We start from the raw sequence: 112,202 nt of genomic DNA on the forward strand, positions 1-112,202 counted from the left end.
GGAGCCGCGTCGATCTGGTCGTACGCCTTGAACTCGCCGAAGTACTTCGTGATCGCTGCCGTCAGAGACGTCTTGCCGTGGTCAACGTGGCCGATCGTGCCGATGTTAACGTGCGGCTTGTTGCGCTCAAACTTACTCTTTGCCATTTGAATGCTTCCTGTGAACGAAATGGATGACCCCGGCGAACCGGTTTAGTGCCGCCGTTTAAGGCTTTCGGGGAAATTGCGCAAGACCTATTTGCGGACCGTATTCCTAGCCTGCGGGCGCATATGGGAAGGAAGCGCCCGATCGGCAATATCCACCGGAGATGGCAGCGAAGATATATTCGCGAAGAACGGGCGCGACGGCGCCAAGGATATGATAGTACATCGTTTGCAGCCCTTACGCGGAAGCACTGCTCGGAGACACCGCAATGGAACCAAAGGAAATTGCAAAACGATCCGCAGGCAACTTTCTGATCTTTGCCGCTTGCGCATTCATATTGTGGGTTCTTGCCGCTGCGATCGACTGGGTCGCGCAGCTTGCACGCCTCTCCTCGCCCGAGCGGCTCCCGGCTCTGGCGACATCGATCGTCAGCTCTTCGACGCTGCAAGCGATCGTCGCAATATGGCTGCTCACAGCGGCATTTGCCATCGCCTTCCCAAAGATGCTGACGCCACTTTCGGCCACCACGACGCTGATGTTCGACGTGGGATACGGTATTCTCGGCGCCCTCACCGGCTTCGGCATCGCGATCGGTCTCTTCGGTGGCGGCTGGTCGATCCTGTTGCGCGCCGTGATCTACAGCGCCCTCATCGCCATCGGCTTCGTTGCTGTCCGCATATGGCTGTCGAGAGAGGATCTCAGCACCAACACCCAAAAGCGATGGACGATCGCCGGCATCATCGCGCTGGCCTCGCCTTTCGTGCTGCTCTGGGGCTAGAGGTACGCATAGCGACCCGGCTCGCGCAAAGCGTTACAGCAACAACAGGACACTGCGAAAATCTGGAGCGGGTAGCGGGAATCGAACCCGCGTATTCAGCTTGGAAGGCTGCTGCTCTACCATTGAGCTATACCCGCGGGGTGGTATCCGATCCAATGACGAATGGTGGAGAGAGTTGGATTTGAACCAACGTAGGCTGAGCCAACGGATTTACAGTCCGTCCCCTTTAACCACTCGGGCATCTCTCCAGTCTTTTCGTCCGGATCGTGAGACCAAGCTCGTCAGACTTTCGAAGCGTTGCCGCCCCTCGGTCTGCGCCGCGTATATGACCGGACGATTTACGCATGTCAACACGATGACGACGGAAAAAATGTGAAAAATTTCATCGACCGTGGAAAGCCGGGGTCCTGAAAGAAATCCTATGCGGAAAGAAGCACGCTCGCTATAAAGCCGCATGAGCAAAGACAAGAAAACCGGTGGCAAGCCCACTGACGAAAAATCCGCCAAGGACACGCATTACGCAACCCTGCGCCGCGCGCATCGTGATAGCAAACGCGAACGCGGTGAGATTCCGACACCGCCGCCACAGAAGCGCCGGCGCGGTGCCGAGGACTGGAAGCCTCCTGCACTCGCGCCCGAGCAGGTCTATCTCTACGGCCTTCATACGGTTCGTGCCGCGCTTGACAACAAGGAGCGCCGGAACGTCAAGTTGTCGGTGACCCAGAACGCGCTTGCGCGTCTGGAGATCGCTGCCGACGCGCTCGGCATTCCGGTCGAAATCGTCGCTCCGCACGATATCGACAAGGTCCTCGGCCCGGATGCCATCCATCAGGGTGTCATGCTGGAAACGCGCCCCCTGCCCGTCCGCCGGCTGGAAGCACTGAAGGACAGCCCACTGCTTCTCGTGCTCGACCAGGTAACCGATCCGCACAATGTCGGCGCCATCATGCGTTCCGCCGTGGCCTTCAATGCAGGTGCCGTCATTACCACACAGCGCCACAGCCCGACCGAATCAGGCGTGCTGGCGAAATCAGCCTCAGGTGCACTGGAACTCATCCCCTATATCCAGATCACGAATCTTGCCGACGCTCTTGGAGAACTGCACAAGCTCGGCTTCTTCACGATCGGCCTCGATTCGGAAGGACCGGCGCCACTCGAGGGCACATTCTCGGGTGACAAGGTGGCGCTCGTGCTGGGTTCCGAAGGTAAGGGGCTACGCCAGAAGACGCGCGAAACTGTCAGCGCGCTTGCCAGGCTAGACATGCCGGGTGCGATCAAGTCACTCAATGTATCTAATGCTGCGGCGATCGCTCTTTATGCGGCGAGGCAGCATTTGAAAATTTGATAGAGTTGGGGGATCGCRGCGAAAGGCGCGATCTTTCTCTTCCATATGCGGGATGATAGCAGCGCCGCAAAGCAACTAGGAAGCCAGCAAACTGCTGCTCGTCTCGGTTTTGACTCTGCTCTTTTCCATGCTGCCCCGCATTCGAACAGGAGGAACATATTTCCATATGGCCATCCGCTCCCTCGTCATCGGCACTCTGTTCGTCGGCGTATTTGTTGCCATCATTCTCAGCATCGTCTGGATCGACAAGTCGCAGCCGATTCACGAACTCGCTCCGCTGGCGCCCGCCCCTGAACGCCCTATTCCAGCACCCGTACAGTAGATCGTGTAGCTATCATTAGGGGAACCGACGGTCGGCCCCGCGCGTTGGCTTCGCACGATTTAGGAGAGAAATGTGCGGGTAATGATCGCTATTATCGTTTTCATGGTTGCTTCGGTGCTGAGCATTGCAATCATGTCGCCGTTGGGTGCCGGAGAGACCGGTGACGCCTTGCAAACGAGCGTGCGGCAGACTGCGCCTCGGAACTAGCAAAGTCGGGTCTGCGGCGTTCGCAACGCAAACTCCGATGCAAGGTCGGACGAACGAAATCACGATCGCGCGGATTTCTTCTTTACAGGACGGCAGAATCTGGTACTTGGCAGGCATCGCCCTTGTAGCTCAGTTGGTAGAGCACCTGATTTGTAATCAGGGGGTCGCGGGTTCGAACCCTGCCGGGGGCACCACTAATTTTGCACGAAATCAGTGACTTGATAACTAATTCGCCTCAGTTGGCGCGTTTTTTTCATGTGACCTCAACCCGTCACGGCTCCCTCGTTCGCTGGTCGGACCAAGGCCGCAAACTTGGCGAGGACGCCGTGCCTGTAGCGCGGCGGAGGCTGGCTCCAAAGGCTTCGGCGTCTCGCAATCTCTTCATCTGGGACGTCGAGCTGCAGAAGTAGCTGATGGGCGTCGATGGTGATTTGGTCGCCGTCCTTGACAAGTGCGATTGCCCCCCCCTCGAAGGCTTCGGGCGTGACATGCCCGACCACCATACCCCATGTGCCGCCGGAGAACCGCCCATCTGTGATGAGGCCGACGCTCTCTCCAAGGCCACGTCCGATGATAGCGGAGGTCGGGGCAAGCATTTCCGGCATTCCCGGACCACCCTTCGGCCCGAGGTAACGCAGGACCAGAATGTCGCCGGCCTTGATTTTGTCCGAGAGAATAGCATCCATTGCGGATTGCTCGTCTTCGAAGACGCGCGCCGGGCCAGCAATCACCGGGCTCTTGAGCCCGCTGATCTTTGCCACCGCCCCACCCTCTGCCAGATTGCCTGTGAGTATGGCGAGATGTCCCTCGCGATACAGTGGCGCTGAGAGCGACCGGATAACGTCCTGGTCCGCACGAGGCTCGTCGGGCACGGCCGAGAGTTCGTCAGCGATCGTCTTGCCGGTGATCGTGAGACAATCGCCGTGCAGAAGGCCCGCATTCAACAGTAGCTTTAGGACTTGAGGAATGCCGCCGGCAGCGTGGAGATCAACAGCCATATAACGGCCGGATGGCTTGAGATCGCAGATTACTGGTACCCTACGGCGTATCCGCTCGAAATCCTCCAGCGTCCATTCCACCTCGGCCGCATGCGCAATGGCGAGATAGTGCAGCACCGCATTCGTTGAACCTCCAGTGGCCATGATGAGCGCCACGGCATTTTCAATCGACTTCCGCGTGACGATGTCGCGTGGTCGAATGCCGGCCTTCACCGCTTCCACCAAAACGCGCGCGGACTCGACCGTGCTATCGATCTTTTCTTGGTCGGGATTGGCCATGTTGGAGGAGTAGAGCAGCGACATGCCGATCGCCTCGAAGGACGAACTCATGGTGTTCGCGGTGTACATGCCGCCGCAAGAGCCGGTCGTCGGGCAGGCATTGCGCTCAATGCCCTCGAAATCCTCAGCGCTCATCTTTCCGGCCATGTAAGCGCCGACGGCCTCGAACGCGGACACGATGGAGAGGCTCTCGCCCTTCCAGCGACCCGGCTTGATGGTGCCGCCATAGACATAGACGGCCGGAACGTTAGCGCGGAGAATGCCGATCATACCGCCCGGCATGTTCTTGTCGCACCCGCCGAGCACTAGAACGCCATCCATCCATTGGCCCTGCACCGAGGTCTCCACACAATCGGCGATAACCTCGCGCGAGACGAGAGAATATTTCATGCCCTCCGTTCCCATGGCCATGCCGTCCGAGATGGTAGGCGTGCCGAATATCTGCGGATTGGCTCCGGCCGCCTTGATGGCGGCTATCGCCGCGTCGGCAAGCGGCTGGAGGCCGGCATTACATGGCGTGATCGTCGAGTGCCCGTTGGCGATGCCGATCATCGGCTTGTCGAAGTCCCCTTTGGTATAGCCCAACGCATAGTACATCGCGCGATTGGGCGAGCGAGCAATGCCTTGGGTGATATGCCGTGAACGGTCGTTGTGAGCCATATGCGCCTCCCGCTAGCCAAACGGAACCGTACTCTATTGGAAACCAAATACGCTGTGAAATATGCTTTTTGCCTCCAACTAAGTCGCCGCACATATCAAAGGCTGCCGATGGAACTGAGACAGATCTGCCAAATTTGTCGCCGTCGACGAGAAGCTGCAATTTCCTCGGCGTCTTGGACTCGGTCAGCAACCGCCGGTCTTCCGCTTCGCCAGAGTCGCCATCAGGTCCGCGTTCATCGCGCCAGGCGGTCCAGTTTCGTCACTAGCACCGTATCGCCCTCACGTGCATAGTAGAGGCACCTTCTCAGTTCCTTTCGCTTCCCGGTCAAGCCGGTTTCGTAAGTGAACGAGTGACGTCATGCGGCCGGATGCATGATGGTTCAGACCCACGAGGAGAGCGACATGGCATTCTTTGCTAAGGGAGTTTTGCTTGCTGCGGCGGGCGCCATCGCCTTCTGCCTTCTGGCGTGCGTTGCGCAGGCGGCATCGTGCGGCAAAAGCGCTGCCGGGTTTGAACAGTGGAAAGTAGAGTTTGCCGAGACGGCAAAGGCTGCAGGCGTCAAGGGGAAGGGTCTTGCAGCGCTTGCCGGTGCGAAATACGCCGTAGGAACCATTCAGGCCGACCGCTCCGTCAACAAGGCTTTCAGCGGCTCGGTCGCCGACTTTATGAGACGACGCGGTGGGTCCGCGATTATTTCCAAGGGCCGTTCGCTTAAGACGGCGAATGCAGCGCTCTTCGACAGCATCGAGCGCAACTACGGCGTGCCCGCCGGCGTGCTTCTCGCCATCTGGGGTATGGAGACCAACTTCGGCGCCTCTATGGGCAACCAGAACACAGTTTCGGCAATCGTCACGCTCGCGTACGATTGTCGCCGCCCGCAATTCTTCGCGCCTCATGCTATCGCGGCGCTCAAGCTAGTCGACAGCGGCGTGCTGAGTGCCGGCTCGGTCGGCGCCATGCACGGCGAGATCGGCCACACAGGGTTCCTGCCTGGGAATGTCCTGAAATACGGCGTCGGAAACAGGAACATGCGCGACAAGAGCACGGCGCTGATGTCCACGGCCAACTTCCTCAGGGCGCACGGCTGGGGCGCCGGCGAGGACTATCAGGGCAATATCGGCGCCATCGCCGGCTGGAACTCCGCGAGTGTGTATCAGCAGGCGATCGCCCGCATCGGCGAGGCGATCGACGGCGGTTAGATCCTGCCTCCAGTTACAAAGCCGCCATGCGCCGAGTCAGAATGTTATTTGCGTGGAAGGGGTGCGGAGGACGAGAATGCTCGGTCTGTGGCTAATCTCTCAGGCTACCAGCGACTCGGTTGGTCTCGTGTAATGGGCACGTGATCGCCGATACAGTCGATTGGCTTCCTCCGTCAAAGGGTGCGCAGACATTGCGGAAACCTCGAGGGCCGAGGCGTTGTCACTAAAGGGCCACGACCCGACCGGAGACATCGTCCGTGTAGATGCAGTAGAATAGGTGGGCAGATGCAGACGCAGTCGGTAGTTCGCGAGGCTCAAGCGAGCCGATCTCCCACCAGTCCAAGTGTCTCTGCAAAAGTGACCACGCGTGCAGGCGCTCCTCGTGCCAGACATCATCGTCCGGCAGTTCCTGGAAGTGGCCGTTCAGCACGACGCTCCTCCATCCGCCCTTCCCCCACTGCTCCTCCACCTGGAGGCAGACTCTTGGATTCAGCCGCATCCACTCCACTTTTCGTCCTGGCATCGAAAAACTGTAGGCTACTCGTGATTGGAACGCAAAGTAGATTGGGACCACGTAAGGCCGGCCTTCGTTACTGCAAGCCAGATGACCAAAATGCGCCCGTTCCAGCATTTCCAAGCATTCTACATGGCTCATACTCCTGAGTGTCGTTGACATGTCTGTCTCTCCCATTCCTCCGAGGAATACTCGACGGGCCGCAAAACGAGGACACCGCTTACATAAATCATCCTCCTTTTTTGCTGGATCTGCATTGTGCTGGATCAATTTCCAATCCTGAAACGTGTACGGATAGGGCAGAGGATATCGCTCGGCGCACTGCAAAACGGATGGTACCGAACCGCGTCTTCGACCGATGTTCTATTCGACCGATGTTCTAAATGTGCGTTCTCCGGCGGACGGTTCGACCGATACTGCGTTAGACTGAGTCCGCGCGCCAATTAATTTCCTGTGTTCTTGACATTGATCAAAGTCACTTGCCCACCCGCGTGCTTTAATGACTGCGCTCGATGTCGAGCGAAACGCAATGATTAGATCCGGCTTCCGGACCTCTTGGCCAACAGGAGATGATCATGCCCGATATGTTCCCCATTAAGAAAGAACAGAAGACCACGACGCCGGCTCCCGGCGGGATGTGGTCTCCATTCGACTCACTTCGTACCGAAATCGACCGGCTGTTCGACGACTTCGGCCCTTCCTCATGGCGTCCGCTCTCAGGTCAGCTCCTCGGACGCACGACTTCTGCTGCCGACTGGGTCGTGTCTCCCGCGGTGGATGTCGTCGAGAAAGACAACGCATTCGAGATCACCGCGGAAGTTCCCGGCCTCGACGAGAGCAACATAGACATCAGGCTTTCGAACGGCGTGCTGACCATTCGGGGCGAAAAGACGGAGGAAAAGGAATCGAAGGACGAGGCCTACCACCTTTCGGAGCGCCAATACGGCTCCTTCCAGCGCTCGTTTCGGCTTCCTGACTACATCGAGGCAGATAAGATCGCCGCCGCTTTCGCGAAAGGCGTCCTGAAGGTCACGCTTCCAAAGGCTGCCAACACCGGGACGAACGACCGCAAGATCGAGGTCAAAGCCACATAGCCTTGGAGCGTGCGAAGGGGCGGCTGTCGACCCTGGGCGGCCCCTCTGGCGTATTTCTTCATCGTTTCGTCGATCAAGGCCATGGGAGGTTTGTCATGCTGTCGCCCGATAGAGATTTCAAACCCGGCGGTGAGCGTTTTGCCATTCCAACGCAGGGAGAAGTCGAAGGCAAGCTGCTGGTTTCAGAGATCGTAGCAGTGGCTTGTCTCCAGGAGCTCATGAAGCTCAAGAATACTGCCGCGATTGCAAGGGTTCACCGACGCGTCCTGCACGAACTCAAGGAGAAATGCCAAGTCCTGAAGTTATGTGTCACCGACGAAAGAGCCGTCGTCGAATATGCGGAGCAGGTGTTAAAGTGCGCTGTGGCAGAAGCAGGCGGCTGTCGCTAACGCCTCCAGATACGAGCCTCGATACATGCGTGGCACGCTACCGCAAAGAAGGGCGATTATAGACGCCAACTTGGCATTGGAGCACGTTTCAAAACGTTCTGTATCCATTGTCACTACGAATGCCTCGGCAAGCCTGCGCGTACGGTCTCGCTATCGACGGAGAGTACGCAGTGCCGCCCCACGCCAGGATTGACGCCATCTGCCTTGTCGACGAAAGATGATCCGAGGCTTGCCCGGCTCGAGTTCCGGGCCTTCCACAGCATACGCCTGAAATCGAGCAGCGAAGAATTGACGATGGCTCCAGCCGGCGCTGCAGATGCACTTGACAAAATCGGCTTTTATTGGCGCCTAGACGCCAAGACTATGTTATCGTTCGTTGAATACGTAAAAGGAATTACATGGGCCGTTCGTTTCAGACGCTTTCCTTCCTTGCCTCCTCGGCGACAGAGGCGCTGGCGGCTCGGGAAGAGTTGATAGGCATTTATGGTGACGTGCCCCCTGAAGAGGCCGACGTGATCGTCGCCCTCGGCGGCGACGGTTTCATGCTGCAGACGCTGCATGGCACGATGAACTCGGGCAAGCTGGTCTACGGCATGAATCGCGGCTCCATCGGCTTCCTCATGAACGACTATCGAACGGAAGATCTGCAGGATCGAATCTGCACAGCAGTCGAAAATGCCTTTCACCCTTTGCAGATGACAACGGCGAATTCCGACGGCACGAATTCGACAGCACTTGCCATCAACGAAGTCTCGCTGTTCCGGCAATCCTATCAAGCCGCCAAACTGCGGGTCGAAGTGGACGGTGTCGTGCGACTCGACGAGCTTATCTGCGACGGCCTGATGGTGGCCACGCCCGCGGGTTCGACGGCCTATAACCTCTCCGCGCATGGACCGATCCTGCCGCTTGACGCCCCTCTGTTGGCGATGACTCCGGTCAGCGCGTTCCGGCCGCGGCGCTGGCGCGGCGCCCTTCTGCCCAACAAGGTGACGGTCGATATACACATACTCGAGGCGGAGAAGCGGCCGGTCAACGCGGTCGCTGACAACACGGAAGTGAAATCGGTGCTGCATATTCGCATCGCGCAATCGGAACTTACGACCGCGCGCATTCTCTCCGATCCCGATCGATCATGGTCCGATCGTATTCTTGCGGAGCAGTTCGAGGACTGAGACATGAGCTTGCGACGAACGACGCTTTGTACCTTGCTGCTAGCCGCGTCCACCCTCTGCGCGCGAGGCGTTGAGGCAGAAGACGCGATCCTACCGGCTTCAGTCATCTTCGCGACCAGCACCGGTTACTGGGAAGACGACGGTGCGGCGCCGGCCATTCAACGATCACCTTCGGCGCCCCAAACTGCGGCTGCCGTTCCCGCTCCCGCAAAACCGCGCCACGGCTACTACAAGCTGTTTGCCGTCAGGCAGGCGGACCGCACCGCCAAGATATATTTGCAGCAAATCGAGCAGAGCGACGCTGAGCCGTCCATCACCTCGACGGTGGAGTTGCAGGAACTCAGCGATCTGAAGCCGTATGTCACCGACATCAGGCCCGAAAACTCCTCCGGCATGCTCAAGGAGCCCGGCCTTTTTGCAATGGTCTACCTGAAGACCGATCCGGATGCGGAATCGGAGACTTGGACTGTCGTCATCGACGAATTTGGTGAGGTTACCGTCGGCAAAGCCAGCAACTAGTCGAAGCCGTTGATTTGTCGCTGGAGAACTTCCGGTTTTCCCGCTTGAATCGAAAAGGCCCCATTCGGGGCTCCCATTCGGGGCCTTCTCTATGTTCATACGTTTGAGCGGTTACTCGACGTCGTCGACGACAGCGTCCGGCTTGCCGCTGATGCGGTGAGCGAGAGCGGCTTCCATGAACTCGTTGAGCTCGCCATCCAGCACGTCGCCCGGCGCCGTGCTCGCCACGCCCGTCCGCAGGTCCTTGACCAGCTGGTAGGGCTGCAGCACGTAGGAGCGAATCTGGTGACCCCAGCCGATGTCGGTCTTCGAGGCTGCCTCGGCGTTCGCCGCTTCTTCGCGCTTCTTCAACTCGGCTTCGTACATACGAGCACGCAGCATGTCCCAAGCCTTGGCCCGGTTCTTGTGCTGCGAGCGTTCCTGCTGGCAGGAAACCACGATGCCGGTCGGGATATGCGTGATGCGCACGGCCGAATCGGTCGTGTTGATGTGCTGACCGCCCGCTCCCGAGGCGCGGTAGGTGTCGATGCGGCAGTCGCTCTCGTTGACCTCGATGTTGATCGAGTCGTCGACCACGGGATAGACCCAGATCGAGGAGAACGAGGTGTGGCGCCGCGCGTTGCTGTCGTAGGGCGAAATACGCACCAGGCGATGCACGCCCGACTCCGTCTTCAGCCAGCCATAGGCGTTGTGGCCTTTGACCAGCAGGGTTGCCGACTTGATGCCTGCTTCTTCACCATCGTGCACTTCAAGAAGCTCTACCTTGAAGCGCTGACGCTCCGCCCAGCGGGTATACATGCGCAGCAGCATGTTGGCCCAGTCCTGGCTTTCCGTTCCGCCTGCGCCGGAGTGGACTTCGAGATAGGTATCGTTGCTGTCGGCCTCGCCCGATAGCATCGCCTCCACCTGGCGGCGGGCGGCTTCAGCCTTCAGGCTCTTGAGCGCGTCTTCGGCGTCCTTGACGACACTCTCGTCGCCCTCTTCCTCGCCCATCTCGATCAGTTCGACGTTGTCGTTGAGCTGCTGCTCGAGCTGCTTCACGCCGTTGATGCCGTCATCTAGCTGCTGACGCTCGCGCATCAGCTTCTGTGCTTCCGAAGCATCGTTCCAGAGGGTCGGATCCTCTGCCTTGTTGTTCAACCAGTCCAGTCGTCTTATCGCCTGGTCCCAGTCAAAGATGCCTCCTCAGCAGGGTGATAGCCTGCTTGGTTTCATCGACTACGTTCTGGATTTCCGCTCGCATTTTCCTGCTTCTTCGCGTTGCTTGAAAAGTTGCCCGTCAAATAATTGTGGCGGCTGCGGATGTAAAGGGCCGCAACCGCCACAACGGGTCAGGGAAAAGGTTAGTAGAGGCCGCCGGCGCCGGACTGGACGGCCTGGTTGGCCTGCGGCGACGTCCGCAGAATTTCTTCGGGCGCCATCGCATTGTCCATGCCGATAACAGAGAGGCTGTCGGCAGGACCGGTACCTGGCTTGAAGGCCTCGATAATCGTGTTCGGGTCGCCCTGAACCGCAGCCATGCCGGTCTTGCGGTCGATCGGAATGAGGTTCATGCCCGCCGGAATGACAAACTTAGATTCCGGCATGTCCTTCACAGCAACCTGCATAAACTCGTTAAAGATCGGCGCAGAAAGCGAGCCGCCTGTGCCGCCGCGTCCAAGCGTCGACGGCGAGTCGAAGCCGATGTAAAGGCCGGCGACAAGATCTGGCGTGAAGCCGACGAACCACGCATCTTTTTCATCGTTGGTCGTACCCGTCTTGCCAGCAACGTCACGCCCGCCGAGATCGACCTTGCCGGCGGCCGTGCCGCGCTGGATGACCCCCTGCAGCATCGAGGTGATCTGGTAGGAGGTCATCGGGTCGAGAACGGTTTCGCGATTGTCGACGACGTTGGGCTCGTCCTGGTTATGCCAGTCGCTCGCATTGCAGCCCTCGCAGACGCGCTCCTCGTGCTTGAAGATCGTACGGCCATAGCGGTCCTGGATCCGGTCAACCAGGGTCGGCTTGATCTGCTTGCCGCCATTGGCGATGACCGAATAAGCCGATACCATGCGCAAGACCGTGGTTTCGCCGGAACCGAGCGACATGGCGAGAACCGGCATCATGTGATCGTAGATCCCGAAGCGTTCTGCATATTCGGCGACGACATTCATGCCGAGATCGTTGGCAAGGCGCACCGTCATGCGGTTGCGCGAGTGCTCGATCGCGAAGCGAAGCGTGTTGGCGCCACCACCCTCGCCTTCATAGTTATCCGGTGCCCATACCTGGCCATTGCCCGTCTGGATCGACAGCGGATCGTCGCTGACAACCGACGCCGGCGTATATCCATTGTCCATGGCCGCCGCATAGACGAACGGCTTGAAGGACGAACCCGGCTGGCGCATCGCCTGGGTCGCACGGTTGAATTCCGACTGCGCGTAGGAGAAGCCGCCGACCATCGCAAGCACGCGACCGGTCTTCGGGTCCATCGCGACGAGACCGCCTTCGACCTTCGGCGGCTGGCGAAGCCGGTAGGACTTGGAACCTTCGTCCCCCAACCGCTCGACGTAGACGACATCCCCGGCTGACAGAACGCCGTCGGGCGACTTTGCTGTCTTCCGGCCGGAAGCCGAGCGATATGCCCACTGCATATTCTTGGCCTCGATGGCTCCACGCTCGCGCTCGGAAGGGATCTTGCCCGCGCCATCCTTCGGGGGCTGCAGCCCGATGTCGACGCCGTCGGCCGATACGGCCAGCACGACAGCCAGTCGCCATTCTGGCACGTCCGTCAAAGCCGGAATATCGGCCAGCGCCTTACCCCAGTCAGCAGCCGTGTCGATCTGCTTGACCGGACCGTGGAAGCCACGACGCTCATCGTAGTTGGTCAGACCATCCTGAAGGGCCTTGCGCGCAAAGACCTGCAACGCGGGGTCAAAAGAGGTACGAACGGACAATCCGCCTTCGTACAGCATCTTCTCGCCGTACTGGTCGATCAACTGACGGCGGACCGCCTCGGCGAAATAGCCGGATGCAAAAAGCGAGGGCCCGCTGCTGCGACCGGTGACACCGAGCGGCTGTTTCTTGGCCTCGGCACCATCGGACTGACTGACATAGCCATTCTCGACCATGCGATCGATGACCCAATTGCGGCGGGTGATCGCTGCTTCGGGATGGCGGAAGGGATGATAGTTGGCGGGACCCTTCGGCAGGGAGGCAAGATAGGCAGCGTCGGCGACCGTCAGTTCGTTCACCGACTTGTTGAAATAGGTGAGCGAGGCGCTCGCGATACCGTAGGAATTCAGGCCGAAGAAGATCTCGTTCAGGTACAGCTCAAGGATCTTGTCCTTGCTGTAGGCTTGTTCGATACGGAAGGAAAGGATCGCTTCCTTCGCCTTGCGCTCCATCGTCTGTTCGCTGGAAAGCAGGAAGTTCTTGGCAACCTGCTGCGTGATCGTCGAACCGCCCTGCGTCGGACCGCCGGTCAGATAAGCAACCAGTGCGCGCGCAAAGCCGGTAACATCGATGCCGGGGTGCTGATAAAAGTTCTTGTCTTCAGCAGACAGGAAGGCCGCCTTGACGCGGTCGGGAACAGCCTGGATCGGCAGGAAAAGTCTGCGTTCCTTTGCATACTCCGCCATTAGCGCACCGTTGCCTGCATGAACGCGGGTCGTCACCGGCGGCTCGTAGCTGTTCAGCACTGCGTAGTCCGGAAGGTCCTTCGTGACGGTTGCCAAGTAAACGGCAACAACAGCCGCCACGCCCAAGAACAGGACGCAAGCCACTCCGAAGAAATATCCAAGAAGTCTAATCATATTTAAGCTACCGGTATCTCAATCATCGATCAGCGCGACATAACAATCGCAGGATCGGGGCATCTTGCATGTCGGGCGACTTACTCCATGAGCGTTTTCGCCACAAGCCGATTCCGTTTCATCTATGGAAACACAAGGCTGAGTAACGGCGTGAATGTGAGTAAAATAGGGCCTTGAAGCGCTATTCCCACATTGCGATCGTGTTACACCAGAAAGTGTCACATCTGCGCCACGGCTGCAATCAGCCCCCATTTGCAACCATCGCCGTGCGGTAGTGCTTGACGGCCTCCGTCAGCAGGTCGGCCATCCTTCCCCGCCATCCGTCATCAAGCAGGAGCTTTTCGTCGTCCTTGTTGGAAAGGAAGCCCAGTTCCAACAGGATAGACGGCACATCCGGTGCCTGCAGAACGCGGAAGCCCGCATGGCGGTGTGGATTGTTGATCGTCCCTACCTGATCCTTGAAGGATGTAAGCACGCTTTCAGCAAGCGAAATAGAAAAAGCCTGCGTTTCGCGGCGCGTCAGGTCGAGCAGAATATCGGCGACTTCGGGAGGCTCAGCCACGGTCTCCTTGCCGGCAATCTGGTCGGAGAGGTTTTCGCGGTCGGCGAGATCGGCGGCGAGCTTGTCGGAGGCCCTGTCGGAAATCGTGTAGACTGTCGCGCCGCGAATATCCTTTTGCTTCAGGGTGTCCGCATGCATCGAAATGAAGAGGCCCGCATGGTTCTGGCGGGCAATCTCCACACGCTCGGAGAGCGACAGGAACGAGTCATCCTTTCGCGTCAGGAACGCCTTGATGCCGGACTCGCGGTTGAGGCGATCGGCGAGCGCCTTGGCGAAGGCGAGCGTTACGTCCTTCTCCTGCGTCTTGGTATCGACGCCGATCGCACCCGTGTCGATCCCGCCGTGACCAGCATCGACAGCGATGATGAAATCTCCATCAGCCGGTTTCTCCGGCGCAGGAATGGCGCTCGTCGTCTGTTGGGACGAAGGATCGCTCCAGGACTGGGCCTTGACCAGTTCGGCAAACTTCTCGTTGTCCGTCATTGCCGCATCCAGGACGAGACGGTGCCCCTTGCCGTCCTCATCTTCCTGGACCTTGGCGACTTCCATCTTCACCGGCTTCTTGGCGGTCAGCACGATACGGGCGCTGTCCTCGTCCATCTTGCCGTAGCGTATGTCCTTGAAGAGACCCCTCGCCGCGAGATCCGCAGCTGGGAAGCCGAAGGCTGTCGCAGGCAGGTCGACGACGATGCGTTCGGGATTGGCGATATAGTGGACGGAAAAATCGGGAGCCCGATCGAAGTCGATGACAATGCGCGTACGTGCATCGTCGCCGATGATTCGGGCGCCATAGGCGAGCAAGGGGTCGGCCTTCGCTGCTTCGTCTGCTCGCACCTCAGGAAGAAATGCAAAAGCCGTCGCGGCCGCGGCAACGGCCACCACGCCGGTAAATCTTATTTTCCGCCATCCGGATATTACCGTCGCGGGTCGTACCCTCTTAAACAATCGACCGCCACACCTTAAATATCATTCCGATCAACTTCTCCCGGCAAACGCGAGATCGCCGGTATCAGCGACGTTCGCGGCCACGGAGCCGAATCGGCGCCCTTAATCCCCGACTTTGTATGCCTTCCAAAATCCATCAATATTATGGCACATTTGGCTTTTCCCTTGCTATTGTGACAGAGAAAACATACAAGGATTTTTAGGGTAGAAGTGCTGACGGGATAGAGTCGCCTGCACGGCAGCCAAACCGCAAGGGAACTGGCGCCACAACCGGCAATCGTCCGCCGTCTTATGTGTTTCCACTCGAAATTGGATCCTGAATTTTCCGGCGTATGCGGGAACTTCATCGGTGGATAGCCACCAACCGCTCTTTACAGAGAGAGCAAACTCATCGGACCTGAACAAGGTCTTAGTTTTGTCGATCTCGCTTGGTCTTTGATGGTGTCGCAGCAGGTTTTATCTGAAGTCTACAGGCCCCGGGAGAACATCTCCCCCGCTGCTGTCTGGCTGCTGCCTTCCACACCGCACCAATCGCGACTTTCATTATCCGGCGCTGCAACGACGAGCCGCCTCTCCTCTGTCTCTTCGACACAAGGGGATGCCGACGTTCGGCCGCGCCGAGGAGCACAGCTTACATGGCAGACAAGATGCTTATCGACGCGTCTCACGAGGAAGAGACGCGCGTTGTTGTCGTTCGCGGAAACCGCATAGAAGAATTTGACTTCGAGTCACAGCACAAGAAGCAGATCCGCGGCAACATCTACCTCGCAAAGGTAACGAGGGTTGAACCCTCGCTGCAGGCCGCGTTCGTTGATTACGGCGGCAACCGGCACGGCTTTTTGGCCTTTGCCGAAATTCACCCCGACTACTACCAGATCCCGCTTGCCGATCGTCAGGCCCTGCTTCGCGCCGAAGCTGAAGAGCATCGCCGCGACGACGACGTCGAACACGTCGAGACGGCGCCGGTCGATCTCTCCACCCAGGAACAGCCCGAGGTTGGCGTAGCCGCAACTGCCGAAGCGCCGGCAGCGGAAGCCGCTCCCGAAGAAGACGGTGCCGTAGCAACCGAAACGGTCGAGGCCGTTGCGGAAGTCGCCGAGGAAGCACCCGTCAAGAAGGCAAAGCCCCGCCGCAGCCGCAAGAAGGTGGCGCCGGCTGCTGAAGCGCCTGCCAGCGACGAGGCTGCCAGCGAAGCCACCGCCGACAACGACGATGAAGGCTCGTCGGGCAACGAGATGGCCGCAATGGTCGAGACCGACTCGATCTCCGAAGAGGTCGACGCCCGCCGCCGCAGCGATGACGACGATGACGACGATCACGACCACGAAGAGGAAGTGATCGAATCCGTCGGCGCCGAAGACGCCATGGAGGAGGTTCCCGATCGCGTCCAGCGCAAGCCGCGCAAGCAATATCGTATCCAGGAAGTCATCAAGCGCCGCCAGATCCTGCTGGTGCAGGTGGCAAAGGAAGAGCGTGGCAACAAGGGCGCTGCCCTGACGACCTATCTTTCGCTGGCCGGTCGCTACTCCGTCCTCATGCCGAACACGGCGCGTGGCGGCGGCATCTCCCGCAAGATCACCAATCCGCAGGACCGCAAGCGCCTGAAGGAAATCGCGCGTATGCTCGAAGTCCCGCAGGGCATGGGCGTCATCCTGCGCACCGCCGGCGCGAATCGAACCAAGGTCGAGGTCAAGCGCGACTTCGAATATCTGATGCGCCTGTGGGAGAACGTCCGCACGCTGACGCTGCAGTCGACCGCTCCCTGCCTCGTGTATGAGGAAGGCTCGCTCATCAAGCGCTCGATCCGTGACCTCTACAACAAGGATATCGGCGAGATCATCGTTGCCGGCGAGGAAGGCTATCGTGAAGCGAAAGACTTCATGAAGATGTTGATGCCGAGCCACGCCAAGGTGGTTCAGCCCTATCGCGACATCCACCCGATCTTCTCGCGCTCCGGCATTGAGGCTCAGCTCGACCGCATGCTGCAGCCGCAGGTAACGCTGAAGTCGGGCGGCTACCTGATCATGAACCAGACCGAAGCGCTGGTTTCGATTGACGTCAACTCCGGCCGCTCGACGCGCGAGCACTCGATCGAGGACACTGCTCTGCAGACCAACCTCGAAGCGGCGGAAGAAATCGCTCGCCAGCTTCGTCTGCGCGACCTTGCCGGCCTGATCGTCATCGACTTCATCGACATGGAAGAAAAGCGCAACAACCGCGCTGTCGAGAAGAAGCTGAAGGAATGCCTGAAGAACGATCGCGCGCGCATTCAGGTCGGCCGTATCTCGCATTTCGGTCTTCTGGAAATGTCGCGCCAGCGCATCCGCGCATCCGTTCTTGAATCGACGACGCAGGTCTGCTCGCATTGCGGCGGTACCGGCCACGTCCGTTCGCAGTCCTCCGTTGCTCTGCATGTCCTGCGCGGCATCGAGGAGTACCTGCTCAAGAACACCACGCACAACATCACGGTTCGCACGACGCCTGATATTGCGCTGTACCTGCTCAACCACAAGCGGCAGACGATCGTCGACTACGAAGCCCGCTTCGGTGTGTCGATCATTATCGACGCGGATGGCTCGGTCGGCTCGCAGCACTTTGCGATCGACCGCGGCGAGCCGGTCGAGAACCCGGTCAAGATCGAGACCCTGTTCAACTTTGCTGCCATCCCCGATGACGAAGACGACGATATCGTGGTCGAAGTCGACGAGGAGGAAGAAGAGGAACTGGGGGCCAAGCCGGCCGCAGCCGAACGTCCGGCTCAGCGCGCCGAAGGCGATGGCGAGGGCCGCAAGCGCAAGCGTCGCCGTCGTCGTCGCGGCCGCAACGGCAATGGCGAGGCGGTTGCTCCCGACAGCGTTTCGGCTGATGCGGTGGAAGGCGACCAGATCGACAGCGATGACGAGGAAGAAGGTGACGAAGGCGTTGCCGCCACCTCGGAAACGCGTGACGAAGGTGATGAGAGCCAGCGCCGCAAGCGCCGCCGTCGCGGCAAGCGCGGCGGCCGCCGCAACCGCGAGGAAGGCGGCGAGCAGGAGGCTTCTGCAGCGGAAGCGGCAGATGACGATGCCGAAGATGGTGAGACGGAAGTGACCACCGTCGAGGTGATCGAAGCCGCCGCCGAGGAAGCAGTCGAAGCTCAGCCGGCGATGGCCGCTGTTGAAACGGGCGCCTCGGTTACGGAAGACGTAAAGCCGAAGCGTGCACGTCGCAGCCGCAAGGCATCGCCGGTCGAAGAGCCTGTCGTCGAAGAAGCATCGACGGAGGCAGCACCGGCCGCGGAAGCCGAAGTCGAGGCTGTATCCGCAGACCTGGCTACGCCCGCAGTCGAAGAATCGAAGCCTGTGCGCGCCAACAGGGAGTCGAACATCTCCTCGTCTGAACCAACGGTTAAATCGACGCGCAGCGATGCTGCCGAGACCGAAGGTGACGGCAAGCCGAAAAAAGCTGGCTGGTGGCAGCGCCGCGGTTTTTTCTAAGACTGATTTTCGGCGATAAGTAACAGGATCCGACTGCGGTGACGCAGCCGGATTTTTTTATGCTTTTGGCGATGGCTGTTTCACCCGGATACGGAGCGGCTTGCCTTCGACAGTGTTCATGTCGAACGCGTTCGTCTTCTTGACGAGGTCGCTTAGCTTCCGGAAGCCATATGTCCGAGGATCGAAGTCCGACGCCAGATTTGCGAGCTGCGCTCCAACCGCACCGAGCGATACCCATCCATCTTCACTCTCCATCTGAGCGATGACCTTCTTGATGACGGGCGTCGCTGCGCTCGGCTGGCGTAGGGAGGGCGCTTGCGTAACCTCGCTGCCGTTTGATGTGACCGTGGGCACCAGGTTTTCGGTATAGATGAATCGACGGCATGCCTGCCGGAAACTCTCCGGTGTCTTCTGCTCGCCAAATCCGAAAACATCGATGCCCTGCTCACGGATTCGCGAGGCAAGTCGCGTAAAATCGCTGTCCGAGGATACAAGACAAAAGCCGTCGAAACGGCCACTGTGCAGCAGGTCCATGGCATCAATGACAAGAGTGATGTCGGAAGCATTCTTGCCGGTCGTGTACGCGAATTGCTGCTGAGGGACTATCGCGTGTCGCGCCAGCACGTCGTTCCATGCTTTTGAACAGGAACTGGTGAAGTCGCCATAAATGCGCCGAACGCTTGCCTCGCCGATCTTGGCTATCTCCTCGAATAAGCCAGCAGCGATTCTTGCGGAAGGTTGTCAGCATCGATAAGTACGGCCAGTCGTGGCGAGCGGGGTTCGGGCATTCAACGGCTCCAGTCCCTCTTGATAGACCCAACGTCCACCATCAACGAACCGCCATTTCTTGCAACCAGTAGTAATACAACCGGTAAACAACACGTCGACGGCCTCAAATGAGGCTGGCGGCATTTGCCATCTGATGCTTGACGTTCGAACGGGACTTTCGCTGATCCCAGCGACGCGCCTTAGTCCCGCTCGGCAATCATGGTCTCGCGCGGATACTCTCCATAGAACCCCCGCCAATTGGCGATGGTGAAGCCAAAGACCACCAGCGCTCCCGCCTGATGCAGCAGCCCCCAATGAAGAGGGACCTGCAGCAGCAAGGTCGCGATACCAATCGCCGCCTGTATTGTCACCAGAACAAACAGGACGACGGCGCGCCGGGCATGCGTCGTGGAGGGCGCTGCGGTCAGAGCTATGATCATGTTGATCAGCGTCAGCGCAAAAAGGGTGTAGGCGCCCAGCCGATGAACGAACTGCACGGTCTTGGGGTTCTCGAAGAAATTGATCCAGGCCGGTTGCTGGATCAGCAGATCCGAGGGCACGACGGCGCCATCCATCAATGGCCAGGTATTATAGGTGAAGCCGGCGTCGAGGCCTGCGACGAGCGCTCCGAGGTAGATCTGGAAAAGCGCAAACGCCGCGATTGCGCCCGCCCAGACATGCGAGCCTTGTGTGGGCGCCTTGTCATCGGAGTGAGGGGAAAGCCCTCGCATGATCCACATACAGGACGCGAAGATAAGACAGGCCATGATCAGGTGCGTTGCCAACCTGTATTGGCTGACGTCGGTTCGGACGGAGAGTCCTGACGACACCATCCACCAGCCGATCGCACCCTGCAGTCCACCCAGCATGAGAATTCCGAAGAGCGGCCAACGCAACCGTCTCTCCACCTTTCCCGCCAACCAGAAATAGAGCAGCGGCAGCGCGAAGATGACACCAATGCCACGTGCGATCAGGCGATGGGCCCATTCCCACCAAAAGATGCCCTTGAACTCGTCGACCGTCATTCCGCTGTTCATCTGCTGATATTCGGGAATGCGCTGATAGAGCCTGAACTCCTCGTCCCACTGCGCGGCGCCGAGAGGCGGAATGACACCATGGATCGGCTTCCATTCGGTGATCGAAAGCCCCGAATTCGTGAGCCGGGTGGCTCCGCCGATGATCACAAGACAGAACAGCGCCAGGAGCACAAAGCCCAGCCAGATGCGAACGGCCCGGCGATTGCCATCCTGCCGGCGTATCTCACGCAGTATTTGCTGTTGGGTGGTCAAGTTCGCGATCGCCATGGCTGCTCCTTACGTCCGGTAGTTGATTTGCCTGAGCGGCTCATGCAAAACAAGCCCCGAACCTTTGCGGCATGCCGTCGCGGCAATCGGAACACCAGTTTGAAAGATATTTGATGCCTGTCCGCCTCCGCAAATTCATCGGTACGATCCTGATCGTCGTGCTCGTGCTCGCCTATGCGCTGCTCGCAAACACGATTGCGGTCGCCACGCTCGGTGACGCGCCATGGTGGGGCCAGCTCCTGTACTTTTTATTGACCGGCCTGCTGTGGGTGCTGCCCGCGATGGTCATCATCAAATGGATGGCCGGGCCGAAGCAGCAGTGATCCGTTAACGGCGGGATAACCGTGATCGATGGAAAGCTAGGTTTAGCGCCGCTCATAAACCAAATGGACGTTCCGTTGGACTATTCTTCGCGCCAGCAAGTCAGTCCGGAGAAAATCAGTGCAGGCGCAGAAGCTTCCTGTTTCAGATGGGGCACACCATTCAACGGAACCCGACGCCGGTATTTCCGAATGGCTGGCGCCGGATGCGCAGCTTGGGGCGGCAGAACTCGACATCGCCGTCCTGGATAGCTTGGCGCCGCTGGAGACCGTTTGGCGCGCGCTCGATTGCGACAACCTGAATTCTCTTCACCAAGGCTATGACTGGTGCATGGCGTGGACCAAGGCCTTCGGACACCAACTGTCGATCGTCTGGGGCAGGATTGGCGGAGAGACTGCATTCATTCTACCGCTAGAGATAACCAGCTTTCATGGCTTCCGGACCGCCAGATTTATCGGCGCCGATCACAGCAACATCAACACCGGCCTCCTCTCAACGCGCTTCATTGAACTTGCCGACAATCTGGAGCCTCAAAAGCTTGCGATGTCTCTGCGCCGTGCTCTGGCCGGACGCGCCGATCTTCTGCTGCTGCAGAATGTTCCGTTGGAATGGCGCGGCCGACGCAATCCCCTGGCATTATTGCCGATGGTCCAGAACCAGAATCACGCCTACCAGCTTCCACTTCTCGACAAGATGGAGTCGACGCTTCAACAGGTGAATGCCAAGGGCCGACGCAAGAGGTTCCGGGCGCAGCTGCGGCGTTTTGAGGCGCTCGGTGGCTTCGACTACATCTCAAGCGGCACCCCGGATGAACAACACCAGTTGCTCGATCGCTTCTTCGAACAGAAACGTGAGCGTCTCAAGGCGCTCGGGTCGCCTGACGTATTTGCAGACCCGGAGACCAAAGCGTTCCTGCACGGCGCCATCGACATCCGCGACCGCGGGATGGTGGGACTGGAAATGCACGCAATCCGCCTGAAGGGCGAACATGACGGCCGCATCGCCGCGCTCGCCGGTCTTTCTCGCAAAGGCGACCACATCATCTGCCAGTTCACCGCCTTCGATGAAAGCGCGGCGCCGGAGACGAGCCCTGGCGAATTTCTGTTTTGGCAGATGGTAGCCGGCCAGCACGGCAAGGGCGTAAGACTGTTCGATTTCGGCCTTGGCGACCAGCGATACAAACGCTCATGGGCGCCTGTAGAGACTGAGCATCATGACGTCGTTCTGCCGCTTTCGCTCCGCGGCACCGTGGGTGCCGCAATGCACCGGGCCATCACGCGCGGCAAAGGCTTCATCAAGTCTCAACAGAGGCTCTACGCCGTGGCCCAGCGCCTGCGCCGCGTTATCGGCGTTTGATTACGCGGCACGCCGCGAGATTGGGTTCTCGATGGACTCGTTGCTATCGGACATCAGAACGACGCGTTCATAACCGGCGGCTTCGAACTCGGTCATGACAGTCACGAACTCCTGCTCGACGATCTCAGGCATCGAGAGAATGATCTCGACATCCTTGCTTTGGGTCAGCCTGGAAACGCCGGCCACGTCGGCGGCGCCGCATTCCACCATCACCAAATCATAGGCCGAAATCAAAGCGTCCAGCAGCAGAGACAAGCGATCGGCACCGCGCATTGCCCGGCGCGGATCGCTGATGCCCTGCGGAATGAAATGCGCGTCTGAGCGGCTGTCGCCGTGGATCGTATCGCCAAAGGCTGCATCGCCGCAGAGCAGATCGGTTATGCCGAGCATCTTGCGGTCCTCAGCCATGAGGTTTGTCGGCAGACCGGAACCGGTCATGTCGACCAGAATGACCCGCGAGCCGTCCTCAGCCAACTTGCGCACAAGGGACACGGTCGCCGCCGAGCCGTCGTCGCCGGTTGGAGAAATGGCGATAGCCAGAGGCGCCCTGCTACCTCGAAGGTAGTCCGAGACGGATGCAATCGAGAATTCGTTTGTTTCAACGATTTTCTCGTCCTCAGCCTGTTCGGCCACCGGCTCGTCGTCTGCGGGCGTGGCCAACAGGCTCGGTGTGCCCACGCGATTGACGGAGCCGGTGGTCGCTGATTGAGGTTCCCCATCCTCGCGCTCTTCCTCTTCGCTTAGCCCAACCGGGCGGAGCGCCCGGCCGCTGAAGAGTTCGGCGAGCATGATCACAATGGACGTCATGATGAAAGTTGCGAAGGCCGCAACGATGACGATCGGCAGGACCTTCGGGAAATAGGGATCGACGGGCTGTATGGCCTTCGACACGATGCGGGCGTCGGCCGGGCTTGAGTTCTTGTCGGCGCGCGAGGCGGCCTCCCGGTAGCGAGAGAGATAGGTCTCCAGAAGCTGGCGCTGCGCGGTCGCTTCACGCGTCAAGGCGTTGAGGCCAACCTCGTCCTCGCCGGCCTGGGCGCTGTTCGCCTTCAGACTGTCGACCTGCTGCTCCAGTTCCTTTTGGCGAACAGCAGCGACCTTCGCTTCGTTTTCGATGCTTGCAAGGATCTTCTGCGTCTCCTGGCGAATCTGGACCTTGATATCCGAAAGCTGCGCGCGGAGGCTTTTGAGGCGGGGATGGTTGTTGAGCAACGACGTCTGCAGGTCGGATATCTGCGACTGCAGCCCCGACTCCGTGCTCTTCAGTCGCTGGATCGACTGAGACGACATGATGTCCTGCAGCGTGTCGGACGGCTCACCTGACGAGAGAGCATTGCGGACGGACTGGGCACGCGCCTCGGCGTTTGCGCGATCTACCCGGACCCGGGTGAGCTCAGCCGAAATGTCGTTCAATTGCTGTGTCGCGAAATTCGAGCCGCCGTTGGTCGGAAGCAGTCCGTGCTCAGCACGGTATTCCGCCACCTTCTGCTCGGCGTCATTGACCTTCTGGCGGAGGTTTTCGATCTCGGGCTCCAGCCAGCGCGTTGCCTCGGAATTCGAGTCCAGCTTGGCGCCGCTCTGCGTGGCGAGATAGACCGCCGCCATCGCGTTCGGGATTGTCGCCGCGAGCTTGGGATCCTTCGACGTAAAGGTAATGCCGATCACCCGCGATCCCGGCACCTGATAGACTTGCAGCCGCTCGGTGAAAGCGTCGATCACGCGCTCTTCGGGGGGATTTTCATATGGATTCTTCTTGAGGTGAAGGGCGACCAGGATGTCGGTGAGCGCCGAGCCATTCGCGGCAGCGTCGAATTCCGGCAAATCGTAGAGCTTCTGGCCGTTGATGACCTGCTTGATGAGATCCGCGGACTGCAGCAGCTGCACCTGGCTTGCAATGTTGAGCTCGTCCAGCAACGGACCAGCATTGGTGTCGTTCACCTGCGCATTGGCGAAAGCAGGAGCACGCGGCTCGATCAGGATGCGCGTTTCGCTTCGGTATTTGGGGGAGATCATCTTGGCGCCCGTGAAGGCGACCCCTGCCCCCAACGCAATAATCGCCAAAGCCTTTAGCCGGCGCGCCCAGACGGCGCGGACCAATTGTCCGAGATCGATGTCCACATCCTGATTACCCGATACGCCGGACATGCTGGTACTCCGAGAACAAACGTGGCCGCGAGGGTAAATGACTATAGTAACCCAACGGTTAATGCTTGCTCGGGCAATCCCGGCGACACGTCGACTGGCCGAAGCCAAAAAAATCGGCGCTTTTTACCGACCATTAACCCTAACGGATTGATAACGGCTGAGACCTATTTCGTTTTCCGATGAGCAGACGCGATGCCTTTCGCACAGCCCAAGTTCTTGATGGCTCTGAGCCTCGCCGCCATGACTGCGGTCGTGAGCGGCTGCAATAGCTACAAGCCTGCCCCCCAGGCTTTCAATCAGGCGACGATCCAGCCCTATTCGCTTGATAGCGGCGACCGGCTGCGCATTACCGTGTTCGACCAGCCAAGCATGACCAACACTTATACGATCGACCAGGCCGGCTATATCGCCTTCCCGCTCATCGGGCAGGTGCCGGCTCGTGGACGGACGCTGCAGCAGTTGTCGGGCCAGATCGCGCAGAAGCTGAGACAGGGCTACCTGCGGGACCCTGATGTCACGATCGATGTCGACCGCTATCGCTCGATCTTCGTCATGGGCGAAGTCGGTCAATCCGGCCAATACGCCTACGTTCCGGGAATGACGGTGCAGAATGCGGTTGCCATTGCCGGCGGCTTTACGTCGCGCGCCAACCAGGGCGCTGTCGACGTAACCCGGAAGGTCAATGGGCAAGTGATCACAGGTCGCGTCAACATCTCTTCGGCGATCGTCGCCGGCGACACGATCTACGTTCGCGAACGACTGTTCTGATCCTCGATGACCGAACAGCCCCCCCTCCGCATCCTCCATTGCTTCAGATCACCGGTCGGCGGAATTTTCCGCCATGTCCGCGATCTGGTGTTGGAGCACAGCAAGGCGGGGCACGAAGTCGGCATTCTTTGCGACAGCTCAACGGGCGGCGAGCATGAAGACCGCTTGTTCGACGAGATTCGTCCCTACCTGGCGATGGGATTGACCCGCATGCCCATGCGGCGGCACGTCAGCCTCTCCGACATCGGAGTGATCTGGGATACGTACAAGAATATTAAAAGTTTGCGGCCGGATGTGCTGCACGGTCACGGCGCCAAAGGCGGTGTGCTCGCGCGGCTTGCCGGCTCGGCCTTGCGGGTAAACAGGTATCGCGTAGCCCGCCTCTATACTGCGCATGGTGGAAGCCTGCATTATTCTCCGAGGTCGCTCGTAGGGCAATTCGTGCTCCGCATGGAGCGTCTGCAGGAGTACTTCACGGACGCCCTCGTCTTCATCTGCGAGTACGAGCGCGAAGCCTATACGAGGAAGGTCGGGCGGCCGCGAACGGAAACGCGGCTGATCTACAATGGCCTTGCGGAGCGCGATTTCGAGCTCATCCCAACGCGTTCGGATGCCGTGCATTACATCTACGTCGGCATGCTGCGGGACCTAAAGGGTCCCGATCTCTTTGTGGAGGCCTTCGCGAAGGCGGAGCGCATTCTCGGACGCCCACTTTCGGCCGTGATGGTCGGCGACGGGCCCGAGCGCGACAAATACCGAGACATGATGATCGAGCGTGGTTTGGGCAAGCGCATCAGCATGCTGCCGGCGATGCGCGTTCAGCAGGCGTTCGCGATGTCACAGAACCTGGTCGTTCCGTCGCGCGCTGAAGCCATGCCCTACATCGTGCTCGAGGGTCTCGGCGCCGGGAAGACCATCATCGCAACTCGCGTCGGCGGAATTCCAGAGGCGCTGGGCAAAGACAGCCCTGCACTCGCCAACCCCGAGGATACCGACGATCTCGCACGCGCCATGGCGGACGCGATCCGCATCCCGGGCTGGCATGATGCGGCGATGCCGTCGATGGAACAGGTGAGGTCGGTCTTCTCGGCCTCGATCATGGCCAACGATGTCCTGAAATTGTACCACGACCTCCTGGATCCCCAATCGAAGCAAGCTATTGCTCTTGCTTCGTAAAAGTTTTCTTAGGGGCTTTCTGTTATTGCCGGCGTGATAACCAGCGGCGGTAGCCTCATGAACAAGGCAGAGAAAAGCGAGCAGTTTGACCTGGAAGCGCTGCGGAAGCAGGTTTCCGACATCCATCGACGCGACGAAGGCGCGGATGGAACGGTTCAACCGGAGCCGATCAACGCCTATGCCCGTCAGATCGCCGAGCAATTCAGCACCGGAAACCGCTCGCCGGCCATCATTATCGGTCAGTTCCGACTTTTTGAATTCGCCTCACAGTTTCTCGTCGGGTTGCTTGCATTCCTCTTCTGGCCCGGGAACGGGGGCGAAACCCTTGCAGGGCGGGCGATCGCTGCCACCGTTGTTGCGGCACTCCTCGTCAGTGCGCTCCAGACGGCCGACACCTACTCCATCCCAGCGCTCCGCGCCCGCATGCGCCTGCTGCCGCGAGTCCTTGCCGTGTGGGCATCCGTCTTCCTGATTGTCACGGCTGCAAGCGTACTCTCCGGCAACATCGGCCGGGCACAGCCGCAAGCACATTTTGCGTGGTTCATTGCCGGCGCAATCGTCCTCCTCGCCGCTCGCTTGTTGACGGCCTACGGTATCCGCAACTGGTCACGCAATGGCATCATGGAGCGCCGCGCGGTGATCGTCGGTGGCGGGGCACCGGCCAAGGAGTTGATCCGCATTCTCGAACAGCAACCCGACAACGACATCCGGATCTGTGGCATTTTCGACGACCGCGGCGAGAAACGGTCGCCGATCATGGTCGCCGGCTATCCGAAGCTCGGAACGGTCGCCGAACTGGTCGAGTTTGTACGCATTACCCGTATCGATATGCTGATCATTTCCCTGCCGCTTAGCGCGGAGGCCCGCATCCTGCAGCTGCTGAAGAAGCTTTGGGTGCTGCCGGTCGACATTCGCCTTGCTGCGCACGCAAATCGCCTGCGCTTTCGCCCGCGTGCCTATTCGCACATCGGGTCTGTCCCGATGCTCGATATCTTCAACAAGCCGATCAGGGACTGGGACTCGGTTGCCAAGCGCTGTTTCGACATTGTCTTTACGCTGCTCGCCCTGGCGCTCCTCTGGCCGATCATGCTTGCAACGGCAATCGCCATCAAGGTCACCTCGAAGGGGCCGGTCTTCTTCATGCAGAACCGTCATGGCTTCAACAACGAGATCATCAGGATCTTCAAGTTTCGCTCAATGTATGCCGACAAGGGTGACCCCACCGGACGTGCCGCGGTCACCAAAGGCGATCCACGCGTCACACCCGTCGGACGCTTCATCCGCAAGAGTTCGATCGATGAACTGCCGCAGCTTTTCAACGTGTTGAAGGGTGACATTTCGCTGGTTGGCCCGCGCCCACATGCCATTCTGGCCCAGGCGAAGGACCGCCTCTTCGGCGACGTCGTGGAAGGCTATTTCGCGCGTCATCGCGTGAAGCCCGGGGTGACGGGTTGGGCGCAGATCAACGGCTGGCGCGGCGAGGTCGATCACGACGACAAAATCAAGTTCCGGACCGCCTACGATCTCTACTATATCGAGAACTGGTCGCTCTGGTTCGATCTGAAAATCCTGTTCCTCACGCCCTTCCGGTTGTTCAATACGGAAAACGCCTATTGAACGCGGCCTCGGCGACACATCTTCGCGTTGCTCAACCACAACGAGCAACGGTGCGGCTGATCGGTTCGGCGATGGTTGCCTTAGGTGTCTTTCTCTCCGGCTTCGTTATCGATGAGCCGGCGCCCTACGAGCTGTGGATGGCCGCCCTTCTCGGCATCTGGTTCATCCTCGGTCTCAGGATTTCACGCTTCACAGCGCCGCTGCTTGCCCTGCTGCTTGCCTTCAACATCGGCGGCATGCTCTCGCTGACCCAGATGAAGGACCTCGGGACCGGGCCAATGTATGTCGCGGTCTCGACGTTCCTCGCATTGACTGCGCTCTTCTATGCCGCGATCGTCGAGGACAGCCCTCGGCGCCTGCCGCTCATCTTCAATGCCTGGGCGTTCGCCGCCGTTATCACCTCCCTGCTCGGGATACTCGGCTATTTTCACGCCTTCCCCGGCGCAGAGGTCTTCACGCTCTACGATCGTGCCAAAGGCGCCTTCCAGGACCCGAACGTATTTGGCCCATTCCTGATCCCGCCATCGCTCTACCTTGTCCACGCCATTCTTGTCGGCAATCTGAGGACGTCGCCGATCAAAGCGGTAGCGCTCTTGATCCTGGCACTGGGCGTTTTCTTGTCGTTCTCGCGTGCGGCCTGGGGCCTCTTTGCCGCCGGGATTCTCCTGCTGATCTTCTGCATGCTACTCAAGGAACGCAGCGGCGCGTTTCGACTGCGCATCCTGATTCTGTCGCTTGCGGCGATCATGTTGCTGGTTGCGTCGCTGGTCGTCGCGTTGCAGTTCCCGAAGGTCAGTGCGCTCTTTTCGACGCGCGCCCAGCTCGTGCAGCAGTATGACGGTGAGCACCTCGGTCGCTTCGAGCGCCACCGCATCGGCTTCACGATGATGATGGAACGACCGCTCGGAATCGGTCCGCTGGTCTTCGGCACGATGTTTCCGGAGGATGAGCACAATGTCTGGCTGAAGTCGCTGACGAGCTACGGCTGGCTTGGCTTTGTCAGTTACGTCACCATGCTCTGCTGGACAATCTATCTCGGGTTCAGGAACCTGCTGAAGGATCGGCCTTGGCAGCCCTATCTGATGATCGCGTGGATCGGAGTGCTAGGGCATGTGGCAATCGGAAACGTCATCGACATCGATCACTGGCGACATGTCTATCTGCTTTTCGGTGTGGTCTGGGGCTGCGCCGCGCTGGAACAGCGCCATAGACGCAATGGCGCTTCACATCGGGCTTGCGAACGAGCGCCGACGCGCTAGTCTTTGATTCATGATCACAGCGACACAAATGCGCGGCGCCCGCGCGATGACCGGAATGAGCATCGAGCAACTGGCAACCGCCTCAGGTCTGCCCGCTGCCACCATCGAAATAATGGAGCGCGATGAGCGGGAAGGCGAGCCGCATGCGCTGCTCGCGGTCAAACAAGCGCTGGAGGCGGCGGGCATCATCTTCATCGCCAGCGGCAACCATGACGAAGGCGGACCGGGCGTCAGGCTGCGAGCACGTACCGGGATCGACGAAGGGATCCGCCCGGAAAATCTCAACGCGGCAAACGACGACTAGTCGGGCGCTCTTCAGGTTCCGAAATTACAAATAAGCCCTTGCGAGGGCGGCAAGCTTGCCCTTGTCCCTAACGCCCTGTCGGTAGAGCTGGATCAGGAGCGCGCCGATGACTTCGGCAGCCGGTGTATCGCGCGCAAGTCCCCTGTCCCGGCAGACATCGTCAAGTACTCCGGACAGGAGGTCTAGATCATCCGAGAAAAGTGGCAGGTCACGTGGAAGAACTGGGGATTTAAGCATCACGCCACAGGTTCCATGAGGGCTAATGACACCACTAGCATTGACGTCGACCGCCCATCCATAGCCGACGATGCGGGCACTATGCGCCCGAGCCGGTGATTTATCAACCGAACATTTCCAACGGAAACATATATGTGAACGGCGTGTTTCAGGCCGGTCTGATGGGCGACTTCCGCCTCAATTTTTCAGCCGCTCAAAGGCAAGCTGCGAATAGATTGAGTCCTCGATGATGACCGTTGCGCCGACCTTGACCAGATAGGTCTCGGCGAGGTCCGTCAGTGCCAGTGCGACTTCCTGTTCCGACCAGCCCGACGATATGGCCTTCTCGACCAGAGCCTCGAAGGACTCCGCCAGAGCTTCCCGGCATGTTTCGCTTGCCTCGCGGTTGGCCATAGGTCGTCCACCAACAGTTGTCGAACATATATTACATGAAACTAATAATTATTCGAGTGATTAAGAAATTTTTCTATCAGCGATATATCTGTGCTGCCCCGACATCAGAAACACTGACAGGAAAAGGGCAACTGCGTCGCAGTTGATTTTCGGCAAGGCTAGCCATGAGAGAGAGATCACCATCGGCTGCTGGGGGTGCCGAAGGTTACTATGTAAATGGTCGGGGCGACTGGACTCGAACCAGCGACCCCTTGACCCCCAGTCAAGTGCGCTACCGGGCTGCGCTACGCCCCGACCTGCCGAAACGGCCTGATCCTGTTAGTATTTTGGAATTTCCGGCGCAAGGGAAAAATCATGCATGAGGAATAAAAAGGAACGAAAGCCGGGGATAGGTGGGGTTGCAACAGAAGTTCCATATGTGGACGGCTCCCTGTTGCAAGTGTTTTCTGCAGATATTTTTGATCGGATCGCTTGCTTCCATATGTGCGGCCTTTGTGTGTGGTCGCACATGACCACTGGCCAAGATGGTTTCCGCAACGCGCGTTCCTAACACGGCAACGACCTTAAAAGGCCAGTGGAATTAACGGAGTGTCACGCGTCTTGGATCGATCGATCGCACCATCTGCTCTTCACTTGCAAGTTCACAGCATCAGCTCAGCACGGTGACGTCCCTGCTCACCGTGATGGCCAATCTCCTAAATTAAACTGTTGCGCTTTGTCCTTCTGTACGCCTGTAAGTCTCGCCGCTCACCATGAGCTTCCAAGCAATACGGGCGATCTTGTTGGCCAGCGCCACGGCCACCAATTTCGGTTTTTTCCGTTGCAGGAGCTCGATAAGCCATCGGGAAGCATGCCTGCTTCGACCTGCTCTGACGTGCTGGAGAAGAGAAGTGGCGCCCACCACCAATATACTTCGCAGCATTTCGTCACCGGCACGGGTGATCACCCCAAGCCTGACCTTGCCTGCAGTCGAATGGTCTTTTGGTGTGAGCCCTATCCAGGCGGCAAAATCTCGACCAGATCTAAATAGCCGCGGATCTGGGGTCTTAATCATCAAAAGCGATGCGCCGACCGGCCCGACACCCGGAATTTGGGCCAGGCGCCTGCTGCATTCATCGGAGCGATGCAACGCGGTCAGTTTTTCCTCGACCGCCTTCGTTTCGGCAAGCAAGTCGCGATACTCAACGCCATGCATGGCAAAAAGCTCGCGGGCCAATGCAGGCAGGGATTGATCAGCCGCAATCCGCTCGAGCAACGGTTCGATGCGGCACATGCCCTTGGCTGCGGCTATGCCGAACTCCATGGCAAAGCCGCGGATGGCATTGGCGAGCTGCGTTCGATTGCGAATGAGTCTCTCTCGCAAACCGACCAGCATCAATGCCGCTTGCTGGTCCGCAGTCTTCACCGGCACAAACCGCATTGTGGGGCGGCTCATCGCCTCACACAAAGCCTCTGCGTCCGCCGCGTCGTTCTTGCCGCGTTTTACATAGGGCTTTGCCAATTGAGGCGCGATCAATTTCACCTCATGACCGAACGAACCTAACAGCCTCGCCCAATGATGAGAACCTCCGCAGGCTTCGAGTGCGATGGTAGTCGGCGGCGTTTTCTCGAAGAATTTCACCATCTCCCTACGCGAAAGCTTCTTGCGAAGGACTGGTTGCTCGACTGCGTTCACGCCATGCAATTGGAAAACGCTCTTTGACGTATCCATGCCAATTCGGATAATCTCTTCCACGGACGGTCTCCTTCGATTGAGCTTTCAACGAACTCATTCTGGCACATTGCGATGCCGTTGGGAGCCGTCCACCCCAACACGGCAGTTCCGCTGCCGTCCGTGAGACCTGCGTCTCACAGCAAATCAGGCCAGCGAGCGTCTTTTGCATGTCGGCAATCAAATATGTGCGGTCCCTCCGATAAAAGATGCGCGCACTCAGAGTGGCGATCGCAATCGAAACGCTTGCCGGCAGTGACGAAAGGCTTTGAACGCGAGGCTTGACTAGAGGCAAAGAGAGTCACAAACTTCTGAATTGTAAGTAGCCTGTTTCGGACCCCGGCTCATAGTTCCCATCGAGATACGTCGAAATACTGGCTTGATTTAGCAACTGCTAGAAGAGATTTTCTTGGCGGGGGGCCTGTCGTTTGACGCCCTCATGGGGGAGCACATGAAGAGAATCATGATCGCCGGCCTTTTGTTGCTTAGTTCCTGCGGAAGCGTCACTCAGCAGACAATCCCGTATACCCTCTCGGAGGGCGAGGTTTCTGCCATTCAGAACACAGTTCGAAGCTACCTCAAAGATCCCTCCAGTGCGACGTTCAAGAGCATGATGGCGGCACAGAGACAGCCCGGGATCGTCTATGTTTGCGGCATAGTGGACTCCAAGAACAAGGGCGGTGCCTTTACTGGCGGAGAGCCCTTCGCCGGTGTTTTGAGAAACACAAGTGCGACGGGAAGAGCGGCCTTTTCGTTTACCCTGACGGCCCAAGGCAGCGCACAAACAAACTTCAACAATATGTGCCGGCAGAATGGGGTCGTCAGCTGACGCTTGTCCTCTGAGCGTCTCCTGACATCACCCAGCTGGCCAGCTCGTTGGAATCTACATTTCGGCTCGACATCGAAAATCGAGGCGTCATGCCCGTTTATGGTTGCCTGGATCGTTTGCTTTGTGTCTGCTCAGGCCCGCCAAAGGCGAATTCTTGCCAAGATGGGAAATCCGACAATGAAGACGCTACAGACAATAGCAATTGTGGTTCTGAGTTCGGCATGCATTAGCGCAGCGCAACCACCAACGATGACAGGCGATTTTGGCTCCCAGACGCTCGCTCTCATCAATTCGTATAGGGCGAGCCGTGGCCTGTCTCCCCTCGCCGCAAATGGCACTTTGAAAGCCCTGGCGCAGCAGCATAGCCGCTACCAGGCAGCTCGGCGAAGCATGAGCCACTATGGTTTCCGCCAGAGATCGGCTCAAGCCAGAGCCGCTGGGCTCAGTGTGGTATGTTCAGAGAATGTCGCGATGGGGTATACGACACCGCAGCAGCTTTTTGCTGGCTGGAGGCGCTCCTGGGGCCATAACACGAATCTGCTTCGACCTAATCTGCGATACGCGGGAGTGGCCACTGTCGGAGGCTACTCGACTTTCTTCGCTTGCCAGTAGCATCATCTCGATTTTGATTTTTGCCAACGCCGGGAAGTGTCAGTGCTCGGTCGTGGTCGAAAACGCTTGCTCGATCGGCCCTCCGCGAATAAGAAACCTCGGAAACGCGAGACTTTGGATAAGACCATGCAGATTGAGATCCCCTGCCCCAAATGCAGGAACACCCGAATGAAATTCGAGCGGCCCGAACCGCTCGACACCGATATCCTTACCTGCTTCACCTGCGGACATGAATTGGGAACGCTGGGTTCGGTAAAGGCAAAAATGATTGCTGCTTTCGAGCGCATGAAGAAGCAGGCGCAGCAACAGCGCAAGCACTAGCGCGCTATCTGACCAGCGCAACGCGCCCGTCTGGGCCGGTGTCGACACGCCACTCCCGATAGTCGGAGATCGAAAAGTGCGGCGTTGCGAACGGCGTCGTATGCGTCTCGGTGATGACTGTCACATCCGCGCCCGCCGCTTCGCCTGCGAGAATTCCGGCAACGGCATCTTCGAACACCAGGCATTTCGTCGGATCGACTCCGAGGCGCTTGGCCCCCAGCAGGTAGCACTCCGGGCTCGGTTTCCCGGCTACCACTTCTTCACCGCTCACCATCGCCACGGGCGTCGGAATGCCTGCGGCGGCCATGCGCCGCCGGGCGAGTTCGATCGGTGCCGAGGTTACGATCGCCCACTTTGCCGGTGGAATGCTGTTCAGGAAATCGATCGCGCCGGGGATCGAGACGATACCTCCAACGTCCTCCATCTCCTCCTTCAGTAGCTGCTTTGCCTCATACTCCGGATCGACGCCTGGCAACGCCAGCTGGCGAATGACGTCGGAGGCGCGAATGCCATGGATCGTCTTGAGGAAAACCTCTGGCTCGAGGCCATGCCGCATAGCCCATTCCGTCCAGACGCGTTCGACCACCGCGATCGAGTTCAAGAGCGTGCCATCCATATCGAACAGGAAGGCGTCATAGAATTTGCCGGGAACGGAATGAGACGCGGTCACGAAGGTTTCCTTGGTACTGACTGGAATTACGCTCGCCGCCGACTACGATGCGTTTGGCAGAGGCCGTCCGAACGCGCGGGCGATGCTTCACTAACTAAGCCATCGAGGCGCTCCGGTAAATTGGATCAGCGAACTTGATCCAACAGGCGCTTGCATTCGAGGAGATCGTAGAGTGCTTCCTGAAGCAGCGCTCGATCCTCCTTGCCGACGCTCGACTTGCCGATCGAGATTTCCGGGGATTCTTCATCGCCACCGCCGAAATTGAAGAAGCGGCGTGTGATCGGCGGCTTCGCGCGGCCAACCACCTGATCCTCCTCGGACATTCCGACCCGTGGCTCGGCCGCATCACCGCCCTCCGGCGGGCCGCCCGTCAGCGCCTGGACGCTGGCGAGATCGCCATGCCCGATGGAGATGACAAACTTGTTGCCGTTGGTCTTCAGAAGTTTCTGCACGCCCTTGATGGTGTAGCCGTGATCATAGAGCAGGTGGCGAATGCCCTTCAGAAGATCAATATCCTCGGGCCTGTAGTAGCGGCGGCCGCCGCCGCGTTTCATCGGTTTGATCTGAGGAAACCGAGTCTCCCAGAAGCGCAGGACATGCTGTGGAAGGTCTAGGTCGTCCGCCACCTCGCTGATGGTGCGGAACGCATCGGGGCTCTTATCCAACATCCTTACTCCCTACGCGGTCTCGGGGTGCGCCGCGCGTCTGTTCGGCTGACAAGGCGCAGCTGTGTCTCACGAACGTCAGAACCGAGCCGCGACTCATCATATTTCAACGGTTTGACGCCGCGAATTCAAGTCACCTCTTGAATACCGCACAGATCGTTCAGGGAAGATTGCAGGTTGTTGTCGTCGAGCGAGAGGGACCTCCCTCTCCTCAGCTCAATCAGGAAGCCGGATTTGCGGCCTTCTGCTTGGTCTTGCGCAGAGTATGCGCCTTGAGGATCCGCGTCTTCAAGACATTGGAGGCCTTGAAGGTCATGACGCGTCGGGGAGAAATCGGTACTTCCTCGCCAGTCTTCGGATTGCGGCCGATGCGCTCATTCTTGTCGCGCACCTGGAACGTCGCAAAAGACGAGAGCTTGACGGTTTCGCCGCGAACAATCGCGTTACAAATCTCGTCAATGACAGTTTCCACGAGCTCAGCAGATTCGGTTCTTGAAAGACCGACCTTACGAAAAACTGATTCCGCCAGGTCTGCTCGCGTCACTGTCTTTCCGGTCATGGTTTCCCCGCCCATTTGCCAATTATATTATGAAAGCGGACAAAGAGTATTTGTCTTGCGCCTCACGGTCAAGCTCTTGTTCGTCGGTAGTTTTTTGGATTTTCGGGTTACCAGCGCAGGAGTGCTGCGCCCCAGGTGAAGCCGCCGCCCATCGCTTCCAACATCACCAGATCGCCTTCCTTGATCCGGCCGTCGCCAGCGGCCGTGGCCAGCGCGAGCGGAATCGACGCGGCAGACGTGTTGCCGTGGAGATCAACCGTAATGACTACTTTCTCAGGTGCAATATGCAACTTCTTGGCGGAACCGTCGATGATACGGCGATTGGCCTGGTGTGGCACGAGCCAGTCGAGATCGTCGGCGGTCGTTCCCGTGGCGTCGAAGGCGGCCTGAATGACGTCAGTGATCATGCCGACTGCATATTTGAAGACTTCGCGGCCCTCCATGCGCAGCTTGCCAACCGTGCCAGTCGTCGAGGGACCGCCATCCACATAGAGCTTCTCCTTGTGGGAGCCATCGGAACGCAGGTGCGCCGTCAGCACGCCACGATCAGCGGTCGTGCCCTTGCCCTCGGCAGCCTCCAGCACGATCGCCCCGGCGCCATCGCCAAAGAGGACACAGGTCGTGCGATCGTTCCAGTCGAGAATGCGCGAGAAGGTCTCGGCGCCGATTACCAGCACGCGCCTGGCGAGACCGCCCCTGATAAAGGCGTCGGCCGTTGTCACAGCATAGACGAAGCCTGTGCAGACGGCCTGTACGTCGAACGCAAAGCCATGGTGCATGCCCAGGCGGTTCTGGATATTGACGGCAGTCGCCGGGAATGTGTTGTCGGGCGTCGAGGTGGCACAGATGATAAGATCGATATCAGCTGGCGTCAGGCTTGCCTTGTCGAGCGCAGCACGCGCCGCAGCTTCGCCGAGCGACGATGTCGTCTCGCCCTCGCCCGCGATGTAGCGTTGGCGAATGCCCGTACGCTGGACAATCCATTCGTCCGATGTGTCCACGACATCTTCCATGTCGCGATTGGTCATAACGCGTTTCGGAAGTGCGGCTCCGAACCCGCGAACAACTGAACGGATCATATTGCTTAAACCCCGTCGCTCATGCGGCTTCCGGCCCGATCGGGGGCAGCCGCTTGGCATGATACTTTTGAAGATCGTTTTCTATTTTCTGATTGAGGCCATTCTTGGCCATGTCGTAGCCGACCTCGATGGCGGCAGCGATGCCTTCGGCATTGGCGCCGCCATGGCTCTTGATGACGACGCCGTTGAGGCCGAGGAAGACGCCGCCGTTCACACGGCTCGGATCCATCTTTTCGCGCAGCATGTCGAAGGCGCCCTTGGCGAAGAAGTAGCCGATCTTGGCAAGCAGCGTGCGCGACATTGCAGCGCGCAGATACTCACCGATCTGCCGCGCTGTACCTTCGGCCGCCTTCAAAGCAATATTGCCAGAGAAGCCTTCGGTCACGACGACGTCGACGGTACCCTTCCCCAGGTCGTTGCCTTCGACGAAGCCATAGTACTCGAGCGAGTCGATGTTGGCCTCACGGAGCAGGCGCCCCGCTTCCTTCACCTCTTCCTGGCCCTTGATCTCTTCGACCCCGACATTCAGCAGGCCAATCGACGGACGCTCGATCTCGAACAGCGCACGGGCCATTGCCCCGCCCATGAGCGCGAAATCCATCAACTGCTGCGAATCCGCGCCGATCGTCGCGCCCACGTCGAGAACGATGCTCTCGCCCTTCAAGGTGGGCCAGATGGCAGCGATCGCCGGCCGCTCGATATTGGCCATCGTACGCAGACAGAACTTGGCCATCGCCATGAGCGCGCCGGTATTGCCGGCCGACACCGCGACGTCGGCTTCCTTCGTCTTCACCGCTTCGATCGTCCGCCACATGGTGGAGATATAGCGACCGCGACGGAGCGCCTGGCTCGGCTTCTCGTCCATGCGGACGGCCAGCTCGCAGTCGTGGAAAACGGTCTTTTCCTTGAGCTTCGGAAACCTGTCGAGAACCGGCTCGCACTGTTCCTTCAATCCATACATCACGAAGAAAATATCGGGATGTCTTTCCAGTGCCTTGGCGGCGCCGGGGATGACAACCTGGGGACCAAAGTCGCCACCCATGAGGTCGATAGAAATTCTGATCACGCGTCCCTGATCCTTGTTTTTCGCCTCCGGCGGGCGAAATTTCGGCCAAAATACCGGTTTTCCCGTCGCTTACAACTGAATTGTGTCAAATCCCCAACGGGGTTCAGTCCTTTTTCCAATCCTTCAGCACGGCGAAGGCAGACGGCTTTTTATCGTTCTCTCCAGTGTCTTCTATGTGACCGGAGAACTCCACACCGGGCTTGCGCGGATAGGGATCGATCGCAAGAGCTGCGAATTCCGTAACCACCTCACCTGCGTCAATCGTATCGCCGGTGAAGCTTTCGGGAAGGTCCGGGCCATCGGGGTCCAGCACCATTTCGCCGGCATCATTGGCGGGCCGGCGCGCAAGCTTGGAATTCTCCGGCACGAAGATCTGCTCGAAGCTCTCGTCGATCTCCGATGGGACCGGATCGAGGGTCACGACGCAGGACTGGACGATGTTGGCACGCACCCTGCCCTTGATGCGCACACCATCCCGCTTCCACCGACCGATCTGGAGGTCAGCACCAAAGCTGTCCACCGATAGGACACTCCAACTGTCCGCAAGGGCTGCCAATTCGCGCTTGTCGGCCTCCAGATGCACCTCGACAGGATTGGCCGATATATGACCTACATTTACGAGGTAGGAGAACGGAACGTCGTCTCTTTTGTTTTTCATCGTCTCTTCCTCACGCTACCTTCGGAAGTGTCGCCGAGCCTGTCGCTATGACGTCCTCCGACTGAGACAAAAGATGGTCTTCGGCAACAAACATCCAGTCCGCGAGACCGCGCATATCCACCGGCTCATTCGCCTTCGGATGAATGTTTCGCACGAGCGCCGCAGCGAGTCCTTCGGCATCCCCGGTGTCCATCGCCTTGGCGTAGGCCTCCAGGCGGCCATAGAACATGCCGGCCAGCTTCTTCATGCGTTTGGGAACCGTGTTGTCACCGATCCCCAATTCACGGATGGAGTAGTCGATATCCTGGAAGAAGGCGTCGACGATTTCCTGCGCGATCTCCTGGCCGCTCGTCCCGGAGGTTCGTGTGCGCCGGAAGAAGAGGATCATCACCGCCGAAAGCATCTCGAAACGCCCCATCACCGTATCCGGGACATTCAAGCGCTCATAGAATTCCGGCATCCGTGCGGCCGACGTCAGTGCCTGATATTGCCGATCTACGATTACCTGGTTGTTGTTTTTCTTGCCAAAGAGCCCGAAGATCATCGTTTTTTCCGGAAAGGCCTCATTCTGGGCGCCAAGCGGCGTCCGGCCTTGTTGCATGATTTCGAAAGCTGGTTTACCGAAGCAGGCGCGAATTGCAATGCCGAAGGTGGCCACTTTCGGGACAGCACCCCTTCTGTCCGCATGAGCCAACGGGATGTCTCTCCCCGGAATGGCCACAATGGTTTTGCATCAGCGATCTGAGGCCGGTGGCTGCCATTCATAATTTTAGGGAGTAGATGTCGTTGACGAAACGGTATTTCAAGTCTGACAAAAAATTCCTCAGCAATGCCGCTATTGCCATCATGATCGCCTCCGCCGGACTTTCAGGCTGCCAGACACAAACCGTCCTCAACGGTGGATATGTCGCCGACGAGCAGTCGCTGAATCTCGTCCCAGTAGGATCGAGCCGCGAGCAGGTTCTCCTATCCCTCGGCACCCCGTCCACGACGGCGACGTTCGATGGCGAAGTCTTCTACTACATCTCGCAGCGCCGCGAGCGCTCCATGGCCTTCCAGAAGCTGAAGGTGGTCGATCAGAGCGTGCTGGCGATCTATTTCGACAAGGACGGCATCGTTACGCGCCGTGCGAACTACACCCTCAAGGACGGCAAGATTTTCGATACGATTACCCGCGTCACCCCGACGGGCGGCAAGGACTTCACCTTCCTACAACAGCTGCTATCGGGCGGCAGCGCGGCGAACGCTGCGAAGGGCCTCTTCGGTGGCGGCACCTCGCAGCCGGCCTCGCCGCAGAACCCGGCCAGCCTCCGCTAAAGCGGGAGCGAACTCTCAAAGAAAAACCCGCCGGATCGCTCCGGCGGGTTTTTAGTTTCGGCGATGTGCCTCAAGCCAGGACGGCGAGAAGCAGAAGAGCGACGATGTTGGTGATCTTGATCGCCGGGTTAACGGCAGGACCAGCCGTATCCTTGTAGGGGTCGCCGACCGTGTCGCCGGTCACCGATGCCTTATGCGCGTCGGAGCCCTTCATATGGCGAACGCCGTCCTTGTCGACGAAGCCGTCCTCGAAGGATTTCTTGGCATTGTCCCACGCGCCACCACCCGAGGTCATCGAGATCGCGACGAACAGGCCGTTGATAATAACACCGAGCAGCGATGCGCCCAGCGCCGCGAAAGCGGAAGCCTTCGAGCCCGAGATGATCAATACGCCAAAGTACACGACGATCGGGGCAAGAACCGGCAGAAGCGAAGGAATGACCATCTCGCGGATGGCTGCCTTGGTCAGCAGGTCAACCGCCCTGCCATAGTCTGGACGCTCGGTCCCTGCCATAATGCCGGGCTTCTGCTTGAATTGACGGCGAACCTCTTCGACAATTGCGCCGGCCGCGCGGCCGACGGCGGTCATCGCGATGCCACCGAAGAGATAAGGAATGAGACCACCGAAGATCAGTCCGGCAACGACGTAAGGATTGGAAAGATCGAAGGAGATGTCGCCAATACCTGCAAAATAAGGGTACTTGTCGCCGTTGGCGGCAAAGTATTTGAGGTCGTAGGAATAGGCCGCAAACAGAACCAGGGCGCCGAGGCCAGCGGAACCGATCGCATAGCCCTTGGTAACGGCCTTCGTCGTATTGCCGACTGCGTCGAGCGCGTCGGTCGACTTGCGTACTTCCGGCGGCAGGTGGGACATTTCCGCAATGCCACCGGCATTGTCCGTCACCGGACCGAAAGCGTCGAGAGCAACGATCATGCCGGCAATGCCGAGCATGGCGGTAACCGCGATGCCGGTGCCGAAAAGGCCGCCGAGCTGATAAGTCGCCAGGATGCCGCCGACGATGACAATCGCCGGGAGGGCTGTCGATTCCAGCGACACCGCAAGACCCTGGATGACGTTCGTGCCATGGCCGGTCACAGAGGCCTGGGCGATCGAATTGACTGGGCGCTTGTTGGTGCCGGTGTAATATTCGGTGATGACAACAATCAGTGCTGTGACGAGCAGGCCGATCAGACCGCAGACAAAGAGATGCGTGCCGGTAATGTCCTCGCCACCGACCGAGCCAATCGAACCCCAGCCGATGGTTAGTGATGTCGCTGCGCCAAGGCCGATGATCGACAGCAGGCCGGTGACGATGAGACCCTTGTAAAGGGCGCCCATGATCGAGCCATTGCTGCCGAGCTTGACAAAGAACGTACCAATGATCGAGGTGATGATGCAGGCGCCGCAGATCGCAAGCGGGTAGAGCATCGCCGATTCAAGAACGGGTGCGCCGGCAAAGAAGATTGCGGCGAGAACCATGGTCGCGACGACGGATACGGCGTAGGTTTCGAAAAGGTCAGCTGCCATGCCAGCGCAATCGCCGACGTTGTCGCCGACGTTATCGGCAATTGTCGCGGGGTTGCGCGGATCATCTTCCGGGATACCCGCTTCGACCTTGCCGACGAGGTCACCGCCGACGTCAGCGCCCTTGGTGAAGATGCCACCGCCGAGACGGGCGAAGATCGAAATCAGCGACGCACCGAAGCCAAGCGCGACGAGGGAATCGATGACTTCGCGAGAGCTGCCTTCGTGCCCAAGCACGACAGTCAGCACGTAGTAGTAGATCGACACGCCAAGGAGCGCGAGACCGGCCACCAGAAGCCCGGTGATGGCACCCGACTTGAATGCAATCTCAAGTCCGGCGGCCAGGCTCTGGGATGCCGCCTGCGCCGTGCGAACATTGGCGCGCACCGAGACATGCATGCCGATGAAGCCAGCAGCGCCTGACAGAACAGCGCCGATGAGGAAGCCGATTGCAGCCGTGCCGGAGAGCAGCAGCCAGGCTGCAATGAAAACGACGATGCCGACGATTGCGATGGTCTTATACTGGCGCGTCAGATAGGCCTGCGCACCCTCACGAATATAGCCTGCAATTTCCTGCATGCGCTTGTTACCCTGATCGGCGGCAAGCACCGACCGGGTTGCCCAGATGGCATAGACCACCGAGAGCAGACCGCATGCTATTACCCATAAAAGAATGCTCATTTCGCTCTTTCCTCCAAAAGAGCCGGAGCTCACTCCCTCTCCGGCTGCGAATACGCCGACTCGATTTCCTCCCACAGAAATGCTGCAACGCCGGGCGGAGATTGCGTGGAGGAAAACGGCGCGTCAAGCCCGTAAGAGCCAAAAGCCCTTGCAGCACAATGGGAACGGAGGATTCTTGGAGGTCGGGCCTGCCGACCCGGCAGAACGCTACTTCTTGGCTTCGCCGCGCACCTGCTTTGCGATGCGGTCAAGCACGGCGTTGACGAGCTTCGGCTCATCGTCGCTGAAGAAGGCCTGAGCGATTTCGACGTATTCCGTCACGATGACCGCAACGGGAACATCCTTGCGTTCGAGAATCTCGAAGACGCCGGCACGGAGGATCGCGCGGACCGTGCTATCGAGACGCGACAGCGCCCAGTCGTCCTGTAAGGCGGACGCAATCATTGGGTCAAGGCGACGCTGCTCCCGCACGACGCCTGATACGATCGAGCGGAACCAGGAGGGGTCGGCCTTCAAATAGGTCTCACCGTCAAGTTCCTGGCCCAGGCGATGCGCCTCGTATTCAGCCACGATCTCCAGCACGCCGGTGCCGCCAATATCCATCTGGTAGAGCGCCTGAACGGCAGCAAGGCGCGCAGCACCTCGCTGGTTTGCAGCCTTGACCGGACGCTCCGAGTTCTCGTTGTTCATTCGTTATGCACCCAACTTCTTCTTCAGCTCTATCATCGTAAGAGCTGCGCGGGCGGCAAATCCGCCCTTGTCCTTGTCCGAACGGCGGGCGCGAGCCCAGGCCTGATCGTCATTCTCAACAGTCAGAATGCCATTACCAATGGCAAGGGATTCGCTCACGGCCAGATCCATCAGCGCGCGAGAGGATTCGTTCGACACGATATCGAAATGGTAGGTCTCGCCGCGGATGACCATACCGAGGGCGACGTACCCATCATACTGCGTGCCCTCATTATCTGCTCCGTCGAGCGCCATGGCAATCGCCGCCGGAATCTCGAGAGCGCCCGGAACGGTGACGACCTCATAGGTCGCGCCCGCCTCTTTCAAGGCGAAGGTCGCGCCTTCAAGCAGGGCATCGGCCATGTCGTCGTAGAAGCGTGCTTCGACGATCAAAATGTGGGGAGCGGTTTCTCGCGCCATGCTTCACCTTCAGTAGCTAGAGGACTTCACCATTCGGCAGGCCGCGGTCAAAACACGCCGCGACCCGAATGGCAAGCAAATTCCGACCATGGTTGGATGCCGAATCCGGAATCCCGGCAACGGCGGAGCGGGCAATTCTTGCGTCATTTTGTGCCGGCGTCGGACCGGCGCCTCGAAGATGGCAAATGAAGGGCAATTCGCATGAACAATATGTGACTAAATTCCAGATACTTATGAATTGAAGGCGGATGATCCGATTACCAATTTCATCTGCGTAACGCTGACGATCCACTGCCGACGGTCGATCGTCAGAGCAGATGAAAGGATACCCCATGAATCGCATTGCAGCCATCGCCTCCGCAGTCGCTACCCTTGCCTTTGCAGATGCCAGCCGTGCCGAAAGTCTCGACATGACGACCCCGTCGGGCATCGAACGAACGCTCCGCAGCTTCAGCGGCGCAAATCTCGATATTCGGCAGGTGGCCGACCACGGCAGTTCGAAAAATATCGGAGCGCCCAATTCATTTGCCGCACACAGTGTCCACGACATCCAAGTGATCCGTGCGGCCATTGCCGTCAACAAACCCCTTATGCATCAGCTCAACGCCAGAGGTGTGCTGCTCGGGAACATCGTCAACGCTGATCAGGCCGCGAACGGCGGTATCACGGTCTACTATCGATAAGGTCAAGGGCGACAGCGGAAGACTGTCGCCCGTCACGATGCTTTGCGGGTTGTATTTTCTCGCAGGATGATGCCTTTTCTCCGGAAACAGGAGAAGACAATGTCCGGCGTATCGAAGCCCGTCATCAACGTCGCTGATTTGAAGCTTGAGCACTGGAAGCAAGGGGATCTGTACGAAGGGACGGATGTCTCATTCGGCTCGCTTCTCGGCCTTGCAGGTCTCGGCATAAGCTACAACGAGGTCCCGCCCGGCAAATCCAGCTGTCCATTCCACAACCATCACGTGGAGGATGAGCTGTTTTTCGTCATCGAAGGCACCGGCGAATATCGTTTCGGTCCTGATCGCTATCCGATCCGGAAGGGTGACACGCTCGGCGCTCCAGCCGGGGGACAAGAGACCGCCCACCAGATCATCAACACTGGTTCGACGCCTCTGATCTACCTCGGCATTTCGACAATGGCGAAAACCGAGATTGTCGAATATCCCGATTCCGGAAAGTTTCTCGCCAAGACCAATCGCGACGAGGGACAAGCGAACCGCTTTCGCTTTATCGGCAGCGAGCATGGCAAGCTGGACTACTGGGACGGCGAGCCGGGTGCTTGACCTCCATCCGAGGGAACACTTCAAGATGACCAGCATTCCTACCATCGAGACGGCGCGACTGCTGCTACGTCCGCACACCGTTGACGATTTTTCTGACTATATGACGATGTGGAGCGACGAAGCGGTGGTGCGCTTCATCGGAGGTGTCCCCTCCACCCGCGAACAGGCCTGGGCACGCATGCTGCGTGTCGCCGGCATGTGGCATCACATAGGTTTCGGATTTCTGGCGATCGAGGAAAAGCAGTCAGGGCGTTTCATCGGGGAAGCAGGCTTCCTCGATATGAAACGGGATATGCACCCCGTTTCCACGGAAGGCACTCTGGAGACCGGTTGGGGACTGATGCCCTTCGCGCAAGGGCACGGCTACGCCAGCGAAGCGCTCACGGCGCTGATCGCCTGGGCGGAAGAGCGGTTCCCCTCCAAGCCAATGACCTGCATTATCGACCCGGGGAACGATCCCTCGCTGCGCCTGGCGCACAAGCTCGGCTTTCGCGAAGTCCAGCGATGCAACTATAATGGAGAGGTTATTCTGCTTTCGCGGTCGGGAACTCCGCCAGCCTAGCGGCATAGCGCGCCATGGTATCGACTTCGAAATTGACGAAGTCGCCTGCCTTGCGTTCGCCCCAGGTCGTGACCTCAAGCGTGTGACGGATCAGCAGGACGTCGAAATCGGTACCGTCCACCGCGTTGACGGTGAGCGACGTGCCATCCAGAGCGATGGAGCCCTTAGGTGCAACGAACTTGGCGAGATGCTCAGGCGCACGCAGGCGAAAGCGCGTCGCATCGCCCTCTTCCGTCACCGAGAGGATCTCGGCCTTGCCATCAACATGACCGGAAACGATGTGGCCGCCGAGTTCGTCGCCGATCTTCAGCGAGCGCTCGAGATTGATGCGGGTACCTTCCTTCCACGTCCCGATCGTCGTCAGGCGCAGAGCCTCTTCCCAAGCTTCGACCTCGAACCAGCGGCCGTTGCTGCCCTCGCCGGGCAGGCCGGTCACCGTCAGGCAGATACCGGAGTGCGAGATGGAGGCGCCCATGTCGATGGTCGCCGGATCATAGGCAGTGGCGACACGCAGCTTGATGCCTTCCTTCAATGGGGAAACAGATTCGATCTTGCCGACGTCGGTGACAATTCCGGTAAACATCAAAGCTCTCTTTCGTATTCGTCCAGGCGATCGTCGCCAAACATGAAGGTGCCCCTGTGCAGGAATCCCGATGGCATATCGGTCTTCTGGACCGGCGATTCAATACCGTCCTGCCCGATCACCGCAGGGCCTTGATAGAGGAGGATGCGGTCGATGTAACCGGCATCCAGGAAAAGCTTCGCCGTCCGCGCGCCGCCTTCGATGACAAGCGAAGAAATTCCGCGCGATGCTAGTGCAGGCAGCAGTTGGTCGGGCCGGTAGGGACTGCATTGGACCACTTCGACGCCAGCCTGATCCAAAGCGTCTCGTCGTGCGAGAAAGGCCTCGTCCTCGCTATTGTCGAAGCGGGGCGGTTCGGCCGCGACGACGATCAATGGCACCTGCTTGGCCGTAGCGACCAGCTTGCTGTCCAAGGGCAAAGAGAGATCTTCATCGAGCACGACACGAACCGGTGAGCGGGCCTCAAGTCCAGGCGTGCGAACGGTGAGCAAGGGATCATCGGCGATCGCAGTCCCGATCCCAACCAGAATCGCATCGGTTTCGGCGCGCAGCTTCTGCACCTCTACCCGTGCCGCAGGCCCGGTGATCGCAATCTGCCCCTCGCCCTTTCTTCCGATCATGCCGTCAGCGGAAACCGCAAGCTTGAGAGTCACATAGGGCCGGTTCTTCGTCTGCCGTGTGAGGTAAGCAGCAAGCGAACGCTTGCCTTCCTTTTCGAGAATTCCTGACTCGACCTCGATCCCCTCATCGCGCAGCATGGCAATGCCCCTGCCCGAGACACGCGGATCCGGATCGGTGACGCTTATCACCACACGACCAATGCCGTAGGCAATCAGCGCCTCCGCGCAGGGTGGTGTCTTGCCGTAATGCGAGCAGGGTTCGAGCGTGACATAGGCGGTGGCGCCGCGCGCCAGTTCGCCGGCTTCGGCCAGGGCCTGCGGTTCGGCATGGGGACGCCCGCCGACTGCCGTCACTGCACGGCCGACGATCTGACCGTCACGCACGATCACGCAGCCGACGGAAGGATTGGTAGATGTCTGGCCGAGATGCAGGAGACCCAGGCGGATCGCCTCTTCCATGAAACGCGCGTCGTCTTCCGAAGCGCTCATGAGCTAGTTGTCCAGGGGATCGCGGGCGATCTTGGCGTTGATCTCGGAAATGACTTTCTCGAAATCCTCGGCATGCGAAAAATCCCGATAGACAGAGGCATAGCGAACGAAGCCAACATCATCTAGGCTCTTCAATGCTTCCAACACCTGAAGGCCGATCTGCTCGGAGCTGATCTCGACTTCGCCGGAGCTTTCAAGCCGTCGAACGATGCCGGATACCGCACGTTCGATGCGGTCGCGGTCGACGGGACGCTTGCGCAGTGCGATCTCGAAAGATCGCACCAACTTGTCGCGGTCGAACGGTACCTTGCGGCCGGTCTTCTTCGACACCATCAGCTCGCGCAGCTGCACGCGCTCGAAGGTCGTGAAACGACCGCCGCAATCGGGACAAATACGCCTGCGGCGGATGGACGTATTGTCCTCCGCCGGGCGTGAATCCTTGACCTGTGTGTCTTCCGATCCGCAGAATGGGCAGCGCATGCGCTATCCTTAGCCCATGTAATCATACATTGGGAAGCGGTTGGTCAGCTCGACCACCTTGCCGCGAACGGCTGCTTCCACGGCTGCGTTCCCCTCGTCGGAGTTGGCGACCTTCAAGCCGTCGAGAACCTCAACGATGAGGTTGCCGATTTCCTTGAATTCCGCTTCCTTGAAGCCACGCGTCGTGCCGGCTGGCGCGCCGAGGCGCACACCCGAAGTTACGAATGGCTTCTCAGGGTCGAACGGGATGCCGTTCTTGTTGCAGGTGATGTAGGCGCGGCCGAGGGCTGCTTCGGCACGCTTGCCGGTCGCGTTCTTCTTGCGAAGATCGACGAGCATCAGGTGGTTGTCGGTGCCGCCGGAGACGACATCGAGGCCGCCGGCGATCAGGGTTTCCGCAAGCGCCTTGGCGTTCTTGACGACCTGCGCGGCGTAGTCCTTGAACTCCGGCTCCAGCGCTTCACCGAAGGCGACGGCCTTGGCGGCGATGATGTGCATCAGCGGACCACCCTGCAGACCGGGGAAGACGGCCGAGTTGAACTTCTTCGCCAGATCTTCGTCGTTCGTCAGGATCACGCCACCGCGGGGACCACGCAGCGATTTGTGGGTCGTCGTCGTGGCAACGTGGCAGTGCGGGAACGGCGACGGATGCTGGCCACCGGCGACGAGACCGGCGATGTGCGCCATGTCGACCATCAGGTAGGCGCCGACCGAGTCAGCGATCTCGCGGAAGCGCTTCCAGTCCCAGATGCGGGAGTAAGCGGTGCCGCCGGCGATGATCAGCTTCGGCTTATGCTCTTCGGCCTTGCGGGCAACTTCGTCCATGTCGAGCAGGTTGTCGCCTTCGCGCACGCCATAGGACACGACGTTGAACCACTTGCCGGACATGTTGACCGGGGAACCGTGCGTCAGGTGACCGCCCGAGTTGAGGTCGAGGCCCATGAAGGTGTCGCCCGGCTGCAGCAGTGCAAGGAACACGGCCTGGTTCATCTGCGAACCGGAGTTCGGCTGAACGTTGGCGAAGTTGACACCGAAGAGCTTCTTGGCGCGTTCGATCGCCAGTTCTTCAGCGATATCGACGAACTGGCAGCCGCCATAGTAGCGCTTGCCCGGATAGCCTTCGGCATACTTGTTCGTCATGATGGAGCCCTGGGCTTCCAGCACCGCGCGGGAAACGATGTTTTCCGAGGCGATGAGTTCGATCTCGTGCCGCTGGCGGCCGAGTTCCTTGCCAATCGCGCTGAAGATTTCCGGATCGGTATCGGCAAGCGAGCGATTGAAGAAGGTCTGGGTGGAGGCATTGGTCATGAGCGGGCTCCTCAACTGGAATGCGCGAAGGTATTAGCGCCCCGCCCTTTCAAGGGCAATACGGAGAACGACATTTGCTAGGCAATCTACGCGCCGCGCGTTCTATGCCCGACAGGACAACAAAAAACCGCGCCAGAGAGGCGCGGTTTCTTCAAAATCAAACGCGATCCAATTGACTTATTGAACCGGCTGCTCCGTGGTTGCGGTCGTGTCGAGCGCAAGCTCGGCGTTGCCGTCGAGCTGATAGATATCGTCGCGGAACTGCACGACGCCATCCGGCATGCCCCAGGCGGAAATGTAGACGAAGTAAACCGGCACTTCTTCGGCGAGCTTGATCGGCGTGTTGACGCGGGTCGTGATGACCTGCTCCATCTGCTGACGCGACCACGGCGGGGTCTCGCGCAGCAGCCACGTCGTCAGATCGCGAACGTTCTGGACGCGAACACAGCCCGAGGACTCAAAGCGCATCAGCTTGTTGAAGAGACCCTGCTGCGGCGTGTCATGCATATACTCGCCGTTCTTGTTGTAGAAGTTGATCTTCGTGGACGCCATGGCGTTGATCTTGCCCGGGTCCTGACGGAACATGAAATTCGGAGCCTTCTCGGCATTCCAGTCCACCGTTTCCGGCGCCACCTCGTTGCCCTTTCCGTCGATCAGGCGAATGGCATTCTTCTCGAGATAGGTCGGGTCCTTGCGCATCAGCGGTACGATGTCTTTTTCGACGATCGAGCGCGGTGCCGTCCAATAAGGATTGAGGATAACTTCGTAGATCTTCGAGTTGACGAGATGCGTCGGACGGCTGAGACGGCCAACGACCGCAGCGTGGCGCGTCGCAACGCTGCCGTCTTCCACGGCCTCGACGTAGGCGGCCGGAATGTTAACCATCACGTGGCGGCGTCCGAGCTCTTCCGGGAAGGTCTGGATGCGGATGAGGTTGGTGTTCAGCTGCTGCAGACGAACATCGGCCGGAATGTTCATGGCCTTCAAGGTGAACTCGCCGATGACGCCGTCGGCCGGAAGGCCGTGGCGCGCCTGGAAGCGCTTGACGGCGCCGTCGACATAGGAATCAAACGCCGAAGACATGCCAGCCTCGCGCGGTAGGTCGCCTGTGATGGCAAGACGCTGGCGAAGGCTCTGGACGGCCGGGTCGGTCACGCCGATCTGCAAGCGCTGCTGGCTTGGGCTGACTTCGGGCCAACCGCCAGCCGAAGCGATCTGCTGATACTGGGCGATTGCCTGCTGGATGCTCGGCACCGACTGCGGCCCGAGAATCGGCGTGTTGGAAACGACAGCCGTTGCGGTGCGGGACGCAGCCTTCGCATCGAACTGATCGTCCCAATCGCCGCGTTGTGGAGCATTAATGAGCGAGTCGATCGCCGATTGCGCGAGTGCGGGGGCCGCCAATGCGCCCGCGCCAACCATTGCCGCAGACGTCAGAAACGCCCGACGAGAGAAAGCTTCAGTACCGATTTTCTTCGACATTCATCCCAACCACTAAATTGCCGCCGCTTGAGAGACCGGCAGCCTTCGCTATCCCTGCGAGAACGCAGATCTCTCTATCAACCCGTCGCTACGGCGCATCGCACAATCTCTCTGCCGGCGATCACATGATTGCGAGCAGGGAGCGCGAGGTTGTCAGACCTCAATTTGGGAAGCGCCCTTTGCCGTGTATTTCCGCTGACATGCTAATATGGCCAATTCGTGTCGCCCTGCACCACACTCAACCGTCGGTCGCGGGCGATGCGCAAAGAACCATATCCATCCACAGAAATGTGGCGGTTAATAGCGGCTAAAAAACGGCTTGAATACAGTCGATTATGCTTGCCTGCCATGCGTTGCAAAGATGTCACGACCTCGCAGACAAGGCGCGGATTACGCGCGTCCGGTCCGCCCACTGCCTGCAACAAATAGAGCTGACGTCGCGACCGCGTCGCGTGATTCCCGGGAAACCCCAAGCTCGTCGCGGAGGTCATTGTCCAAGTCGGCGACCGAGTACGCAGCCCGGCAGCTAGACGCTGCTAACGGCGAAAAGGCGCTACGGAATACCGTTGCGCCCTTTCGTGCCTTGGAGGTCCGATAAGCCAGCAGGGAAGTTGGCTTACGAGATTACAGGCGATAGAGGATCTGGTCGTTCCAGAAGCGGTCCAGACGGGTAAGCAGCTTGTTCATCTGCGTGAATTCGTCGGAGCCGATGCCGCCAACCTTGTCGATCGAGCCGACGTGACGTTCATAGAGCTTGGCGACGGTTTCAGCGATGTCCTGACCCGCTTCCGTCAGGCTGATGCGGACCGAGCGACGGTCGATGCGCGAGCGCTGATGGTTGATGAAGCCGAGATCGACAAGCTTCTTGACGTTGTAGGAAACGTTGGAACCCAGGTAGTAACCGCGGGAGCGAAGTTCGCCGGCGGTGAGCTCGGAGTTGCCGATGTTGAAGAGAAGAAGTGCCTGGACGGCATTGACGTCGCTGCGACCCTGGCGGTCGAACTCGTCCTTGATGACGTCGAGGAGACGGCGGTGAAGACGTTCAACAAGATGAAGGGATTCCATGTAAAGATCACGGATGCCTTGTTCCTGCTGGTCACGGAAGTTCGATACCGCCTGCGGCTTGATTTTCGTGTTCATGATGACTGCCTCACTGTTTTGTTTGGCGGTGTTGGTTTTCTTCCCGCCTTGAGACAGACCCTATCGAATACAAATAAAATTCTACTTAAACCGCAGGCTTAACAGTGCCTTACCGGAAACCCTAGATGTATCAGGGTAAATCAACGCTTACCTGCCGGCGCCGCTTGCGCTTTTCGTACCAGAGCGCAACACGGAATCCCAGGTAGACCAGGACGACCGCGGCATGCAGCAAAACGATCAGCCGGTTGGACCCGAAAACCTCCGGCATGAAGGCGTACATGATGATCTGTCCGCCTGCCGCGAGCACCCAGATAACCGGCCCCCAGGAGACGGCCAGCCATAGACCGAGAGAGGCGACGGGGAAGAGAACGGCGAGGCTGGTGCTTGCGACCTTCCACGGAAGGCTGAGCAGATCGAAGCGCCCTGCCCCGACCAGCGAATAGCCGACGAGCATCGCCCAATACTGCAATCCGAACCAGAAGCAGGAAACGGCGACAAGCCGCAGGAACAGGATGAAGAGAACGCTGGTCAGCGTCCGCTTAGGTATCGTCGGAGAATCAGCGTCCATGTCTCAAACAATAGGGTTGCCGTTGCGACTTCGCCAGCGCCTCCTCCATTGCGGCCAATCGTCCGGTTTGGATTTCGGCCACGCCATGATAATGAGCGCTTCGACAATTGGAATGGCAGAAAGCTGGAAACCACCATGCAGGACAAGACCCATCTCGTCGACGAGATTACCGGCCATCGGCGCATGCGCCGCAATCGCAAGGCCGATTGGACGCGGCGCCTCGTGCAGGAGAACCGCCTGACGGTCGACGACCTGATCTGGCCGGTTTTCGTCGTTCCCGGCACGGGCATCGTCGAAGCGATCCCGGCGATGCCCGGCGTCAACCGCATGAGCGTGGATAGGCTGGTCGAAGCCACCAAGGAAGCGGCCGATCTCGGCATCCCTGCGATCGCGACCTTCCCGAACATCGAAATGGAACTGCGCGACGAAACAGGCTCGAACAGTCTTGAAACCAACAATCTGATCAACCAAGCGACAATCGCAATCAAGAAGGCGGTGCCCAATATCGGTGTCATCACCGACGTCGCGCTTGACCCCTTCACGAGCCATGGCCACGACGGGATCCTGCGACAGGGCGAGATCGTCAACGACGAGACGGTCGATCAGGTTGCGCGCGCGGCCGTCATGCAGGCCGATGCCGGCTCTGACATCATTTCGCCGTCGGAGATGATGGACGGCAGAATCGGCGCCATCCGCCGCGCCCTTGACGCTGCCGGGCACCAGAATGTTGGTATTATGAGCTACGCCACCAAATTCGCCTCGGCATTCTATGGCCCCTACCGCGAGGCGATCTCCACCGGCGGTCTGCTCAAGGGTGACAAGAAGACTTACTACATTGATCCGGCAAACGGCACCGAAGCCATCCGCGACGCCGCGCTTGACGTGGAGGAAGGTGCCGACATGCTGATGGTCAAGCCGGGCCTGCCCTATCTCGACATCTGCTGGCGCATGAAGGAAGCCTTCGGTCTGCCGACCTTCGCCTATCAGGTTTCGGGGGAGTACACGCAGATCAAGGCGGCCGCGATGAACGGCTGGATCGACGGCGAGCGCGCCATGCTGGAAACCCTGCTCTCGTTCAAGCGTGCGGGCTGCGACGGCGTCCTCACCTACTTTGCAGTCGAGGTGGCAAGAATCCTAGCCAGGCGCTGATTGCGCGCCAATATTGCATTTGAGGGAAGCGATACCATATCAGCGGCATCGCTTTCTCGAAAGGAGACCGTAACGATGACGCTCACGCCCAATCCGCTCTATGCTGCACCGGACGACTGGCGCGCCTATAGCGGCACGCTGAGCCGTCGTGTCTTCGCATTCATCCTCGACTACGTGATCATTCTGCTGCTCTGCATACCGGCGGCGGTCATTCTTTTCTTCCTGTCGATCGTCACACTGGGGCTCGGATTCTTTCTCTACCCGGCGCTGTTCGTGATCGTTGCAGGCCTGTATTTCGGCTTTACGGTGGGCGGTTCCCAGCAGGCCTCATTCGGCATGCGCGCAATGGGCATTGCCATCATCCGCGTCGACGGGCAGCCGATGGACTTCCTGACGGCCATCGTTCACCTGGCGCTTTTCTGGATCCTGAACTCAGTCCTGACGCCGCTGATTCTGCTGGTTGGCCTGTTCACCGAACGCAGCCGGTTGATCCACGATTTTCTGGTTGGCACCGTCACGGTACGCACCGCCTGATCAGGCTCGCCACAAGCTAAAATAAACGCTGCTCCCGACCTTTGCCGGGAGCCTTTCGACGCCATATCCAAAAGTATGACGCGCGACATCGGGCAGGAGAACGGCCCCGCTGTTGACGTTTTTTATTCTTAAGTCATCCTGTCAGATAAGCAGCGAACCAAAGGAAATCTCCGCAACAGATGAATACGCAGACGACGCCATCACCGCAGTTCTACCTGACTGCTCCGGCTGCGTGCCCCTATCTGGCCAACGAGATGGAACGTAAGGTCTTCACGCATCTCGTCGGTCCCCGCGCAGCGGAGATGAACGATATCCTGACACAGGGCGGCTTTCGCCGGTCGCAGAACATCGCCTATCGTCCGGCCTGCGAGGCCTGCCGCGCCTGCATTTCCGTGCGCATCCTCGCACAGGAATTCCTGCCGACGAAGTCGATGAAGCGCGTGCTGGCAACGAACGCCGACATCATCTCCACGGAATTCCCTGCCCAACCTTCCAGCGAACAATATTCGCTGTTCCGACGCTATCTCGATTTTCGCCACCAGCAGGGCGGAATGTCCGACATGACGGTGCTCGACTATGCCATCATGGTCGAAGACACCCATGTGAACACCAAAATCATCGAGTATCGGCTTCGAAAGGAAGGGACGGGCCTGGAAGAGCGCCCGACCGGCGAGCTCTTGGCCGCCGCCCTGACCGATACCATGAGCGATGGCCTGTCCATGGTTTATTCCTACTTCAACCCTGACATGGATCGCCGCTCCCTTGGCACGTTCATGATCCTTGATCACATCAGGCGCACAAAGGCCTTGGGTCTTCCACACGTCTACCTCGGCTACTGGGTTCAAGGGTCGAGGAAAATGGACTACAAGACTCGCTTCCAGCCGCAGGAGCATCTGACTTCGCGCGGCTGGGAACGTTTCGATCCCTCCGTATTGCCCGAAAGCCCGCGCTACTAAATGCTCCTCCCCTCCCTTTCCGATCATCGGAAAGGCCTGCTGCTGACGGCAATCGGCGGCTTGGCTCTTTCCATGGACATTCCACTGGTGCGGCTTGCTCACGGCGACATGTGGTCGATCCTGGGCATGCGCAGCATCACGACGGTCGCCGCCGCGCTGCTGGTGATCTGTCTTATCAGATACGCCAAGGGAGCATGGCCCGTGCTCGTGCCCGGCAGGCACGGCCTTGCGACGGGACTGCTCTACGGCTGCTCGACGCTGACCTTCCTGCTTGCCGTCTTCAACACGGCGACGGCCAATGTGGTTTTTATCGTCGCGTTCAATCCGATGTTCGGCGCTCTCTTGTCATGGATTTTTCTCAAGGAACGTCCTACGGCATCCACGCTCGTCACCATGGCGGTCATGGTGTTCGGTGTTGGCCTGATCGTGCATGATGGATTGGCCGGCGGCCATCTCTTCGGCGATGCCATGGCACTTCTCAGCGCCTTTATCCTCGCATCGGCGATAACCATTGCCCGGGCGTCGCGTCGGGAAATGGGCTTCGTGCCCTTGCTTGCCGCCGCCCTGCCGGCGGCCCTCGGCTTTGCAAAGGCCCTGCCGGTCGGGCTAGCCATAGAGCATCCCGCCTGGATCATCCTCAACGGTACGCTTCTGATGCCGGTCGCCTTTTGGTGCCTAGCTACCGGACCACGCTATCTCTCCGCGCCCGAAGTCGGCATGTTCTATCTGCTCGAAACCATCCTGGCTCCGATCTGGATATGGCTGATCTTCGCGGAAGCCCCACCGACGATGACGCTCGTAGGCGGCACGATCCTGGTCTGCGCGATTATGCTGCACTCGCTTTGGATGGTTCGGCGGAAGCCTGCGCGACAATCTCTGGCACACTGACCACCTGCATCGCATCGAGTTCGCGCTCGAGCCCCTGCATGACGTGGACCCAGCCCTTCCGCGTCTCTTCTTCGAACTGGCCCCATTGGGCGCACATTTCGTGCGAGAGCGTCAACCGCGTGCCTTCGGCGAGCGGTTCGATGTCGATCTGTATTCGATCCGCATTGTGATCATGCTCGGCTGCCGAGAAGCAGAAGACCATCCGCCGCGGTCGGCGCAATTCGAGAAATACGCCGTAATGCACCGCATCGCCTGTCGGACGTCGGTCGATGACGAGAAAATGTCCGCCGACCTTTGGATCGATGTCGGCTCGGATAACGCGGCCTTCGTCGCTTGCGAAAAGGAAGCGTTTGGCGATCTGAGGGTTCAGCCATGCGTCGTAGACGGCGCAGGGCGAGGCATTGAATGTATGCGCAACGTTCAAAGTGATGGTATTGCAAGCACTCATCAACAATCCTCCGTGATCGGACATGGCACTCTCCAGGAGCACCACACTCGATCATTCCGTCCGCCTGCGGAATGACGTCTGTCCATGTTGTGATTACTGGCCAGAAGTAGAGGAGTTGCCCCGCTCGCCAAGAGCGAGGCGCAGAATTATTTTCGCTTAGCCGGCAAACTTACCGCTGCGCGGGAAGCCTTTCGGAACGGTCCGACCAGCGGTGGCACGATCGCCAAGCCATTCGGCAAGCTCGTCCTTGTTCTTCGTGAAGGTGCGGCCCGCGCTGTCTTCCCAGACGAGGCCGTCTGATATTGCGAAGCAGCGTACGTCGGAAATGCCGCCATCCTTGTAGCGCTGCAGGCGGACGCCCTTGCCGCGACCCATTTCCGGGACCTGCGACAGCGGGAAGACGAGCAGTTTGCGATTGTCGCCGACGACAGCGATATAGTCGCCACTGACGGGAACGATCAGCTTCGTCTCATCAGGCATGGAGACATTCATTATCTGCTTGCCCTTGCGGGTATTGGCGACCATGTCGGTCTCGGCAACAACGAAGCCGTTGCCCGCCGTCGAGACGATCATCTGCTTGCGGGCAGGATCGTGAACGAAGGCGGTCAGGACGTCCTGATCGTTGTCCATATCGATCATGATGCGCAGCGGTTCGCCATGACCTCGACCGCCGGGCAGCTTGTCGCCGCCAAGTGTGTAGGCCTTGCCACCGGTGGTGATGATCAGGATCTTGTCGGTCGTCTGCGCAGGGAAGGCAACCTTCAGCGCGTCGCCTTCCTTGAAGGTCAGGGTCGCGGTGTCGGAGATGTGCCCCTTCAGAGCGCGTATCCAGCCCTTTTCGGAGACGACGACGGTGATCGGCTCCTTCTCGATCATCGCCTGCTGGATAGCCTGCTCGTCGGCTTCCGGCGCGTCGGCGAACTGGGTGCGGCGACGACCGAGCTCGGTCGCCTTGGCGAACTTCTTCTTCACTTCGCCGATTTCCCAGGCGACGGTCTGCCACTGCTTTTCTTCCGATGCCAGCAGTGCCTCGATCTCGCCCTTCTCCTTGGTGAGTTCGTCGAACTCGGTGCGAATCTCGAACTCCTCGAGCTTGCGCAACGACCGCAGCCGCATGTTGAGGATCGCTTCGACCTGATTGTCGGTCAGGGACCAGCGCGCGATCATCACCGGCTTCGGCTCGTCCTCTTCGCGGATGATGCGAATGACCTCATCGATGTTGAGGTAGGCGATCAGCAAGCCGCCGAGGATTTCCAAGCGGCGGTCAATGGCCGCCAGGCGGAAGCGCGAGCGGCGCTGCAGCACTTCGCGGAGATGGTCGAGCCACTCCTTCAGGACCTCGTTCAACGCCATGACGCGCGGGATGCGGCCCATGGAGAGAACGTTCATGTTCAGCGGGAAGCGGCTTTCCAGTTCCGTCAGCTTGAACATCGATTCCATGAGGATCGTCGGATCGACCGTCCGGTTCTTCGGCACCAGCACGACGCGGACATCTTCGGCGGACTCGTCGCGAATGTCCTCGAGCAAGGGCAGCTTGCGCGCCAAGAGAAGTTCGGCGATCTTTTCGATCAGGCGGGACTTCTGTACCTGGAACGGGATTTCGGTGACGACGATCTGATAACCGCCGCGGCCAAGATCCTCGGTCTCCCACTTGGCGCGTGTACGAAAACCGCCACGGCCAGTCTTATAGGCCTCGATGATGCTTTCACGGCCATCGATGATGATGCCGCCGGTCGGGAAATCCGGACCGGGAATAAACTCGACCAGCTTCTCGACGGTAGCATCGGGATGCTTGATGAGATGGAGGGCCGCGTCGCAGAGTTCGTGGACATTGTGCGACGGAATGGACGTCGCCATGCCGACTGCAATGCCCGACGAGCCATTCGCCAGCAGGTTCGGAAAGGCGCCCGGCAGGACGACCGGTTCTTCGTCTTCCTCGTTGTAGGTCGGGCGGAAATCGACCGCGTCCTGATCGATACCCTCAAGCAAGAGGCCGGCCACATCCGTCATGCGCGCTTCGGTGTATCGATAGGCGGCAGCGCTGTCGCCGTCGATATTGCCGAAATTTCCCTGCCCGTCGACGACAGGGTAACGCTGTGAGAAATCCTGCGCGAGACGCACGAGCGCATCGTAGACAGACTGGTCGCCATGCGGATGGAACTTACCGATGACATCGCCGACGATACGAGCACATTTCTTGAACGCGGAATTGGGCCGAATGCCCATTTCGCTCATGGCGTGAATGATGCGGCGATGCACCGGCTTCAGGCCGTCGCGCACGTCAGGGAGCGCACGATGCATGATCGTCGATAGCGCATAGGCCAAGTAACGCTCTTCAAGCGCCGCCTTCAAATCGACCGGAAGGATACTGTCGTCGTCTCCGCCAGAGGGCGGCAAAATCTCTTGTCCCATATGTCCTGACTAGCCGAGATGGTTGTTTTGAGCAAGGAATCCGGGCATTCCGGCTGTGGATGAAGTCTTGGCGTACGAGAAAAGAATGACCCGAGACGCTTTGCCTGAATTTCGTCGTGTTTCGTTTTCCCTTCAACACAAATTTAGAAATCCGCAAATATAAACCACGACCGAACCACAATAGACCGACGGCGAATTCTCGCTCGCCGCACAACGCCGCCACCAGAGGACCCAAATGACTTTTTACCGGACGACACGGCTGATGCTTTCGAGCGTCGCCTTTCTTTCTCTCGCCGGCTCGGCTTTCGCGCTCGACGGCCAGGATCTGCTGAAGAAGATCAACGCAGCCTATAGCCAGCAGGGCGGTACGATCGTTGCCGACGGCGTCGATGTCAACGGAACCACCGTGACGCTGAAGAAGGCAAGCTTCAAACCAAACAGCGGCGAAGCGGTGTCCATCGGCGACATCACCATGACCGGCGTAGAAGCAGACGAGGATGGCAGCTACTATGTCGAGGAAGCATCCTTCCCGAACGTCAGCGCCACGAGTGAAGGCTCCACCTTCACGGCATCCGACCTGACCCTGAGCGGCATTTCGATCCCCGCGGATCCGAAGGGCGAAGGGCTCGACGCAATGCTCCTCTACGAAAATGCCCACAGCGGCCCCGTGAAGGTTGTCCAGAATGGAGAGGAATTGTTCTCTCTCGCCGAAAGCGACCTCAATCTGACGCTTCGCGAAGATGACTCCGGCTTCGATTTCGATGGTGCCTTCAAGGGCTTGAAGGCCGATATCAGCAAGGCAAGCGACGCACAGAGCAAGGAAGCAATCGAGAAGCTTGCCCTCCAGCATATCCAGGGCGACATCACGATGAAGGGCGCCTGGGACCTGACGCCCGGCACGATCGACGTTTCCGAGTTCGCCTTCGACTTCAACAACGTCGGCAAGCTGAACCTGGCCTTCAAGATCTCCGGCTATACGATGCCCTTCGTGAAGTCTCTGCAGGAAGCCGCCAAGCAGGCCGAAGCGAACCAGAACAAGGAAGAGGCGCAGCAGGCCCTCGGTCTCTCGATGCTCGGGCTAATGCAGCAGCTGTCGTTCGAGAGCGCCCGGATCCGCTTCGACGACGCTTCCATCACCAAGCGTGCGCTCGACTACGCCGGTGGCCAGCAGAACATTTCCGGCCAGCAGATGGCGGACTCGCTGAAGGCAATGACGCCGATCATGCTGGCACAGCTCAACATTCCGGAGCTGCAGAACGCCATATCGGCAGCCGTCAACACCTTCCTCGACAACCCGAAGAGCCTGACGCTTGCCGCCGCACCGGCGAAGCCCGTTCCGTTCCCGATGATCATGGGCGCTGCCATGGGCGCACCGAACACGCTGCCGCAGGTGCTTGGGGTCAAGGTTTCGGCGAACGACTGATGCGCCGAGCTCGAGTTTTTGAAACCCGGCGTGCAGTTGCCCGCCGGGTTTCTTTGTTTTTGCAAGGTGGTCGCTGCCGGTTAGGCGGCGTAGCGGCGTAGCTCGTTCATAGCGTGCCCGACCATCTCCAGCAGTTCTGCAGTCGTGGCACCGTCACGCGCCTGTACCGACATGCCCTGGACGATCGCACCGAGGAAGCGCGCAAGCGATCCGGCGTTCGCATCCTGCCTGATATCCCCTTCCTTCATGCCGCGCTCGATGCGAGCGGTGAACAGGCCAAGCGTCTGCAATCGCAACGACGAGACGTGGTGCGCAATGTCCCCGCTCTCGGAAGCACAGTTCAGAACTGCAGTGGAGATCATGCACCCCTTGGGATGTTCCGGGGCGGTGAATAGGGCAGCCGATGTCTCGAGGAAGCGCCTGAACGTCGACACCGTATCGATCTTTTCTTCAAACGGATTGCCGGGATTCGGCCGCGGCATGCGCCGGTACTGATTCAACGCCTCGCGATAGAGTTCCGCCTTCGAGCGGAACGCCGCATAGAGGCTTTGCGGGGTGATCCCCATCGAGGCGGTCAGATCGGCAATCGAGCTGCCGTCATAGCCGTGCTCCCAGAAGACGTCGCGCGCGGCCGAAAGAACCGTTTCGCGATCGAAGGCCGGCGGGCGGCCGCGCTTTCTTTGTCCGCTATCTTGTGTGCCGTCATTATTTTTCACAATGGTCACTCTAGAAATATTTCTCGATCCGGTTTATTCAGGAACGGTCATTGTGATTATAGGAGGTTCGATCCGATGAGTCTTCCCCTTGAACCCCAGGATGCACAGCAGACAGTCGGCTTCGCGAACGCGCTCGATGCGGTGATCGACCGCACCATCGCCGCAAAGCGCCTCGTCGGTGCGGTGGTCCTGATCGCCCAAGACGGTGATATCGTCTATAGCCGCACCGCCGGCCTGGCCGACCGCGAAAGGGGACAGGCCATGGCCGAGGACACGATCTTCCGGCTCGCCTCGATCACCAAGCCGATCGTCACGATCGCCGCCATGCGGCTTGTCGAGGAAGGCCGCATCGGCCTCGACGACCCAGTGACGAAATGGCTGCCGGATTTCCGCCCGCGTCTTGCCGACTGCACGGAATCGGTCATTGTCATCCAGCATCTGCTCACCCATACATCCGGCCTCAGCTATGGCTTCACCGAGGAAGACGGCCCCTATGCCCGGGCCGGCATTTCCGACGGCCTCGATCAGCCCGGCCTGCCGATTGCCGAAAACCTGAAGCGGCTTGCGAGCGCCCCTCTTCTCTTCGCGCCCGGTTCGAACTGGCAATATTCGCTCGCCATCGATGTCATCGGCGGCGTCATCGAGAAAGAGACCGGCAGTTCGCTCGGCGAGGCGGTGGCAAGACTGGTGACCGAGCCACTCGGCCTGGCTGACACCGCCTTTGCGGTGCGCGACCGGGATCGGCTGGCCGCCGCCTATATGAGTGCCTCGCCGCAGCCGGAGCGGATGGGCAAGGAAGCGTCCGTGCGGGCGCTGACCGGTTTCGTGCGTTTCGCGCCGGACCGCATCTTCGATCCGAACTCCTATCATTCCGGCGGCGCCGGCATGGCGGGAACGGCAGGCGAGGTGTTGGCGGTTCTGGAGACGATCCGCAAGGGTGGCGCGCCGCTTCTCTCGTCCGAGACGGTCAAGACCATGATGGCGGATCAGGCGAACGGCGTGCGCCAGCCTCTCGATCCGGGCGTCGGCTTCGGCTTCGGCTGGGCGGTGGTGACCGATCCGGTCGCCGCACAGGTGCCGTGGTCGAAGGGGACGATCCGCTGGGGCGGCGCCTACGGCCACAGCTGGTTTGTCGATCCCACAAAGAACCTGAGTGTCGTGGCGCTGACGAATACGGCACTGGAGGGGATGTGGGGGCAGTTTACGGTGGATCTGCGCGACGCGATCTACACAGCGCTCTGAAGCCAGAAACAAAAGAAGCCCGACGCGCGCCGGGCTTCTTTTCAATCATGTACTCTGCCTCAGTCCTTCTTGACCGGCGGGATCGGGCGGATCGCAAGTTCGCGCAGCTGCGTCGGCGTTGCCGGGGTCGGCGCGCCCATCAGAAGGTCCTGCGCCTGCTGGTTCATCGGGAACAGCGAGATCTCGCGCAGGTTCTTGGCGCCGACGAGCAGCATGACGATGCGATCGATGCCGAAAGCGGCACCACCGTGCGGAGGCGCACCGTACTGGAAGGCGCGGTAGAGGCCGCCGAAACGATCTTCCACGTCCTGCTGGCTGAGGCCGATCTTTTCGAAGGCGGCGACCATAGTTTCCGGCGACTGGTTACGGATCGAGCCCGAAGCGATTTCGAAGCCGTTGCAGACCGCGTCGTACTGATAGGCCTTGATGCCAAGCGGATCCTGGTTCATCAGCGCGTCGAGGCCGCCCTGCGGCATCGAGAACGGGTTGTGGGCGAAGTCGATCTTCTTTTCTTCCTCGTTGTATTCGAAGAACGGGAAGTCGACGATCCAGCACAGCTCGAAGCGGTCGCGGTCGATGAGGTTCAGCTCGTCGGCGGCGCGGGTACGGGCTTCGCCTGCAAACTTGTAGAACTTGGACGGCTCGCCGGCGACGAAGAAGCAGGCGTCGCCCGCATCAAGGCCAAGCTGCGTGCGGATCGCTTCGGTGCGTTCCTCGCCGATGTTCTTGGCGAGCGGGCCGGAGCCGCCGATCTTACCGTCTTCTTCCTTCCAGAAGATGTAGCCAAGGCCGGGCTGGCCCTGGCTCTGCGCCCAGGCGTTCATGCGGTCGCAGAATGCGCGCGAGCCGCCGGTCTTTGCCGGGATCGCCCAGATCTCGACCTTCGGGTTCGAGGCGATCATGCCTGCGAAGACCTTGAAGCCAGAGCCGGCGAAGTGATCGGTGACGGCTTCCATGACGATCGGGTTGCGCAGATCCGGCTTGTCGGAACCGTACTTGCGGATCGCTTCGTCGTAAGGAATACGCGGCCATTCCTTGGTGACTGGCTTGCCTTCGGCAAATTCCTCGAAGATCGAGGTCATCATCGGACCCATGGTGTTCCAGATGTCTTCCTGCTCGACGAAGCTCATTTCGAGGTCGAGCTGGTAGAACTCGCCCGGCAGGCGGTCGGCGCGCGGGTCTTCGTCACGGAAGCACGGCGCGATCTGGAAGTAGCGGTCGAAGCCGGCAACCATCAGCAGCTGCTTGTACTGCTGCGGCGCCTGCGGCAGGGCATAGAAGGTGCCGGGATGAATGCGTGATGGCACCAAGAAGTCGCGCGCACCTTCCGGCGAGGAGGCCGTCAGGATCGGCGTCGTGTATTCGGTGAAGCCGATATTGCCCATCTCGCGACGCATGGCAGAGATCACCTGCGTGCGCTTGACGATGTTCTTGTGCAGCGTTTCGCGGCGCAGGTCGAGGAAACGGTACTTCAGGCGCACGTCTTCGGGATAATCGGGCTCGCCGAAAACGGGCAGCGGCAGTTCCTTGGCGGCGGAGAGAACTTCGATCTCCTGCGCATAGAGTTCGATCTCACCGGTTGCCATGTTCTTGTTGACGGTGTCTTCGGTGCGCGCCTTCACGAGACCGTCGATGCGGATGACCCACTCGCCACGAACCAGTTCAGCCTGCCTGAAGGCCGGAGAGTCCGGATCGGCGACGACCTGTGTAATGCCGTAGTGGTCGCGAAGATCGATGAAGAGAACGCCGCCATGGTCGCGAACACGATGGACCCAGCCGGAAATCCGGACGTTCGCGCCGACATCCGACTTGCGGAGGGCTGCACATGTGTGGCTGCGATAGCGATGCATAATCTCAATTCCCGGTATTTGGCTTAAGACGGCAGCAAGGGGCTCTGATGGCTCTCCCGTACCGACAAGAAAATCGGGCGGAAAAGCGCATGGACGGTCTGATTTGTCAAGGGTTGGCGCACCGAGCCTGCGCTTTGCGAGCGGTTATAGCGTGGTGCAACCCCGTGCTGGTGAACAGCCGTGCGGCAGTTTAGCAGCCTCGCACCATATTGCTGAAACTCTCGGTCAACTTTAAAGAGGAGCGATATCGTTCGTGTGGAGCCTCGAAATGCCTCTTCTCACTCGCCGCAATCTGCTGAAAACGTCTGCAGTCGCAGGTGCCTACGGCGTAGGGATCGGGATCGCGGGCAAGTTCGGGCTGGCGGAGGCTGCACCCGCGCCGCAGGTGCTGAAGGCCGTGAGGACGACCGCTGGTATCACCGACGCAGGCATCACGAAGGACATCCTGACCTGGGGCGATGGCGGCATGCCGCCCATCTTGCGAATGACGAAGGGGAAGCCTTTTGCTGCCAGGCTCACGAATACGCTCGACGAGCCGACTACGATCCACTGGCACGGTCTGAGAATCGCCAACAAGATGGACGGGGTGCCCTTCCTGACACAGCCCTACGTCTATACCGGCGACAGCTTCGACTACGCCTTCACCCCGCCGGATGCCGGCACCTTCTGGTACCACCCGCATTGCAACACGCTGACGCAAATGGGTCACGGCATGACAGGCCTTCTCGTGGTGGAGGATCCTGACGACCCCAAATTCGACGCAGAGGTATTGCTCAACTTGCGCGACTGGCGCCTCGGCGGCGATGGCCAGTTCATTGCGGCTTTCCGCCCGCGCGACGCGGCAAAGAGCGGCACCTACGGCACTGTCAGGACAGCCAATTGGCGTCAGGAGCCCCAGTATGATGCGCCCGCCGGCGGCCTCGTTCGGCTGCGGATCGCCGCGACCGACGTCACCCGCATCTTTTCGTTGAGGATGCAAGGGGCCGAGGCGACGATCATCGCGATCGACGGCAATCCGGTGCCAAAACGTTTCTCGCTCGATCTGCTGCTGATCGGCCCCGGCCAGCGTCTCGATCTCGCCGTGCGGATGCCGGATAGCGAAGGCGCCATTGCCGCGCTTGAAGACATCCGCGGTACAACACCGAAGACGATCGCCAAGCTTCGAGCCGTCGGAACATCGCTGAAGCGCAATGTCGGCGATCTCGCCGCGCTCGGCGAGAACCCTGTGGCCAAAGCCGACCTGTCTTCCGCAGAGAAGATCCCGCTCGTCCTCAGCGCCACGGCAGAAAGCGGAGCGGCCGACAGCATCTGTGGCACGCTGGGCAACAACTTCTGGGCCATCAACAAAGTGCCGTGGCCGGGTGACGGGCCAGACCCGACTGCGCCCCTGGCAGAACTGAAACTTGGCAAGAGCTACATCCTGCAGCTCGAAAACGTGACGCCGCACACGCACCCCATCCACCTGCACGGCATGAGTTTTACGGTTCTGTCGTCATCGACGCGGGATGTCACGCCCCTTGTCAGCGACACTTATCTCGTCCAGCCTGACGAAAAGGTGCAGCTCGCCTTCGTGGCCGACAATCTCGGCGACTGGGTGCTGCATTGCCACATCATCGAACATCAAAAGACCGGTATGACCAGTTATGTTAGAGTTGTTTGATAGGTCTTTGCGGGTTCTAGTTGACATATCCGGCCGAAAGGAGAAGGAAGGTTCAACTATGTCTATCCTGCGAATGAATTGAGATGATCGAAACTACCGCCGATTTGGAGGCGGCCTGCAAAGAGCTGGCCAAGTCAGAATTCATTACCATCGACACCGAGTTTCTCCGAGAGACGACGTTCTGGCCGGAACTCTGCCTGATCCAGATGGCAAGCCCGACGACCGAGGTGCTGGTCGACCCGCTCGCCAAGGGTCTCGACCTCCGACCGTTCTTCGAGTTGATGGCCAATCCGGCCGTCCTAAAGGTCTTCCATGCCGCGCGCCAGGATATCGAAATCATCTACAACCGCGGCGGACTGATCCCGCATCCGATCTTCGATACGCAGGTTGCCGCGATGGTATGTGGCTTCGGCGACTCGGTCTCCTATGATCAGCTGGTCAGCCGCACCAAGGGCGTTCAGATCGACAAGTCTTCGCGCTTCACCGACTGGAGCCGCCGGCCGCTTTCTGAAAAGCAGCTGGACTATGCGCTTGCCGACGTGACGCATCTGCGCGACGTCTACCGCTATCTCAAAGCCGAGCTGGAACGCGAAGGCCGCTCCTCCTGGCTGCGGGAGGAGATGGATATCCTTGAGGCCCGCGAGACCTATGACATGCATCCTGATGATGCGTGGCAGCGCCTGAAAATGCGCCTGCGCAAGCCGCAGGAGCTTGCCATCCTGAAATATGTCGCCGCCTGGCGCGAGCGCGAGGCCCGCTCCCGCAACGTGCCGCGCTCACGCGTATTGAAGGATGACGCGATTTACGAGATCGCCCAGCAGCAGCCGAAGGACGCCGAAGGGCTCGGTCGCTTGCGAACGATCCCCAAGGGTTGGGAGCGATCGGCTGCCGGCGTAGCTGTCATCGACGCCGTCAATGCGGCCCTTGCCTTGCCAAAGGCCGACATGCCGCACGCCCCGCGGCAGACGCAGCAGCCGGAAGGTGCTGCCGCTGCCGCCGAACTTCTGAAGGTCCTTTTGAAGCTGATCTCGGAAAAACATGGCGTCGCGCCGAAGGTCATTGCCAACAGCGAGGATCTCGACAGGATCGCAGCGGAAGGCGAAATGGCAGAAGTCGCGGCGCTGCACGGCTGGCGCCGGGAGCTTTTCGGCGAGCCGGCGCTGCAGCTTATCCAGGGCCAGGTCGCTCTTCGCTTCGTCGGCAAGAAAGTGGAGACGGTGGCGCTCTAAGCGCCATCAAGCGGACTTTTTTCGCGCATAGTCATCGCCAGATCGATTTGATCCAAGAACGCCGGCTTGGCGCGCCTTTCGGAAGCGCAGTAGTGTTCCTATATGGCTTGAGCACCGCCGGCGAAGCGACCGCGAAAAGGACGACATGAGGGAAATATCTCCAGTTCAGAACTGGTTGTTGATCGCGCTTGTTATCGCTGCGAGCGGCGTTCTCTACGACATGCGCTTCTATGGCGGCCATCCCTTCGTGGGCGCAACCTTTGCGCTGTTCATCGGCATGCCGATCATGGCCTTTGAGCGCAAGGTGATCCTGCGTGGTCTTTACCGGCGCATGCAGGCGTTGCCGACGGTAACGTTCTTCCTCGCCAAGATCTTCGCCTACGAAATCCTGATGAGCATCGGGTTCGCGATCGCCGGCCTATCCATGTGGTGGCTCGGCGTCTTTAGTCCGGCATCTTGGGTCAATGCCGTTGTCCTGCCTTTCGATGCCTTCCTCTATGCACTTGCGGTGTGTGCGCTTATCATCTTCGTGCTGCGCATCCGCGAATTGCTGGGCCGAGACATCTTCACGAGCATGCTTTTCAGCCGCTACAGGAAGCCAATCAGTGAGGAGCGGGTTTTCCTGTTCATCGACCTGGTGGATTCGACGTCCTTCGCCGAGAAGCATGGCGATCTCCGCGCGCAACAGATGCTGAGCTCGCTGTTTGCCACCTTTGCGGAGCCGGTGAGAAAGTACAGGGGCACCATCGACGACTACGTGGGCGACGCCGCCATCATCAGCTGGCCATTGGAGCGCGGGATCAAGTTCGCGCGATGCGTGAACTGCATCTTCGACATCATCGGATCGATAGAGGCGGATGCCGAGAACTGGCTGAAGACATACGGCCAAGTCCCTCGCCTGCGCGCCGCTCTCCACGGCGGTACGGTGATCACCGCCGAAATCGGGGTCGACCACCATAAGATCACCTATTTCGGCGACACCGTAAACACCGCCTCCCGACTTGAATCGCTCTCCAAGACGCTGAACCGATCAGTCCTGATCTCGAGCGACCTTGCCCAGCGGATCAAGATGCCGGAGACCGTCTCGGTCGAGGACCTTGGAAGCCACGCCGTCAAGGGCCGGGGCCAGAGCCTCGGTGTCATCGCGCTCGCCAAAGCGGACAACCACAAGACGTCACCAAAGCTTCATGCAAGCGTCAACGCACCGACATGAAAGCCTTGCTATTCGAGACCCGCATTCCAATCCCTGGGGGTTTCGATGAAAAATACTCTTCTTGCTTCTGTTTCATTTCTTTTTTTGATCGCCGGTTCAGCCGCCGCTGACCAGCAGGAATTTCCGGCAAAGCTTGCAAGCCAGGCCATCCTACCCGCCAACACGCTCGTGGCGGCTCCCGCCGATGCGCCAGAGTTCCTCAAGCATTCCGGCAAATTCACCACTGCTGACCGCAAGCGCACCGAAGCGCTCAACAGCGTTCCCGGCAAGGACGGCGCACGCGTCACCGATCTGAAACTGCCCTTCGATGGGCAGCCGATCCAGGGCTTCTCCGGCATCAAGAGCATGCCGGACGGCACGTTCTGGACGCTCTCGGATAACGGCTTCGGCGCCAAGGCCAACTCCAGCGACGCGATGCTCTCCCTGCATCAGGTCAAGTTCGACTGGCAGGCCGGCAAGGTCGATGTCGTCAAGAACCTCTTCCTCTCCGATCCGGACAAGAAGGCACCCTTCCCGATCGTGCTCGAAGGCGCCGAAAACCGCTATCTTACGGGTGCGGACTTCGACATTGAATCCGTGCAGCCCGTCGCAGACGGCTTCTGGATCGGCGAAGAATTCGGACCGTACCTTCTCAAGTTCGACACCGAAGGCCGCCTGACCGACGTTACTGCGACCACGGTCGATGGTAAGCCGGTCATGTCGCCCGACAATCCGGTGCTTTCCATCCAGGCAAACCCGACCGCGAAGACGCCGATCTTCAACCTGAAGCGCTCGGGCGGCTTTGAAGGTCTTGCTATGTCCAAGGACGGCAGCAAGCTCTATGGCCTGCTGGAAGGCGCGCTTTATCAGGACGACGGCAAGATGGAATCGGTTGACGGCCACACCGCCATCCGCGTCATCGAATTTGACACTGCTTCCAAAAGCTGGACCGGTCGTACGTGGTTCTACCCCTTCGAAGACAAGGGCGTTTCGATCGGCGACTTCAACATGCTCGATGGCTCGACCGCACTCGTGATCGAGCGCGACAACGGCGCCGGCACCAAGGACAAAGCCTGCGCCGATTCCAAGCAGCCGAAGCCGGATTGCTTTGAAGCCCCAGCCGAACTCAAGCGCATCTACAAGATCGAATTCAACGACGCCAACGTCGGCAAGGCTGTTCGCAAGATCGGCTACATCGACCTCCTGAACATCAAGGACCCCGACAACAAGAAGAAAGCTGGCAGCAAGGATGGCGTCTACGACATGCCGTTCGTGACGATTGAGAACGTCGATCGCGTCGATGCCACGCACATAATCGTCGGCAACGACAACAACCTGCCCTTCTCGGCCGGCCGCGCCGTCGATAAGGCCGACAACAACGAGTTCAGCCTGCTTGAAGTCGGCGAACTTCTGAACGCGAAGTAAGTCTCGGGCTTCGCCAAGAAGCCCCGCTCGGAAGAGCGGGGCTTCTTTGACTGGAATGCTCGATCTACGGACGTTCGAAAGTTCGGCTCAGCGCTCGGTCGCGCCCTTTCCGGCAATAATGTGATCGCGAAACTTCACAATGCGTGACGTGCGCGTAACGGACGTCTTCGCCCCGTTGAGATTGATCACGTAACTCTTCTGTCGCCCGGGCGTCAATTCGTGAAAGGCTTCTGCAAGTTCAGGGTCGGAGTCCAATGCCTCGACCAACTCGTCAGGCAATTCGAGTTCGCTTTCTTCCTTTGGCGGTTTAATGCCTGCCTCTGCATATCCCATCGCCTCCTTAAGGTAGGACAGGATGACAGGTTCCATCTTTGCCACTAGGGCGTTGTCCACAAAGCGGATCATGTCGGGATGCCGGGTATTCGGCCCCTGCTTCTCGAGAACGCCTTCGGAATCCTTCATGAGCGCTGCGTTGAAGAACGTGGCGCGAAAGTCGCTGCGAAAGGCACCGAGAATCACGATATTGCGGCCTTCGTGCATGTAGCAGGGATGCGCCCATTTCACCGTCTCGACGAGCCCGGCCTCGAGGCAAATTCGGCGAAGGTCGTTCAGGCCGTCGATCCATTGCCGCGTCGAACAGTCCGGAGTCGCAAAGCGCTCGCAGCGTCCGCATCCCTTCGTGAAGAAGTCCTCGATATCTGTGATCATGTCTCTGCCCGCATTTCGTTTGTGTCATTGGCCAGTTGAAGCATGTCAAACAGATACGTCAACCTCGCCGATAGCCGCCGGACTGCGCTACGCTGCATGCATCGGCAATATTGGCGGGCCAGGCATCGGGGCATGCGGTCTCCCGCTATCCGCAGCGCCAGCCTTCGGATCACCGGACGTCGATGGGCCATCCGTTGGTCGGCTTTCGCGGAACGTCAGTTCCGCGCCGAGTGCTATTCGAAGCGGAAAGCCAGACGCTTGTCCGCCAGCTTGGCAAGCTGCTGCAGCCGGCCATCGAGACGCTCACCTGCAAAGTCGTGATATTCCGCCGGCACTACGAACTCCAGGTCGAGATCGGGTTTGGACGATTTCTGGAAGGTGAGATTGCGCACGACGCCGGGCATCGATGCCGAAAAGAGATAGACGACACGCAGCAGGCCGCCGAGGAGCTTGGCGCGCTCGATAAATCGCGGCGTTGCGATCGTACCAAGAGGCCCCGTGGCGCCATCGTCATAAGGCCCTTCGAACCTGTAGTAGTTCGTCAGCGCAATGAAGGCGCGGCCAGGATGGCTGATGCCGACAAAGGATGAGTGAGCGATAATGTTCAGCGCCTGCAGGCCGCGGTAATCGGGATGCGCGCGCCAGCTGATGTCGGCAAGCAGACACGCAGCCTGGCGATAGCGCGCCTCCTCTTCCGTCTCCGTGATGCCGAAATAGGGCATCATGCGGCCTGTCCAGTCCGCCAGCTCCCTGGCGTGTTCCGGCGAACGGGCGCGCAGAATGGCGAGTTCGCCAGCGGCCGCCAGCAGTGGATCGCTGCGGCGCTCGCTCTCGGAGAGCAATGAATAGAGGTAGCCTTCACGCACGCCCTGCCCCGAGAACGAGATGACAGAGGGTTTCATCGCGCTCAGGACTTCCTTCATGGCAACCGCGCCGAAGGGAAGCAGCGCACGGCGATGCTTCGAAACGGCCATCCACGCAGGATCCTTCGAGTCCTTGGCAATCTCCACCTGATCGAGGAATTGCATCATCGCATCGAACGGAACCTCATAACCCTGCATCATGTGCAGCGGATATTCCGTCATTTCCATGTGCAGCTTCGCGATGTTTCGCCAGGTACCGCCAACGGCATAGAAAGTGCGCCCAGCCCCCTTCGCCAGCAGCTTCGAACTTGTTTTCACATGCTTGCGAGCAAACGTCCTGGCCTTCTCCATCGAGCCGCCGGCATATTCGGACAGACGAAGCCCACCGAGCGGCAAGGTAACCCCCTTGCCGACTTCCTTGCCCTTGATGTCAATCAATTCCAACGAACCGCCGCCGAGGTCACCGGCAATACCGTCTGGCGCATAGAAGCCGCTGACAATGCCGAGGGCGGAGAATTTCGCCTCTTCCTCGCCGGAGAGAACGCGGACCTTGCGCTGAAGAATGGTCTCGGCCTGATGGATGAAGTCGGGGCCGTTCGATGCTTCGCGGGCAGCCGCGGTCGCGAGAACGTACATGGTGGCAGCGCGCGCCTGATCGGACAAAGCCTTGAACCGGTGCAAAGCCGCCAGAGCGCGCTCGACGCTTGCCTCGTCCATCTTTCCGGTCAGCGCGATGCCCCGTCCGAGGCCGCACAACACCTTTTCGTTGAAAAGGATCGTCGGCGATCGGGACATGCCTTCATAGATGACCACACGGATCGAGTTCGACCCGATGTCGACGACGGAGACCGGGGCAATACCGGGAAGGCGCCCCTGGGCTTCTGATTCAACCATGCAGGTCCAATATTACTTGTTGTTTCGGCCAGAAAGCAGACCGGCGATCAGCTTGGGTGCACTGGATTTCAAGGCTTCGCCACGGCCGGACAGGCTGGGGTTGGTCATGAAATACTGCTGCGCATTGAACGGCTCTTCGCCCTTGCGCACTTCCATGCGCCTTGACGTTCCGTCGGGCAATATCTCGTAGCTTTGCTGGTTGTCAATGATATTGCCGAGCATAATCTGTGACAGGACCTGCTCGTGAACCGTCGGATTCTTCAAGGGTACCAGCGTTTCGACCCGGCGATCGAGGTTACGCGGCATCATGTCGGCCGAGCCGATATAGACCAGCGCCTTGTCCGACGGCAGCCCGTGACCATTGCCGAAGCAGAAGATGCGGCTATGCTCCAGGAAACGGCCTACGATCGATTTCACGCGGATATTTTCAGAGAGACCGGCAACTTGTGGACGCAGGCAGCAGATGCCGCGGATCACGAGATCGATCTCAACGCCGGCGCGGCTTGCCGTGTAGAGCGCGTCGATGATCTCCGGGTCGACAAGCGAATTCATCTTCATCCAGATCGCCGCCGGCGCACCACCCTTGGCGTGTTTGATCTCCTCGTCGATGTGACGAAGGATTCGGGTGCGTAGCGTGTAAGGCGAGACCGCAAGCTTCATGCTTTCTTCCGGTTCGCCATAGCCGGTAATGAAGTTGAAGATGTTCGCCATGTCGTGGGCGACCACCGGATTGCACGTGAAGAACGACAGGTCGGTATAGATCTTCGCGGTGACCGGATGATAGTTACCGGTGCCGAGATGGCAGTAGCTGCGCAGCTTGCCCTCTTCCCGCCGGACGATCAGCGACATCTTGGCGTGGGTCTTGAGCTCGATGAAACCGAAAACGACCTGTACGCCGGCGCGCTCCAGATCGCGGGCCCAGCGAATATTTGCCTCTTCGTCGAACCGTGCCTTCAGCTCCACCAGAGCGGTGACAGACTTCCCGGATTCGGCCGCGTCGATCAGCGCACGCACAATCGGGCTGTCGTTCGACGTGCGGTAGAGCGTCTGCTTTATCGCCAGGACGTCAGGATCGCGCGCAGCCTGGAGCAGGAACTGGACCACCACGTCGAAAGACTCGTAGGGATGGTGAACCACCATGTCCTTTTCACGGATGGCAGCGAAGCAGTCGCCGGCGTGCTCGCGGACGCGTTCGGGAAATCGCGCATTGTAGGGGGGAAATCGAAGGTCGTCGCGCGGTGCCTTGGTGATCTCGGAGAGAGTGTTCAACGCAAGGAGGCCCGGCAAAACCGCGACGCGATTGTCGGGAACGTTCAGCGCCTGCACGACGAACTGGCGCAACGACGCCGGCATTTCGGAATCGGTCTCGATGCGGATCACCGATCCACGGCGGCGGCGCTTCAGCGCGGTTTCGAAGAAGCGCACGAGGTCTTCGGCCTCTTCCTCGACTTCGATATCGCTGTCGCGGATGATCCGGAACGTACCCGAGCCCTGCACTTCGTAGCCAGGATAGAGCCGGTGAATGAAGACGTTCGTCACGTCCTCAAGCGTGACGTAGCGGATCGTATTGCGATCATCCGGCAGGCGAACGAAGCGGTCGAGAGCCGGAGGCAGGCGCAGCAGCGCTGTCATCGGTTCGCGGCCGCTCTTGCTGACAAGCTGCAGGCCGATCGAGAAGCCGAGGTTCGGGATGAAGGGGAACGGATGCGCCGGGTCGATGGACAGCGGCGTCAACACCGGGAAGATCGCCTGCTCGAATTCTGTCGCGAGCCACGCGCGATCGGATTCGCTGAGAGCTCCCGGACGCACGATCAGGATGTCTTCCTTGGCGAGGTACTGCTGGAGCACGGCAAGCGATGCCTGCTGCTCCATCTGCAGATTGTCGATCTCCTGGAGGATAGCATCGAGCTGTTCGGCCGGCGTCTTGCCGTCCGGCGAGCGCATCATAATATTCTGACGTACCTGCCCTTCCAGACCGGCAACGCGCACCATGAAGAATTCGTCGAGGTTTGCGGCCGAGATCGACAGGAAGCGGACCCGCTCGAGCAGGGGATGCTCAGTGTTCAGCGTTTCCTCGAGAACACGGCGATTGAACTGCAACCATGAGAACTCGCGGTTGATGAAGCGCTCGGGGCTAGCCAGCAGTTCTTCTAGCGAAGGCGCAGTCTCATCGGTTTCCGGAGTGGGTTCGTGATGCTCCGTGACTGCGCTGTCCATGGTCTGATTGTCCCGTTTCATTCGGCCAAGCGAATTATATCAGTTTCACGACGGAACTGTGACAGTCAATCCGACGGTTCCGAATTACCCAATTCATTCAACACTTCAGCGGCCAGAGCTCGGGTAATCTTTGTGCCGCGAGAGAGGGCGAGCCGGTCCAGCCTGTCGACGATCGTCTGAGCCGTATTCAGCGATCGTTCCATCCTGACAACGATATAGAGGACCAGTTTGTCATCAATATAAAGCTGGCGGTCTGCAAACAACTTTACCATGACCTGCGACAGCAGTTCCTCGTCCGGCTCGCCAATCTCGACGACGGTCGCGGCCTTGAGGCGCGAGCGCAAATCCGGCAGCTCCACCGGCCACGACATGGGCCAGAGGCGGCTTGTCATCAGAAGGCTGTGGCCGTTCTCCCGCACGCTGTTGATGACATGGAAGAGTTCGTTGTCATCGAACCCTACCCGATCGACATCCTCGAAAAGCACGGGACCGTTCGCCGCATCAATAGCCGCGTTGGCGCCGGCCTTCGGATGGATCTCTACGGCGCCGCTATGGTCCTTCCAGATATTCGCGAGATGCGATTTTCCCGAGCCCACCGGACCGGCGAGGATCACCACGGGAGAAGGCCAATTCGGCCAGGCATCAACGATGGAGACTGCAGCGGCAAGCCGTTCCGAGATCAAGAGATCATCGCGCCCGGTCGCAGCATCGTGCGAAAAAGCCAAGGGAAGCTGCTCGACGGCGGTGCGCCTTGGACCAGCGTTTTTCACATCAGTCATTGGGATCAGCTTTTGTCTTGCCGACCTGGCCCTCTTTCGAGTGGCCGGCATAAAGATCGCTCTGAAGGTAGCGCGAAAGGGCAAAGCGGACAAGCACGCCAACGGCCGCTGCCGCCGGGACGGCAACCAGCAGACCGACAAAGCCGAACAACGCACCAAAGGCAAACAGGGCGAACATCAGCCACACCGGATGCAGCCCGACACTGTGGCCTACCAGCTTCGGCTGCAGGATGTTGCCTTCCATGAATTGGCCACTGAAGAAGACCGCGAGCACCGCGCCGACCCAGATGTAGTCCGGCCAGAACTGAACGATGGCAACGCCGACGGCAAGAACAAGCCCCACCAAGGACCCCACATAGGGAATGAAGCTGATCATGCCCGCAAACAGGCCGATCAACAGGCCGAAGTTCAAACCGACCAACGACAGGCCAACCGCATACCAGACGCCCAGGATCAGGCAGAGCGAGCCCTGCCCGCGGATGAACCCGGCGATCGCCTGATCGATTTCACGCATGATCTGGTGGACGTTCGCCACGTAGTCGCGGGGAATGTACTGATCGACCTTGGCGATCATGCGGTCCCAATCAAGCAGCATGTAGAAGGCCACGACGGGCGTAACGATCATCAGCGAGATCACGTTGACGACGGCAAGGCCGGAACTCCAGACCTGGCCGAAGAGACCGGTGAGCAATCCAAATCCCTGCGACAGGATTTCGGAGAAGTTGTTCTTGATCGTCCCGAGCTGGTTCCTCACCCAATCCGGCATGAGGGAGTTCTGCGAGTTCGTGATAAATGTCTGCAACTGCTCGATGTAGCCCGGCAGGCGACCGGCAAAGTCGCTGAACTGGCTCGCCAAGACCGGTATCAAAATCATCAGGGCCAGCACGATCATGATGATGAAGGCGATCAGTATGACGATCGTCGACATGAGGCGGCTCAGCCCAAGGCGTTCCAACCGGTCCGCGACCGGATCGAGGAAATAGGCCAGTGCCATCCCGGCCAGGAACGGCAACAAGATCGAGCTGAAGATGAAAAGGAAGCCGATGAAGAAGGCAAGAACGATCAGCCAGAAGATCACCTGGCGCTTCAGACCTGCCCCGCTAACCTGCTGTGGCATCACATTCCCCGCTGATCGACTGTCTCGATCTTTCGCACCATACAGATGCAACCTTTCGAGCACATAGGATGTGGCCGAGAGAATGGTCAACCCCGGCGCTAAAAATCCAGAGGGCCTGCGTCAAAAGAGCGGGAAATTGGGGCTTTTTCCATGCAATCCCTTGCATGTAGGCCCGTGTCATGCAATGGCGACCCAAATATTGAGGCGGTGACATTTCCCGCCCCCGCGCAGCCATCGGAGAGCAGTATGAGCCAGTCTGGAAAAAACGGCCTGACCTATAGCGACGCAGGCGTCGACATCGATGCCGGAAACCTTCTGGTGGAGAAGATCAAGCCGGCTGTGCGCTCGACGCGCCGTCCGGGCGCGGACGGCGAGATCGGCGGCTTCGGCGGTTTGTTCGACCTCAAGGCTGCCGGCTTCACGGATCCGGTTCTCGTTGCCGCCAATGACGGCGTCGGCACCAAGCTGAAGATCGCCATCGACGCCGATTATCATGATACCGTCGGCATCGATCTTGTCGCCATGTGCGTCAACGATCTTGTGGTCCAGGGCGCAGAGCCGCTGTTCTTCCTCGACTACTTTGCGACAGGCAAGCTCGATCCCGACCAGGGTGCGGCGATCGTCGAGGGCATTGCTGCCGGCTGCCGCGACGCGGGTTGCGCGTTGATCGGCGGCGAGACTGCCGAAATGCCGGGCATGTACTCCTCCGGCGACTACGACCTTGCAGGCTTTGCCGTCGGCGCTGCCGAGCGTGGCCAGCTGCTGCCGTCAGGCGACATCGCCGAAGGCGATGTGATCCTCGGCCTTGCCTCCTCAGGCGTTCACTCCAACGGCTTTTCGCTGGTGCGCAAGATCGTCGGGATTTCGGGCCTCGCCTGGGATGCCCCGGCTCCGTTCGCGGAAGACAAGAGCCTCGGCGAAGCGCTGCTGACGCCGACCCGCATCTATGTAAAGCCGCTGCTGAAGGCGATCCGCGAAACCAAGGCCATCAAGGCACTGGCGCACATCACCGGCGGCGGCTTCCCGGAGAATATTCCGCGCGTCCTGCCGAAGCACCTTGCAGCCGAGATCGACCTTACGTCCGTGAAAGTTCCGGCCGTCTTCTCCTGGCTGTCGAAGACCGGCGGCGTTGAAGCCAATGAAATGCTGCGCACCTTCAACTGCGGCGTCGGCATGATCGCAGTCGTTTCGGCTGAGAACGTCGCAACCGTCACTGCCGCTCTTGAAGCTGAAGGCGAGACGGTCGTAACGCTCGGCCGGATGATTGCCCGCGCCGAGGGCGCGGCCGGCACGCTCTACAAGGGTACGCTCGCCATATGACGACGTCACGCAAACGCGCCGTCGTCTTCATCTCCGGCGGCGGTTCCAACATGATGGCGCTGGTCACCGCTGCCAAGGCTGCCGACTATCCGGCGGAAATCGTCGGGGTGATCTCCGACAGGGCCGATGCCGGAGGGCTTGCCAAGGCGGCAGCCGAGGGCATTCCGAGCTTTGCCTTCGTTCGCAAGGATTATGCCAGCAAGGAAGCGCACGAAGGAGCGATCTTTGCCGCGCTCGATGAGCTATCGCCTGACATCCTCTGCCTTGCGGGATATATGCGGCTTCTGAGCGGCACCTTCATCCAGCGCTACGAGGGCCGGATGATAAATATCCACCCTTCCCTGCTGCCGCTGTTCACGGGTCTGCATACCCACCAGCGAGCGATCGACGCCGGCATGCGGATCGCCGGCTGCACCGTGCACTTCGTGACCGAAGGCATGGACGAGGGCCCGGTTATCGGCCAGGCCGCCGTTCCGATCCTCTCCAACGACAGTGCAGAAAGCTTGGCCGCCCGTGTGCTCACCGTGGAGCATCAACTCTACCCGCAAGCGCTGCGGCTCCTTGCCCACGGCAAGGTGAAGATGGAGGGCGGCAAGGCCGTCAGCACCGGCGCTGCGGCAGCGCCGGCGGAACGTAGCAGCGTTATCTCGCTGATCGGCGAAGGGGCCTAAAGCACGGCGCGATCTTTTGGTTTCGCTTGCCCTACCTTAGTTTTTTGCTTTCACGCATGTGTTTGTCCTGAAAGCGGTTCCCACTTTCGGAGACATGCTCTTGGCCTCAGGCGGCAAGCGCCCGAGGCTGGTGCAGGGTGCCGTCGCTGTAAACGAAACGGCCTTTGCGGAACGTCGCGCGGATGCGGTGCACGTCGCCGGCTTCAACAACCACGAGATCCGCCTGCTGCCCAACGGCGATCTCGCCGCGATCCAGAAGACCTGCGGAACGCGCCGCATTACGGGTCGCCATGGCAACGGCGTAAGGCAGGCTCGTGCGGTCGGCAATCTTGAAGATGCCGGGCACGAAGGCCGCGGGATGATAATCGGCAGCGATGACGGTCAGCAGGCCAGCGGCTGCTGCATCGATCGCACTGAGATTGCCGGACATGGACTGGCCGCGCAGGGCGTTCGGAGCCCCCATCAGCGTCCAGAGACCGCGATGCCGCGCTTCTTCCGCCGCCGGAAGCGTCACCGGAAATTCGCTGATCGTGACACCGAGATCGTGCATTTGCGCGACTTTCTCGGCGCTATCGTCATCGTGGGAGGCGAGCGACAGCTTGTGTTTCAGGGCGAGATCGACGACCTGTTTCAGCTTGATCTCGATCTCCGGATTGTTGCGCATCTCGATGCGCTTGGCGACCATCTCGGCGGCCATCTCCTCGGAAATGGCCCGGCGCTCGGCAATGCTCAGGATGTAGCTCTGGATGTTGTTATACTGCCCCTGCCCCGGTGTATGGTCGGTCAGCGAGACCATGTCGACGTGGCCGGCTTCAAGCAGCTTCTCGAGCGCCGGCGCGGCACCGAGGTTGGTGATCTCATAGCGCGCATGGACGCGGTGATCGATAAGCAAATCATCCTGGAGTCGGTTGATACCCTCGATGACGGCCGAGGTGGTCTCAAGCGAGCGGACATGGCCGTAGACGCTTTCCGTTGCGAAGGAGACGGCGGCAAACGCCGTCGTGACGCCTGCAGCGGCCAGCTTCTTATCCAGTTCATGGATGCTGAAATCGATCGGCATCGGCGCATTCGGGCGCGGCGCGATCTCGCGCTCCACCATGTCGCCGTGAAGGTCCACGAAGCCCGGCATCAGCAAGCGCCCACCACCATCGATTGCGGTGTTGGCGACCGGTTCCGGCCTGATTTCAGCGATTACGCCGTCCTCGACGCGCACCGAGCCGCGGCTCACGATCTCATCTGGAAGGACGAGAGTAAAATTGCTGAGCCACATCGGTTTTTCTCCAAGCGCGTATTTATGACAAGGCGGAGCGCGTAGCGCTGATTCATGACATCGGTGTGAACGACGAACCGCGCATGATTGAACCTGCGGCTATCGCAGCGACCCGCGGTTCAATGTGGCCCATTGCAGCAACGCAATCGTCTTCAGATCAACAATTTCCCCACGCTCGATCATCGCCATCGCCTTGTCGAGCTGCACTTCCAGAACTTCGATATCTTCGTGCTCGTGAGCAAGGCCGCCGCCATCCGATACCCGATCGGTGGTGTCGAACGTCGCGGCGAAGAAATGCAGCAGTTCCATGCTCGAGCCCGGCGAACTGTAGGCCTTGAAAAGGAAGCGCACATCGCGGACGCGAAAGCCGGTTTCTTCTTCAGCTTCGCGGCGGATCGCCACTTCCGGGGCATCACCATCCAACAGCCCTGCCGGGGCTTCGATGACCCAGGCCGGCTCACCATGCAGGAAGACCGGCAGCCGGAACTGCCGCACGAGGACAACGGTGTCTCGCTTCGGATCGTATAGCAGGATCGTCGCCGCCGGCGTGCGATGGTAGACCTCGCGCTGCAACCGATGCGTCTCGCCGTCGGAATCCGTATAGTCGATCTGGAAGTCGCTCAGGCGCGTCCAGCCGTTCGAGAGCGTCTTTTCATTAACGATCTCGGCTTTTGCCTTGTCAAATTTCGTCATGCAACATCCCTGCGGAGCCAGACCTTGTTGTCGTGGACCGCCGCGCCGCCATAGGGCGCGACCGGATCGGCGCCGGTCAGCACGTTGATCCCTTCACCGTCGATATGCGCCTTGTTCGGCCAGAGGCCTTCGGCAATCAACACGCCCGGCTTGACCTCCTCGGTGACGCGCACATGGATCCGAAGGTCGCCACGGTTGTTTCCGATCCGCACGAGGTCGCCATGCTCGATGCCGCCTGCCGTCGCATCGGCGGGGTTCATCATCAGTTCCGGCCGCCCTTCCTTCTGGCGCGAGGTCTTCGTCTCGGAGAAGCTGGAATTCAGGAAGTTGCGCGCCGGCGACGTTGCCAAGCGGAACGGATGCTCGCTATCGGCAAGCTCGATAACATCGACCTGATCCGGAAACGCCGGCAGCTGCTTGTATGGTCCGAGAGCACCGACAGCGGCCGGCGGCTTGTTCGGCGCAGGGCCGTCGACCCAGTCCGGGCGGAAATGGAACTTGCCGTCAGGATGCGCGAAGCCCTTGAGGAAATGCGCATCCTCGAAATCCGGCTGACGGTCGAACCATTTGTGTTCGAGGAAATGGTCGTATCCCGGCAGGTTGCTGGCTTCGAGAAGCCGATCGATCATTTCGCGGGCCGTGAAACCGAAACCGGGGCGATCGGCGACACCGAGACGCTTTGCCAGTTCTTCGATCACGAACAGGTTCGTCCGGACGGTCTCCGGCGGCTCAACCAGCTTAGGGCCGAGCAAAATGTGGTTCTGGCCCCCGGCGCGATAGATATCGTCATGCTCGACGAACATCGTTGCTGGAATGACGATGTCGGCCATCTCGGCCGTCTCCGTCATGAACTGCTCGTGCACCGCGACGAAGAGGTCCTCGCGAGCGAAGCCGCGTTTCACCAGCCGTTGTTCGGGGGCGATGTTCACCGGATTGGTGTTCTGGATCAGCATTGCCGTCACCGGGCCGCGATGGCGGAGCGCCACGGCATCGCCAGTCAACGCGCGGCCGATCTGCGACTGGTCGATCATGCGGATATCCGCATCCTTCATCGCCTTGCCGGTCAGTTCCGCATTGTTCATGCGGAAGATATCGCTGTTGGAATGGAAGGCACCGCCGCCTTCGTATTGCCAGGAGCCGAGCACCGTCGCGATCGAGGCCGCCGCATGCATGGCAACCGCGCCATTGCGCTGGCGGGTAAAGCCGTAGCCGAGGCGGAAATAGGTCTTCTTCGTTATGCCGACGAGGCGCGCGAAGGCTTCGATCTCATCAACGGAAAGGCCGGTGATGGCGGCGGCCCACTCGGGCGTCTTCGTCCTCAGATGCGCTTCAAGGCCGGCAGGATCGTCGGCATACTTTGCCATGTACTCGCGATCGGCATAGCCGTCGCGGAAGGCGATGTGCATGACGGCGCATGCCAGCGCGGCATCCGTACCCGGCTTGACGATCAGCGCCATGTCGGCCTGCTTCATCGTCGGATTGTCGTAGATGTCGACCACGACGATCTTGGCGCCGCGCTCCTTGCGGGACTTGATCGCGTGGGTCATCACGTTGACCTGGGTGGACACCGCATTCGTGCCCCAGATCACGACGCAATCGGTGCCGCCCATCTCACGCGGGTCGGGTCCGCGCAGCGTTCCCGTCGCCATGGTGAAACCGGTCCAGGCCGGGTTGGTGCAGATCGACGAGAAGAAGCCGGAATAGCGCTTGGCGTGGCGCAGGCGCTCGATCGAGTCGCGCTGAACCCAGCCCATCGTTCCGGCGTAGAAATAGGGCCAGATCGCTTCGCTGCCGTCCCTGGCTTCCGCCTTGACGAAGGCTTCGGCGATTTCATCCAGCGCATCGTCCCAGGAAATCTGCTGCCACTGCCCTGCCCCCTTGGCGCCTGTTCGGCGCAGCGGGTGCATCAGCCGGTCCGGATGATAGAGGCGCTCGGCGTAGCGCGCGACCTTCGCGCAGATCACTCCCGAGGTGTAGCTGTGATTGTTTGCTCCGCGCACACGGCCCATGCGGCCATCGTCGCCGATCTCCACCTCCAGCGCGCAAGTGGAGGGACAGTCGTGCGGACAGGCGGTGTGACCGAGCCTAACATTCGACTTGGCGGATTTGGCGTGAATGGGGGTCGCAATGTTCATGGCTTTTCTATATTCGAACCGGAAACCGGCCAAAAGCCACAAATGTCGTCGATCAGGTGAATTCATCACGGGCATCAGCGAAAATGAACTACCGCCATATCTACCACGCGGGCAATTTTGCCGATGTGCTCAAGCACGCCGTCCTGGCGCGACTGATCCGCTACATGCAGAAGAAGGATGCGGCCTTTCGCGTGCTCGACACGCATGCCGGCATCGGGCTTTACGACCTCTCCTCCGAGGAGGCTCAAAAGACCGGTGAATGGAGCGAGGGCATCGGCAAGCTCCTGGACACAGAGCTTGCTCCACAGGTCGCCGAGTTGCTGGAGCCCTATCTATCCGCCGTGCGTGAGCTAAACGCGGAGGGCGGCATCCGCCTTTATCCCGGCTCTCCAAAGCTCGCCCGCATGCTGTTTCGACCGCAGGACCGGCTCTCCGCGATGGAATTGCATCCGGAGGACTTTGCCCGGCTGCATCGGCTTTTCGAGGGCGATCATCAGGTGCGGATCACCGAGCTCAACGGCTGGCTCTCGCTCGGCGCACACCTGCCGCCGAAGGAGAAACGCGGCATCGTCCTGGTCGATCCGCCGTTCGAGGAAGATGGCGAATACGAACGCCTTGTGGATGGTTTGGCGAAAGCCTATCGCCGCTTCCCCGGCGGCACCTATTGCCTGTGGTATCCGCTGAAGAAGGGGGCGCCGATCAAGGAATTCCACGAGGCGCTGCAGGCCCTCGACATTCCGAAGATTCTCTGCGCCGAGCTCATCGTCCGCAGCGACCGGGGGATCAACGGATTGACCGGCTCCGGCCTGATCATCGTCAATCCGCCCTTCACGCTGAAGGACGAGTTGCATGCGCTTCTACCCGCGCTCAAGGACCATCTTGCACAGGATCGCTACGCGTCGCATCGAGCGTTTTGGCTGCGCGGCGAAACCAAGGCGGCAAAGGACGATTGACCGACTCTAGCTGGCGCGAAATAGTCGCGCCAAGACATGACCGTATGGAAGAATGACCATGAAGATCCTTTGCGCACCGACGTCTCCCTATTCCAGCAAGGTGCGCATGGCGGCGCGCTATCTGGAGCTCGACGCCATCGAAATCCGAGTGGATACCAATGCCGGCCCGGCGATCCTGGTCGATAACAATCCGCTCGGCAAAATCCCGACACTGCTAACCGACGATGGGCTGTCAATCTTCGACAGCGTCGCGATCATGCACTATTTCGACCGGCTGAAAGGCAAGAAGCTCTACCCTGCCAAGAACGGCAAGCGGACCGAGGCGGAAATCCTCGAGGCACTATGCGACGGTATCTGCGATTGCCTGCTGGCGATCGTTTATGAGCGGCGCTTCCGCGACGAGGAAAAGGTCCACCAGCCGTGGATCGACCGGCAGTGGAAGAAGGCCGTCAGCGGCTTGAACCATCTCAGTGTGCACCTGCCAAAGATCGGCAAGCGGCTGCACGGCGGCCACTTCGCGCTTGCCGCCACGCTCGGGTATCTCGATCTGCGCTTCAAGGAACAATGGGAAGCCGATCATGCCGAACTGATCGGCTGGGGCCGCGAATTCGAAAAGAAGTTTGCCGCCTACGGCGAACTGAAACCTCAGACCTGAGACGTTCCCTTGTCGGCCCTGACGAAATCGATGAAGGCCCGGAGCGCCGTCGGCAATTGCCGGCGGCTCGGATAATAGAGGAAGAAGCCCGGATAGAAAGGGCACCAATCTTCCAGCACGCGTATCAGCCTGCCCTCTGCGATCGCCGCTTGCGCCTGCTCTTCGAAAAGGTATCCGAGACCGCAACCGCGCAGCACGGCATCCTGGATAATGTCCTGATCGCCCAATGTCAGGGGACCACTGACTTCGATCTCCAGTTCGATGCCGCCGCGCTCGAACTCCCATCGATAGAAGGCGCCACCGGCAAAGCGGTAGCGCACGCATTCGTGGTCACGCAGATCGTGCGGCGTCAACGGACGGTTCCGGCTCTCGAAGTAGCTCGGCGCGGCAACTACCGCAAAACGGTGGCGCGGACCGATCGGCACCGCAATCATATCGGCCTCGATGCTTTCGCCAAAGCGCACACCGGCATCGAAGCCCGATGACACCATATCGATCAGTCCGTCATCGATGACAATCTCGACCTCGACGGATGGATAGGCCTTCAGGAAACGAGAGACGATCGGCAACAGCACAAGCTTGGTGGAGACCCGCGCCGCATTGATGCGCAGCTTGCCATGCGGTTGGCCGCGGAAGCTGTTGAGATCGTCGAGGGCTGCATCGATGTCGAGGAATGCCGGTCGGATGCGGTCGTACAGTCGCTCGCCGGCCTCGGTCAGAGCTACGCCACGGGTCGTCCGGTTGACGAGGCGGACTGCCAACCGTTCCTCGATTGCCCGCAGCGCGTGACTGAGGGCAGACGCCGTGACACCCAGTTCGACCGATGCCTTCCTGAAGCTTCGGTGGTTGGCGATCGCCAGGAAAATCGCAAGATCGGTCGAACGGACACGTTTCATTGATGAATTTTTCTCAGCACCCTATGAAACACAACGTAAATTCTCTCAGTTATGCCAATACGCTACCTTCACTCCGTAAGCAAATCGCAGCGCAACGGACAAAGGAGATCGTCATGCGTGTTTGGTTCATTACAGGGGCATCGCGTGGTTTCGGCGCCCTCATCGCCCAGGAAGCTCTCAATGCCGGCGACGCCGTTGTCGCTACGGCGCGTAACCCGAAGGGTCTTGAAGAGAAATTCGGCAATCATCCCAATCTGCTCGCCGTGTCGCTTGACGTGACGGACGAAGCCTCGGCGCACAAGGCAACTGAAGCAGCCGTCAAGCGCTTCGGCAAGATCGACATCCTGCTCAACAATGCCGGTTTCGGCCTGCTCGGCGCCGTGGAAGAAGCAACCACTGAGGAGATCGAAAAGCTCTACGCAACAAACGTCTTCGGCCTGCTGAAGGTCACCCGCGCGGTCCTGCCGCACATGCGTCGCCAGCGCTCGGGGCAGGTGCTGAATATCTCGTCCATCGGCGGCTACGAGTCGCATGCCGGCTGGGGTATCTATTGCTCGACCAAGTTCGCGGTCGAAGGTATCTCCGAGGCTCTCGCTGCTGAAGTGGCCCCACTCGGCATCAAGGTGACGGTCGTCGAGCCCGGCTTCTTCCGCACCAACTTCCTCGACGAGAGCTCACTGGCCGTTAGTCCCAGCTCGATTGCCGACTACAAGGAGACGCCGGTCGGCGCGATGCGCGAATTCGCAGCCGGCCATAACCACCAGCAGCCCGGCGACCCTGCTCGATTTGCCAAGGCGATGGTCACGCTGGCGCATTCGGACAATCCTCCGCTGCGCATGCCCTTCGGGAGCGATACCGTGGCGGTGATCGAAGCCAAGAACGCCCATGTCGCCAAAGAACTCGCTGCATGGCGTGAGCTTGCCGTCTCGACTGACTTTCCCAAATAGGCCGCAAGCAGTTCATCGCAGAAACAAAAAAGCCGGGATGGGAACCCGGCTTTTCCGCATTCGATGTTCGGCTTAGAACTTGACGCCGATACCGACCTTGACGCTGTGCTCGTCGTAGCCACGCGAAATGTTCGCGCCGCCGACGTGGAAGTCGCTGTCAGCGTAGTTGGTGTAGCGGTACTCGACACGGGCCGTGATGTTGTTGGTGACGAAGGTTTCCGCTCCTGCACCAACCGTGTAGCCGAGCGACGTGTCAGTGTCGGAGCCAGCGGCGTTGCTGAACTTGTTCTTGGTTGCAGCGAGACCGGCCGTGCCGTACAGCAGGAACGGATTCAGGTCGTAGCCGATACGGCCGCGGATCGAGCCGTTGACTTCGTTCTTGCCTTCGCCGCCGCCAGCAGCGCCGTCAGCACCGGAATAGCCGATGTCGGCTTCGGCACCGTAAACGATCTGGCCAGCCTGCCAGTTGTAGCCGGTGTAGACTTGGCCGCCGAGCGCACGCGCGTTGTACTTGTTGCCAAAGCCGCCCATGTTGTAGGTGCCGGCACCACCGAGGTAGAAGCCCTGCCAGTTGGCAGCGGGAGCCGGCTCATTCTGTGCAACCGGAGCTTCCGGGATCTGATCAACGGCATCGGCTGCATAAGCGGCGGAAAACCCACCAAGGGCAACGGTCGAAACCAACAGGCTAGCAATAAACGTACGCATACTCGTCTCCTTTCAGACCCGCGCCCTTCGTCAACTGTCCTACAGCGAAGCATTCGCGGGTTATTACAAATGTCCCTTGCGGTTCGGAAGGGAAATTGATGCCCAATTGAGGATTTGAAAGAGCCAAATTGTGATTTGATTGTGGCGCGGGGGCGGCTGAAATTCGATGTTGCTTTGCCGCAACAGACTATTTGTTAACCATAATGAATGGTTAAATCATGAATACTTATTTTACGGAATTATATTCTTAAATAATACATACAGTAATTCCGGCAACATCGCAATGAAAACGGCTATTTATCTCATCTTCTCCCGCGCCTATATAAGCAGCGAACAGAGTTGCGCGGCGAAAAGGCATTATTTTGAACAAGAAAAGACTTCGAACGGCGCTGGTGACGGGCGCGGCGAAAAGAATAGGCCGGGCAATCGCTGTGGATTTGGCTGCGAATGGCTTTGCGGTCGCAATCCATGCCAGCCGCTCGATTGAGGAGGCCGAGAATTTCGCGGCGGAATTGCGGCAAAACGGTTCCCGGGCGATTGCCGTAAGGGCAGACCTTACGGAAGTTGGCGAGACGAGCGACCTGATAAAAAGGGCATCGGAAGCGATCGGGCCAATCGATCTCCTCGTCAACAACGCCTCTGTTTTCCACGAGGACTCCGTCCGCCACATCGATGCCGACGCCTGGGACGAGCACTTCGCGGTCCATGTTCGCGCCCCCTCGATTCTGTCGGCCGGCTTTGCGGCGCAATTGCCCGACGAGACGGATGGTCTCGTCGTCAACATCATCGACCAGCGCGTTTGGGCGCTGCGGCCGAGCTTCTATTCCTACACACTGTCTAAGTCCGCCCTGTGGACGGCGACGCAGACCATGGCGCAGGCGCTCGCGCCGCGTATCCGTGTCAATGCGATCGGTCCCGGCCCCTCGATGCCGAGCGAGCGACAGTCGCAAGAAGACTTCCAAGCGCAGGTTTCAGCGCTTATCCTCAAACGAGGGCCGCAGCTCGGGGAATTCGGCAAAACGATTCGCTTCCTCTACGAAACGCCCTCGATCACCGGTCAAATGATTGCCCTGGATGGCGGCCAGCATCTTGCCTGGCAGACGCCCGATGTGGCGGAGATTACGGAATGAATTCAAGAAAGCTGCCGGATGGCGGCGTTCTTTACGACGAAACGGACGACGCAGACGACGAAATCGAAGTGGAGAGCGACGTCTCCGCTGCGCCCACCACGACTGCGATCGATTGGAACGAAGGCGGGGTGAACGAAACCGGCCTCGTCGGCGCCGACCTGATCGCCGAATTCGTCAAGCGACTGCCCAACAGCCCTGGCGTCTACCGCATGTTCAACGAAGCCGGCGACGTGCTTTACGTCGGCAAGGCCCGCAGCCTGAAGAAGCGCGTCAGCAACTACGCGCTCGGGCGCGTGCACTCCAACCGGATCGCCCAGATGGTACGGCTGACGGCGAACATGGAGTTCGTGACGACCCGCACCGAGACGGAAGCGCTGCTGCTTGAAGCGAATCTTATCAAGCGCTTGCGGCCTCGTTTTAATGTGCTCTTACGTGACGATAAGTCGTTTCCCTACATTCTGATCACGGGGGACCACCGCGCCCCGGCCATCTTCAAGCACCGCGGCGCCCGCGCTCGCAAGGGCGACTATTTCGGTCCCTTCGCGTCAGCCGGCGCCGTCGGTCGGACGATCAACTCGCTGCAGCGCGCCTTCCTCATCAGGACTTGTACCGACAGCGTCTTCGAGACGCGCACCCGCCCCTGCCTTCTCTACCAGATCAAGCGCTGTTCGGCGCCATGCACGCATGAGATCAGTGACGAGGGCTACGCCGAGCTCGTGCAGGAGGCCAAGGATTTCCTCTCCGGCAAGAGCCAGAAAATCAAGGAGCATATGGCCGAGGCGATGAATGTCGCTGCCGAGGATCTCGACTTCGAACGCGCCGCCGTCTACCGCGACCGCCTGGCTTCGCTGTCGCATGTTTCCAGTCACCAGGGCATCAACCCCGCGGGCGTGGAAGAGGCGGATGTCTTTGCGATCCATCATGAGGGCGGGATCTCCTGTATCCAGGTGTTCTTCTTCCGCACTGGGCAGAACTGGGGCAACCGCGCCTATTTCCCGAAGGCTGACCCGCAGCTCTCGGCTGCCGAGGTGTTGAACGCCTTCCTCGCGCAGTTCTACGACGACAAGCCGGTACCGAAGCAAATCCTGCTGTCGGAGACCGTCGAGGAACTCGAACTGCTCGCTGCCGCGCTCGGCGAAAAGGCCGGACACAAAGTATCGATCCTCATTCCGCAGCGCGGAGAGAAACGTGACCTCGTGGAGCACGTGATTGCCAATGCCCGCGAGGCGCATGGCCGCAAACTCGCTGAAACCGCGTCGCAATCGCGGTTGCTCGAGGGGTTCAAGGCGACCTTCAAGCTTCCCTATGTGCCACAGCGCGTCGAGATCTACGACAACTCGCACATCATGGGCACCAATGCGGTCGGCGGCATGGTCGTCGCGGGACAGGAAGGCTTCGTGAAGAGCCAGTACCGGAAGTTCAACATCAAATCGACCGACATCACGCCGGGCGACGACTTCGGCATGATGCGCGAGGTGATGACACGACGCTTCTCGCGTCTGCTGAAAGAAGAAGGCATTCCCGATCGCAGCCAACCGGCATCGCCGGCGGATGCCGCCGACATGCCCTTCCCCGCTTGGCCCGACGTCATCCTGATCGACGGCGGCCAGGGACAGATGACGGCCGTGCGTGCGATCCTTGAGGAATTGGGGATCACCGACAGTGTGATCGCCATCGGCGTTGCCAAGGGCGTCGACCGCGACGCCGGGCGCGAGCGCTTCTTCCCACCGGGACGCGAGAGCTTCACGCTGCCGCCGCGCGATCCCGTACTCTATTTTATCCAGCGCATGCGCGACGAAGCGCACCGCTTCGCCATCGGCTCGCATCGCGCCCGGCGCAAGAAGGAGATGGTCAAGAACCCGCTTGATGAGATCGGCGGGATCGGACCGTCGCGCAAGCGCGCCCTGTTGCAGCACTTCGGAACCGCGAAAGCGGTCTCCCGCGCCGCTTTGTCCGATCTGATGACCGTCGAAGGCATTTCGGAGACCGTCGCCAAGCAGGTTTATAATCATTTTCATGATGACGCCGCGAAATAGGTGGCGTCAGTCGCAAATTCCACGCAAAGGCAGCGAAAAAATAGAAAGAATGTTGACGCTTTACGCTCAAAGCCGTCATCTACGAGCACATAACTTCAGAGACATGTTTCATGGCATCGCGCGCATATAATATACCGAACCTGCTGACCTATGGCCGCATTCTGGCAGTACCGTTGATCGTGCTGTGCTTTTTCCTCGAAGGAAAGCTGGCGATCAGCAATACGGCACGATGGGTGGCGCTGTGGATCTTCATCATCGCGTCGATCACCGACTTTCTCGACGGCTATCTCGCCCGCATATGGAACCAGACGTCGAACATCGGCCGAATGCTCGATCCGATCGCCGACAAGCTGCTGGTCGCCTCCATTCTTCTCCTGGTAGCGGCCGACCAGACGATTGCCGGTTGGTCGATCTGGGCTGCAATCACCATTCTCTGCCGCGAGATCCTGGTCTCCGGTCTGCGCGAATATCTGGCGGCCCTGAAGGTCAGCGTGCCCGTGACACGGATTGCCAAGTGGAAGACGACGGTGCAGCTGGTTGCGATCGCGTTCCTGCTCGCTGGCCCTGCTGGCGACGAAATCTTCCCTTACACAACGAAGACCGGCATCGGCCTTCTCTGGATCGCAGCACTGCTGACGATCTATACCGGCTATGACTATTTCCGGGCGGGCCTCAAGCACATCGTGGATGATGAAGAATGACAAAGCTCGTCTATTTCGCCTGGGTGCGCGAACGGATCGGCAAGGCCGAAGAAGAAATGACCTTGCCCTCTTCCGTCGTTTCCGTTGCCGACCTTCTGAATCATTTGAAGACGATGGGCGAAGAATATGAGACCGCGCTTCAGTTTCCAGACGTCATCCGCGTCGCGGTCGACCAGGAGCACGTCGAGCATGACGAACCGATCGGCAACGCCAGGGAGATCGGCATCTTCCCGCCGATGACCGGAGGCTGAAGTGAGCAGCAAGGTCGAGCCTTATATTCGCGTCCAACGCGAGGACTTCGACCTTCAGGCGGAAGTCGATCGGCTCAGTACGCAAACCAGCGGCATCGGCGCGATCGTCACATTCTCGGGCCTGTGCCGTGACGAAGGCGGCAAGCTTGCAGCACTCGAACTCGAACACTATCCGGGCATGGCCGAGGCCGAGATGAGCCGGATCGCCAACCTTGCGATCGAGCGCTTCGGGCTCCTCGGGCTGACCGCCATCCACCGTTACGGCAAGATCGCCGCACGGGAGAATATCGTGCTTGTCATCGCCGCGGCGCCGCATCGGCAGGCCGCGTTCGATGGCGCGAACTTCGTGATGGACTATCTGAAGACAGCCGCTCCCTTCTGGAAGAAGGAGCACGGCAAGGATGGTTCGACGGGCGGATGGGTCGCGGCCAAGGATGCGGATGACGCTGCCCGCGACAAATGGAAATAGTCAGGGTATCGCCCGCTCCCTCCGGCTGAGGACGAGAAGAAGCACGAGCAGCGAGAACACCACAAGGTCACGCCAGAGATAAGGGCCGTAAGCGCTCCACATCGTCTCCGCGACACCGAGACCGGCGGCACCGCCGGCCGACTTCAACGGATCTGAATATCCGCCGACGGCTGCCACCATCAGCACCTTGAGGCCGAACATCAGGCCAGCACCGAAATCCATCGTGCCGTAATAGAAGGTCGCAAGAATGCCGCATGCCGTGGCGATCAGGGCAGCCGCCGCGTAGGCGACGAGAAAGACGCGATCGGCGCTGGTGCCACATAATTCTGCGGCCAGGGGATCGTCGGTCACGGCCCGCCAGACGCGGCCCCAGGAGGTCAGCCTCATGACGGCAACGCCGAGCGCGATCATGGCGCACATCAATGCGGTATTGATCAGCTGGATCTCAGTGAGCGTCACCTTAAACGCCCCGTCATTCCAGAAGACGACGACGCTGTTCAGGAACGGCGAAAGCCATAGGCTCTTGGTGTCGGATGCGAGCCTCGCCGTCTCCATCAGCACGATGGTGATGCCGAGCGCCGCGACGATCACGGTGTTCGACGACTGGCGAACCAGCGGCAGCATGATGGAACGGCCAATCCAGACCGCGGCCAGCATCGAATAGATGAGCGAGAACAGAGCCCCCAGCGCCAGCGCAGCCGGCAGGATCAACCAGAGCCTGTTGTAGCCAAGATCCGTGAAAAGCAGGAGAATCTGGCCCGAGAACGCGAAGATCGCGCCATAGGTGATGTCCGCACGCTTAGTGACCCCGAAGGCGACGGCGTAGCCAAAGGCAAGCGCACCATAGAGCGCAGCCAGCGGTACCGCGTTCGCCAATTGCTGCAGCAGATAGGCCATCAAAAGCTCCTGATTGCATAAATCATAACTAGCAAAACTTATTTTACCAGTTATATTTTCATCATGAGCTTTGCCTGGACCCCACACCGCTTTTCCGGAGGCGCATTGGCGCTGGATGTCGCCAACAGCGTCGTGCTTCGCCATGACGGGGCGCGACGGATCGACCGTTTCGAAGCACCCGCTCAACTGGAAGCCTTTCCGCAGGCAGCGGCGGAATTCTGCGCTGAGCGGGCGCTCTTCGGCGACATGGCCGCTCCGGCCCCACAGAACAAAAGAAACTTTCTGGAGTTGCGCGAGGCGACGGACAGGTATTTCCGGACTCGTGTTTCAGGCGAAACCGATGACCGGCTGCTCGCCGATCTTCTGGAAGCGCTGGCGCGCACGTTGCGTGGCGCCAATGGAGCAAACGGCCTTGATGCGGCAACAGCGCATTCGGTGTTGCGGCTGATCGCGATGCCGGATCCCGAGCGCATGAAGATCTGCCGCAACTGCGGCTGGCTCTTCATCGACCGGAGCAAGAACAGAAGTCGCGCCTGGTGCGACATGGCGGTGTGCGGCAATCGCGCCAAGGCGAGCCGCCACTATCGCCGCAGGAAAGAGGAGGAAGCGCCATGAAAGCGCTGTTGATGGCCGTTTCCGTTGCAGCCGCAATGCTGACGGGATGCCAGCGAGAGACCGACAAGCTGGTCGAGATCAGCGGTCGCGTCTTCGTTTTCAACTACAGGATCGCGGTCGCGACCTATGTCGTGACCCTGAACAAGAAGGCGCCGATACCGGAAGGCACCGTCGCCATCGCGGAGTTCGAGAACCCGGCGGGCGGTGACGTGCTGGTCACAAACGAAAAGATCTATCCGTTCTGGGACAAGATCACGCTGCAGAGCCCCGCACTTCATTGCGTCAAGAAGGATAAGCCTTACGCGGTGAACGTTCGCCTCGTCGATGCCAGGGGCGAAACCTTGCAGAGCCTGAAGACCGAGGTGATCTCCAGCCTCGATCAGTCGGTCATGCCCGGCAAGCCCCTCGTCGTTGGGCCGCTCTATACGAAGAACCCCGAGGTTTTCAAACCTGACGGCACCGTGGACTACGATACTGCCGCAACCTGTCCTTCAACGTAGAAAAGCCGGAGCAAAGCCCCGGCTTTCAGTCAATTCAAAAGCTTCAGCGGTTTCGCTGAGAGCCTGAATCAGCCGACGATTTCGGTGTCGGAGAACCAGTACTTGATTTCCTGGGCAGCGGTTTCCGGAGCGTCCGAGCCGTGAACCGAGTTTTCGCCGATCGAAAGGGCGTGAACCTTACGGATCGTGCCTTCGTCAGCGTTTGCCGGGTTGGTCGCACCCATGACTTCGCGGTTCTTGAGGATGGCACCTTCGCCTTCCAGAACCTGAACGACGGTCGGGCCGGAGGTCATGGTTTCAACGAGTTCGCCGAAGAACGGGCGTTCCTTGTGAACGGCGTAGAAGCCTTCAGCTTCCCGCTTGCTCATCCAGACGCGCTTGGAGGCGACGACACGCAGGCCGGCATCTTCGAGCATCTTGGTAATAGCGCCCGTCAGGTTGCGCTTCGTTGCGTCCGGCTTGATCATCGAGAAAGTGCGTTCAATCGCCATGGGTCAAATTCCTTTATTTCGTGGGAAAAGTGGGCGGTGTTTACCCGCCCGATAGCCTGAAAACAAGTGGGCATGGGCAATTTCACGCGCCTGTCATGTAACGATTGCCCCTCGTCGACTGATAGCGACGTCTCCAACACGCGCTTCGCCACACGATACCGGTTCCGCTACAACCAACATCCAACGTCCGCCAGGACAGTAAATGTCAGATGGATACGCTCCATTAACCGCGTTTCACTGTTCAGCACCACAATTCAACTACAAACGACCGAATTTAAGCTATTTTTAGCGCGGTAGTTGCATAGAGAAGCCAACCGCCGGCGCCACAGTCGGCACGAGGGGAACGTCATGCGAACTGCGCCAAACTCACAGGTACAACGAGAAGCCGCACCGCGCCCGCCCGCCGCCCCCACCGATATTCAGCGGATCGCCCAGCATATGACGCGGCTCGCGATTGCCGGCCTGCCGCGCAACTACGAACTCCTGTACGAGGCGATCATCGGCCAGAATGCTGCCCTAGCACAGGACATCGCGGCGCTCGGGCCAAGCCCGCGGCAAGCCTCGCTCGATGAAATCGGCCTGAAGTATCGGCTCGTCAGCCATTGCGGTCTCTCAAGCGAAATCTCGCATGCAGAGACAAGCAGGATGCTGCGCGACGCGGCGGACCGACTTTCGGACAGCTTGCGCCAGAAGCAGGCATTCCTGCGCGCTGCAGAAACAGCATTGCAATCCATTGCAGGAAAACCTGACCAAAGCCTCGGCTCCTTCATGAGCGAGATGGAGTATCTGTCGACCTCCCTCTCAAACGTGCTCGCTTCGGAAAAGGAGATCGAGGCCCGGCTGGAGAGCGACGTCGAACGCCTTGAAGCAATCGAGCTTGGTATCGCTGCTGCTCATTCCGCGTCGGTCACCGACAAGCTCACAGGGATCCCCAACCGCATCGCCCTCAATAAGGCGATCGCCGATCTCTACGACCGGGAGGAAGGTGCTGCCGGCAGCGCCCTCATCATGGTCGACGTCGACGACTTCAAGGCATTCAACAGCCGCTACGGCACACAGATCGGCACGCGCCTCCTGAAGAAGCTCGCGGATCTCTTCCGCAAGTCGATCAAGAAGAACGATCTTGTTGCGCGCACCGATGGTGACGAGTTCGCCTTCCTGTTCGCCAATGTCGGGATGCAGGAAGCTCTGGCGATTGCCGATCGCCTCCGAGCGTCGGTAGAAGATCACATGACATTCGCGGCATCCGACAACGCTGCCCGCTCGGGCCTTACGATTTCGCTCGGCATTGCTCTAAGCGCCGACGCAACGACGGCATCGCAGCTGCAGGCAAATGCACGCGTTGCCCTTCACGCCGCTCAGTCAAATCGACGGCAGCCCGTGCAAGCCTTCGGTCGCTGAGCCGGAGGCTCTTGCGCTGATCGCGGCTTTCGGCCAAAACGCCGGCCATGATCACGATTTCCGATATCTCCGCACGTATTGCCGGCCGCCTGCTTCTCGATCACGCCAGCGTTTCGCTGCCAGCCGGCACGAAGGCCGGTCTTGTCGGTCGGAATGGCGCCGGCAAATCCACACTGTTTCGAGTGATCACCGGCGATGTAGCCGCGGAAAGCGGTTCCGTGTCGATCCCGAAGAATGCACGCATCGGACAGGTCGCTCAGGAAGCACCGGGAACGGAAGACGCGCTGATCGAAATCGTACTGGCAGCCGACAAGGAGCGCTCAGCCTTGCTGGCGGAGGCGGAAAGCGCCACCGATCCGCATCGCATCGCTGAAATCCAGATGCGGCTGGTGGATATCGACGCCCATTCCGCGGAAGCGCGTGCTGCCAGCATCCTCGCTGGCCTCGGTTTCGACCAGGAGGCGCAATCGCGTCCGGCGTCGTCCTTCTCGGGCGGCTGGCGGATGCGTGTTGCCCTCGCCGCGGTGCTGTTTTCCGAGCCCGACCTGCTGCTCCTCGACGAGCCGACCAACTACCTCGACCTCGAAGGCACACTGTGGCTCGAGGATTACGTGCGCCGATATCCGCACACCGTCATCGTCATCAGCCACGACCGCGACCTGCTGAACAACGCCGTCAACTCGATCGTCCATCTCGATCAGAAGAAGCTGACCTTCTATCGCGGCGGATACGACCAGTTTGAACGGCAGAAGGCCGAAGCGGACGAGTTGCAGACGAAGGCGCGAGCCAAGAACGAGGCGGCGCGCAAACACCTGCAGAGCTTCATCGACCGCTTCAAGGCAAAGGCCTCCAAGGCACGCCAGGCGCAGAGCCGCGTCAAGGCGTTGGAGCGCATGGGAACGGTGGCTGCCGTCATCGAAGACCACGTACAGCCGATCACCTTCCCCGAGCCGGAAAAGCAACCTGCCTCCCCGATCGTGGCTATCAGCGGCGGCGCTGTTGGCTACGAGCCCGGCAAACCTATCCTGAAGGGCCTTAATCTGCGGATCGACAATGACGATCGCATCGCGCTGCTCGGCTCCAATGGCAACGGCAAATCCACCTTCGCGAAATTCATTTCCGGTCGCATGTCGGCGGAGGCGGGCGAGGTCAAGCTCGCGCCTAACCTGAAGATCGGCTTTTTCGCGCAGCACCAGCTCGACGATCTGATTCCGGACCAGTCGCCGGTTGATCACGTGCGCCGTTTGATGCTCGACGCGCCGGAAGCGAAGGTGCGGGCGCGAGTCGCTCAGATGGGTCTTGCGACCGAAAAGATGTCCACCGCGGCCAAGGATCTTTCCGGCGGGGAGAAGGCGCGCCTGCTGATGGGGCTCGCGGCTTTCCACGCGCCCAACCTCCTGATCCTCGACGAACCGACCAACCACCTCGACATCGACAGCCGTCGGGCGCTCATCGAGGCGCTGAACGATTACGAGGGCGCGGTCATTCTCATTTCGCACGACCGCCACCTTATCGAGGCAACCGTCGATCGGCTGTGGCTCGTCAACAAGGGCACCGTCACGACCTTCGAAGGCGATATGGACGAGTACCGCGATCTCGTTGTCGCATCGGGCAAGAAGAAGGACGAGAAACCACAGCTTGCTGAAGAACCCGCCTCGAGGGCCGACCAGCGCAAGCTCAATGCCGAGAAGCGCGCTTCGCTGGCGCCGCTCAAGAAAAAGATCAACGAAATCGAATCCTTGACCGGCAAGCTGGAGAAATTGATTCAGGCGCTTGATGCAGAACTTGCGGATCCGCTGCTTTACGAAAAGGCGCCTGCGAAGGCTGCGGAAAAGGCCAAGCAACGTGGCGAGGCTGCAGCAAAGCTCACCGCCGCCGAGGAGCAGTGGCTGGAGCTTTCCTCCGAATACGAAGAAGCGATGGCAGGATAGCCACAAGTATGGCTGGAAGCTTGTCGGGTTGAGCACGATTCGACGCGTTCCGGGGCGATCGAAACCGATCGTTAACCATAATCATCAAGGTTGCCTCAACTTTCATTACTGATTTGTTGAGCCCTTTTATACATCGCTTTGCCCTTCCGGTGCCATCTTGAGCATGGCCCTGGCCGGCTGCCAATCCACCAGGCATCCTGCGCCTGACACCACAATGACCACCTCCTCCATCGTCGCGCCTGAAGGCAGCCCGGCAACGGGGACCGATGCTGCCCTGCCCCAAATGTCGAGCGACAGCCGCCTGCATCACCTCGCCGGTCGAGCACTCATCGTCGCGTCCATTCATGACCTGCACCTCCAGGACAAGGAGGTCATCCTCAGCTTCGATGACGGTCCGATCCCCGGCCGCACGGACCGTGTCCTCGCGACACTGGACCACTTCGGCGTCAAGGGGGCCTTCATGATGGTCGGCGAAATGGCGGAACGACATCCGGAGCTTGCCCGCAAGATCGCGTCTGAAGGCAACGCGATCGGCAGCCACACCTACCAGCACGAGAACCTGGCGACGCTGACCTTCGACATGGCCATGAAGGAAATCACACCCGGCGAGGCCGCYGTGACCAAGGCGACCGGCGGCGACGTCAACTTCTTTCGCTTTCCATACCTTGCCGATAGCCGGAAGCTTCGTGGCGCCGTGGCAATGCGCGATATGGTGGTGATGGATGTGGACGTCGACAGCAAGGACTACTTCAATACATCGCCAGCCGCCGTCACCAAACGGACGATGGACCTGCTGCACAAGCGGGGCCGCGGCATCATCCTCATGCACGACATCCACAATCGCACGGCGACAATGCTGCCGACGCTCCTTTCAACCCTTGAGGCCGAGGGGTATAAGGTCGTAACGCTGCAGTTCAAGAAGCCGACGGCACCGGCCGAAATGGCGTCCATCTGACGGGCCTATCGACGCTTGCCCCCCGGTTTCTTTCTGCTAAAACAGGCGCAAAATAAATCATACTTTTGAGCGAAACACCGAACGCGAGCACCAGCATGTCACCTATCAACCTCGCCATCGTTGGCGTCGGCAAGATCGTCCGCGACCAGCACCTCCCCTCGATTGCAAAGAATCCGGACTTCAAGCTCGTTGCAACGGCGAGTCGCCACGGCACCGTCGAAGGCATCCAGAGCTTCACGACGATCGATGCAATGCTCGACGCCGTTCCGGCGATCGATGCCGTTTCGCTCTGCATGCCGCCGCAGTATCGCTACGAGGCAGCGCACAAGGCGCTTTCCGCCGCCAAGCATGTGTTCCTCGAAAAGCCTCCGGGCGCGACTCTAAGCGAAGTGGCCGATCTCGAAAAGCTGGCGGCCAGCAAGGGCGTTTCGCTGTTTGCGAGCTGGCATTCCCGCTACGCAGCAGCTGTCGAAGCCACGAAGTCCTTCCTCGCGTCGACGACGATCAAGAGCGTTCATGTCATCTGGAAGGAAGACGTTCGCCACTGGCATCCGAACCAGGACTGGATCTGGCAAGCCGGCGGCCTTGGCGTCTTCGACCCGGGCATCAACGCCCTTTCGATCGTTACCCACATCCTCCCAAAGGCGATCTTCCTGACAGGCGCAACGCTCGAATTCCCGGAAAATCGCGATGCGCCGATCGCCGCGGATCTGCACTTCCAGAACGCTGACGGCGTGCCGGTTCATGCCGAATTCGACTGGCGTCAGACCGGCAAGCAGAGCTGGGACATCCTCGCGGAAACCGAAGCCGGCCATGTGGAGCTTGCGGAAGGCGGCTCCAAGCTGTCGATCAATGGCGAGCTGAAGTTTTCGGCGCCCGAGGAAGAGTACCCCGCGCTTTACCGGCGCTTTGCGGAAATCGTCAAAGCCGGCAAATCCGACGTCGATCTGGCGCCGCTTCGCCACGTTGCCGATGCCTTCATGCTCGGCAGGCGCAAGTTCGTCGACGCCTTCCACGATTGATTTCAAATGAAAAAGCCCGCTTGAAGCGGACCGCTTGAAGCGGGCTTTTTCATGCTTTTTTTTCCCAACGCCCTTCCGGGGTCTGTTGCCAATAGGTGAGGTTATGTCCTTCGCCTTTCAGCTTCTTCCATTGCGCGCGAGCCCCTTCGAGCTGCGCCTGGTCGTAACCATCGAACATGAAGACGATCCGGCTATAAGGCTCGACCGGCGGCGGCTCAGCTCCATCGACGATAAATCGTACCGTCGCCGCGTTGGAATTCCCTTCGGAAACCGTAAGGAGAACCGGCTGATCTGCCGCCAGGTCCCCCTCATCCGTGCCATGCGGCAGGAAGCTATCTTCGCGAAATGTCCAGAGATGCTGATCGAGCAGGTCGCGTCGCGCAGCGTCTTTCAACTGCACCGCGACCCGCCAGCCGCGCTCGACGCTTTTCTCGAGCAACGGCGGGAGGGCATCCTCCAGCTTGGATTCCGTCAGATGGTAAAACAGAACTTCCGTCATGACTCGTAGTTGGCACGCACCAGCTCATCGAGCAGGCGTACGCCGTAACCGGAACCCCAGGACTGATTGATCTCATCCTGCGGCGAGCCCATTGCCGTTCCTGCGATGTCGAGGTGTGCCCAAGGCGTTTCCTCCACGAATCGCTTCAGGAAATGAGCGGCGGTGATCGATCCCGCATGACGGCCGCCGGAGTTCTTCATGTCGGCGAACTTGCTGTCGATCAGCTTGTCGTACTCCTTGCCGAGCGGCAAGCGCCACAGCTTTTCGCTGCTTGTCAAGCCGGCAGCGGTCAGCTGCGCGGAGAGCTCATCGTCATTCGAGAACAGACCGGCGTGGACATTGCCGAGCGCAACAAGGATAGCGCCGGTCAATGTTGCCAGATTGATCATGAATTTCGGCTTGAAGCGATCGTTGCAATACCACAACGCGTCACACAGAACGAGCCGTCCTTCAGCATCGGTATTGATGATCTCGATCGTCTGGCCCGACATCGAGGTAACGATGTCGCCGGGACGCTGCGCGTTTCCGTCGGGCATATTTTCGACCAGACCGATGATGCCGACCGCGTTCACGGCTGCCTTGCGGGCAGCGAGGACATGCATCAGGCCGGTGACAGCGGCAGCACCGCCCATGTCACCCTTCATTTCTTCCATGCCGGCAGCGGGCTTGATCGAAATGCCGCCGGTATCAAAGACCACGCCCTTGCCGATGAAGGCGACCGGACTCTCGCCGCTCTTGCCGCCCTTCCACTGCATGACCGCCAGACGCGGGGGTCTGACCGAGCCTTGTGCCACGCCCAGCAGGGCGCCCATGCCAAGCTTTTGCATTTCCTTCTCGGTGAGGATTTCCACCTCGACCCCAAGTTTCTGCAATTCGCTTGCCTTGGCGGCAAACTCCACCGGACCCAGAACATTCGGCGGCTCGTTCACAAGATCGCGGGCCAGGTTAACGCCCGCCGCAACGGCTTCCGAGAGCTTGAAGGCTTCTGCCGCCTCTGTCGCTTTGGCGGTAACGATCTTGATCGGCACCTGCCCGTTCCGGCCATTGCCGTCCTCGTCCTTCTTCTTGGTCTTGTAGGTATCGAAGCTATAGGCGCGCAAAAGCATTCCAAGCGCAAAATCCGCCGCTTCCTTCGCTCCGACGCCGGCACCCGGCGCATCGACGAAGATTGCGACCTTTTCGGCCTTCTTGATCTTGGATGCGGCGACGCCGCCAGCCTTCAGCCAATCGTGAGCGGTCAGCTCTTCAGGTTTGCCGAGTCCTACAACGATAAGCCGCTCAGCTGCGGACCTCTCGGGCGCAACGAGATCCAGCACAGTCGTCGCCTTGGCGGAGAAGCCGGCGATCTTTGCTGCTCTCGGGATGACGCCAGCGGGATCCGCAAGCTTGCCCCCGGCGGCAAGGTCCGCTCCGCTTGCCTGCAGGAGGATCGCGTAGCCACCGGCGATCTCGGTGGAGCTTGCAAATGAGATATCGAACTTGGCTGACATGTCTTCTCCAGTGGGATTGTCCTAAATCCGCTCTATCCGATCATTTCGGGTTTCACCCCCGAAAACAAGTCTTCGGGATGAGGCCGTGGCGGCCTGACTAACCGCCAACCCGTTAAAGGGATGTCATCTTCGGCGCATATTCCTCCCGCGGAATTAAGTCCACAGGAATTCCGAATTGCTTTCCCTTTTGATGTCTGCAGGGACGAGGACGTGTTGGCGCATACAAATGCCCGACAGCGATCCCGCACGTGTGTTTATAGGTCTTTTCTGTCTGTGGTGGCTGCTGCTTCTGCTGTTCAACGGCTTTCCGCAGATCGATGTCTACGCATCAGCGCATTTCTTTGTGCGCGAGGCATGCAGCACTCCAGCCACATTCGGAAAAAACTGCGGCTACTTTCCTTACCGGCACGAGGCTTATCTCGGGTTCCTGAGAACGCTGTTCTTCCGGCTTCCCTACCTCATCGCCATCGTCCTCTTGTGGAAACTTTTGGAGTGCTACGGGCACTGCGGGGCCACTTTCAACCTCGCGCGCGCCCGCGCCTTCAAGATTGCTCTCGGCTCGCTGGTGATCGGCCCCGTGATCCTCACCAACCTCATTCTCAAGACATACTGGGGTAGACCGCGACCGTCCCAAACGCTGGATTTTGGTGGCCACCTCGACTTCGTGCAGGCGGGCTCCATGATCGGAAAATGCGTATCGAACTGCTCTTTCATTTCCGGCGAAGCGGCAGGCGCCGGCTGGGTTTTCTGTCTGATTTTCCTGATACCACAGCCGGCGCGCTTCGCGCTTGCCCTCCCCCTCACAGCAATCGCCTTTCTGACACCGGCCATGCGTCTTGCATTTGGCGCGCACTACCTTTCAGACGTCATCCTGGGTTGGCTTTCGTCCGTTGTTGTCTTTGCAGGTCTTCTTGCGCTTACCGATTCGCCACAGGGCAAAAAAAAATCTGAAATTTGAATGAATTTTCGACTCCAGCTTGTCGCAAAAGAGACCCAAACAGCGTAGATGGATTTCGCTGCGTAGCGGCATTGGTTCGCAAATGGCGTTCAAGGGCATTAATGAAACTGCTTGAAACATACATACTCCGGCGCGTTGGCCAGATGTTTCTCGTTGCCCTGTTGCCGGTGCTCGCGATCATTTGGACGACTCAGGTCCTGCAGCGCGTCAATCTCGTAACCGACAGCGGCCAGTCGATGGGATCGTTCGCCAAGCTGGCAACGCTGATTCTACCGTCGATCATTCCGATCGTGCTGCCGTTCGCACTTGTCATCGGTGTGACGCAGACCCTGACGACGATGAACAACGATTCGGAGCTGACCGTCATCGACGCGGCTGGCGCCAAGCGCAGCATTATCCTGCGCCCGATCCTCATCCTCGCCGCCGTCATTAGCATCTTTTCGTTTCTGGTGGACAACGTCGTCGAGCCGAAGGCCAAGACGGGGGTTCGCCAGATGGTGGCCGCTGCCTATGCGGATCTGCTCTCGACCGTGATTGAAGAGAAGAACTTCCGCCGCATCGACACCGGCCTCTACGTACAGATATCCGAGAGATTGGCCGGACGCGTGCTCAAGGGCTTGTTCGTCGTCGATGAGCGCGACCCCGCATTCGAGCTTATCTACTACGCACGTGAAGGCGCCGTTGACGAGAAGGGCACGTCACTCATCATGCATGATGGCGAGGTTCACCGCAAAACGCAAACCGGTGAAGTCTCCGTCATTCGTTTCGATTCCTACTCCTTCGACCTGTCCGATCTGACCCAAAACCGCGGTCAGGCGACTCTTCGCGCATCCGACCGCGAGCTTGCGTTCCTCTTCAATCCGGATCCGAACGACAAGGATTACATCGCCAGACCCGGTAGTTATCGTGCCGAATTGCACCGCCGCATGACGGATTGGGTTCTTCCGATGGTGTTTGCGCTGATTTCGCTCGCGATCGCCGGTGATGCTCGCTCCCACCGCGAAGCACGGTTGCACCCCATGGTCGCGGCGCTCATCTTCGCGTTCGGTATTCGTTGGGCGTCGTTCTACGCCGCCAACCAGATCGACACGGATCCAGAGTATATCGGCGTGCTCTATGCGATTCCCGTGGTCGCCAGCCTTTTGGCAATCGCATCTCTGTCGCACCATAAGCGCCTGTCGGTCGTGTCCGCGATGAGCGACCGAATCTCCGCCTCTTGGCAGAGACTGTCGCGACGCTTTGGTCGGTCGGCAGATCCCTCCGCCGGAGGCAGCGCATGATTCTCGGGACACTCGGCCGTTACTTCTTCCGTCGATACCTGCTGACCACAATGTGGTTCTTTCTCGGCGTGATTGGCATCGTCTACCTCGTTGATTTCAGCGAGACCGCTGGCCGACTCTCCGGTCTTCCCGGCTACACCGTGACCGGCGGGCTCGCGATGACGGCGGTGCGTCTGCCGCTCATCTTGCAGCAGACCGTGCCCTTCATTGCCCTCTTTGTGGGCATGACCGTTCTAATCGGGCTCAACCGAAAATACGAACTGGTCGTGACGCGTGCTGCCGGCATCTCGGTTTGGCAGTTCATGTCTCCCTTCCTCGCAGGCGCCTTTTTGCTCGGCGTCCTGGTCATGACCGTCCTCAACCCGCTGGCAGCCTGGGGGCAACGTCAGGCTGCCGTCATCGAGAGCAACTGGCGTGGAGAAGTCTCAGGGTCGAACGCCGCGCCGCAAGTTCCGTGGATTCGCCAGATCAGCGGCGGGGACGACGTGATCATCGGAGCGAATACGATTCTCGAAAACGGCACGCTGCTTATGAACGCCGTGTTCGTGCATTTCGATTCGTCCGATCACATCATCCTGAGACAGGACGCCGCGTCGGCAAAATTGGAAGATGGTTACTGGCTTCTTAAGAACGTTGTCGAGCGTCGTCCGGGCGAAGTCGCCACACGGCTCGATGAGGTGCGCGTAAGCACCAATTTGAAACAGGATTTCATCCAGCAGAGGCTGACAGCCCCTGAAACTATTGGATTTTTTGATCTCTCGAGCCGAATTGACGCGGCGAGATCCTTCGGGATTCCGACCAAGGCGCTTGAGACCCAATTTCATTCGTTGTTGTCCCAACCACTGTTGCTTGTCGCAATGACTCTCATTGCTGCAACAGTGTCCCTAAAATTTAGCCGGTTCAACCAGTCGAGGTCGGTGATTCTGGGTGGAATCCTGTCGGGCTTCGTGCTTTATGTGGTCACCGTGCTTGTAAAAGCATTCGGAAGCAGTGGGGTTGTCCCGCCTTTCGTGGCAACGTGGATTCCGGTCATTGTTGCCTTGGCTTTGGGTGCAACAATTCTGCTTCATCAGGAGGATGGCTAGTGGCGGCAGGCGACCGCAAGACTCTTAGTAAACAGTTGGTTGCCCTGCTCCTAGGCGCGGCCCTGTCTACCTATTCGAATGGCTTTCCTGCTGCTTTCGCCCAGGATGCCCTGCAAGGCTTGAGGCCGAACGTGTCCGCCGACCAGAAGCTGATTCTGTCGGCAAACGAACTCGTCTACAACAAGGACGCGCAGATCGTTTCGGCCATCGGCGGTGTACAGATTAACTACGCCGGCTACAGATTGGTGGCGCAACGCGTCGAGTACAATCAGCAGACCCGCCGCCTGATGGCGCTCGGCAACGTGGAGTTGATCGCCCCCGACGGCAACCGCATGTACGGTGACAAGATTGACATCACCGACGATTTTGCCAACGGGTTCGTAAACGCGCTCCGAATTGAGACCCCCGACAATACGCGCCTGGTTGCCGAAACCGGCCAGCGTGTTGGGGGCACGCAAATGATCCTGAACAGGGGCGTCTATACCGCCTGTTTGCCTTGCGCTGAAAGACCGGAACGACCTCCCTTCTGGCAGGTAAAGGCTGAACGCGTCATTCAGGACGGCGTCAAGCATACGATTCGCCTTGAAAAGGCGCGCTTCGAGCTCCTTGGCCACCCGCTCGCCTACGTTCCGTGGATCGAGGTCCCCGACAATACCGTGAAGCGGAAGTCCGGCTTCCTTTTCCCGACCTTTAGCGCATCGCAGAATCTCGGCTTCGGCCTTTCTGTCCCGTACTATTACGTCATTTCGCCGAGCAGCGACGTCACGGTGACCGGCACGGGTTACACCACCCAGGGTTTCCTGGCGGACGCGGAATTCCGCCAGAGATTCGAGAACGGCACGCACACCTTGCGCGTGGCCGGTATCGACCAGCTCAGCCCGGGGACCTTTACGCCCGGCACCAGCGATGCCGAAAATGACTTCCGCGGTGTCGTAGCGTCGAAGGGGGCCTTCCAAATCAACCCGCGATGGGCGTTTGGTTGGGACGTGATGGTTCAGAGTGACAACAACTTCGCTCGCACCTATAACCTGAAGGGTCTGGACGAAAGTACACATACCAACCAAGTTTACCTGACGGGTCTCGGCAAGCGGAATTATTTCGATCTGCGCTCGTTCTATTTCGACGTTCAGAACGCCGATCCGAATGATATCGCCGAGAAGCAGCAGGCAATCGTTTACCCGGTGATGGACTATCACTTCGTGGCGCCGCAGCCGCTCGCCGGAGGTGAACTATCTGCCGATGTCAACTTCACGAACCTGTCGCGCACGCACGACGACTTTTATAGCGTCGCAGGCTTTGATCGGTTCCGCGGCCTTGAGGGCCAGACATCTCGCCTGACGGGCGAACTGGAATGGAAGCGGACCTTTGTCACGCCTCAGGGCTTCTTGATCACTCCGCTGCTTGCAGCCCGCGGCGATGCCTTGGCGTTGAACATGACGCCGCCGCCGACCTCCGGCACCTTTGTCTATGACGGCAATTACGACGACGGTAATGCAGCGACGCGTTCGATGTTTACCGCAGGGTTGGAAATGCGCTACCCGATCCTCGGTACGACCGCGAACAGCACACACCTGTTCGAACCGATTGTTCAGCTTTATGCACGGCCCGACGAACGGCTTGCCGGCTCTCTTCCGAACGAAGATGCGCAGAGCTTCGTGTTCGATGCGACCAATCTTTTCGAGCGTGATAAGTTCTCCGGCTACGACCGTATCGAAGGTGGCACGCGCGCCAATGTCGGCTTCCAGTACACCGGTACGTTCGACAACGGCTACAAGCTGCACGGTATCTTCGGCCAATCCTACCAGCTCGGCGGCCAAAACTCCTTTGACACGGCTGATCTGGTAAACGTCGGCGCCGACTCCGGCCTCGAAACGGACGTCTCCGACTTCGTCGGACTCGGCGGGATCGAAACGCCACAGGGCGTTGCCCTTGCAGCTTCCTATCGGCTTGACGACAAGGACCTGGATTTCCGTCGTGGCGATTTGACGGCCGGTTACCAGACCGACAATTTCCAAGGTCAGATGATCTACACGCATGTCTCAGCGCAGCCGGAATACGGCTTCGCCGAGGACAATGATGAGATCCAGGCCAAGGCTGCTGTTAAGTTCAAGGATTATTGGACGGTATTTGGCGGCGTCGCTTGGGACCTTCAGGACAACACTGTTGTCAGGAAGACAATCGGCCTTACCTATGAAGACGAATGCACCATCTTCACGATCGCATATATCGACAAGCGCGATACCACCGCGGAAACCGCGAGCGACTGGAGTATCGGGGCGAGGTTGACCTTCCGGACGCTGGGCGACATCAATCTCGGCACGCCCATAGATGCCAGCCCAACCATCTACCAGAATTAACTGTCAGTTCTGTAATACGGCGAAAGAAAGGGCCTTTCTTTCGCCGTAAGACTATGCAGGACATTGTCGCCAGTTGAGATCTAAGGCATATGCTGAATTTTCAATTTGCAGCGGTAATGCCCGTGTGTCTCGGGAAGGTATGCGCGCCGCGACGTGAGTGCGCGGCGTCAATGGGAAGGGTCGATAGATGATTGGCGCAAGAAGAACCGTAAGGACGATGATTGCCGGCGCGACTTTCGCGATGCTGGCGGCTTTTGCCTCGCCGCAGACCGGCTCAGCTTTTGCTGCAAGCGAAGTCAGAGTTGTCGTCAACGGAACAGCAATCACCAGCGGTGACATCGCCAAGCGCCAAGCATTCCTGCGCCTGCAGCATCAAAAGGCTGATGCGAAAGCAGCGGAAGAACAGCTGATCGAACAGACGCTGAAGCAGCAGGAAATTTCCCGCGTCCGCATGTCGGTTTCCAAGGACGACGTCAACGCATCGTTCGCGCGGTTCGCGAGCGGCAACAAGTTGACGACGGACCAGATGACGCAAATTCTCGAACGCGCCGGCGTCGGTGTTGATCATTTCAAGGCTTTCATTGCCGTGCAGATGAGCTGGCCGCGCCTTGTCAATGCCCGCTACGGTTCGAGCAATCGCATGTCGAATTCCGACCTTGTTGCCCGCATGATGGAGAACAAGCAGAAGCCGGAAACCACCGAATATATTCTGCAGCAGATGATCTTCGTCGTTCCCGCCAACAAGAAGGGCATCGTCGGCAAACGCAAGAGCGAAGCCGAGGCGTCTCGCGCGAAGTATCCGGGTTGTGACCAGGCAAAGGTCTTCGCAGCAACGATGCTTGACGTGTCAGTCCGTGACCTTGGTCGCGTTCTTGCACCGGAACTTCCGGCCGAATGGAAGCCGCTTGTCGAGCAGGCAAAGGGCAACACGACCGCCACGCGCGTGACCGACAGAGGTGTCGAATACATCGCCATCTGCAGCCAGCGCCAGGTTTCTGATGACCAAGCCGCCGAAATGGTGTTCCGCCAGGAAGACCTTGATAAGGCGAAGGCAGGGAAGAACGCCCCTCCGGAAAATCCGAACGCCCAGAAATATATGGAAGAGCTGCGCAAGAAGGCGCAGATCATGCGTCCCTGAGCAAGATGACACTCTCGTTCTCGCGCCCGCTTGCTCTCAGCCAGGGCGATCCGGCCGGCGTCGGCCCCGATGTCACACTTCTGGCCTGGATGCGGCGCAGGGAGCTGGGTCTGCCTCCGTTCGTGTTCATTGGCGACCCTGATGTGCTGGCATCGCGTGCCAAGCTCCTAGGCTTGACGATCGCCATTCGCGAGACCGATTGCACCAACGCCAATGATGTCTTTGCAGATGCCCTCCCCGTGCTCCCCATTGCCGCAGGTATCGACGTTGTAGCGGGTGAGCCGCATGTGGCGACGGCAAAGAGCACGATCGCCGCGATCGAAAGAGCTGTCTCGCTGACAATGAGTGGCGAAGCCCTCGGCGTCGTCACCAACCCGATCGCCAAGTCCGTTCTCTACGAATCCGGCTTTCCCTTCCCCGGACACACTGAGTTTCTGGCCGATCTCGCCGCACGTGCGACTGGACAGGCGGGGATACCGGTGATGATGCTCGCGGGTCCGAAGCTCCGCACCATTCCTGTTACAATTCATATTCCGCTCAAGGATGTGCCTCAGGCACTGACGGCCGATCTCATCATCGAGACTTGCCGGATTGCTGATGCCGATCTCAGGCGTCGCTTCGGGATCGAGCAACCCCGGCTCGCGATAGCCGGTCTCAATCCACACGCCGGAGAAGACGGTGCGATCGGCAAAGAGGATGAAACGGTCATCAAACCGGCCATCCAATTCCTGAGATCCGAGGGGATAAACGCAATCGGTCCGCTGCCTGCCGATACGATGTTCCACGACGACGCCAGAGCGCGTTACGACGTTGCGATCTGCATGTATCACGACCAGGCCCTGATACCGGCCAAGGCACTTGGCTTCGACGACGCTGTCAACGTCACGCTGGGATTGCCCTTTGTGCGCACCTCGCCCGATCACGGCACCGCCTTCGGGATCGCCGGCAAGGGCCTTGCGCGTGAAAACAGTCTCGTCGCGGCGCTGAAGCTCGCCGGTCACCTCGGACGCACCACAGAAGGGCATCGTTGATGGCTGCCTTGGATGGGCTGCCGCCCCTTCGCGATGTCATTCAGCGCCATGGCCTCGATGCGCGCAAGGCGCTCGGCCAGAACTTCTTGCTCGATCTCAACCTGACGCAGAAGGTTGCTCGCACAGCCGGCTCCTTGGAAGGAGCCACGGTTTTTGAGGTCGGTCCGGGTCCCGGCGGCCTGACGCGCGCCATTCTGGCATTGGGTGCAAAGAAGGTGATCGCCGTCGAGCGTGATTCTCGCTGTTTACCCGCGCTTTCGGAAATCGCGGATCACTATCCGGGGAGGCTCGAGGTCATCGAAGGCGATGCGCTGAAGACGGACTTCGAAGCTCTGACGCCCGAGGGACCGGTGAAGATCATTGCCAACCTGCCCTACAATGTCGGCACGCAGCTGCTGGTCAATTGGATCCTGCCGAAGCAGTGGCCTCCTTTCTGGGACTCGCTGACGCTGATGTTTCAGAAGGAAGTGGGAGAGCGCGTCGTTGCGGCCGAAGACGACGACCACTATGGACGTCTTGGCGTGCTTTGCGGATGGCGTACGAACGCACGGATGGCGTTTGACATTCCGCCGCAAGCTTTCACGCCGCCGCCGAAAGTAACGTCGACTGTCGTTCATCTGACCCCAAAGGAAAGCCCGATCCCCTGCTCGGTCGCCGATCTGGAGAAGGTCACGCATGCCGCCTTCGGCCAGCGACGCAAGATGCTGCGGCAGAGCCTAAAGCCGCTGGGGGGCGAAGTCTTGTTGAAGAAGGCGGATATCGACCCGCAACGACGGGCCGAAACGCTTTCAGTCGAAGAGTTTGTTCGACTGGCGAATTGCCTCTAGCCAGCGTTCGCTTAGGGCACGCCGACTTTCCAGGATAGTGAATCGCGTGACAGCATATCGGCCCGGTCAGTTGATCTAGCCGCAAGCACCATTGCATCGACCGTGCAGGTCCTAAAGGTTCGGCTCTTCAGTCAGCAGCCCGTTGACGAAATCGAACAAGCCGTAACGCCGGTCGCGGCGGACGCGTTCGGCATTGACGATGCAGCTCACATTGCGAAAAGCCTCATCGAGATCGTCGTTGACGATGACATAGTCGTATTCGCGCCACCGTTCGATCTCCGCGCGCGAATTCAAAAGCCGCGTACGAATGACCTCTTCCGAATCCTCGGCCCGGCGATGCAAGCGAGACTGCAGTTCGGTCATGGTGGGCGGCAGCACGAAGATCGAAACGATATCGGCCTTCATCTTGTCCTGAAGCTGCAAGGCACCCTGCCAGTCGATATCGAACAGCATGTCGCGACCTTCGGCCATGGCCGATTCCACGGGCTCGCGCGGCGTGCCGTAAAAGTTGCCGTGAACCTCCGCCCATTCGAGCAGATCGCCTGAGTCGCGCATCCTCTCGAACTGCGGTACAGTGATAAAGTGATAATGCTTGCCGGCAATCTCGCTCGGCCGCTTGGCCCTGGTCGTAACGCTGACAGAGATTTCGAGGCTGTGGTCGTCTCGGAGAAGGTTGCCAGCAATTGTCGACTTGCCTGCGCCCGAGGGCGAGGACAGGACAAGCATCAGCCCGCGCCGGGCGATTTTGGTGGGTGTGCTCGACTGGGCCGGGCTCATGTATCACTCCAGATTCTGGACCTGCTCGCGGAACTGGTCGATGACGACTTTCAGTTCGATGCCGGCGGCGGTGATTGCCGCGGCATTCGACTTCGAGCAGATAGTATTCGATTCTCGGTTAAATTCCTGTGCAAGGAAATCCAGCTTACGCCCGACCGGGCCGCCCTTGCCGAGCAGGTCGCGAGCGGCAACCACATGCGCTTTCAGGCGATCGATCTCTTCACGGAGATCCGCCTTGGTGGCGAGCAGAGCAGCTTCCGCATGCAGCCGGTCGCGATCCAGCTTTCCCGATCCATCCATCAGCAATGCGACCTGCGCGGCCAATCTCGTCGAGATCTCCTGCGGAGAGCGGGAGGGGTCACGCTCGATCACCTCTGTCAATCCCTCGATGGTGGCCACATGGTCGAGAAGTACGCGCGACAGAGCGGCACCTTCCGTCTCGCGCATGTGCCGTAGGTCGGCGAGAGCTGCGATCAGGCCTTCCACAATATCGGAATCGCGGGCGGCGATCGCTTCATCACCGTCCTCGCTCTCGCGGAATTCGATGATACCCCGGATGGCGAGCAATGTATCCAGCTGCAACGGCGCGGGATCGATGATGCCGCCAAGCTGATCGCGCAAGGCGAGCACAGCGGAAAGCGCTTCCTGATTGAGGACGGTTTCAATGCGGCTCTCACCGGCAGAGACGGAAAGCGACGCCTGCATATTGCCTCGGCTGAAGCGCTCGCCGGCAAGGCGACGCACGTCACTCTCCATACGCTCCAGCCCCGGCGGGAAGCGCAAGCGCAGGTCAAGGCCCTTGCCGTTGACCGAACGCAACTCCCAAGCCCAACGCCAACGGCCGCTCGTGCCTTCTCGCCGCGCAAAACCGGTCATGGACTGCAAAGCCATGCGAGCCTCCAAAAATCAGTTCGTCTTCTTTTTCTTTTGGGCAGCAGGCGCGGCAGGTGTGTCCGGCTGCGTCTGGCTCTCGGGCTGTCCGTCGACCGCAATATTGGGATCGGCTCCCTTGGCGGCTTCCAGTTGGCGCCAGCGCTTGACGTTCGCGTTATGCTCCTCAAGAGTGGCTGCAAAAACGTGCCCGCCGGAACCATCGGCGACGAAATACAGATCCTGCGTCTTCCATGGATTGGCGACAGCCTCCAGCGCATCACGGCCCGGATTGGCGATCGGCGTCGGGGGAAGCCCCTTGATCACGTAGGTGTTGTAGGGCGTTTCCTTCTTCAGGTCCGACTGATAGATCGGGCGATCCGTCGGCTTTCCGTCGCCGCCGAATAACCCGTAGATGATTGTCGGATCTGATTGAAGGCGCATCCCCTTGTCCAGCCGGTTAAGGAAGACGGAAGCCACGTGGGCACGCTCATCGGGAACGCCAGTCTCCTTCTCGACGATCGAGGCGAGGACGACCAGTTCGTCCTTTGACTTGAGTTGCAGCGACGGGTCGCGCTTGTCCCAAACCTGCTCGACCAGCTTCTGCTGGGCCGCAGCCATCTGCTCGATGATTTCGACCCGCTTCGTGCCGCGCGAGAACTTGTAGGTATCCGGGCGGAGGCTTCCCTCTGCGGGGACGACAGCCGGGAGATCGCCTTCCAGCACGGCATCCTCGTTCAGGCGATTGAACATCTGGCGGACGGTGAGGCCCTCGGGGAAGGCGACGGAATACAGGATCGACTTCCCGGATTTCAGCAGTTCCATGATGTCGTTCATGGAAGCATGTGCCTTGATTTCGTACTCACCCGCCTTGAGGCTCTCGCCATCATCAAGGTGGGTTGCCGTGAGGTAGCGGAAGATACGGGCATCCGAGACGATGTTGTTTCGTTCAAGGCTCGCGGCAATTTCAGCAACGCCGGCACCATTTCGCACGATGAAGTTCGTATTCGTTTCCAGCGGACCAGGATCTTGGTAGGCCGAGATCGCGTAGTAGAAGAGGAAGACAGCGGCTGCGCAGCCGAGGACGACCAGCGTCATCAGGAAGTTCAGGAAAATGATAACCTGGCTGCGCGCTTTCTTCGAGCGCTTCGGCGGCTCGGGCACGCGTTCCGGCCGCAGCGCCTCGCTTGGCGACTTGGGAATGATCGGCCCACTCTGCGTCTGCTGGCTCTCCTCGCCGATCGTCCCGTTGTTTTGGTTCGTATCGTTCACCGGCAATCCTCTAAACTTGGCCTCAAGTCCCGCTTCTTGCTAAGCAATGCGGCAAAATGCAGGTGGGGCCACGCCGCGCAAGGTGCAGCCCCACCGCCAGAACGTCAACGCCTGAACTCAGGCGACGTAGCGGCGCAGCACCAGCGAGGCATTCGTGCCGCCGAATCCGAAGGAATTCGACAGGGCGACGTTGATTTCCCGCTGCCTGGCCTTGTGCGGGACGAGGTCGATCGCGGTCTCGCGCTCAGGATTGTCGAGGTTGAGCGTCGGAGGCGCGACATTGTCCCGGATTGCAAGCGTTGCGAAGATGGCCTCGATCGCGCCGGCAGCACCGAGCAGATGACCGGTCGCGGACTTCGTCGACGACATCGAGATCTTGGAGGCTGCATTACCAACCAGACGCTCCACCGCGCCGAGCTCGATCGTGTCGGCCATCGTCGACGTGCCATGCGCGTTGATGTAGTCGATATCGGCAGCGGTCAAGCCGGCTCGCTTCAACGCCATCGTCATGCAGCGCTGCGCGCCTTCACCGTCCTCGGACGGAGCCGTGATGTGATAGGCATCGCCCGAGAGGCCATAGCCGACCACTTCGGCATAGATCTTGGCGCCGCGCGCCTTGGCATGTTCCAGCTCTTCGAGAACGACGATACCGGCCCCCTCACCCATGACGAACCCATCACGGTCCTTGTCATAGGGGCGCGACGCTTTGGTCGGATCGTCGTTGTGCTGGGTGGAGAGCGCCTTGCAGGCGGCAAAGCCGGCGAGCGAGATGCGGCTGACCGGGGACTCGGTGCCGCCAGCAACCATGACGTCCGCATCGCCGAACGCGATGAGACGGGCAGCGTCACCGATCGCGTGAGCGCCAGTCG

106 protein-coding genes, 4 tRNA genes and 2 pseudogenes (1 of these 112 running past the window's edge) are annotated in these 112,202 nt (G+C 59.6%); 57 read left to right on the forward strand and 55 right to left on the reverse strand.

Annotated elements, in window-relative coordinates; all coding sequences use genetic code 11:
* Positions 1 to 146, reverse strand: a 146-nt coding sequence (locus tag AC1DE4_RS07110; protein ID WP_421387882.1) for a GTP-binding protein, incomplete at its 3' end; no start/stop codon positions are given.
* Between the two features lie 266 nt (positions 147 to 412).
* Between AC1DE4_RS07110 and AC1DE4_RS07115 the strand changes: the two genes are divergently transcribed.
* Positions 413 to 922 carry a hypothetical protein gene (locus AC1DE4_RS07115; RefSeq protein ID WP_192241828.1) on the forward strand — a complete coding sequence of 170 codons (510 nt, stop codon included), beginning with the start codon at positions 413 to 415 and terminating at the stop codon, positions 920 to 922.
* 63 nt (positions 923 to 985) lie between these two features.
* Here the strand turns inward: AC1DE4_RS07115 and AC1DE4_RS07120 are convergent.
* Together AC1DE4_RS07120 and AC1DE4_RS07125 are read right to left on the reverse strand one after the other, a co-directional pair.
* A tRNA-Gly gene (locus tag AC1DE4_RS07120) sits at positions 986 to 1,059 on the reverse strand.
* A gap of 26 nt (positions 1,060 to 1,085) precedes the next feature.
* A tRNA-Tyr gene (locus tag AC1DE4_RS07125) sits at positions 1,086 to 1,170 on the reverse strand.
* Positions 1,171 to 1,376: 206 nt separating this feature from the next.
* On the opposite strand from AC1DE4_RS07125, the gene rlmB reads away from it, so the two are divergent.
* From rlmB to AC1DE4_RS07140, 3 genes are all read left to right on the forward strand, one after another.
* Positions 1,377 to 2,267 (forward strand): 23S rRNA (guanosine(2251)-2'-O)-methyltransferase RlmB, encoded by an 891-nt coding sequence (rlmB, locus tag AC1DE4_RS07130; RefSeq protein ID WP_018859847.1) that lies wholly within the window; start codon positions 1,377 to 1,379, stop codon positions 2,265 to 2,267.
* A gap of 166 nt (positions 2,268 to 2,433) precedes the next feature.
* Positions 2,434 to 2,589, forward strand: coding sequence for a hypothetical protein (locus tag AC1DE4_RS07135; RefSeq protein ID WP_018859846.1), 156 nt, complete (start codon positions 2,434 to 2,436; stop codon positions 2,587 to 2,589).
* 325 nt (positions 2,590 to 2,914) lie between these two features.
* Positions 2,915 to 2,990: transfer RNA gene (locus AC1DE4_RS07140), tRNA-Thr, on the forward strand.
* 69 nt (positions 2,991 to 3,059) lie between these two features.
* Here AC1DE4_RS07140 and ilvD read toward each other — a convergent pair.
* Positions 3,060 to 4,733, reverse strand: a complete 1,674-nt coding sequence (gene ilvD, locus AC1DE4_RS07145) for a dihydroxy-acid dehydratase (protein WP_477880786.1) — start codon at positions 4,731 to 4,733, stop codon at positions 3,060 to 3,062.
* Between the two features lie 236 nt (positions 4,734 to 4,969).
* Positions 4,970 to 5,065 (reverse strand): annotated as a pseudogene (locus AC1DE4_RS07150) (recombinase family protein); the annotation flags it as partial.
* Between the two features lie 70 nt (positions 5,066 to 5,135).
* Here AC1DE4_RS07150 and AC1DE4_RS07155 point away from each other — a divergent pair.
* On the forward strand, positions 5,136 to 5,933 hold the full coding sequence (locus tag AC1DE4_RS07155) for a lytic murein transglycosylase (protein WP_169681017.1): 798 nt from the start codon (positions 5,136 to 5,138) through the stop codon (positions 5,931 to 5,933).
* A 223-nt stretch (positions 5,934 to 6,156) separates the two neighbouring features.
* On the opposite strand, the gene AC1DE4_RS07160 is transcribed toward AC1DE4_RS07155, so the two are convergent.
* Entirely contained in the window at positions 6,157 to 6,609 is a 453-nt protein-coding gene (locus tag AC1DE4_RS07160; RefSeq protein ID WP_029792832.1) for a pyridoxamine 5'-phosphate oxidase family protein, read from the reverse strand.
* Between the two features lie 413 nt (positions 6,610 to 7,022).
* On the opposite strand from AC1DE4_RS07160, the gene AC1DE4_RS07165 reads away from it, so the two are divergent.
* The 4 genes from AC1DE4_RS07165 (at position 7,023) to AC1DE4_RS07180 (ending at position 9,621) form a co-directional block, all read left to right on the forward strand.
* Positions 7,023 to 7,541, forward strand: coding sequence for an Hsp20/alpha crystallin family protein (locus AC1DE4_RS07165; RefSeq protein ID WP_477880788.1), 519 nt, complete (start codon positions 7,023 to 7,025; stop codon positions 7,539 to 7,541).
* A 95-nt stretch (positions 7,542 to 7,636) separates the two neighbouring features.
* Positions 7,637 to 7,930 carry a hypothetical protein gene (locus AC1DE4_RS07170; RefSeq protein WP_018859840.1) on the forward strand — a complete coding sequence of 98 codons (294 nt, stop codon included), beginning with the start codon at positions 7,637 to 7,639 and terminating at the stop codon, positions 7,928 to 7,930.
* Between the two features lie 398 nt (positions 7,931 to 8,328).
* On the forward strand, positions 8,329 to 9,102 hold the full coding sequence (locus tag AC1DE4_RS07175; protein ID WP_018859839.1) for an NAD kinase: 774 nt from the start codon (positions 8,329 to 8,331) through the stop codon (positions 9,100 to 9,102).
* Positions 9,103 to 9,105: 3 nt separating this feature from the next.
* A complete protein-coding gene (locus AC1DE4_RS07180) occupies positions 9,106 to 9,621 on the forward strand; it encodes a hypothetical protein (protein ID WP_025661208.1) in 516 nt (171 codons plus the stop codon).
* A gap of 111 nt (positions 9,622 to 9,732) precedes the next feature.
* Here AC1DE4_RS07180 and prfB read toward each other — a convergent pair.
* The 3 genes from prfB to AC1DE4_RS07195 form a co-directional block, all read right to left on the reverse strand.
* Positions 9,733 to 10,864, reverse strand: a protein-coding gene (gene prfB / locus AC1DE4_RS07185; RefSeq protein ID WP_100248113.1) for a peptide chain release factor 2 whose coding sequence is annotated in 2 segments (ribosomal slippage) — positions 9,733 to 10,794 and positions 10,796 to 10,864 — 1,131 coding nt in all. Because the reading frame shifts where the segments join, the coding sequence is not laid out codon by codon here.
* Between the two features lie 100 nt (positions 10,865 to 10,964).
* Positions 10,965 to 13,412: a penicillin-binding protein 1A gene (locus AC1DE4_RS07190; RefSeq protein ID WP_477880791.1), complete on the reverse strand. Its 2,448-nt coding sequence runs from the start codon at positions 13,410 to 13,412 to the stop codon at positions 10,965 to 10,967.
* A 241-nt stretch (positions 13,413 to 13,653) separates the two neighbouring features.
* Positions 13,654 to 14,808 carry an N-acetylmuramoyl-L-alanine amidase gene (locus AC1DE4_RS07195; RefSeq protein WP_245268031.1) on the reverse strand — a complete coding sequence of 385 codons (1,155 nt, stop codon included), beginning with the start codon at positions 14,806 to 14,808 and terminating at the stop codon, positions 13,654 to 13,656.
* Positions 14,809 to 15,554: 746 nt separating this feature from the next.
* On the opposite strand from AC1DE4_RS07195, the gene AC1DE4_RS07200 reads away from it, so the two are divergent.
* On the forward strand, positions 15,555 to 18,395 hold the full coding sequence (locus AC1DE4_RS07200; RefSeq protein WP_169681021.1) for an Rne/Rng family ribonuclease: 2,841 nt from the start codon (positions 15,555 to 15,557) through the stop codon (positions 18,393 to 18,395).
* Positions 18,396 to 18,452: 57 nt separating this feature from the next.
* Here AC1DE4_RS07200 and AC1DE4_RS07205 read toward each other — a convergent pair.
* Both AC1DE4_RS07205 and AC1DE4_RS07210 read right to left on the reverse strand, forming a co-directional pair.
* Positions 18,453 to 19,183, reverse strand: a pseudogene (locus tag AC1DE4_RS07205) (NYN domain-containing protein).
* Between the two features lie 180 nt (positions 19,184 to 19,363).
* Positions 19,364 to 20,467 (reverse strand): COX15/CtaA family protein, encoded by a 1,104-nt coding sequence (locus AC1DE4_RS07210; protein ID WP_477880793.1) that lies wholly within the window; start codon positions 20,465 to 20,467, stop codon positions 19,364 to 19,366.
* Between the two features lie 113 nt (positions 20,468 to 20,580).
* Here AC1DE4_RS07210 and AC1DE4_RS07215 point away from each other — a divergent pair, with 113 nt between their 5' ends.
* Together AC1DE4_RS07215 and AC1DE4_RS07220 are read left to right on the forward strand one after the other, a co-directional pair.
* Positions 20,581 to 20,790: a DUF2842 domain-containing protein gene (locus AC1DE4_RS07215; RefSeq protein ID WP_018859831.1), complete on the forward strand. Its 210-nt coding sequence runs from the start codon at positions 20,581 to 20,583 to the stop codon at positions 20,788 to 20,790.
* A 118-nt stretch (positions 20,791 to 20,908) separates the two neighbouring features.
* Complete coding sequence (locus AC1DE4_RS07220; protein WP_477880795.1) at positions 20,909 to 22,144, forward strand: GNAT family N-acetyltransferase; 1,236 nt, start codon at positions 20,909 to 20,911, stop codon at positions 22,142 to 22,144.
* Here AC1DE4_RS07220 and AC1DE4_RS07225 read toward each other — a convergent pair whose 3' ends face one another.
* Positions 22,145 to 24,289, reverse strand: a complete 2,145-nt coding sequence (locus tag AC1DE4_RS07225) for a GumC family protein (RefSeq protein WP_477880797.1) — start codon at positions 24,287 to 24,289, stop codon at positions 22,145 to 22,147.
* 192 nt (positions 24,290 to 24,481) lie between these two features.
* On the opposite strand from AC1DE4_RS07225, the gene AC1DE4_RS07230 reads away from it, so the two are divergent.
* The 5 genes from AC1DE4_RS07230 to AC1DE4_RS07250 are packed head-to-tail and all read left to right on the forward strand — an operon-like array spanning position 24,482 to position 29,413.
* Positions 24,482 to 25,057, forward strand: a complete 576-nt coding sequence (locus AC1DE4_RS07230) for a polysaccharide biosynthesis/export family protein (RefSeq protein WP_025661216.1) — start codon at positions 24,482 to 24,484, stop codon at positions 25,055 to 25,057.
* A 6-nt stretch (positions 25,058 to 25,063) separates the two neighbouring features.
* Entirely contained in the window at positions 25,064 to 26,233 is a 1,170-nt protein-coding gene (locus tag AC1DE4_RS07235; protein WP_018859827.1) for a glycosyltransferase family 4 protein, read from the forward strand.
* Between the two features lie 57 nt (positions 26,234 to 26,290).
* On the forward strand, positions 26,291 to 27,850 hold the full coding sequence (locus tag AC1DE4_RS07240; RefSeq protein WP_192241821.1) for an undecaprenyl-phosphate glucose phosphotransferase: 1,560 nt from the start codon (positions 26,291 to 26,293) through the stop codon (positions 27,848 to 27,850).
* Positions 27,847 to 29,109 (forward strand): O-antigen ligase family protein, encoded by a 1,263-nt coding sequence (locus AC1DE4_RS07245; protein ID WP_477880800.1) that lies wholly within the window; start codon positions 27,847 to 27,849, stop codon positions 29,107 to 29,109. Before AC1DE4_RS07240 ends, AC1DE4_RS07245 begins: the two co-directional genes overlap by 4 nt.
* 10 nt (positions 29,110 to 29,119) lie before the next feature.
* Positions 29,120 to 29,413: a DNA-binding protein gene (locus AC1DE4_RS07250; protein ID WP_018116340.1), complete on the forward strand. Its 294-nt coding sequence runs from the start codon at positions 29,120 to 29,122 to the stop codon at positions 29,411 to 29,413.
* Between the two features lie 24 nt (positions 29,414 to 29,437).
* Here AC1DE4_RS07250 and AC1DE4_RS07255 read toward each other — a convergent pair whose 3' ends face one another.
* The 4 genes from AC1DE4_RS07255 to AC1DE4_RS07270 all read right to left on the reverse strand — a co-directional run bounded on the left by AC1DE4_RS07255 (position 29,438) and on the right by AC1DE4_RS07270 (position 31,778).
* Complete coding sequence (locus AC1DE4_RS07255; protein ID WP_018859824.1) at positions 29,438 to 29,650, reverse strand: hypothetical protein; 213 nt, start codon at positions 29,648 to 29,650, stop codon at positions 29,438 to 29,440.
* A gap of 177 nt (positions 29,651 to 29,827) precedes the next feature.
* Positions 29,828 to 30,043: a hypothetical protein gene (locus AC1DE4_RS07260; RefSeq protein WP_029792597.1), complete on the reverse strand. Its 216-nt coding sequence runs from the start codon at positions 30,041 to 30,043 to the stop codon at positions 29,828 to 29,830.
* Between the two features lie 217 nt (positions 30,044 to 30,260).
* A tRNA-Pro gene (locus tag AC1DE4_RS07265) sits at positions 30,261 to 30,337 on the reverse strand.
* Between the two features lie 406 nt (positions 30,338 to 30,743).
* Positions 30,744 to 31,778 (reverse strand): IS110 family RNA-guided transposase, encoded by a 1,035-nt coding sequence (locus tag AC1DE4_RS07270; RefSeq protein ID WP_477880802.1) that lies wholly within the window; start codon positions 31,776 to 31,778, stop codon positions 30,744 to 30,746.
* Positions 31,779 to 32,205: 427 nt separating this feature from the next.
* Here AC1DE4_RS07270 and AC1DE4_RS07275 point away from each other — a divergent pair, with 427 nt between their 5' ends.
* The 3 genes from AC1DE4_RS07275 to AC1DE4_RS07285 all read left to right on the forward strand — a co-directional run bounded on the left by AC1DE4_RS07275 (position 32,206) and on the right by AC1DE4_RS07285 (position 33,516).
* Positions 32,206 to 32,583: a hypothetical protein gene (locus tag AC1DE4_RS07275; protein WP_037090569.1), complete on the forward strand. Its 378-nt coding sequence runs from the start codon at positions 32,206 to 32,208 to the stop codon at positions 32,581 to 32,583.
* Positions 32,584 to 32,832: 249 nt separating this feature from the next.
* Positions 32,833 to 33,195 (forward strand): CAP domain-containing protein, encoded by a 363-nt coding sequence (locus AC1DE4_RS07280; protein ID WP_246733624.1) that lies wholly within the window; start codon positions 32,833 to 32,835, stop codon positions 33,193 to 33,195.
* A 168-nt stretch (positions 33,196 to 33,363) separates the two neighbouring features.
* Positions 33,364 to 33,516: a hypothetical protein gene (locus AC1DE4_RS07285; protein WP_018116344.1), complete on the forward strand. Its 153-nt coding sequence runs from the start codon at positions 33,364 to 33,366 to the stop codon at positions 33,514 to 33,516.
* A 4-nt stretch (positions 33,517 to 33,520) separates the two neighbouring features.
* On the opposite strand, the gene AC1DE4_RS07290 is transcribed toward AC1DE4_RS07285, so the two are convergent.
* From AC1DE4_RS07290 to AC1DE4_RS07320, 7 genes are all read right to left on the reverse strand, one after another.
* On the reverse strand, positions 33,521 to 34,186 hold the full coding sequence (locus AC1DE4_RS07290) for an HAD family hydrolase (RefSeq protein WP_018859821.1): 666 nt from the start codon (positions 34,184 to 34,186) through the stop codon (positions 33,521 to 33,523).
* A gap of 125 nt (positions 34,187 to 34,311) precedes the next feature.
* On the reverse strand, positions 34,312 to 34,854 hold the full coding sequence (locus tag AC1DE4_RS07295; RefSeq protein ID WP_018859820.1) for a MerR family transcriptional regulator: 543 nt from the start codon (positions 34,852 to 34,854) through the stop codon (positions 34,312 to 34,314).
* A 217-nt stretch (positions 34,855 to 35,071) separates the two neighbouring features.
* A complete protein-coding gene (locus AC1DE4_RS07300) occupies positions 35,072 to 35,410 on the reverse strand; it encodes an integration host factor subunit alpha (RefSeq protein WP_007531489.1) in 339 nt (112 codons plus the stop codon).
* 107 nt (positions 35,411 to 35,517) lie between these two features.
* Positions 35,518 to 36,489: a beta-ketoacyl-ACP synthase III gene (locus AC1DE4_RS07305; protein WP_026372141.1), complete on the reverse strand. Its 972-nt coding sequence runs from the start codon at positions 36,487 to 36,489 to the stop codon at positions 35,518 to 35,520.
* A gap of 19 nt (positions 36,490 to 36,508) precedes the next feature.
* Positions 36,509 to 37,555 (reverse strand): phosphate acyltransferase PlsX, encoded by a 1,047-nt coding sequence (plsX, locus tag AC1DE4_RS07310; RefSeq protein ID WP_025661225.1) that lies wholly within the window; start codon positions 37,553 to 37,555, stop codon positions 36,509 to 36,511.
* Between the two features lie 103 nt (positions 37,556 to 37,658).
* Positions 37,659 to 38,213: a YceD family protein gene (locus AC1DE4_RS07315; RefSeq protein WP_018116898.1), complete on the reverse strand. Its 555-nt coding sequence runs from the start codon at positions 38,211 to 38,213 to the stop codon at positions 37,659 to 37,661.
* Positions 38,214 to 38,223: 10 nt separating this feature from the next.
* Positions 38,224 to 38,814, reverse strand: a complete 591-nt coding sequence (locus AC1DE4_RS07320) for a ubiquinol-cytochrome C chaperone family protein (protein WP_192241830.1) — start codon at positions 38,812 to 38,814, stop codon at positions 38,224 to 38,226.
* Between the two features lie 179 nt (positions 38,815 to 38,993).
* Between AC1DE4_RS07320 and AC1DE4_RS07325 the strand changes: the two genes are divergently transcribed.
* Positions 38,994 to 39,530 carry an outer membrane protein assembly factor BamE gene (locus AC1DE4_RS07325; protein WP_018116900.1) on the forward strand — a complete coding sequence of 179 codons (537 nt, stop codon included), beginning with the start codon at positions 38,994 to 38,996 and terminating at the stop codon, positions 39,528 to 39,530.
* 70 nt (positions 39,531 to 39,600) lie between these two features.
* Here AC1DE4_RS07325 and AC1DE4_RS07330 read toward each other — a convergent pair whose 3' ends face one another.
* The 3 genes from AC1DE4_RS07330 to AC1DE4_RS07340 all read right to left on the reverse strand — a co-directional run bounded on the left by AC1DE4_RS07330 (position 39,601) and on the right by AC1DE4_RS07340 (position 42,885).
* Entirely contained in the window at positions 39,601 to 41,736 is a 2,136-nt protein-coding gene (locus AC1DE4_RS07330; protein ID WP_018859200.1) for a sodium-translocating pyrophosphatase, read from the reverse strand.
* Between the two features lie 207 nt (positions 41,737 to 41,943).
* On the reverse strand, positions 41,944 to 42,426 hold the full coding sequence (gene nusB, locus AC1DE4_RS07335; protein WP_018116902.1) for a transcription antitermination factor NusB: 483 nt from the start codon (positions 42,424 to 42,426) through the stop codon (positions 41,944 to 41,946).
* Positions 42,427 to 42,429: 3 nt separating this feature from the next.
* On the reverse strand, positions 42,430 to 42,885 hold the full coding sequence (locus tag AC1DE4_RS07340) for a 6,7-dimethyl-8-ribityllumazine synthase (protein ID WP_016553506.1): 456 nt from the start codon (positions 42,883 to 42,885) through the stop codon (positions 42,430 to 42,432).
* Positions 42,886 to 43,217: 332 nt separating this feature from the next.
* Here AC1DE4_RS07340 and AC1DE4_RS07345 point away from each other — a divergent pair, with 332 nt between their 5' ends.
* The 3 genes from AC1DE4_RS07345 (at position 43,218) to AC1DE4_RS07355 (ending at position 44,733) form a co-directional block, all read left to right on the forward strand.
* Positions 43,218 to 43,568, forward strand: a complete 351-nt coding sequence (locus AC1DE4_RS07345; protein ID WP_169681031.1) for a hypothetical protein — start codon at positions 43,218 to 43,220, stop codon at positions 43,566 to 43,568.
* Positions 43,569 to 43,667: 99 nt separating this feature from the next.
* A complete protein-coding gene (locus AC1DE4_RS07350) occupies positions 43,668 to 44,171 on the forward strand; it encodes a cupin domain-containing protein (RefSeq protein WP_018859197.1) in 504 nt (167 codons plus the stop codon).
* A gap of 25 nt (positions 44,172 to 44,196) precedes the next feature.
* Positions 44,197 to 44,733, forward strand: a complete 537-nt coding sequence (locus AC1DE4_RS07355; protein WP_169681033.1) for a GNAT family N-acetyltransferase — start codon at positions 44,197 to 44,199, stop codon at positions 44,731 to 44,733.
* On the opposite strand, the gene AC1DE4_RS07360 is transcribed toward AC1DE4_RS07355, so the two are convergent.
* The 7 genes from AC1DE4_RS07360 to AC1DE4_RS07390 all read right to left on the reverse strand — a co-directional run bounded on the left by AC1DE4_RS07360 (position 44,696) and on the right by AC1DE4_RS07390 (position 51,403).
* Positions 44,696 to 45,316, reverse strand: coding sequence for a riboflavin synthase (locus AC1DE4_RS07360; protein ID WP_018859195.1), 621 nt, complete (start codon positions 45,314 to 45,316; stop codon positions 44,696 to 44,698). The two genes, AC1DE4_RS07355 and AC1DE4_RS07360, sit on opposite strands and share 38 nt — an antisense overlap.
* Positions 45,316 to 46,425, reverse strand: coding sequence for a bifunctional diaminohydroxyphosphoribosylaminopyrimidine deaminase/5-amino-6-(5-phosphoribosylamino)uracil reductase RibD (ribD, locus tag AC1DE4_RS07365; RefSeq protein ID WP_477880805.1), 1,110 nt, complete (start codon positions 46,423 to 46,425; stop codon positions 45,316 to 45,318). Before ribD ends, AC1DE4_RS07360 begins: the two co-directional genes overlap by 1 nt.
* A gap of 3 nt (positions 46,426 to 46,428) precedes the next feature.
* Positions 46,429 to 46,905, reverse strand: coding sequence for a transcriptional regulator NrdR (gene nrdR / locus AC1DE4_RS07370; protein WP_007531462.1), 477 nt, complete (start codon positions 46,903 to 46,905; stop codon positions 46,429 to 46,431).
* 9 nt (positions 46,906 to 46,914) lie between these two features.
* Entirely contained in the window at positions 46,915 to 48,213 is a 1,299-nt protein-coding gene (gene glyA / locus AC1DE4_RS07375) for a serine hydroxymethyltransferase (protein WP_018859193.1), read from the reverse strand.
* Between the two features lie 177 nt (positions 48,214 to 48,390).
* A complete protein-coding gene (locus AC1DE4_RS07380) occupies positions 48,391 to 49,695 on the reverse strand; it encodes a L,D-transpeptidase family protein (protein ID WP_018859192.1) in 1,305 nt (434 codons plus the stop codon).
* Positions 49,696 to 50,319: 624 nt separating this feature from the next.
* A complete protein-coding gene (ldtR, locus tag AC1DE4_RS07385; protein WP_018116896.1) occupies positions 50,320 to 50,835 on the reverse strand; it encodes a transcriptional regulator LdtR in 516 nt (171 codons plus the stop codon).
* 130 nt (positions 50,836 to 50,965) lie between these two features.
* Positions 50,966 to 51,403 carry a DUF6163 family protein gene (locus tag AC1DE4_RS07390; protein ID WP_169681039.1) on the reverse strand — a complete coding sequence of 146 codons (438 nt, stop codon included), beginning with the start codon at positions 51,401 to 51,403 and terminating at the stop codon, positions 50,966 to 50,968.
* A 135-nt stretch (positions 51,404 to 51,538) separates the two neighbouring features.
* Here AC1DE4_RS07390 and hemB point away from each other — a divergent pair, with 135 nt between their 5' ends.
* The 4 genes from hemB (at position 51,539) to AC1DE4_RS07410 (ending at position 54,930) form a co-directional block, all read left to right on the forward strand.
* Positions 51,539 to 52,552 carry a porphobilinogen synthase gene (gene hemB / locus AC1DE4_RS07395; RefSeq protein ID WP_018116894.1) on the forward strand — a complete coding sequence of 338 codons (1,014 nt, stop codon included), beginning with the start codon at positions 51,539 to 51,541 and terminating at the stop codon, positions 52,550 to 52,552.
* 75 nt (positions 52,553 to 52,627) lie between these two features.
* On the forward strand, positions 52,628 to 53,086 hold the full coding sequence (locus tag AC1DE4_RS07400) for an RDD family protein (RefSeq protein ID WP_018116893.1): 459 nt from the start codon (positions 52,628 to 52,630) through the stop codon (positions 53,084 to 53,086).
* Between the two features lie 179 nt (positions 53,087 to 53,265).
* The gene (locus AC1DE4_RS07405; protein WP_018116892.1) at positions 53,266 to 54,042 is read left to right on the forward strand and encodes an arginyltransferase; all 777 of its coding nucleotides are present in this window, start codon (positions 53,266 to 53,268) and stop codon (positions 54,040 to 54,042) included.
* The gene (locus tag AC1DE4_RS07410) at positions 54,043 to 54,930 is read left to right on the forward strand and encodes a DMT family transporter (protein WP_018859191.1); all 888 of its coding nucleotides are present in this window, start codon (positions 54,043 to 54,045) and stop codon (positions 54,928 to 54,930) included.
* On the opposite strand, the gene AC1DE4_RS07415 is transcribed toward AC1DE4_RS07410, so the two are convergent.
* Positions 54,869 to 55,402 carry an SRPBCC family protein gene (locus AC1DE4_RS07415; protein WP_018116890.1) on the reverse strand — a complete coding sequence of 178 codons (534 nt, stop codon included), beginning with the start codon at positions 55,400 to 55,402 and terminating at the stop codon, positions 54,869 to 54,871. The genes AC1DE4_RS07410 and AC1DE4_RS07415 overlap by 62 nt on opposite strands.
* Before the next feature lie 132 nt (positions 55,403 to 55,534).
* Positions 55,535 to 57,790, reverse strand: coding sequence for a DNA topoisomerase IV subunit A (gene parC / locus AC1DE4_RS07420; protein ID WP_169681040.1), 2,256 nt, complete (start codon positions 57,788 to 57,790; stop codon positions 55,535 to 55,537).
* Positions 57,791 to 58,025: 235 nt separating this feature from the next.
* On the opposite strand from parC, the gene AC1DE4_RS07425 reads away from it, so the two are divergent.
* Positions 58,026 to 59,213, forward strand: coding sequence for a YdgA family protein (locus AC1DE4_RS07425; RefSeq protein ID WP_169681042.1), 1,188 nt, complete (start codon positions 58,026 to 58,028; stop codon positions 59,211 to 59,213).
* 80 nt (positions 59,214 to 59,293) lie between these two features.
* On the opposite strand, the gene AC1DE4_RS07430 is transcribed toward AC1DE4_RS07425, so the two are convergent.
* Positions 59,294 to 59,938: a TetR/AcrR family transcriptional regulator gene (locus AC1DE4_RS07430; RefSeq protein ID WP_018859187.1), complete on the reverse strand. Its 645-nt coding sequence runs from the start codon at positions 59,936 to 59,938 to the stop codon at positions 59,294 to 59,296.
* A 66-nt stretch (positions 59,939 to 60,004) separates the two neighbouring features.
* On the opposite strand from AC1DE4_RS07430, the gene AC1DE4_RS07435 reads away from it, so the two are divergent.
* A complete protein-coding gene (locus AC1DE4_RS07435; RefSeq protein ID WP_477880809.1) occupies positions 60,005 to 61,171 on the forward strand; it encodes a serine hydrolase domain-containing protein in 1,167 nt (388 codons plus the stop codon).
* 59 nt (positions 61,172 to 61,230) lie between these two features.
* Here AC1DE4_RS07435 and aspS read toward each other — a convergent pair whose 3' ends face one another.
* Positions 61,231 to 63,021 carry an aspartate--tRNA ligase gene (gene aspS / locus AC1DE4_RS07440; protein WP_113470731.1) on the reverse strand — a complete coding sequence of 597 codons (1,791 nt, stop codon included), beginning with the start codon at positions 63,019 to 63,021 and terminating at the stop codon, positions 61,231 to 61,233.
* A gap of 268 nt (positions 63,022 to 63,289) precedes the next feature.
* On the opposite strand from aspS, the gene AC1DE4_RS07445 reads away from it, so the two are divergent.
* The 4 genes from AC1DE4_RS07445 to AC1DE4_RS07460 all read left to right on the forward strand — a co-directional run bounded on the left by AC1DE4_RS07445 (position 63,290) and on the right by AC1DE4_RS07460 (position 68,527).
* On the forward strand, positions 63,290 to 64,681 hold the full coding sequence (locus AC1DE4_RS07445; protein ID WP_477880811.1) for a multicopper oxidase family protein: 1,392 nt from the start codon (positions 63,290 to 63,292) through the stop codon (positions 64,679 to 64,681).
* Positions 64,682 to 64,764: 83 nt separating this feature from the next.
* Positions 64,765 to 65,910, forward strand: a complete 1,146-nt coding sequence (rnd, locus tag AC1DE4_RS07450; RefSeq protein ID WP_113470730.1) for a ribonuclease D — start codon at positions 64,765 to 64,767, stop codon at positions 65,908 to 65,910.
* 145 nt (positions 65,911 to 66,055) lie between these two features.
* Complete coding sequence (locus tag AC1DE4_RS07455; RefSeq protein WP_026372048.1) at positions 66,056 to 67,123, forward strand: adenylate/guanylate cyclase domain-containing protein; 1,068 nt, start codon at positions 66,056 to 66,058, stop codon at positions 67,121 to 67,123.
* Positions 67,124 to 67,168: 45 nt separating this feature from the next.
* Complete coding sequence (locus AC1DE4_RS07460) at positions 67,169 to 68,527, forward strand: esterase-like activity of phytase family protein (protein WP_113470729.1); 1,359 nt, start codon at positions 67,169 to 67,171, stop codon at positions 68,525 to 68,527.
* A gap of 87 nt (positions 68,528 to 68,614) precedes the next feature.
* Here the strand turns inward: AC1DE4_RS07460 and AC1DE4_RS07465 are convergent, their stop codons facing one another.
* The 5 genes from AC1DE4_RS07465 to AC1DE4_RS07485 all read right to left on the reverse strand — a co-directional run bounded on the left by AC1DE4_RS07465 (position 68,615) and on the right by AC1DE4_RS07485 (position 75,105).
* Positions 68,615 to 69,235, reverse strand: coding sequence for a YdeI/OmpD-associated family protein (locus tag AC1DE4_RS07465; protein ID WP_018859180.1), 621 nt, complete (start codon positions 69,233 to 69,235; stop codon positions 68,615 to 68,617).
* 233 nt (positions 69,236 to 69,468) lie between these two features.
* Positions 69,469 to 70,992 carry an exopolyphosphatase gene (gene ppx / locus AC1DE4_RS07470; RefSeq protein ID WP_018116879.1) on the reverse strand — a complete coding sequence of 508 codons (1,524 nt, stop codon included), beginning with the start codon at positions 70,990 to 70,992 and terminating at the stop codon, positions 69,469 to 69,471.
* A 12-nt stretch (positions 70,993 to 71,004) separates the two neighbouring features.
* On the reverse strand, positions 71,005 to 73,209 hold the full coding sequence (locus AC1DE4_RS07475) for an RNA degradosome polyphosphate kinase (protein WP_026372047.1): 2,205 nt from the start codon (positions 73,207 to 73,209) through the stop codon (positions 71,005 to 71,007).
* A gap of 65 nt (positions 73,210 to 73,274) precedes the next feature.
* Entirely contained in the window at positions 73,275 to 73,988 is a 714-nt protein-coding gene (gene hdaA / locus AC1DE4_RS07480; protein ID WP_018859178.1) for a DnaA regulatory inactivator HdaA, read from the reverse strand.
* Positions 73,981 to 75,105, reverse strand: coding sequence for an AI-2E family transporter (locus AC1DE4_RS07485; RefSeq protein ID WP_018859177.1), 1,125 nt, complete (start codon positions 75,103 to 75,105; stop codon positions 73,981 to 73,983). Before AC1DE4_RS07485 ends, hdaA begins: the two co-directional genes overlap by 8 nt.
* Before the next feature lie 246 nt (positions 75,106 to 75,351).
* Between AC1DE4_RS07485 and purM the strand changes: the two genes are divergently transcribed.
* A complete protein-coding gene (purM, locus tag AC1DE4_RS07490) occupies positions 75,352 to 76,425 on the forward strand; it encodes a phosphoribosylformylglycinamidine cyclo-ligase (protein WP_169681048.1) in 1,074 nt (357 codons plus the stop codon).
* Complete coding sequence (gene purN, locus AC1DE4_RS07495; protein WP_169681050.1) at positions 76,422 to 77,096, forward strand: phosphoribosylglycinamide formyltransferase; 675 nt, start codon at positions 76,422 to 76,424, stop codon at positions 77,094 to 77,096. The genes purM and purN overlap by 4 nt, the downstream gene beginning before the upstream one ends.
* A gap of 106 nt (positions 77,097 to 77,202) precedes the next feature.
* Here the strand turns inward: purN and AC1DE4_RS07500 are convergent, their stop codons facing one another.
* From AC1DE4_RS07500 to AC1DE4_RS07510, 3 genes are all read right to left on the reverse strand, one after another.
* Positions 77,203 to 78,366: an alpha-D-ribose 1-methylphosphonate 5-triphosphate diphosphatase gene (locus AC1DE4_RS07500; protein WP_169681052.1), complete on the reverse strand. Its 1,164-nt coding sequence runs from the start codon at positions 78,364 to 78,366 to the stop codon at positions 77,203 to 77,205.
* A 99-nt stretch (positions 78,367 to 78,465) separates the two neighbouring features.
* Positions 78,466 to 79,059 (reverse strand): NUDIX domain-containing protein, encoded by a 594-nt coding sequence (locus AC1DE4_RS07505; RefSeq protein ID WP_169681054.1) that lies wholly within the window; start codon positions 79,057 to 79,059, stop codon positions 78,466 to 78,468.
* Entirely contained in the window at positions 79,056 to 81,194 is a 2,139-nt protein-coding gene (locus AC1DE4_RS07510; RefSeq protein ID WP_169681056.1) for a molybdopterin-containing oxidoreductase family protein, read from the reverse strand. The genes AC1DE4_RS07505 and AC1DE4_RS07510 overlap by 4 nt, the downstream gene beginning before the upstream one ends.
* Positions 81,195 to 81,277: 83 nt before the next feature.
* On the opposite strand from AC1DE4_RS07510, the gene AC1DE4_RS07515 reads away from it, so the two are divergent.
* The gene (locus tag AC1DE4_RS07515; RefSeq protein ID WP_113470724.1) at positions 81,278 to 82,147 is read left to right on the forward strand and encodes a 23S rRNA (adenine(2030)-N(6))-methyltransferase RlmJ; all 870 of its coding nucleotides are present in this window, start codon (positions 81,278 to 81,280) and stop codon (positions 82,145 to 82,147) included.
* Positions 82,148 to 82,205: 58 nt separating this feature from the next.
* Positions 82,206 to 82,802: a glutathione S-transferase gene (locus AC1DE4_RS07520; RefSeq protein ID WP_018116869.1), complete on the forward strand. Its 597-nt coding sequence runs from the start codon at positions 82,206 to 82,208 to the stop codon at positions 82,800 to 82,802.
* Here the strand turns inward: AC1DE4_RS07520 and AC1DE4_RS07525 are convergent.
* Entirely contained in the window at positions 82,793 to 83,698 is a 906-nt protein-coding gene (locus AC1DE4_RS07525) for a LysR family transcriptional regulator (RefSeq protein WP_029792504.1), read from the reverse strand. The two genes, AC1DE4_RS07520 and AC1DE4_RS07525, sit on opposite strands and share 10 nt — an antisense overlap.
* Before the next feature lie 113 nt (positions 83,699 to 83,811).
* Here AC1DE4_RS07525 and AC1DE4_RS07530 point away from each other — a divergent pair, with 113 nt between their 5' ends.
* Entirely contained in the window at positions 83,812 to 84,645 is an 834-nt protein-coding gene (locus AC1DE4_RS07530; protein WP_169681057.1) for an oxidoreductase, read from the forward strand.
* Between the two features lie 72 nt (positions 84,646 to 84,717).
* Here the strand turns inward: AC1DE4_RS07530 and AC1DE4_RS07535 are convergent, their stop codons facing one another.
* Positions 84,718 to 85,350: an outer membrane protein gene (locus AC1DE4_RS07535; protein ID WP_018116866.1), complete on the reverse strand. Its 633-nt coding sequence runs from the start codon at positions 85,348 to 85,350 to the stop codon at positions 84,718 to 84,720.
* 362 nt (positions 85,351 to 85,712) lie between these two features.
* Between AC1DE4_RS07535 and AC1DE4_RS07540 the strand changes: the two genes are divergently transcribed.
* The 5 genes from AC1DE4_RS07540 (at position 85,713) to AC1DE4_RS07560 (ending at position 89,937) form a co-directional block, all read left to right on the forward strand.
* Complete coding sequence (locus AC1DE4_RS07540) at positions 85,713 to 86,480, forward strand: SDR family oxidoreductase (RefSeq protein WP_025659805.1); 768 nt, start codon at positions 85,713 to 85,715, stop codon at positions 86,478 to 86,480.
* A complete protein-coding gene (gene uvrC / locus AC1DE4_RS07545) occupies positions 86,477 to 88,516 on the forward strand; it encodes an excinuclease ABC subunit UvrC (protein ID WP_029792502.1) in 2,040 nt (679 codons plus the stop codon). The genes AC1DE4_RS07540 and uvrC overlap by 4 nt, the downstream gene beginning before the upstream one ends.
* Positions 88,517 to 88,626: 110 nt before the next feature.
* Positions 88,627 to 89,217: a CDP-diacylglycerol--glycerol-3-phosphate 3-phosphatidyltransferase gene (gene pgsA / locus AC1DE4_RS07550; protein ID WP_018116863.1), complete on the forward strand. Its 591-nt coding sequence runs from the start codon at positions 88,627 to 88,629 to the stop codon at positions 89,215 to 89,217.
* A complete protein-coding gene (moaD, locus tag AC1DE4_RS07555; protein ID WP_018116862.1) occupies positions 89,214 to 89,468 on the forward strand; it encodes a molybdopterin converting factor subunit 1 in 255 nt (84 codons plus the stop codon). The genes pgsA and moaD overlap by 4 nt, the downstream gene beginning before the upstream one ends.
* A 1-nt stretch (position 89,469) precedes the next feature.
* Positions 89,470 to 89,937, forward strand: a complete 468-nt coding sequence (locus AC1DE4_RS07560; RefSeq protein ID WP_018859166.1) for a molybdenum cofactor biosynthesis protein MoaE — start codon at positions 89,470 to 89,472, stop codon at positions 89,935 to 89,937.
* Here AC1DE4_RS07560 and AC1DE4_RS07565 read toward each other — a convergent pair whose 3' ends face one another.
* The gene (locus tag AC1DE4_RS07565; protein WP_029792500.1) at positions 89,938 to 90,834 is read right to left on the reverse strand and encodes a branched-chain amino acid ABC transporter permease; all 897 of its coding nucleotides are present in this window, start codon (positions 90,832 to 90,834) and stop codon (positions 89,938 to 89,940) included.
* Positions 90,835 to 90,897: 63 nt separating this feature from the next.
* On the opposite strand from AC1DE4_RS07565, the gene AC1DE4_RS07570 reads away from it, so the two are divergent.
* Together AC1DE4_RS07570 and AC1DE4_RS07575 are read left to right on the forward strand one after the other, a co-directional pair.
* Positions 90,898 to 91,449: a CGNR zinc finger domain-containing protein gene (locus tag AC1DE4_RS07570; protein WP_029792498.1), complete on the forward strand. Its 552-nt coding sequence runs from the start codon at positions 90,898 to 90,900 to the stop codon at positions 91,447 to 91,449.
* The gene (locus tag AC1DE4_RS07575; protein ID WP_018859163.1) at positions 91,446 to 91,949 is read left to right on the forward strand and encodes a hypothetical protein; all 504 of its coding nucleotides are present in this window, start codon (positions 91,446 to 91,448) and stop codon (positions 91,947 to 91,949) included. Before AC1DE4_RS07570 ends, AC1DE4_RS07575 begins: the two co-directional genes overlap by 4 nt.
* Positions 91,950 to 92,017: 68 nt before the next feature.
* Here AC1DE4_RS07575 and ndk read toward each other — a convergent pair whose 3' ends face one another.
* Complete coding sequence (gene ndk, locus AC1DE4_RS07580; protein WP_018116857.1) at positions 92,018 to 92,440, reverse strand: nucleoside-diphosphate kinase; 423 nt, start codon at positions 92,438 to 92,440, stop codon at positions 92,018 to 92,020.
* Positions 92,441 to 92,788: 348 nt separating this feature from the next.
* Between ndk and AC1DE4_RS07585 the strand changes: the two genes are divergently transcribed.
* The 4 genes from AC1DE4_RS07585 to AC1DE4_RS07600 all read left to right on the forward strand — a co-directional run bounded on the left by AC1DE4_RS07585 (position 92,789) and on the right by AC1DE4_RS07600 (position 97,749).
* The gene (locus AC1DE4_RS07585) at positions 92,789 to 93,841 is read left to right on the forward strand and encodes a GGDEF domain-containing protein (protein ID WP_477880817.1); all 1,053 of its coding nucleotides are present in this window, start codon (positions 92,789 to 92,791) and stop codon (positions 93,839 to 93,841) included.
* A gap of 47 nt (positions 93,842 to 93,888) precedes the next feature.
* Positions 93,889 to 95,772: an ABC-F family ATP-binding cassette domain-containing protein gene (locus AC1DE4_RS07590; RefSeq protein ID WP_029792495.1), complete on the forward strand. Its 1,884-nt coding sequence runs from the start codon at positions 93,889 to 93,891 to the stop codon at positions 95,770 to 95,772.
* 163 nt (positions 95,773 to 95,935) lie between these two features.
* The gene (locus tag AC1DE4_RS07595) at positions 95,936 to 96,727 is read left to right on the forward strand and encodes a polysaccharide deacetylase family protein (protein WP_169681164.1); all 792 of its coding nucleotides are present in this window, start codon (positions 95,936 to 95,938) and stop codon (positions 96,725 to 96,727) included.
* A 95-nt stretch (positions 96,728 to 96,822) separates the two neighbouring features.
* Complete coding sequence (locus AC1DE4_RS07600; RefSeq protein WP_018859159.1) at positions 96,823 to 97,749, forward strand: Gfo/Idh/MocA family protein; 927 nt, start codon at positions 96,823 to 96,825, stop codon at positions 97,747 to 97,749.
* 49 nt (positions 97,750 to 97,798) lie between these two features.
* Here the strand turns inward: AC1DE4_RS07600 and AC1DE4_RS07605 are convergent, their stop codons facing one another.
* Complete coding sequence (locus tag AC1DE4_RS07605; RefSeq protein WP_018857362.1) at positions 97,799 to 98,248, reverse strand: DNA polymerase III subunit chi; 450 nt, start codon at positions 98,246 to 98,248, stop codon at positions 97,799 to 97,801.
* Positions 98,245 to 99,738 carry a leucyl aminopeptidase gene (locus AC1DE4_RS07610; RefSeq protein ID WP_169681061.1) on the reverse strand — a complete coding sequence of 498 codons (1,494 nt, stop codon included), beginning with the start codon at positions 99,736 to 99,738 and terminating at the stop codon, positions 98,245 to 98,247. The genes AC1DE4_RS07605 and AC1DE4_RS07610 overlap by 4 nt, the downstream gene beginning before the upstream one ends.
* A 190-nt stretch (positions 99,739 to 99,928) precedes the next feature.
* Here AC1DE4_RS07610 and AC1DE4_RS07615 point away from each other — a divergent pair, with 190 nt between their 5' ends.
* From AC1DE4_RS07615 to rsmA, 7 genes are all read left to right on the forward strand, one after another.
* A complete protein-coding gene (locus tag AC1DE4_RS07615; protein ID WP_192241545.1) occupies positions 99,929 to 100,696 on the forward strand; it encodes a phosphatase PAP2 family protein in 768 nt (255 codons plus the stop codon).
* A 101-nt stretch (positions 100,697 to 100,797) separates the two neighbouring features.
* Positions 100,798 to 101,976 carry an LPS export ABC transporter permease LptF gene (gene lptF, locus AC1DE4_RS07620; protein WP_025659817.1) on the forward strand — a complete coding sequence of 393 codons (1,179 nt, stop codon included), beginning with the start codon at positions 100,798 to 100,800 and terminating at the stop codon, positions 101,974 to 101,976.
* A complete protein-coding gene (gene lptG, locus AC1DE4_RS07625; protein ID WP_018116849.1) occupies positions 101,973 to 103,061 on the forward strand; it encodes an LPS export ABC transporter permease LptG in 1,089 nt (362 codons plus the stop codon). The genes lptF and lptG overlap by 4 nt, the downstream gene beginning before the upstream one ends.
* Complete coding sequence (locus AC1DE4_RS07630; RefSeq protein WP_018857366.1) at positions 103,061 to 105,418, forward strand: LPS-assembly protein LptD; 2,358 nt, start codon at positions 103,061 to 103,063, stop codon at positions 105,416 to 105,418. Before lptG ends, AC1DE4_RS07630 begins: the two co-directional genes overlap by 1 nt.
* Before the next feature lie 187 nt (positions 105,419 to 105,605).
* On the forward strand, positions 105,606 to 106,556 hold the full coding sequence (locus AC1DE4_RS07635) for a SurA N-terminal domain-containing protein (protein WP_025659820.1): 951 nt from the start codon (positions 105,606 to 105,608) through the stop codon (positions 106,554 to 106,556).
* A 5-nt stretch (positions 106,557 to 106,561) separates the two neighbouring features.
* Positions 106,562 to 107,587, forward strand: a complete 1,026-nt coding sequence (gene pdxA / locus AC1DE4_RS07640) for a 4-hydroxythreonine-4-phosphate dehydrogenase PdxA (protein ID WP_169681065.1) — start codon at positions 106,562 to 106,564, stop codon at positions 107,585 to 107,587.
* Positions 107,587 to 108,414, forward strand: a complete 828-nt coding sequence (gene rsmA, locus AC1DE4_RS07645; RefSeq protein ID WP_018116249.1) for a 16S rRNA (adenine(1518)-N(6)/adenine(1519)-N(6))-dimethyltransferase RsmA — start codon at positions 107,587 to 107,589, stop codon at positions 108,412 to 108,414. Before pdxA ends, rsmA begins: the two co-directional genes overlap by 1 nt.
* 111 nt (positions 108,415 to 108,525) lie before the next feature.
* Here rsmA and gmk read toward each other — a convergent pair whose 3' ends face one another.
* From gmk to fabF, 4 genes are all read right to left on the reverse strand, one after another.
* Positions 108,526 to 109,191, reverse strand: coding sequence for a guanylate kinase (gene gmk / locus AC1DE4_RS07650; protein WP_018116250.1), 666 nt, complete (start codon positions 109,189 to 109,191; stop codon positions 108,526 to 108,528).
* Between the two features lie 3 nt (positions 109,192 to 109,194).
* Positions 109,195 to 110,082, reverse strand: a complete 888-nt coding sequence (locus AC1DE4_RS07655; RefSeq protein WP_018116251.1) for a YicC/YloC family endoribonuclease — start codon at positions 110,080 to 110,082, stop codon at positions 109,195 to 109,197.
* Positions 110,083 to 110,097: 15 nt separating this feature from the next.
* The gene (gene mltG / locus AC1DE4_RS07660; RefSeq protein WP_210258208.1) at positions 110,098 to 111,339 is read right to left on the reverse strand and encodes an endolytic transglycosylase MltG; all 1,242 of its coding nucleotides are present in this window, start codon (positions 111,337 to 111,339) and stop codon (positions 110,098 to 110,100) included.
* A 111-nt stretch (positions 111,340 to 111,450) separates the two neighbouring features.
* Positions 111,451 to 112,202, reverse strand: partial view of a beta-ketoacyl-ACP synthase II gene (gene fabF / locus AC1DE4_RS07665; protein WP_112656260.1) — the 3' portion only. 511 nt of this gene lie beyond the right edge of the window; the window shows 752 of its 1,263 coding nt (coding positions 512-1,263); the start codon falls outside the window, past its right edge; its stop codon occupies positions 111,451 to 111,453.

The sequence above is a fragment of the Rhizobium sp. 10N414 genome (assembly GCF_056394785.1).

What these genes read in the sequence shown, in the direction of transcription:
- AC1DE4_RS07200 (WP_169681021.1), top strand. Translation starts at nt 15,555, where the DNA reads ATGGCAGACAAGATGCTTATCGACGCGTCTCACGAGGAAGAGACGCGC.
- parC (WP_169681040.1), bottom strand. Translation starts at nt 57,790, where the DNA reads ATGGGACAAGAGATTTTGCCGCCCTCTGGCGGAGACGACGACAGTATC.
- AC1DE4_RS07605 (WP_018857362.1), bottom strand. Translation starts at nt 98,248, where the DNA reads ATGACGGAAGTTCTGTTTTACCATCTGACGGAATCCAAGCTGGAGGAT.
- rlmB (WP_018859847.1), top strand. Translation starts at nt 1,377, where the DNA reads ATGAGCAAAGACAAGAAAACCGGTGGCAAGCCCACTGACGAAAAATCC.
- AC1DE4_RS07180 (WP_025661208.1), top strand. Translation starts at nt 9,106, where the DNA reads ATGAGCTTGCGACGAACGACGCTTTGTACCTTGCTGCTAGCCGCGTCC.
- AC1DE4_RS07330 (WP_018859200.1), bottom strand. Translation starts at nt 41,736, where the DNA reads ATGAGCATTCTTTTATGGGTAATAGCATGCGGTCTGCTCTCGGTGGTC.
- AC1DE4_RS07340 (WP_016553506.1), bottom strand. Translation starts at nt 42,885, where the DNA reads ATGGCGCGAGAAACCGCTCCCCACATTTTGATCGTCGAAGCACGCTTC.
- purM (WP_169681048.1), top strand. Translation starts at nt 75,352, where the DNA reads ATGAGCCAGTCTGGAAAAAACGGCCTGACCTATAGCGACGCAGGCGTC.
- moaD (WP_018116862.1), top strand. Translation starts at nt 89,214, where the DNA reads ATGACAAAGCTCGTCTATTTCGCCTGGGTGCGCGAACGGATCGGCAAG.
- nusB (WP_018116902.1), bottom strand. Translation starts at nt 42,426, where the DNA reads ATGAACAACGAGAACTCGGAGCGTCCGGTCAAGGCTGCAAACCAGCGA.
- AC1DE4_RS07115 (WP_192241828.1), top strand. Translation starts at nt 413, where the DNA reads ATGGAACCAAAGGAAATTGCAAAACGATCCGCAGGCAACTTTCTGATC.
- AC1DE4_RS07535 (WP_018116866.1), bottom strand. Translation starts at nt 85,350, where the DNA reads ATGCGTACGTTTATTGCTAGCCTGTTGGTTTCGACCGTTGCCCTTGGT.
- pgsA (WP_018116863.1), top strand. Translation starts at nt 88,627, where the DNA reads ATGGCATCGCGCGCATATAATATACCGAACCTGCTGACCTATGGCCGC.
- AC1DE4_RS07390 (WP_169681039.1), bottom strand. Translation starts at nt 51,403, where the DNA reads ATGGACGCTGATTCTCCGACGATACCTAAGCGGACGCTGACCAGCGTT.
- AC1DE4_RS07415 (WP_018116890.1), bottom strand. Translation starts at nt 55,402, where the DNA reads ATGTCCGATCACGGAGGATTGTTGATGAGTGCTTGCAATACCATCACT.
- AC1DE4_RS07635 (WP_025659820.1), top strand. Translation starts at nt 105,606, where the DNA reads ATGATTGGCGCAAGAAGAACCGTAAGGACGATGATTGCCGGCGCGACT.
- AC1DE4_RS07505 (WP_169681054.1), bottom strand. Translation starts at nt 79,059, where the DNA reads ATGACGAAATTTGACAAGGCAAAAGCCGAGATCGTTAATGAAAAGACG.
- AC1DE4_RS07305 (WP_026372141.1), bottom strand. Translation starts at nt 36,489, where the DNA reads ATGATCCGTTCAGTTGTTCGCGGGTTCGGAGCCGCACTTCCGAAACGC.
- AC1DE4_RS07575 (WP_018859163.1), top strand. Translation starts at nt 91,446, where the DNA reads ATGAAAGCGCTGTTGATGGCCGTTTCCGTTGCAGCCGCAATGCTGACG.
- AC1DE4_RS07255 (WP_018859824.1), bottom strand. Translation starts at nt 29,650, where the DNA reads ATGCTTAAATCCCCAGTTCTTCCACGTGACCTGCCACTTTTCTCGGAT.
- AC1DE4_RS07525 (WP_029792504.1), bottom strand. Translation starts at nt 83,698, where the DNA reads ATGAAACGTGTCCGTTCGACCGATCTTGCGATTTTCCTGGCGATCGCC.
- AC1DE4_RS07260 (WP_029792597.1), bottom strand. Translation starts at nt 30,043, where the DNA reads ATGGCCAACCGCGAGGCAAGCGAAACATGCCGGGAAGCTCTGGCGGAG.
- ilvD (WP_477880786.1), bottom strand. Translation starts at nt 4,733, where the DNA reads ATGGCTCACAACGACCGTTCACGGCATATCACCCAAGGCATTGCTCGC.
- AC1DE4_RS07190 (WP_477880791.1), bottom strand. Translation starts at nt 13,412, where the DNA reads ATGATTAGACTTCTTGGATATTTCTTCGGAGTGGCTTGCGTCCTGTTC.
- AC1DE4_RS07135 (WP_018859846.1), top strand. Translation starts at nt 2,434, where the DNA reads ATGGCCATCCGCTCCCTCGTCATCGGCACTCTGTTCGTCGGCGTATTT.
- AC1DE4_RS07610 (WP_169681061.1), bottom strand. Translation starts at nt 99,738, where the DNA reads ATGTCAGCCAAGTTCGATATCTCATTTGCAAGCTCCACCGAGATCGCC.
- AC1DE4_RS07400 (WP_018116893.1), top strand. Translation starts at nt 52,628, where the DNA reads ATGACGCTCACGCCCAATCCGCTCTATGCTGCACCGGACGACTGGCGC.
- AC1DE4_RS07510 (WP_169681056.1), bottom strand. Translation starts at nt 81,194, where the DNA reads ATGAACATTGCGACCCCCATTCACGCCAAATCCGCCAAGTCGAATGTT.
- AC1DE4_RS07300 (WP_007531489.1), bottom strand. Translation starts at nt 35,410, where the DNA reads ATGACCGGAAAGACAGTGACGCGAGCAGACCTGGCGGAATCAGTTTTT.
- hdaA (WP_018859178.1), bottom strand. Translation starts at nt 73,988, where the DNA reads ATGACTGATGTGAAAAACGCTGGTCCAAGGCGCACCGCCGTCGAGCAG.
- rnd (WP_113470730.1), top strand. Translation starts at nt 64,765, where the DNA reads ATGATCGAAACTACCGCCGATTTGGAGGCGGCCTGCAAAGAGCTGGCC.
- AC1DE4_RS07275 (WP_037090569.1), top strand. Translation starts at nt 32,206, where the DNA reads ATGAAGAGAATCATGATCGCCGGCCTTTTGTTGCTTAGTTCCTGCGGA.
- AC1DE4_RS07360 (WP_018859195.1), bottom strand. Translation starts at nt 45,316, where the DNA reads ATGTTTACCGGAATTGTCACCGACGTCGGCAAGATCGAATCTGTTTCC.
- purN (WP_169681050.1), top strand. Translation starts at nt 76,422, where the DNA reads ATGACGACGTCACGCAAACGCGCCGTCGTCTTCATCTCCGGCGGCGGT.
- AC1DE4_RS07240 (WP_192241821.1), top strand. Translation starts at nt 26,291, where the DNA reads ATGAACAAGGCAGAGAAAAGCGAGCAGTTTGACCTGGAAGCGCTGCGG.
- AC1DE4_RS07615 (WP_192241545.1), top strand. Translation starts at nt 99,929, where the DNA reads ATGTCTGCAGGGACGAGGACGTGTTGGCGCATACAAATGCCCGACAGC.
- ldtR (WP_018116896.1), bottom strand. Translation starts at nt 50,835, where the DNA reads ATGAACACGAAAATCAAGCCGCAGGCGGTATCGAACTTCCGTGACCAG.
- AC1DE4_RS07325 (WP_018116900.1), top strand. Translation starts at nt 38,994, where the DNA reads ATGTCGTTGACGAAACGGTATTTCAAGTCTGACAAAAAATTCCTCAGC.
- AC1DE4_RS07230 (WP_025661216.1), top strand. Translation starts at nt 24,482, where the DNA reads ATGCCTTTCGCACAGCCCAAGTTCTTGATGGCTCTGAGCCTCGCCGCC.
- aspS (WP_113470731.1), bottom strand. Translation starts at nt 63,021, where the DNA reads ATGCATCGCTATCGCAGCCACACATGTGCAGCCCTCCGCAAGTCGGAT.
- glyA (WP_018859193.1), bottom strand. Translation starts at nt 48,213, where the DNA reads ATGACCAATGCCTCCACCCAGACCTTCTTCAATCGCTCGCTTGCCGAT.
- AC1DE4_RS07235 (WP_018859827.1), top strand. Translation starts at nt 25,064, where the DNA reads ATGACCGAACAGCCCCCCCTCCGCATCCTCCATTGCTTCAGATCACCG.
- AC1DE4_RS07225 (WP_477880797.1), bottom strand. Translation starts at nt 24,289, where the DNA reads ATGTCCGGCGTATCGGGTAATCAGGATGTGGACATCGATCTCGGACAA.
- gmk (WP_018116250.1), bottom strand. Translation starts at nt 109,191, where the DNA reads ATGAGCCCGGCCCAGTCGAGCACACCCACCAAAATCGCCCGGCGCGGG.
- AC1DE4_RS07170 (WP_018859840.1), top strand. Translation starts at nt 7,637, where the DNA reads ATGCTGTCGCCCGATAGAGATTTCAAACCCGGCGGTGAGCGTTTTGCC.
- AC1DE4_RS07445 (WP_477880811.1), top strand. Translation starts at nt 63,290, where the DNA reads ATGCCTCTTCTCACTCGCCGCAATCTGCTGAAAACGTCTGCAGTCGCA.
- nrdR (WP_007531462.1), bottom strand. Translation starts at nt 46,905, where the DNA reads ATGCGCTGCCCATTCTGCGGATCGGAAGACACACAGGTCAAGGATTCA.
- AC1DE4_RS07355 (WP_169681033.1), top strand. Translation starts at nt 44,197, where the DNA reads ATGACCAGCATTCCTACCATCGAGACGGCGCGACTGCTGCTACGTCCG.
- AC1DE4_RS07175 (WP_018859839.1), top strand. Translation starts at nt 8,329, where the DNA reads ATGGGCCGTTCGTTTCAGACGCTTTCCTTCCTTGCCTCCTCGGCGACA.
- AC1DE4_RS07165 (WP_477880788.1), top strand. Translation starts at nt 7,023, where the DNA reads ATGCCCGATATGTTCCCCATTAAGAAAGAACAGAAGACCACGACGCCG.
- AC1DE4_RS07410 (WP_018859191.1), top strand. Translation starts at nt 54,043, where the DNA reads ATGCTCCTCCCCTCCCTTTCCGATCATCGGAAAGGCCTGCTGCTGACG.
- AC1DE4_RS07250 (WP_018116340.1), top strand. Translation starts at nt 29,120, where the DNA reads ATGATCACAGCGACACAAATGCGCGGCGCCCGCGCGATGACCGGAATG.
- AC1DE4_RS07350 (WP_018859197.1), top strand. Translation starts at nt 43,668, where the DNA reads ATGTCCGGCGTATCGAAGCCCGTCATCAACGTCGCTGATTTGAAGCTT.
- lptG (WP_018116849.1), top strand. Translation starts at nt 101,973, where the DNA reads ATGATTCTCGGGACACTCGGCCGTTACTTCTTCCGTCGATACCTGCTG.
- AC1DE4_RS07485 (WP_018859177.1), bottom strand. Translation starts at nt 75,105, where the DNA reads ATGCCACAGCAGGTTAGCGGGGCAGGTCTGAAGCGCCAGGTGATCTTC.
- AC1DE4_RS07460 (WP_113470729.1), top strand. Translation starts at nt 67,169, where the DNA reads ATGAAAAATACTCTTCTTGCTTCTGTTTCATTTCTTTTTTTGATCGCC.
- AC1DE4_RS07405 (WP_018116892.1), top strand. Translation starts at nt 53,266, where the DNA reads ATGAATACGCAGACGACGCCATCACCGCAGTTCTACCTGACTGCTCCG.
- ribD (WP_477880805.1), bottom strand. Translation starts at nt 46,425, where the DNA reads ATGAGCGCTTCGGAAGACGACGCGCGTTTCATGGAAGAGGCGATCCGC.
- AC1DE4_RS07285 (WP_018116344.1), top strand. Translation starts at nt 33,364, where the DNA reads ATGAAATTCGAGCGGCCCGAACCGCTCGACACCGATATCCTTACCTGC.
- AC1DE4_RS07565 (WP_029792500.1), bottom strand. Translation starts at nt 90,834, where the DNA reads ATGGCCTATCTGCTGCAGCAATTGGCGAACGCGGTACCGCTGGCTGCG.
- AC1DE4_RS07475 (WP_026372047.1), bottom strand. Translation starts at nt 73,209, where the DNA reads ATGGACAGCGCAGTCACGGAGCATCACGAACCCACTCCGGAAACCGAT.
- ppx (WP_018116879.1), bottom strand. Translation starts at nt 70,992, where the DNA reads ATGGTTGAATCAGAAGCCCAGGGGCGCCTTCCCGGTATTGCCCCGGTC.
- AC1DE4_RS07320 (WP_192241830.1), bottom strand. Translation starts at nt 38,814, where the DNA reads ATGCAACAAGGCCGGACGCCGCTTGGCGCCCAGAATGAGGCCTTTCCG.
- AC1DE4_RS07570 (WP_029792498.1), top strand. Translation starts at nt 90,898, where the DNA reads ATGAGCTTTGCCTGGACCCCACACCGCTTTTCCGGAGGCGCATTGGCG.
- AC1DE4_RS07465 (WP_018859180.1), bottom strand. Translation starts at nt 69,235, where the DNA reads ATGATCACAGATATCGAGGACTTCTTCACGAAGGGATGCGGACGCTGC.
- lptF (WP_025659817.1), top strand. Translation starts at nt 100,798, where the DNA reads ATGAAACTGCTTGAAACATACATACTCCGGCGCGTTGGCCAGATGTTT.
- AC1DE4_RS07500 (WP_169681052.1), bottom strand. Translation starts at nt 78,366, where the DNA reads ATGTGGCTCAGCAATTTTACTCTCGTCCTTCCAGATGAGATCGTGAGC.
- AC1DE4_RS07160 (WP_029792832.1), bottom strand. Translation starts at nt 6,609, where the DNA reads ATGTCAACGACACTCAGGAGTATGAGCCATGTAGAATGCTTGGAAATG.
- AC1DE4_RS07280 (WP_246733624.1), top strand. Translation starts at nt 32,833, where the DNA reads ATGACAGGCGATTTTGGCTCCCAGACGCTCGCTCTCATCAATTCGTAT.
- AC1DE4_RS07585 (WP_477880817.1), top strand. Translation starts at nt 92,789, where the DNA reads ATGCGAACTGCGCCAAACTCACAGGTACAACGAGAAGCCGCACCGCGC.
- rsmA (WP_018116249.1), top strand. Translation starts at nt 107,587, where the DNA reads ATGGCTGCCTTGGATGGGCTGCCGCCCCTTCGCGATGTCATTCAGCGC.
- AC1DE4_RS07215 (WP_018859831.1), top strand. Translation starts at nt 20,581, where the DNA reads ATGCCTGTCCGCCTCCGCAAATTCATCGGTACGATCCTGATCGTCGTG.
- AC1DE4_RS07515 (WP_113470724.1), top strand. Translation starts at nt 81,278, where the DNA reads ATGAACTACCGCCATATCTACCACGCGGGCAATTTTGCCGATGTGCTC.
- AC1DE4_RS07530 (WP_169681057.1), top strand. Translation starts at nt 83,812, where the DNA reads ATGCGTGTTTGGTTCATTACAGGGGCATCGCGTGGTTTCGGCGCCCTC.
- AC1DE4_RS07295 (WP_018859820.1), bottom strand. Translation starts at nt 34,854, where the DNA reads ATGTTGGATAAGAGCCCCGATGCGTTCCGCACCATCAGCGAGGTGGCG.
- AC1DE4_RS07425 (WP_169681042.1), top strand. Translation starts at nt 58,026, where the DNA reads ATGACTTTTTACCGGACGACACGGCTGATGCTTTCGAGCGTCGCCTTT.
- AC1DE4_RS07315 (WP_018116898.1), bottom strand. Translation starts at nt 38,213, where the DNA reads ATGAAAAACAAAAGAGACGACGTTCCGTTCTCCTACCTCGTAAATGTA.
- AC1DE4_RS07345 (WP_169681031.1), top strand. Translation starts at nt 43,218, where the DNA reads ATGAATCGCATTGCAGCCATCGCCTCCGCAGTCGCTACCCTTGCCTTT.
- ndk (WP_018116857.1), bottom strand. Translation starts at nt 92,440, where the DNA reads ATGGCGATTGAACGCACTTTCTCGATGATCAAGCCGGACGCAACGAAG.
- AC1DE4_RS07155 (WP_169681017.1), top strand. Translation starts at nt 5,136, where the DNA reads ATGGCATTCTTTGCTAAGGGAGTTTTGCTTGCTGCGGCGGGCGCCATC.
- pdxA (WP_169681065.1), top strand. Translation starts at nt 106,562, where the DNA reads ATGACACTCTCGTTCTCGCGCCCGCTTGCTCTCAGCCAGGGCGATCCG.
- AC1DE4_RS07210 (WP_477880793.1), bottom strand. Translation starts at nt 20,467, where the DNA reads ATGGCGATCGCGAACTTGACCACCCAACAGCAAATACTGCGTGAGATA.
- AC1DE4_RS07435 (WP_477880809.1), top strand. Translation starts at nt 60,005, where the DNA reads ATGAGTCTTCCCCTTGAACCCCAGGATGCACAGCAGACAGTCGGCTTC.
- AC1DE4_RS07655 (WP_018116251.1), bottom strand. Translation starts at nt 110,082, where the DNA reads ATGGCTTTGCAGTCCATGACCGGTTTTGCGCGGCGAGAAGGCACGAGC.
- AC1DE4_RS07600 (WP_018859159.1), top strand. Translation starts at nt 96,823, where the DNA reads ATGTCACCTATCAACCTCGCCATCGTTGGCGTCGGCAAGATCGTCCGC.
- AC1DE4_RS07590 (WP_029792495.1), top strand. Translation starts at nt 93,889, where the DNA reads ATGATCACGATTTCCGATATCTCCGCACGTATTGCCGGCCGCCTGCTT.
- AC1DE4_RS07520 (WP_018116869.1), top strand. Translation starts at nt 82,206, where the DNA reads ATGAAGATCCTTTGCGCACCGACGTCTCCCTATTCCAGCAAGGTGCGC.
- AC1DE4_RS07380 (WP_018859192.1), bottom strand. Translation starts at nt 49,695, where the DNA reads ATGTCGAAGAAAATCGGTACTGAAGCTTTCTCTCGTCGGGCGTTTCTG.
- uvrC (WP_029792502.1), top strand. Translation starts at nt 86,477, where the DNA reads ATGAATTCAAGAAAGCTGCCGGATGGCGGCGTTCTTTACGACGAAACG.
- AC1DE4_RS07455 (WP_026372048.1), top strand. Translation starts at nt 66,056, where the DNA reads ATGAGGGAAATATCTCCAGTTCAGAACTGGTTGTTGATCGCGCTTGTT.
- hemB (WP_018116894.1), top strand. Translation starts at nt 51,539, where the DNA reads ATGCAGGACAAGACCCATCTCGTCGACGAGATTACCGGCCATCGGCGC.